Source organism: Paraconexibacter antarcticus (assembly GCF_024220175.1).
GTDB lineage: Bacteria > Actinomycetota > Thermoleophilia > Solirubrobacterales > Solirubrobacteraceae > Paraconexibacter > Paraconexibacter antarcticus.
This window is the reverse complement of sequence record NZ_CP098502.1, coordinates 4,960,701-5,071,706: the sequence shown is the minus strand read 5'-3', so window position 1 is coordinate 5,071,706 and position 111,006 is coordinate 4,960,701. Positions and strand designations below refer to the sequence as shown.

Sequence of the window (111,006 nt, the reverse complement as noted above, 5' to 3'; positions counted from 1 at the left end):
GCGGGGTGTGGGTCAGCGCGTTGTCGATGAGGATACGCAGCACCTGTCCCACGCGTTCAGGGTCGCACACCGTCCGCAGACGGCCCCCCGGTAGGCGCAGCTCGAGGTGCGAGTCGTGCGCGGCGAGGCGTGGCTCGAACTCGCTCGCGACCGCCTGCGCGACGAGCCCGATGTCGCTCAGCTCGGGGCGCAGCTCGAGCGAACCGGCCTCGAGCTTGGAGAGGTCGAGCAGGTCGGTGGCGAGCTTGCCGAGCCGGTCGACCTGGAGGCGGACCTGGGTGAGGAAGCGCTCGCGCGTCTCGGGGTCGAGGTCCTCGTCCTGGATGAGCTCGAGGAAGCCGCCGAGCGAGAAGATCGGCGTGCGCAGCTCGTGCGAGGCGGTCGCGATGAACCGCTTGCGCGCGTTGTCGAGCTCGGCAAGCTGCCCCCGCATGTCCTCGAGCGTCGCCGCGAGGCGGCCGAGCTCGTCGTCGCGGTCGACGGGGAACGCGGTCGTGAAGTCCCCGGACGCGACGGACTCCGCGACGCGCTCGAGCCGCGCGACGCGCCGGGTCAGGGCCCGGGCGACGAGGCTGCCCGCGAGCAGCGCGAGGGCGAGCGCGACGCCCGCCGCGGCGAGCACCCGCCCGGCCACGACGCTCACCGCACGCTCCGCGTCGCGCACCGGGGCGGAGAACACGACGACGTTGCCGACCGTCGGCGACCCGTCGTCGCGGGCGGAGATGAGCGGGATCGCGACCTCGCCGACCCGCCCCGTGTCGCTCGCCTCGGTCCCCGTCCGGACGCGGCGGGTGCGGACCGCGAGCGTCGCGGCCGGAAAGTCGAGGCCCGAGAGGTCGCGATCGCTGAAGGAGTCGTACAGCGGGGTGAGCTGCAGCTGGGTGCCGGAGACGACGAGCAGGACGGTCACCCGCGCGGAGGCCTCGTCGGCGATCTGCGAGACGAGCCGGTTGATGCGAGGGGCGGGGACGCTGCTGCCGACCGACTGCTGCAGCTCGGGGGCGTACCGCGCGGCGACCGCCCGCAGGTCGCGGAGCTTGTCGTCGACGAGGCTCGCGCGCAGGCCCGGGACGACCGCGACGTAGACGATGCCGAGCCCCGCGACGGCGATCCCCGCGAAGAGCAGGGACAACCGCAGCCGCAGCGACTCCCACTGCACGGCCCCGGCCACGTCCGTCGCCCCCGCCGCGCCTCAGCGCGGGGCGCGGTCGCGGAAGTGGTAGCCGACCCCGCGCACGGTGAAGAGGTACTCGGGGTCCTTCGGGTCGCGCTCGAGCTTCTCGCGCAGGTGCCGGATGTGGACGTCGATCGTGCGCGGGTCGCGGTAGGCGCTGTCCCCCCAGATCCGCGTGAGCAGCATGTCGCGGGAGAAGACGCGGCCCGGTGACTGGGCGAGCGTCGTGAGGATCTCGAACTCCACGAACGTCGTGCGGACCTCGTCGCCGCGCACCCGCACGCTGCGCTTGTCGAGGTCGATCCGCAGCTCGTGGACCTCGAGCGCCCCCCGCTCCTCCTCCGCGGGCCCGCCGTCGCGCGTCATCGCGGACCGCCGCAGCGTCGCCTTCACCCGCGAGCGGAACTCCCGCATCGAGAACGGCTTGGTGATGTAGTCGTCAGCGCCGAGCTCGAGGCCGAGGACCTTGTCGATCTCCTCGGCCTTGGCCGTGAGCATGATGATCGGGACCTGGCTCTTGGCCCGCAGGCGCCGGCAGACCTCGAGCCCGTCGATGCGCGGCATCATCACGTCGAGCACGACGAGGTCGAACGGCTGCTCCTCGAACCGGGCCAGCGCCTCGCTCCCGTCGGACGCCTGCACGACCTCGTAGCCGTCCTTCTGCAGCGGGTAACTGAGCAGCGTCTGGATCGACTGCTCGTCGTCGGCCAGGAGGATGCGCGGGATGTGGTCGGTCATGGGGCGGGGTGGATCGACATGGTGACACCTCCACGAACTACCCTCGACGGGTCCCATGCTCGACCCGCGCATCTACCGGGCGTCGCTCCTCCCCGTCCTGCTCGCGCTCCTCGTGGTGGCGTTCGCCCTCCAGGACCGGCCCCGGCCCATCGGCACGACGTCCGCCCCGGACGCGTTCGTCGGCAGCATCGCGGGCGCGACGCTCGACGACCTCGCCCAGAAGTACCCCGACCGGCGGCCCGGGTCGATCGGGGACGAGGCGCTCGCCCGGCGGGTGGCGGACTCCCTGCGGGTCGCGCTGCAGCCCGACGACCGGCGGGGCGCCTCCGTCGTCCAGCTCCAGCGCTTCCGCGGCCGGACGATCGACGGCACGCGCGACCTCGTGAACGTCATCGCGACGCGGCCGGGCCGCCCCGGCCCCGGCATCGTCATCGTCGCCCACCGCGACGCGGCCGGGCACGGCGCGAAGGCCGAGCTCTCGGGCACCGCGGTCCTCCTCCAGCTCGCGCAGATCGCCGGCACCGGCCGGCTGCGCCGCACGATCACGTTCGTCTCGACCACCGGCGGCAGCGGCGGCGCGGCCGGGGCGCGCGCGGTCGTCGCCCGCCTCCCGGAGCGCCCGGACGCCGTCATCGTCCTCGGTGACATGGCCTCGGTCGACACGATGCGCCCGATGGTCGTCGCGTACTCCGCGGGCCGCGGCGTCGCGCCGATGCAGCTGCGGCGGACGCTCGAGTCGGCCGTCCGCACCGAGGGCGGCGTCGACCCGGGCGGTCCGCGCGCCGCCGTCCAGTGGGCGCGGCAGGCCTTCCCGCTCACGGTCGGCGAGCAGGGCGCGTTCCTCGAGGCCGGCCTCCCCGCCGTCCTCGTGTCGGCGACGGGCGAGCGCGGCCCGCGCGCGGATGCCGCGGTCTCCGAGGGCCGTCTGCAGAGCTTCGGCCGCGCGATCCTCCGCTCGATCTTCGCGCTCGACAACGGCCCGACGATCGGCGGCGGTCCGCGGCCGGCGCTCCAGATCGCGCGCAAGGCGCTCTCGTCGGGCGCGATCCGCCTGCTCGGCGGGGCGCTCCTGCTGCCCGTCCTGCTCGTGACGATCGACGGCTTCGCCCGCGCGCGCCGCCGCCGGGAGCCGGTCGGCCGCCGCCTCGCCTGGGTGCTCGCGACGGTGCTGCCCTTCCTCCTCGTCGCCGTCGCCGCGGTCGTCCTCGCGTTCGTCGGCCTCATCGACCCCGCGCCCCACCAGGCCGCGCCCGCGGGCACGCTCCCGCCGGGCAGCGCCGGCCTCGCCGCGGCGATCGCGCTGCTGCTCGTCTTCCTCCTCGGCTGGCTGCTCGTGCGGCCGCTCGCGCTGCGGCTGGCCCAGGTCGAGGACCGCCCGCCGCAGACGGGGACCGGCGGCGCCGCCGCCCCGGCGATCGCGACGCTCCTCGTCCTCTGCCTCGTCGCCCTGGCCATCTGGGTCGTCAACCCGTTCGCCTCCGTCCTCCTCGCGCCGGCGCTGCACCTGTGGCTCTTCGCGCTGACGCCGGACTGGCGCTGGCCGCGGGTCGTCCGGCTGCTCACCGTCCTCGTCGCGCTCGTCCCGTTCGCCGCGGTGGCCGTCGTCGACGCCGGAGCGCTCGGCTACTCCCTCACCGACGCGGCGTGGCAGGCGGTCCTGCTCGTCGCCGGCGGGGCCATCGGGCCGGCGACGTGGCTGCTGTGGTGCCTCGTCGGCGGCTGCGCGGTCTGCGCCGGCATCGTCGCCCTGCACCCGTCCGAGGGGCCCGTCGACCGGCCGCCGCCCGGCCTGCCGACCGGCAGCGTGCGCGGCCCGGGCGGCTACGTCGGGCCGGGGGCGCTCGGTGCCGTGACCTCGGGCAGCGGCGCCCGGCGCCGGTGAGCACGGCCCGCGCCGACCGCACGCGGGCCCCGCGTCCCGTCCACCCGGACGACCGCCCCGCCCGCCGCGCGCTGCGCGCCCTCTCGACCGTCCTCATCGTCGCCGGGACGCTCGTCCTCGCGGACGCGGGGCTGACGCTCGTGTGGGAGGAGCCGCTCAGCTCGCTGTGGACCGCCCACAAGCAGCACGTCCTCCGTGGGCAGCTGCGGCACATCCGCGAGGCCGGGCCGACCCTCGATGAGCAGCGGGCGCTGAACCGCCTGAGCACGAACACCGCCCGCATCGCCTACCTCGCCGAGAAGCTCCGCCGCCACACCGACCACGGCCAGGCCATCGGCCGCATCCAGATCCCGCGGGCGGGCGCCGACTTCGTCGTCGTCAAGGGCTCGGACCCGCCCGACCTGCGCCGCGGGCCGGGGCTCTACGACGGCAGCCCGTTCCCCGGCTCCCACGGGACGGTGGCGATCGCCGGACACCGGACGACGTACCTCGCCCCCTTCCGCCACGTCGACGACGTCCACCCCGGGGACCGGGTCATCATCGACATGCCGTACGCACGGTTCACCTACCGGGTCGACCGCACGCGGATCGTGACCCCGGACGAGGTCTCGGTCATCCGCCGGGTCCGGTACGACCAGCTCGTGCTCACCGCCTGCGAGCCGCTGTTCAGCGCCGCGAAGCGGATCGTCATCTCCGCGCGCCTCATCCGCGTGCGGCCCGAGGGCATCCTCGGCCGCTACGGCTGAACGCCCGTTTCTGGGGACGATCGCGGCCAGCCATCGTCCACCTGCGCACACTTCCGCTCAGGTGTTTCCCAGGCGAGCCCGATATTCGCCGGGAAGGGACACACCCACCCCGCCGTACCGCGCCGAGCCGGCCGGCCCGGACGCCGTCCCACCCCACACCACCCATGACTCCCATCACCTCCACGACCGTCCGCGGCCGGAACGACCGCCTGCGCGAACTGCGCGCCCTCGTCACGGCCGACGAGTACCGCGTCGATCCCCACCGCGTCGCCGAGGCCGTCCTGCGGCGGCTGCCCACCGTCGCCGTCAGCGAACGGGGTGCTCGAACCCCGACAACGGCGGTGCGCCTGCGGGGCGACCACTGAAGTGCACGCCGGGCCCGTCGGGCCCGGCCGCGTCGACGCCGCCGATCCACGTCGTCACGCCCGCGTCACGCGCCGCCGACGTCAGCGCGGGGGCCGCGCAGACGCAGAGCTCGTAGTCCTCGCCGCCGGTGACGGCGAACTCGCGCGGGTCCTCCCCGAGCGCGCGGGCGACGTCCCCGACACCCGGCGCGAGCGGCACCGCCTGCAGGTCGAGCGCCAGCGCCATGCCGCTGCGCGCCGCGAGGTGCCCGGCGTCGGTGGCGAGCCCGTCCGAGACGTCGATGCCCGCACGGAGGCCGAGCCGGGCCAGCGCCACGCCCTCGCGCAGCCGCGGCTCGGGACGCAGGTGCGCCGCCACGAGCGCGGCCGCGACGTCCGGCGCGATCCCGGCGGACGCCGCGTCGACGCGGCCGTCGAGGAGCGCGAGGCCCGCCGCGCTCGCGCCGAGCGGGCCGGTGAGGCCGACGAGGTCGCCGGGCCGGGCGCCGTCCCGGGTGAGCAGCACCGCCGCGTCCTCCGCCCAGCCGACGACGGTGACGCTGAGGAAGAGCGCGGGGGCCCGCGTCACGTCGCCGCCGGCGATGACGGCGCCCGTGCGCGCGCACAGCGCCTCCATCCCGCCGACGAGCGCGAGGCCGTCCTCGGCGGTGAACCCCTCGGGGGCCCCGAGCGCGACGTAGACCTCGCCGGCCTCGGCGCCCATCGCCGCGAGGTCGCTCAGCGCTCCCGCGACGGCGCGGTGGCCGATGTCGGCGAGCGAGGTCCCCGGCCGGCCCGAGCGGAAGTGGACGCCGTCGACCATCGCGTCGACGGACGTGACCGCGAACGGGCGGGCGCGCACGACGGCGGCGTCGTCACCCACCCAGCGCACGAGGCGCGGGTTGCGGACCTGCGGGGCGCCGCCGGCGCCGAGGAGTGCCTCGATCGCCGCGATCAGCGAGCGTTCGCCCACGACCGCGGGACCCGGGCGGCCTGCGCTCAGCGGTGGCGGTAGACGATCCGAGCGCGGCTCAGATCGTAGGGCGAGACCTCGACGCGCACGCGGTCGCCCGGCAGGATGCGGATACGGAACCGGCGCATCTTGCCCGCGACGTGCCCGAGCACCTCGTGGTCGTTGTCGAGCTTGACCTTGAACATCGCGTTGGGCAGTGCCTCGACGACTTCGCCTTCGAACTCGACCTTGTCTTCCTTGGCCATTGGATCCAGGGTAGCGCGTGAACGGCGCTCCGGCGGTGCGGTGCCGCACGCCGCCGCCGTCCCGCGGGCGGTCCCGGGGTCAGCCGGTGGGCGACGCGCCGCCGCCGCCGGTGCCCGTCCCGGTGCCCGGATCGGGCGTCGGCTGCGTCGGCGTCGGCGGCGCCGGGGTGGGCGCCGGCGTCGCGGCCGGCGGGCTCGCGTACGCGTTCGGGTCGTACGTCGTGCCGCCGCCGCCGGTCCCGACGCCCGTGCCCGGGGCGGGGGGCGCCGCGTTCGGGTCGGTGTACGTGTTGTCGTAGCTGCCCGAGCCGGAGCCGCCGCCGGACCCGCTCACGTACCTGCCGCTGAACGGTTTGGCGACGAACGGCTCGGTCGGCTTCGGGAACGAGCCGCAGTTCTTCCGGTCGACGGCGCTCGTCATGAAGTCGTGCCAGATCGCCGCGGGCGCGTTGCCGCCGAACATCTCGCCGGGCCACCCCGGGACGTTGAGCATCGGGACGTTCGTCTTCGGGAAGCCGACCCACACGGCGGTGTTGAGGTTCGGCGTCATGCCGTTGAACCAGGCGTCCTTGAAGCCGGACGTCGTGCCGGTCTTGCCTGCGGCGGTGCAGAAGCCCAGGGCGGCGCGCGTGCCGGTGCCGCGCTGGACGTTCGCCTCCATCGCCTTGATCGCCTCGCTCGTCATGCCGTCGGTGAAGACCTTCACGCGGCCGGGCCGGCCGAGCGACGTGTCGACGTGCCCGTCGGGGAAGCGGACGCCCGTGATCGAGACGGCGCGCGTCCGGTAGCCGCCGCTGTTGATCGTCACGTAGGCGCGCGTCATCTCGAGCGGGGTGCAGCAGCGCGTCAGGCCGCCGAGCGCCTCCGCGGGGTAGGAGTCCATCCGGCTCGTGATGCCCATCGCGCGGGCGGTCTTCGTCACCTCGGGCGGCCCGAGGTCGAGGTCGAGCTGCTGGAAGACCGTGTTGTCCGAGGTGACGACGGCGTTGAAGAGGCTCTTGGGCGCGTTCGACGGGCGCCCGTCGTCCGTGTTCACGTCGATCTTGCCGTACTTCGGATCGGTGAACTGCAGGCGCTTGGAGACGTACGAGGTGCGGTTGATGTCGACGCCGCGCTCGAGGGCCGTCATCAGCACGATCATCTTGAACGTCGATCCGGGCTGCCGCTCGGCCTGGGTCGCGAGGTTGTACTTCGAGGTGCCGTACGCGCTCGAGGACGCCATGGCGCGGATGTGGCCGTTCTTCGGGTCGATCGACACGAGCGCCGCCGACGGGTCTCCGGGCTGGCCGAGGTTCTTCTTGATCGCCGCCCGGGCGAGCTGCTGCATGTGGAAGTCGAGCGTCGTGTAGACCTTCAGGCCGCCCTGGCGGACGGTCTTCTTGCCGTACTTCTTGATGAGCTGGTCCTTGACGTAGTCGAAGAAGTACTGCTCGCGGCGCGACTGGTAGTACTTCGACTTGTGCAGCTGGATGGGCGTGTCGTACGCGTCCGAGTACTGCGTCGCGTCGATGTACCCGAGGTCGAGCATCTTCTTCAGGACCTCGTCGCGGCGCTTGAGGGCGGCCGCCCTGTTGAAGTAGGGGTTGTACTGCGACGGGGCCTGCGGCAGGCCGGCGAGCGTGGCGGCCTCCGGCAGCGTCAGCTGGCTCGCCCGCTTGTTGAAGTAGACGCGCGCCGCGGCCTGCACGCCGTACACGTTCTGCCCGCCGACGGTGCCGTAGGGGACGCTGTTGAGGTACTTCGTGAGGATCCACGTCTTGCCGGCCCGGCCGGGGTGGATGTTCTCGAGCTCCTCGGCGAGCTTCGCCTCGCGGATCTTCCGCTTGTAGTCCCGCTTGCGGTCCTGCGAGTAGAGGTTCTTGATGAGCTGCATCGTCAGCGTCGAGCCGCCCTGGACCTTCGAGCCGTGGGACTCGAGGTTCTTGATGCCGGCGCGGATGACGCCCTCGAAGTCGACGCCCTTGTGCTGGTAGAAGCGCTGGTCCTCGATCGCGACCGTCGCGTCCTTCATGACCTGCGGGATCGAGGTCGACGGGATCTCCGTGCGCAGGACGTCGGACTGGATGACGCCGAGGGGCGTGCCGTCGGCGGCGTAGACGACCGAGTTCTGGCCCTGGTCGAGCGGCTTGAGCTCGGTGATGTCCGGCGCGGAGTTCGCGATCGAGACGACGTAGCCGACGAGCGAGAGGGCGACGATCGCGAGGATCGCCGAGGTCACCCCGAAGCCGAGGAGGATGAAGAGACCCGCCCCGTTCTTGCTGCGGCGGCGGCGGCGTTGTCGTTCACGGCGGGAGGCCATCGGCTCAGAGGGTAGCCCGGAGAGGGCCTACAGGAGCCGTTTCGCCGTGCGCGGCCGGAATCATTCACCGAGGGCGCGCAGGGCGCCCTCGCGCAGTTCGGCCTCGCGCACGGCGCGATCGCCGGGGGCGGCCGGGCGGTCGACGAGCAGCAGGCGGGCCCCGTCGGCGGTCGTCTCGGCGAGGCGGACCGTGAGCTCCGGGAGCGCGGTGCGGATGCGGTCCAGCGCGACGATCGCGTCGCGGTCGGCGGGGAGCCAGAGGGACGCCTCGACCGCGACGACGGCGTCGACGATCGAGTCGTTGCGCAGCACGCCGCCGGCCAGCCGCTCGTTCGGGACGATGACCCGCGCCTGGTTCGGGGTCCGCAGCCAGGTCGACGTCAGGCGGATGTCCTCGACGACGCCGCTCTCGCCCTCGAAGGTCACGACGTCCCCGATGCGCAGGGGCTGCGTGACGGCGAGGAAGAGGCCGGCGATCGCGTTCGCGAGCGTCTGCCGGGCGGCGAAGCCGACGACGGCGGCGGCGATCGCGCCCGAGGCGAGGACCGCCTGGCCGATCTTGTCGAGCGCGGTGAACTGCGAGAGCGCGGCGGCGATCGCGATCGTGATGATCGTGGCGTCGACGGCCCGCCGCGTGAAACGCAGGCGCGTGTCGTTCGCCTGGCTCAGGTGCCCGCCGGAGACCGCCGCGACGATCTGCATGCCGCGCCGGTCGAGCCAGCGGTTGGCGAGGGTGACGGCGAGCAGGGCGATCACGATCGTCCCGGCCGCCTTCGCGATGGAGGCGCCGTAGTGATCCCAGAACGACTGCGCGAGGATGAGCGCCATGGACGCGGACGGTACCCGAGCCCCGGCGACACGCGAGGCCCCGGTGGAGGCGGTGCTGCTCGATGCGCTCGGCACGCTCGTCGGGCTCGAGCCCCCGGTCGGGCACCTGCTGCGGGCCCTCGCCGCGCGGGGGGTGCAGGTGGCGCCCGCCGTGGCCGGCAGGGCGGTGAAGGCCGAGATGGCGCTCTACCGCGCCGAGCACCACCGCGGGGGCACCCCGGACGGGCTCGCCGCGGTGCGCGCGGAGTGCGCGGCGGCGATGCGGGACGCGCTCGGCGCCCCGGCCGCCGCCCTCGACGAGGGGGCGATGGCCGCGGTGCTGCTCGAGTCCTTCCGGTTCTTCGCCTATCCCGAGGTGCCGGACGTCCTGCGCGAGCTGCGGGCCCGCGGGCTGCGCCTCGTCGTCTGCAGCAACTGGGACCTCTCGCTCCTCGAGGTCCTCGACCGGACGGGCCTCGCCCCGCTCCTCGACGGCGCCGTCGTCTCGGCGGTCGAGGGGGCGGCGAAGCCGGACGCCCGCCTCTTCACGCGGGCGCTCGCGGTCGCCGGCGGCGTGGCGCCGGAGGCCGCCCTGCACGTCGGGGACAGCGTCGCGCACGACGTGGCGGGCGCCCTCGCGGCCGGGCTGCGGCCGGTCCTCGTCGCCCGCGACGGCGACGAGGTGCGCTCGCTCGACGGCGGCGGCCCGGCGCCTGCGGGCGTGCCCGTCCTCACCGACCTGGGCGCGCTGCCGGGGCTCGCGTGAGCGCACGTCCTCTAGTCTCGGGGGGCCGATGAGCACGCCGCCGCCCACGTCCGTGCCGTCGACGCCGCCGCCGACCGCGTGGCCGGCGCCGCCGGACCCGCCGGAGCTCCCGGAGGGCGTCGTGCCCACCAGCGGCCGCCCGTCGTGGGCCCCGGTCTCCGCCGTGCTCGTCATCCTCGCCGGCCTCGGTGGCGCGATCGGCGCGAGCCTCGTCATCGGGATCATCGGCATCATCGCGGGCGCGAACCTCTCGGACCCCCCGCCGTCGATCGCGATCAGCTCGACCGTCGTGCAGGACCTGTGCTTCATCGGCGCCGTCGTCATCTTCGCGAGCCGCCACGGCCGGGTCGGGCCGTGGCAGCTCGGCCTGCGGGGGACGCGCGTCTGGCCCGCCGTCGGCTGGATGGTGCTCGCCTTCCTCGCGCTCGTGATCTTCAGCTACGCGTGGGGCGCGCTGCTCGGGATCAACGACAACGAGAAGCTCCCGAAGGAGCTCGGCGTCGACCGGAGCCACGTCGCGCTCGCCTTCTCGGCGGTCCTCGTCACGGTCTTCGCGCCGATCGCCGAGGAGCTCATGTTCCGCGCCTACATCTTCCCGGCGCTGCGGAACTGGAAGGGCACCTGGCCCGCGGTCGTCATCACGGGCCTGCTCTTCGGCGGGCTCCACGTGCTCTCGGCGCCCGCCTACGCGATCGCGCCGCTCGCCCTCTTCGGCGGTCTGCTCTGCCTCCTGTACCTGCGGACGAAGTCGATCTACCCGTGCATCGCGCTGCACTCGATCAACAACGCGATCGCGTTCGGCGGCGCCCCGGAGGTCGGCTGGTCGTGGCAGATCCCGCTCCTCGCGGCCGGCGCCCTCACGACGATCACGCTCGTGGCGCTCGCCGTCCGGCGCCGCTTCGGGGCGCCGCCGGCCGGCCTCTCACCCGTCTGACGCGCGGCGGCGGCGCCCGGCGCTGTGCAGGACCGCACCAACCTGTCGTGCTTCCCCGGGGTCCGTCGCTAGGATCCGCGCGCCCATGAACCTCCGCCCCCGCTCCCTCGCGTCCGCGCTCCCGCTCGCCGCCGCCCTCGCCGTCACCCTCCCCGCGGTCGCCGGCGCGCAGACCCCGGCACCGCCGGCGACCACCCCGGTGGCGGCCCCGGCGCCCGCGGCCCCCGCCCCCACCGCCGCCCCCGCGCGGACGAAGCTCGTCGTCGTCACGCAGCGGGTCGGCGCGAGGCGGACGGTCCTCGTCGGCGACCGCATCCGCATCCGCGGCCTCGTCTCGCCCTACGTCCCCGGGCAGCGCGTCGTCGTCCGCGTCGTGCAGGGGGGTCGCAAGGTCTTCGTCAAGCAGCGGCAGATCGTCCGGACCGGCGGGACGTCCGGCACCTTCCTCCTCGCGTACACCCCGAAGGCACCGGGCTCGCTCGTCGTGACCGCCTCGCACCGGGCGACCCCCGAGCTGCGCGGCGCGACCGCGCACTCTCGGGCCGTCAGCGTCCTGCCGCGGGCGGTCCCCGCGTCGGCCCACGGGCTCTCCGTCCGCCTCATGCAGCGCCGCCTGAAGGCGCTCGGCTACGTCCTGGAGGCGAACGGCAGCTACGACGCGCACACCGCCCGGGCGGTCCTCGCCTTCCGCAAGCTCACCGGGATGACCCGGGTCGCGAGCGCCGACACGCCGTTCCTCCGCCGGCTCGCGGCGGGCGGCGGCGCCTTCAAGGTCCGCTTCCCGCAGCACGGCCGCCACGTCGAGGGTGACCTGACCCACCAGGTGCTGGCGCTCGTCGGGACGGGCGGCCACGTCGAGCGCATCTACCCCATCTCCTCGGGCAAGCCGTCGACGCCGACGGTCCTCGGGACCTTCGCCGTCTACCGCCGCGACCTCGGGATCAACGCCAAGGGCATGGTCGACGCGAGCTACTTCCACAACGGCTACGCGATCCACGGGTACGCCGACGTGCCGGTCTACGCGGCGAGCCACGGCTGCCTGCGCACGCCGGTGCCGGACGCGCGGTCGATCCACGACTGGCTCCGCCTCGGCACGATCGTCGACGTGTACTACCGGTAGCCGCGCGGACGGGGCGGCACGCGCGGCGGGCCGGTAGGCTCGCCGTCGTGGGACCGCTCCAGCCCGACGACGGTCCCGCCACCCGCCGCTACGTCCGCCGCGCGCGCGGGATCGCGGTCGAGACGCTCGCGTTCGTCCTCGTCACGCTGCTGTTCCCCCTGCTCCTCGTCGCCGCGGTGGTCGTCGATCTCGCCCTCTGGCTGCGGCGCCGCAAGCCGTGGATGGCCGTCCGGCTGCTCGCGTTCGCCTGGTGGTTCCTCGCCGGCGAGATGCTAGGGATGACCTCGCTGCTCGTCACGTGGCTCACCACCGGCGGCCCGTTCGTCGCCGACCATCCGCGCCGTCGCCGCTGGGTCTACCGCACGCGCATCCGCTGGGCCGGCGGCCACTTCGGCGGGGTGCGCCGGATCTTCGGCCTGAAGCTCGAGGTCGACGGCCTCGAGCTCGGCGGGCCGGGGCCGGTGATCATCTTCATCCGGCACGCGTCGATCATCGACAACACGATGCCCGACGCCCTCATCGGCAAGGCGCACGGCATCGGCCTGAACTTCGTCCTCAAGCGCGAGCTCGAGCTGATCCCGACGATCGACATCGGCGGGCGCATGGTCCCGACGACGTTCGTGCGGCGTGCGTCGAAGGCCCCGGAGGCCGAGCTCGCCCAGGTGCGCCGGCTCGCGATCGACATGGAGCCGACCGAGGGCATCCTCATCTACCCGGAGGGGACGCGCCACACCGACGCGAAGCTCGCGAAGGCCCAGGCGACGATCGCGGAGCGCCAGCCGCACATCGCGCCGCTCGCCGCTCGCCTGCGGCACGTCCTGCCGCCGCGCCTCGGGGGGCCGCTCGTCCTCCTCGACGAGGCCGCGGGGGCCGCGGACGTCGTCTTCTGCGGGCACGTCGGGCTCGACGGGTTCGAGTACATCAGCGACATCTGGGCGGGCGGCCTGGTCGGGACGACGGTCCGGGTGAAGCTCTGGCGCCACCCGGGGTCGAGCGTCCCCGCCGACGAGGACGGGCGCACCCGCTGGCTCTACGAGCACTGGCAGACGCTCGACGACTGGGTCGGCGCGCAGCGCGCCGAGCTCGGGCCGGGCGGCCGTGCGCCGAAGGCCGCCGCCGCGCACCGCGGGTGACGTCGCCGGGCGCTCAGGCGCGCGCGGCCGCATAGCGCGCGAGGAACGCGAGCCCGAAGCCGTACACGAGCAGGCCGGCGAGGGCGGGGACGCCGCGGCGCACCCAGGCGCTCGAGCTCGAGGAGCTGATGCCGGCGAACGGCGCGATCACGACGTCGTCCGCGTCGTCGATGTACTCCCGGACGGTGCCGTGGAGCTGCTCGCGCAGCCGCTCCTGCGCGGGGGTCGGGTCGGCGTAGCCGGCCGGGTCGTTCACCGTGACGACCTGCGTGCCCTCGATGCCGGCGGTGCTCGTCCGGGAGCCCGAGCGGATCTGGTCGGTCGCGAAGGCGCCGAAGGACGCGAGCACGACGAGCGAGCCGAGGATGGAGAGGTAGCGCAGCGGGGTGGAGAACATCCACGACCCTTAACGTCAGATCGGGCGCGGATCCTGAGTCCGTCCAGCCGTGGCTGGCCGACGGCCGGGCGAGGAGACCCGCGGGTAGGGTTCAGGCCGATGGACGTCAACACGGCCCGGCAGCGGCTCATCGCCGAACTGCGCACCCACGCGCTCGTCCTCGGTGAGGTGACGCTCACCTCGGGACTCGTCGCGCAGTACTACGTCGACGCCAAGCGCGCGACGCTGCTCCCGGCCGGGTTCTCGGCCCTCGGGGAGCTCGTCGCGGCCCTCGCGGAGGAGTGGGGCGCGACCGCGGTCGGCGGCCTCACCATGGGCGCGGATCCCGTCGCCTGCGCCGCGCTCGCCGCCGGCTTCGACGGCAAGGCGTTCTTCGTGCGCAAGGAGGTCAAGCAGCACGGCCTCTCCCGCCGGATCGAGGGCCCGCTGCCCGAGCCCGGGGACCGGGTCTGCGTCGTCGAGGACGTCGTCTCCACGGGAGGATCGACGATCCAGGCGATCGAGGCGTTCCGCAGCGAGGGCATCGAGATGGTCGGGATCGTCAGCGTCCTCGACCGGCTCGCCGGAGGGGCAGAGCGCATCGCGGAGGCCGCGCCGGGGATCCCGTACGTCGCGCTCACGACGATCGACGACGTGCACCCGGACCGCCCCGACCGCTGAGATGACGCACGGGATGCGACACTGCTGACGTCCTGCGGCGTGGTCCGCGGCTCGCCCTCGTAGTCCAATGGATAAGACAACCGCCTCCTAAGCGGTGGATCCAGGTTCGACTCCTGGCGGGGGTATCGACGAGGCCGGGAACGGCGGCTCTCGACCTATCGGATGTCCGTTCTCGACGCCGCGGACAACGTGCCGGTTTCCGGGTCTGCCGGATGGTCCAACGTTCGGCCGCCCGCACGCTGACAAGCTGCGTTGCAGGGCGAAAAACCTGTGACGCGACCTCCCGCGGGATGGGTATGGTCGCCTCACCTCACCAAGACGGTGAGTCGCGACGGACTGCGCGCCAGCAGCCCCCCACCACCCCATGGGCCCCATTCCCCACGTACCTTCCGACGGTCGGACCCCCCGACCGTGAGCACCCCTCTGACGGACATCGCCGTCGACCCCGGCGCGGGCCCCGAGTCCGAGTCGGTCGCGATCGCCGCCCGCACGCCGCTCGAGCTCTTCTGGCGCCGGCTGCGGCAGGACCGCGTCGCCTTCGCGGGCCTCGTCTTCGTCGTCCTCCTCATCCTCATGGCGATCTTCGCGCCGCTGCTCGTGAAGCTCTTCGGGATCCCCGGGCCCAACACCCAGAACGCGCAGGCCCTCGACGACTTCGGCACGCCGACCGGCCCGAGCAGCGTCCACCTCATGGGCGTCGACCAGCTGGGCCGCGACGTCTTCAGCCGTGTCATCTACGGCTCGCGCGTCTCCCTCGAGGCGGCGCTCCTCTCCACGTTCTTCGCGGTGACGCTCGGGACGATCGTCGGGATGGTGGCGGGCTTCTACCGCGGGTGGATCGACACGGTGCTCTCCCGCACGCTCGACGTCATGCTCGGCTTCCCGAGCCTCCTGCTCGGCATCGGCCTCGCGTCGGCCTGCTCCTTCGGGAACGGCTGCCTCGGCGGGCTCATCAAGCCGGGCCTGACGGTCGTCATCGTCGTCATCGCGCTCGCGGCGTTCCCGTACATCGCGCGCATCGTGCGCGGGCAGGTCCTCTCCCTGCGGGAGAAGGAGTTCATCGAGGCCTCGCGGTCCCTCGGCGCCTCCGACCTGCGGACGATCTTCCGGGAGATCCTCCCGAACCTCGTGGCGCCGATCATCGTCTACTCGACGCTGATCATCCCGCAGAACATCCTCTTCGAGGCGTCGCTGTCCTTCCTCGGCGTCGGGGTCCAGCCCCCGACGTCGAGCTGGGGCCAGATGATCGGCGACGCCAGCGGCAACTTCGGCGAGGTCTGGTGGTACATGCTCTTCCCGGGCGTGGCCCTCGTCCTCACCGTCCTCGCCTTCAACCTCATCGGTGACGGGTTGCAGGACGCGCTGGACCCGAAGGGCGACCGATGAGAGGCGGTCGCCGACATGCAGGTGCACTCGGCAGTACTCATCAAGTGAAAGGACGTGGGATGCGTTCGAAGCATCTTCGGGCCCTGACGCTCGTACCGGTCTTGGCGGCCTCCGTCGCCATCGGGGCGTGTGGCAGCAACAACGCGTCGTCGTCGACGAGCAGTGGCGGGACGTCGACCGCGAGCTCAGGCTCAGGTTCGACGAAATACGCGTCGGGTCTTCCGGCGAGCGACCAGAAGAAGGGCGGCACGCTGAAGGTCCTCAGCGTCGAGAGCTTCCAGCACCTCGACCCGGGCACGTCGTACTTCCAGCTGGACTTCACGATCAACTTCGCGACCCACCGCGCGCTCTACTACCACAAGCCGGACGACTCGACGAAGGCCATCCCCGACCTCGCCGACGGTCCGCCGCAGATCTCGGCCGACGGCAAGACGCTGACGGTGAAGCTCAAGTCCGGCATCAAGTACGGCACGAACGACCCGAAGTCGCCGATCAACGGCAAGGAGGTCACCGCGGCCGACGTGAAGTACGCGTTCGAGCGCGGGCTGAACCCCCACATCGCCAACGGCTACGAGAGCATCTACTTCCCGCTCGTCGGCGGGGCCAAGGCGAAGGGCGGCGACATCGCCGGCATCACGACGCCGGACGCCCACACGATCGTCTTCAAGTTCACGAAGAACGCCGCGGCGACCGCCGCCAAGGCGCTCGTCCTGCCGCTGAGCATCCCCGTGCCGAAGAGCGTCGCCGGGTCGATGGACAAGAAGAACCCGTCGACGTACGACGCGGACCCGACGAAGCAGGCCTTCACCGGCCCGTACATGATCAGCCAGTACTCGGCGGGCAAGAGCCTGACGCTCGTGCGCAACCCGCAGTGGGACGGCTCGACCGACTCGCGTCCGGCGTACCTGGACAAGATGACCTTCGCGATCGGCGCCGACCCGAACGTCGCCGGCCAGCAGGTCTTCGCGAGCCCCGGCCTCCTGCAGCTCGACACCCCGGCGGCGCCGGCGGTGAAGAAGTTCGCGACCCAGAAGCCGCAGCAGATCACGTTCAGCCCGCTCGGCAACCGCTGGGTCTCGCTGAACTACACGAAGCCGCCGTTCAACAACGTGAACGTCCGCAAGGCCGCGATCGCGATCATGGACCGCACGGCGATGCAGCGGGTCCGCGGCGGCGCCGCGGTCGGCGACGTCGCCAGCCACTTCCTCTCCCCGGGCATCCCCGGCTTCGACGAGGCGGGCGGCATGAAGGGCGAGGGCCAGGACTACGTCGCCAACCCCAGCGGTGACGCGACGGTGGCCGCGAAGTACATGAAGGCGGCCGGGTACGCCAGCGGCAAGGCGCCGGGGACGTCGATCCTCATGATCGGCGACAACTCGTCGCCCGCCAAGGAGGACGCCCTCATCGTCAAGGACTCGCTCGAGAAGCTCGGCTTCAAGGTGCAGGCGAAGCTCGTCGAGCACTCGGTCTTCTACTCGAAGTACTGCCAGCAGAAGGCGCAGCTGGTGAAGATCGACGTGTGCGCGAACTTCGGCTGGCTGCCGGACTTCTTCGACCCGTACGCGATGCTCTACGTCAACTTCAGCGGCAAGGCCATCGTGCCGGTCAACGGCAACAACCCGTCGCTGTTCAACGACCCCGCGGTCAACGCCGCGATGGACAAGGCCGCGACGATCGCCGACGACACCGCGCGTGCCAAGGCGTGGGGCGCGATCGACAAGATGCTCGTCGACAAGGCCGCGGCGGTGCCGTGGTTCTGGGACAAGCAGGCCGGCATCGCGTCGTCCAACGTCGTGAGCGTCATCGCGAAGTGGAACGCGGACGCCGACCTCTCGTACGTCTCGCTCAAGTAGGCGCAGGAGTCACGTAAGACACCCAGGGGTGGCCCGGCGCACAGGGCGCCGGGCCGCTCCGCCCCCCGAAAAGACCTCGTGCTTCGGTTCATCATCAGGCGCGTGCTGTGGATGGGAGTCCTTCTCCTCATCATCAGCGCCATCACCTTCCTCATCTTCTACGCGCTGCCGTCGACCGACCCCGCGCAGCTGCGCGCCGGGCGCTCCGGCAGCCCCGAGCTCATCGCGTCGATCCGGCACAACCTCGGGCTCGACAAGCCGATCTACGTCCAGTACTACCGGTACGTCAAGGGCATCGTCCTGCACTTCGACTTCGGCTTCAGCTACCAGACGGACGCGCCCGTCCGCCAGCAGATCGTCGACCGGCTCCCGGCGACGATCTCGCTCACCGTCGGCGCCGTCATCCTCTGGCTCACGCTCGCCTTCCCGGTCGGCATCGTCTCGGCGGTCAAGCGCCGCTCGCTCGTCGACCGCGCCGCGATGGGCGGTGCGCTGCTCGCGATCTCCGCGCCCGTCTACTGGCTCGGGCTCGTCGCGCTGTACCTCTTCTCGAACGACATCGGCCAGTTCAAGATCTTCGACGGCGCCGGCACGTACGTCCCGATCTCGCAGAACGTCGGCACGTGGTTCAGCTCGCTGCTGCTGCCGTGGATGGTGCTCGCCGCGTCGTTCGCCGCCTTCTACGCACGGCTGCTGCGCTCGAGCCTCACCGAGGTCCTCCACGAGGACTACATCCGGACGGCCCGCGCGAAGGGCCTGAGCGAGCGGACGGTCATCCTGCGCCACGGCGTGCGCGCGGCGATCCTCCCGCTCGTCACCGTCCTCGGCCTGGACATCGGCATCCTCCTCGGCGGCGCGATCCTCACCGAGTCCGTCTTCAACATCCCGGGGATCGGCCGGCTGGCGTACGACGCGATCAAGGCGTCGGACTACGCGACGATCCAGGGCACGGTGCTGTTCGGCGCGTTCTTCATCATCGTGGCGAACCTCATCGTCGACATCGCCTACGCCGTCGTCGACCCGCGGGTGCGCTACTGATGACCGGCGAGCCCCTGCTGAGCGTCGAGGACCTCGCGGTCCGCTTCGACACCGAGGACGGCGTCGTGCACGCCGTCGACGGCATCTCCTACACCGTCGACCGCGGCCAGGTGCTCGGCCTCGTCGGCGAGTCCGGCTCCGGCAAGAGCGTGAGCTCGATGAGCCTCATGGGTCTCACCGCCGGCCGGCGGACGACGATCGAGGGCCGCGTCATGTTCGAGGGGCGCGACCTGCTCACGCTCCCCGGCTCCGAGGTCCGCGCGATCCGCGGCGGCGCGATCTCGATGATCTTCCAGGACCCGCTCTCCTCGCTGCACCCGTTCTACACGATCGGCCGCCAGCTCATCGAGGGTGTCCGCGCCCATCAGGACGGCGTCTCGAAGAAGGCCGCCCGCGAGCGCGCGATCGAGATGCTCGGCCTCGTCGGGATCCCCGACCCGCGTGGCCGCGTCGACGCCTACCCGCACGAGTTCTCCGGCGGCATGCGTCAGCGCGTGATGATCGCGATGGCGCTCGTCAACGAGCCGAAGCTCCTCATCGCCGACGAGCCGACGACGGCGCTCGACGTCACCGTCCAGGCCCAGATCCTCGCGCTCATCAAGCGGCTGAACGAGGAGCTCGACATGGCGGTCATCCTCATCACCCACGACCTCGGCGTCGTCGCCGAGATCGCCGACGAGGTCGCGGTCATGTACGCGGGCCGGATCGTCGAGCAGGCGAAGCCGGAGGCGCTCTTCGAGGCGCCGGAGCACCCGTACACGTGGGGTCTGCTGCGGTCGATCCCGCGGCTCGACACGCCTCGCGACCAGGAGCTCGTGCCGGTCGCCGGGCGCCCGCCGTCGCTCATCAACCGGCCGTCGGGCTGCCACTTCCACACGCGCTGCCCGTACGTGCGGGAGGCGCACAGGCGGATCGACCCGCCGCTCGAGCCCGTCGCGCTCGGGCAGGAGGACCACGTCGTCCGCTGCCTGCTCCCGCACGAGACCCGCCTGGAGCTGTGGCGGTCGCTCGAGTCGGGCGCCGACGCCGCCGCGGCCGGCCGGGCCGCCGGCACCGAGGTCACGGAGATCAAGGCATGACCGCCGACCGGCAGACGCCCCTCATCGAGGTGCGCGACCTCGTCAAGCACTTCCCGATCCGCTCGGGCTTCCTCGACCGCGGCAAGGGCGGCGTGGTGCACGCTGTCGACGGCGTCTCCTTCGACGTCATGCAGGGCGAGACCCTCGGCCTCGTCGGCGAGTCCGGCTGCGGCAAGTCGACGACGGCGCGGCTCATCACCCGCCTGCTCGACCCGACGAGCGGCTCGATCAGGTTCGACGGCCGGGACATCGCGCAGCTGTCGCGCAAGGAGCTCAAGCCCCTGCGCCGCGACATGCAGATGATCTTCCAGGACCCGTACTCCTCGCTGAACCCGCGCAAGACGGTCGGCTCGATCATCTCCGAGCCGTTCCTCATCCACGGGATGGAGAAGGACGACGCGAAGCGGCGCAAGCTCGTCGAGGAGCTGATGGACCAGGTCGGGCTCAACCCCGAGCACTACAACCGCCGCCCGCACGAGTTCTCCGGCGGTCAGCGCCAGCGCATCGGCGTCGCGCGCGCGATCGCGCTGAAGCCGAAGGTCGTCGTCGCCGACGAGCCCGTCTCCGCGCTCGACGTGTCGATCCAGGCGCAGATCCTCAACCTCCTGCGCGAGCTCCAGCGCGACCTCGGCCTGACGATCATCTTCATCGCGCACGACCTGTCGGTCGTCCGTCACATGTGCGACCGCATCGCGGTCATGTACCTCGGGAAGATCGTCGAGCTCGCGGATGCGGACGCGCTCTACGGCCATCCGCGGCACCCGTACACCGGCGCGCTGCTCAGCTCGGTCCCCGTGCCGGACCCCGTGCTCGCCCGCGAGCGCAAGCAGACCGTCCTCGGCGGCGACGTCCCCTCGCCGGCCAACCCGCCGAAGGCGTGCCGCTTCCACACGCGCTGCCCGAAGGCGGTCGACGGAACGTGCGACGTCGACGAGCCGCAGCTCGAGGTCAAGGAGGGCGGCAACATCGCGGCGTGTCACTTCCCGCTCGCGGACGCCGAGGTCGCGGCGGCCGTCCCCACGTCGGAGGTGTAGGGGCCGGGGGCCGGGCGCACGCCGTCTCGCGCCGCCGTCCAGCGCCGCAGCGGCCGGGCCTTCCCGCGATACTGGCGGGGATGCGCTCCATCGTCGCCGGCCTGCTCCTCGCCGCCTGTACGCCCCTCGTCGCCGGCTGCGGCGGCTCGGGCGGATCCTCGTCGTCCGGCCCGGCCGCGACGCACGGCGGGACGCTCACGCTGCTCACCGCGACCGGCGTCTCCGACCTCGACCCGGGCCGCGCGACGGGGCCGACGGCGACCGAGGTCCTCGGCGTCGTCGACCGGACGCTGTACGCGTACGCCGGCGGCGGGGCCGAGCCGCAGCCGGACGTCGCGGCGGCGCTGCCGACGGTCGCCCCCGACCGCCGCAGCGTGACGATCCGCCTGCGTCCCGACGTGAAGTTCGCCCCTCCGGTGAGCCGCCGCGTCGTCGCCGGCGACGTCGTCTACGCCATCACCCGCGCGCTCGACCCGGCCGCGGGCAACGCGGTCGCCGCGCGCCGCTTCGGGGCGCTCCGCGGGCTCGCGGCGTTCCGGGCCGGCGACGCGAAGGCGATCAGCGGCCTGCAGGCGCCCGACAGCCACACGCTCGTCCTGACCCTCACGCGGCCGGTCGGCGACCGGTTGATGCCTGCGCTCACCTCGCTGGCGACGTCGTCGGTCCCGCCCGAGTTCGCCGGGAAGTTCGACCGCTCCAGCCCGTCGGCGTACGACCGCCACCAGATCGCGACCGGGCCGTACATGATCCCCGCCGACCGGCTCGGCAAGCTCACCGGCGTCGACGCGGCGAAGCGGACGCTCACGCTCGTGCGCAACCCGAACTGGGAGGCGAGCACCGACTTCCGCCCCGCGTACGTCGACGTCATCACCGTGCGGACGGTCCGCGACACGGCGCGGGCGACCCGGCGCGTCGCCACGGGCCAGGGCCTCCTCGGTGAGCTCCCGGCGCTCGTCCGCTCCCCGGACGTCCACGCGACGGCGGCCGCCGGCGGCCGCGACGGGTGGGACCTCGGGGCCGCGTGGATCGACGCGAGCTAGGCGCCCTCCCGATCAGCTGATGTGCGGCATGGCGACCCGGTCGCCGACCGCGCCGTCGGCGCCGCGGAGGCCGGGGGCGGCGATCGCCTCGCGCAGCAGCCAGCGGCCGAGCTCGAGCGTCTCGGTGACCTCGTCGTCCCCGAGGCGCAGGCCGTCGGGCTGCAGGCGCAGGGCGATGACGCCGTTCCACGACCCCCACAGGAAGCGGGTCAGGCGGGCGGCGTCGACCGGGCGCGCCTCGCCCGCGGCCACCGCGGCGTCGATGCTCGCGGCGAAGCGGTCGAGGAGGTCGCCGATCCGGAGGCGGACCCGCGTGCGCACCGCGTCGTCCTCCTCGAGCGCCGTGTGCCCGGGCTCGCGGAAGGCGAGGAACTGGAAGGCGCCGGGGTGCTCGAGGTGGAAGCGCAGGTAGGCGTCCCCGCCCGCGAGGACGCGCTGCAGGGGCGTGAAGGCCGGGTCCTCGCTGCGCCGCATGTAGCCGGCGAAGAGCTCGACCGCGCGCTCGACGAGCGTGAGGTACAGGCCGCGCTTGCCGTCGAAGTGCACGTAGATCGAGCCGACCGACACGTCGGCGCGCTCGGCGATCTCCTCGATCCGGGCGCCGTCGTAGCCGGTGGCGCGGAAGACCTCCTCGGCCGCGTCGAGGATCGCCCCGCGGGTGCGGGCCCGGCGCCGCTCGCCGCGGGCGGACGGGCTCGTGTCGAGGTCGGGGGCCATCTGGTTTACAACCCTATCCAATAACTGAACGGACTTGCAAAAATCTCGGGCCGCTGCGAGCATGGGCCCATGCACGAGGGGTCCGAGTCCGTCGACGTCGTCATCGTCGGGAGCCGCTGCGCCGGGTCCGCCGCCGCGATCGCGCTCGCGCGGCGGGGGCGCTCGGTCGTCGCCCTCGACGGCGCGGCCTTCCCGTCCGACACGCTCTCGACGCACCTGTTCTTCCCGCCGCACTGGGCCGAGCTCGAGCGGCTGGGGGCGCGCGACCGCGTGCTCGCGCTCGACCCGCCGCTCCACACCGAGGCGGGGCTCGGCACCGCCGACGTCGAGGTCCGCGGGCCGTTCAGCGCCTACGACGGGTTCGCCGCGGGCTCGTGCGTGCGGCGCCCGGGCCTCGACCAAGCCCTCGTCGACACCGCGCGCGAGGCCGGCGCCGAGGTCCGCGAGCGCACCCGCGTCGGCGGCCTGCTGCGCGACGCGGGCGGCCGCGTCGCCGGCGTGCGCTTCAAGACCCGCGACGGCGAGGAGGGGACGATCCGCGCGCGCCTCGTCGTCGGCGCCGACGGCCGGGGCTCGACCGTCGCTCGGCTCGTCGGGGCGCGCGAGCACCACCGGCAGGAGAACCGCCGGATGATGGCCTTCGCCTACTACCGCGACCCGCGGGAGGAGGACCGGCACGTCGCGATGCAGTGGCGCGCGGGGACGGAGCTCGTGACCGTGTTCCCCTGCGACGGCGGCCTCTCGCTCATCCTCCTCATGCCGTCGGTCGACCGCGCGCCCGAGTTCCGCGAGGACGCGGTCGCGGCGTTCGAGCGGACGGTCGCGGCGGTGACGCCGCTGCGCGAGCGCCTCGTCGGCTGCGAGCGCGAGTCGAAGGTCCGCGTGTCGACCTCGCACCCGTCGTACTTCCGCCACTCGCACGGCCCGGGCTGGGCGCTCGCGGGCGACGCCGGGCACTTCAAGGACCCGGTGACGGCGCAGGGCATCCGCGACGCGCTGCGGTTCGGGCGGCTCCTCGGCGAGGCCGCCGCCCCGGCGCTCGACGACCCGGTGCGGCTCGACGCCGCCCTCGCCGCCTGGGAGGACGACCGCGACGCGCAGTGCCTGCCGATGTACCAGTGGGCGAACGCGCTCGGGCTCGACGACGACATCTCGCCGATCGAGGCCGCCGCCTACCGCTGGTTCGCCGACCGCCCCGGCGGCCCGACGGAGGTCCTCGACGTCTTCTCCCGCCTGCGCCGCGCCGACGAGGTCTTCTCGCCCCCGCGCGTCGCGCGCTGGGTCGCGCAGGTCGTGCGCGACCCCGCCGTCCCGAACGCGGTGCTCGCGCAGACGCTGCGCCGTGACGTGCGCCGCGAGGCCGCCCGGCTCGTCGAGGCGCGGCGGTTCACCCGGCGCCGGGCCGCGTCGGCGGCCCGGCCCCCGGCGGCGCCCGCCCCGGCGCCGGCGGGTGCGCCCGCGTCCGCGGCGACCCCGTCCGCCGACCGGGTGCCCGCATGAGCGCCGCCCCGGGGCACGCCCTCATCGTCCACGCGAACCCGGAGCCCGTCTCCTTCGGTGCGGCGCTGCGCGACCATGCCCGCGCGACCCTCGAGGCCCAGGGCATGACCGTCGAGGTGAGCGACCTCTACGCGATGGGCTTCGACCCCGTCGCGAAGGCGGAGGACTTCTCGCTGCGCCGGTTCCCCGAGCGCCTCTGGTACGACCGCGAGCAGCAGCACGCCGTCCGCAACGACGCGCTCCCCGCGGACGTCGAGGCGGAGATCGGGAAGCTGCGCCGCGCCGACCTGGTCCTTTTCGTCTTCCCCCTGTGGTGGTTCTCGGTGCCCGCGATCCTCAAGGGCTGGTTCGACCGGGTCCTCGTGAAGGAGGTCGCCTACGGAGGCGCGCGGCGCTACGAGGACGGCGGCTTCGCCGGCAAGCGCGCGATGCTCGTCACGACGACGAACGCATGGCCGGGGATGACGGCGCCCGACGGCCTCATGGGCGACATCGACGTCATCCTCTGGCCCCTGCAGAACGGCGTCCTCGCCTACACCGGCTTCGACGTCCTGCCGCCGCTGGTGGCCCACGCGGTCGCCTTCGTCGAGCCGGCCGAGCGGGAGGCGGTCCTGCGCGACCTCGGGGCGCGCCTCGGGGCCTGGCGCACGGCGGAGGCGATCCCGTTCCACCGCGTCGCCGAGGTCGGCGAGGACTGGCGGCTGCGGCCGGACGTCGAGCCGCGCCTCGTCGCCCACCGGCGCTGAGCCGCGCCGCGTGACCGCGCGGCCGCGGGGCCGAGGGCCGCGCCCTCGTCAGTCGAGCCAGGTCGCCACGGCGGCGGCGGGCGCGCGCTCGGGGACGCGCTGCTCCTGCCGCGGGTGGCCGAGGTGCAGCAGGCCGAGCGCGCGCTCGTCGGCGGGCAGGCCCACCGCCGCGCGGCCCGCGGCGTCCCGGAGGACGGCCGGGGTGCGCCAGTAGCCGGCGAGGCCGCGGTCGTGCGCGCCGAGCAGGACGAGGTAGGCGGCGACGGCGGTCGCGCAGAGGTCCTCCTCGGCGACGACCGGGTCCGCGTCGACGACCGCGGAGACGACGACGAGGGTCGGCGCCCGGTCGAGCTTCCCGCCGCTGCCGGAGGTCTGCGCGTCGGCGGCCGCCTTCAGCGCTCCGAGCGCCCGCGGCCCGAGGACGCGGAAGCGCCACGGGTTCGTCAGGTGGTGGTTCGGCGCCCAGGTCGCGAGCTCGAAGAGCGCGGTCAGCGTCGCCCGGTCGGCCGGCTCGGGGCCGAACGCCTTGTGGGTTCGGCGGGTGCGGACGGCGTCCTGGAGCTCCATCGGACGCACCCTACGAAACCGCGGATCTCCGAGTCCCCGGGGCGGGCGCGCCGCCGGGAACCCGAGCCGTCAAGCGTCCTCGTCCTCGTCCTCGGCGTAGAGGGACTCCCGCGCGAGCTCCTTGCCGTTCGCGTCGAAGAGCTTGATGTCGAGGATGTCGCCGCGGTAGTTGTCCGGCGCGATGAGCGTAAAGCGGTCGTCGGTGAGGACGCACTGGTCGACGGCGAGGTCGGCGAGCTCGGCGGTGACGATCGCGCCGCCGCCGATCGTCGGGCGGCCCCAGACGAGCGTGATCGCGGCGATCTTGCCGCCCTCGCCGCGCCAGCCGTCGATGACGTCCTCGCACAGGTCGAGCCGCCAGTCGGGGTTCGCCTCGGCGGTCTCGGCGGTGAAGTCGGCCGTCGCCTGCAGGTCGGTCGGGTCGCCCTCCTCGGCCGCGGGCTGGAAGGAGACGTAGCCGTAGAGCTCGTAGCCGGTCGTCGTCCGCGTCGAGGCGGGGACGTAGGTCCGGCCGTTGTAGGTGCGGTCCGGGCACCAGACGATCTCGCCGGCCTCGCCGAGGTCCTCGCCCTCGTCGTCGATCCGGAGGCAGGCGGCGAGGAACTCGACGCGCAGGCGGTCCCCCCACCGGCCGTAGGGCAGCCCGTCCTGGGGCGGCTCGGCGGCGAAGCGGGTGACGTAGCGATCGGTCGGCGGCATAGGGCCGGGAGTCTATGTGGCGCCGAGACCCGACGAGCGCCCGACTGGGGGACGAAAAACGGGTCTCGGCGTCTCAGTCGGCGTCGATGACGAGGGTCACGGGACCGTCGTTCACGAGCGCGACCTGCATGTCGGCGCCGAAGACGCCGCGGCGGGCGCCGAGGGCGTCGCACACGCGCTCGTACAGGGGCTCGGCGACCTCGGGCCGGGCGGCCGCGACGTACGACGGCCGGTTGCCCCTGCGCGCGTCCCCGTAGAGCGTGAACTGGCTGATGCAGAGGACCTCGCGGCCGGGCCCGAGCGGCTCGTTCATCCGCCCCTCGGCGTCGGCGAAGACGCGGAGCTTCAGGAGCTTGTCGGCGAGCCGGTCCGCGACCGCCGCGGTGTCCTCGTGGGTGACGCCGAGCAGGACGAGCAGGCCGGGGCCGATCGCGGAGACCTCCTCGCCTCCGACGCTCACCGAGGCCGACGAGACCCGCTGCACCACCGCGCGCATCGCCCTATGTCACCAGACCGGCGACGGCGAGGACGGTCACGCCCACGGCGGTCGACCAGCCGACGGCGGTCGCGGCGAGGCGCAGGTCGAGCCCGTAGGTGTGCGCGGCGATGAGGGCGTTGATGCCGCACGGCATCGCGGCCTGCAGCCGGTAGGCGTCGGGGACGCGGTGCAGCGTCAGCGCGAAGAGGCCGAAGAGCAGCGGCGCCGCGACGAGGCGCAGCCCGAGGACGGCGACGACCGGGCGGCTCAGGGCGGGCGGGAAGCGGACGACGCCGACCTCCTGCTCGCGCGCGAGGTGCACGCCGAGGACGAAGAAGCCGATCGGGAGCAGCGCGATCGCGGCGTCGTGGGCGGCGGTGACGAGGGCGTGCGGGGCCGCCGCGTCCGGCGCGAGCAGGCCGGCGACGAGCGCCAGGAGCGGCGGGTTGCGCGTGAGGAACGCCTTGATGCGCTCGCGCGCGGTGTCGCCGGCCTCGGTGCCGCAGGCCGCCGCGATGCCGAAGCCGAAGGTGAAGAGCATCGGCCCGCTGATCGCGACGTCCCAGGCGATGGCGGGCCCGATCGCCTCGTGGCCGAGGAGCGTCGCGTTCATCGGGACGCCGAGGTAGCCGGTGTTCGCGAGCAGGCAGCAGATCGTCACCGTGCCCGCGGCCGCGCGGTCGAGCCGCAGGACACGGGTCGACACGAGCCAGCCGAGCCCGCCGACGCTCAGGAGCTCGGCCCAGCCGGCGACGAGGCCGAGCCCGACGCCGCTGCCGAGGTCGAGCCGGACGAGCGAGAAGAACGTCACGAACGGCATGAGGCCGAAGAGGAGGATCCGGATCGCCCGGTCGGTGAGGAGGACCGACCGCTCGTGCCAGCGGTGCTCGAAGGCCGCGCCGACCCCCGCCGAGGCGAGGATCGCCGCGATGACGAGGATCATGCGTCGCGGAGCTCGGCGGCGGCGACTTCCGGCGCGACCGGGTTCAGCTGCACGCCGGTCCCGAGCTCGAGGCCGGCGAGCGGCGCGAGGCGGGGTGCGATGTCGATGTGCCAGCAGAAGCGCTCGGCGCCCTGCGGGGCGGTACGGACCCAGAGCGTCAGCGGCGGCGTGGCGCCGAAGCGGCGGCCGAGGCGGCGCAGGCCGTCGTGGAGCAGCGCCGCCCCGGACGGGCCCGCGTCCTCGAAGCGCTCGCGGCCGCGACGCGGGACGAGCATCAGCCGGTAGGGCGAGGCGGACGCGTACGGCGCGATGAGGACCGCCTCGTCGTCGATGGCGACGATCCGCTCGCGCAGCCGGACCTCCTCCTGCAGCAGGTCGCTGAGCAGGTCGCCGCCCATCGTCCGCACCGCGTAGGCGCCGAAGCGCTCGCGCTCACGGGCAACGAGCGCGGGGACGAACGGGAGCGCGAGCAGCTGCGCGTGCGTGTGGGGCTGCGTCGCGCCGCCCGCGGCCTGCTCGTTGACGTGCAGGTGGACGTAGGCGGCCGACTCCGCGTGCTCGCGCATCCGCGCCCGCCACGTGTCGACCGCGAGCGCGACCTGCGTGGCGTCGAGGTCGGCGAGCGACTGCACCGGGTCGGGCGCGTTGACGATGACCTCGCTCGCGCCCGTCGCGGCCGTGGCGGTGAAGAGGTCCGGCTTGTGGGAGCGCTCGGGCTCCGGCGCGCCGTCCTGCAGCGGCGGGTAGAGGTTCGGGACGACGCGCACGGCCCAGCCGGGGCGGCCGTCGGGGTGCGGGACCTCGAGCAGTGCGGGCGGGGTGCGGTCCTCGTTCCCGGCGGCGAAGGGATCGGTGGCGGGGTCGACCGGCGGCGCGGGCGCCACGGTCGCGAGCGCGTGCGGCCGGCCGGCCCGCCCCGGGGCGACGATCGTCCGCAGCCCGGTCAGGGCGTCGACGCGGACCTCGCCCGTGGTCGCGGTCGGCGTCTCGGGGACGCCGCTCACCGCGACCCTGCGAGGAGGTACTTCTGGATGTCGGCGTCGAGCTGCGCCTGCGAGGAGTAGAGGCCCGCGTGGGCGAAGACCTGCTTGCCCTGCGCGTCGTAGAAGAGCGAGACGGGGTAGGCGGTGAAGGCGTGCAGCGCGCCGGCGGCCTGCTCCTTCGGGTCCTCGACGCTCGGGTAGGGCACCGGGAACTTGCGCAGGAAGCGCGCGGCGTCCGCGGCGTTGTCGCCGGAGTTCAGGCCGAGGAAGGCGACCTGCTTGCCGTAGCGGGTGCTCGCGTCCTGCAGGAACGGGAACTCGGCGCGGCACGGTCCGCACCACGACGCCCACTTGTTGATGAGGACCGGCGTCCCCTTCAACGCGGCGAGCTGCGCCTTGACGGCGGTCTTCGCGCCGGGCAGGAGCTTCGACGCCTGGCGGTGCAGCGCGTCGAGCTTGGCCGGGGAGCCCGCGAGGCTCGCCTGGGCCTTCGCGAGGTTGAACGTGCTCGCCCTGGGGCTCGTGTCCGTCTTCGGCGCCTGCGACAGGCCGACGACCACGGCGACGATCACGGCGAGGCCCGCGGCGATCGAGAGGAGGAGGCGGGGGCGCATTGGCATACAGGGTAGTTCGCACACGCGTCCCGTCCGGACGTGCGCGGGCCTTGCCGCGCGATGAACTGCGGTATCCTTCGCCCGGAACCCGTTGGAGGGGGTCAGCTTTCTGGGAGGGACCCCTCCTGTTTCGGCCGGCGTGGTTCCCCGGCGCGTCCCGGTTGCAGGCACACCTGCCGCGACCACCCATCGAGATTCCGAGCCGCCTATGGCTGAGCCCACGTCGGTGGCCCACCAGGCCCCACCGCTTCCTGATCCCGCCCTGCTCAGGGCAGTCGAGCAGTTCACGCGCGAACCCTTCGTCCACGAGGGTGAGGATCCCGCGACGGCGCTGCGGGTCGGGACGGCGCGCCGCCGGGCGTTCGACCGGGCGGCGAAGGAGCTCGAGGACGGCCTGGAGGTCCCCTCGACGAAGTGGCGCCGCCGGTACTCGCTGCTGCTCGGGCTCGAGCGCGTCCTCTCCGCCGACGAGGCGCGCCTCGCCGACGGCACGCTGCTGAACCCGCATCAGGTCGACGCGCTCTCCGGCACGCTCACCGCGCTCATCGCCGCCGCCCAGGGGGCAGGCGCGAACGCCGAGACGATCGCCACCGCCTCGCCCGTCCTCGCGGTCGAGGAGGCCCCGGTCGTCGCCGAGGAGGAGCGTCCGGCGGAGGACGAGCCCCCCGTCGAGGACGAGGCCTTCGACGACGCCGACGCGGACGACGAGGACGACGAGGACGACGATGACGACGATGACGACGAGGACGACGAGCCGGTCGGCGTCGCCCCCGCGGCCCCGGACGAGGACGACGACGACGAGGACGACGACGACCTCGTCGAGATCGAGGACCTCCCCGAGGACGACCACGACGACGAGGCGGCCTCCTACGAGGACGACGCCGACGACGACCTCGACGACGACATCGCGCTCGGCGCCGCCGACGACCCGAACGCCGCCAAGCGCTTCTGGTTCGAGCACGCGACCGGGGCCGGCAAGACCGTCGCCGCGATGGGGTTCGTCGAGGCCTCGCACACCGGCGGCATCCTCATCCTCACGCACCGCCGCAACCTCGTGGACCAGTTCCACGGCGAGCTGAAGCAGCGCGGATACGCCGACCGGATCACGCCGGCGCTGCTCGGCGGCGAGGGCGTCGACCTCGCCAACGGGCCGGTGACGGTCGAGACCTACCAGTGGTTCGTCCGGCACGCGGGCAACATCTCGCCCGCCTACACGATCGTCATCTGCGACGAGGCCCACACGGCCCTCGGCGAGAAGACGTCCGCTGCCATCCGCGAGTGGACCGGGCCGATCTTCGTCGGCATGACGGCGACCGGCGCGCTCATCGCCCGGCACGTCACCGACCTCTTCCCCACGCAGACCTCGCGCTTCGACCTCGCGCAGGCCGCGCGCCGCGGCGTCATCGCGCCGCTGCGCGGCATCCGCATCCCGCCGGGCGCCGGCGTCAAGACGATCGCGAACGTGCCCCTGCGGCGCGGCGACGTCGACGTCGAGTTCGACCAGGAGATGCTCGCCGAGCTCCTCGACCAGCTGCCGTTCAACATGGCGATCGCGGATCTCTACAAGACGCGCTTCGCCGGCGTCCCCGGGGTCATCTACGCGGCGGGCGTGCGCCACGCGTACAACGTCGCCGAGTCGCTGCGGGCGATCGACATCAAGGCGCAGGCCGTGTCCGGGGAGACGCCCAAGCGCGAGCTCGCCCAGATCCTCGCCGACTACGAGTCGGGCGAGATCGACGTCCTCGTCAACGCGCAGCTGCTCGCCGAGGGCTGGAACTCGCCGCGCGCGACGGTCTGCATGCACCTGGCGCCGACGGCGTCCAAGCGCATCTACCAGCAGCGCGTCGGCCGCGTCACCCGGACGCACCCCGGCAAGGAGGCGGGCGTCGTCGTCGACTTCGTGCACCCCGCGACGAAGAACGACGACCCGGTCGTCACGCTTCACTCGCTGCTCGACCGCGACGTCTACCGCGGCGGTGCGATCGTCGTGGGCCCGGTCCGCCGCGGACGCGGGCGGCGGCTGCGCGTCGAGCGCCGCGTCGTCCCGGTCTGCGCCGAGGAGGACCGGCGTCACGAGGTCTTCGAGCGCGAGCTCTGGCGCATCGCCGTCGAGTTCCTCGACTGGGGCGAGCAGCACATGTGGGCGGCGCTCGCCGGCGCCCGCGTCGCGCCGAGCGGCTGGCGCCGCGCGCGCGCGATGCTCCAGTTCGACCGCACGGGCGAGCTCAAGCGCCGCTTCCTCATCACCGCGCTCGAGCGCAACAAGAACTCGCAGCTGCGCATCCGCGCGCTGCAGGAGATCGCCGCCGCGAAGGACCCGGAGGCGTTCGTCCAGTCGGTCGACATCGTCGGGACGTGGCCGCGCGAGGACCGGCGCGAGGGCGTGAAGGTCCTGCTCCAGGCGCTCGCCGAGAAGCGGATCGGCCGCCGCGACCAGGCCTCGCAGTGGATCTGGGACCTCGCGGACATGACCCGCGACGTCCACGAGGAGTACGCGGTGCAGCGCTGGCCGGAGACGAAGCGCCTGCTCGGGCTGCTCGTCAACTCCTCGGGCGGGGCGCACGCGCGCAACGCCCGGCGGCTCGTGCACGCCTCGCGCAAGCAGGACCGGCGCCTGTCCGCCGCGCTGCTGGCGGCCGCGGTGGCGCACACACCGGAGGCGATGGAGGTCATCCGCGGGGCACGGACGCGCATGGCGCGCAAGCCGAGCGCGCTCTCGCGGGAGCTCCTGCGCAACTTCCCGAAGGCGCGTGGCCGTCGTGGCCGGCGCCGGAACAAGCAGAAGAAGGGCGCGCCCCAGGCGCAGCCGGAGGTCCGGGTCCTCACGACCGCGGCGCCCCCGGCGCAGGGCACCGAGGCGCGGATCGCCGCGGCGGCCGCGCTGCTCGCCGGCGGTGGTGGTGGCGGTGGCCGCGGCAGTGGTGGTCGCGGCGCGAAGGGCGGCGGCTCGGGCGTGAGCGGCGGCTCCGGCGGGAACGGCGGCGGGAACGGCCAGGGCGGCGGGGCCGGGAGCACCGGCGTCGTGAACCCGCCCGGCCAGGGCCAGTCGCGGTCGGCCCGGCGGCGGCGGCGGCGCAACGGCGCCCGGCAGGCCGCGCTCGGCGACCAGGGCGGGGCGGCGCCGGACGTCGCCGGGGGCATCGCGCCGGACGCGGACGCTCAGGCGTCCCCGGTGGCCGAGGCCCCGGAGGCGGAGGCCGCGGCGCCCGCGACCGTCCCCGCGACCCCGAAGCGCGCGCGGTCCCGCGCGACGAAGCCGAAGGCCGTCGCGGAGCCGACGGCCGACGTCGGCGGAGGCGACGGCGGCGAGCCGGGCGCGGAGCGGCCCGCCCGCCGGCCCGGGGCGGCGGCCACGGCCGAGGCCGAGGCCTCCTCGGCGCCGATCGCGCCGGAGGACGCGGCACGGCCCGCCCGCAAGCCGGCGACCCGCCGGGCGGCGGCGCCGAAGAAGCCCGCCCCAAAGAAGCCGACTGCGGCCGGGGCGGACGCCGAGGCCGTCACGGCGGCCGGGGGGCCGGTCGTCGCCCCGCCGAAGAAGCCCGCCCCCAAGAAGCCCGCTCCGAAGAAGGCGGCGGCTGCGGTCACGGAGCCGGCGGCCCCCAAGAAGCCCGCTGCGAAGAAGCCCGCGACCGTCGCGAAGAAGCCGGCGGTCGCCGCGAAGAAGCCGGCGGCGCCCCGCAAGCGCGCCGCCACGGCGAAGGCGCCCGACGCCGACGCCGACGCGGCCTGACACCCTTCCCGCGGGGCGGCGTGCGGCCAAGCGGGGGCATATGTCCCACTCGGCCGCACGCCGACGGCGTCAGGCGGCCGGCGGCGGGTCCTGCGGGGCCTTCGGGGGGGCGGTGCCGCCCTTCGCGCCCGGGTCCTTCAGCGCGGCCGCGGCGGCCTTCGCCTTGTCGGCGGCCGAGCCCTTGCCCTTGGCGATCGTCTGCAGTTCGGCGAGGTCGGCCTTGAGGGCGTCGGTGCCGCCGCGCTGGTCGACGACCTTCTTGGCCTGGTCCGCGAGCTTCTTGAGGTTCATACGGCCACGCTAGCGCCCGCCCGGGGGGCGACCCGGCCCGGTCAGGCCCGACGGGCCTTGCGCCGGATGGCGAAGAGCGGCGAGCCGCACTCCGGGCAGTAGCCCTGCCAGCCGTCCTTGCCGTTCGCGAGGACGACCGCCTGGGCGTCGGCGATCTCGACCTTCTGCCCGCAGACGCACCAGCCCATCGCCTTCTCATCGCTCTGAGCGGGATTCCCGGCGGCGTCGGTCATCCCTGGAGGATAGATTGCCCCGCTCATGTCTCAGGTCGATCAGCTGCAGAACGCCCAGGAGCACGTCGAGCAGACGCGCCAGGAGGCCGACCGCGAGGAGCGGGAGACGCGCGCGGCGGAGCTCAAGCGCGCGCCCCTGGCGAACACCGCCGAACGCGCGCACACGGTCGTCCACGCGCCGCTCGGACAGGTGCGCACGATGGTCAACATGCGCACCGGCGCGCTGCCGGACCTCCACGAGCTCGCGCTCTCGATCAAGGAGACCGGCCTGCTGCACCCGCCGCTCGTCCGCGAGACGCGGGACGAGCAGCAGCCGTACGAGCTGCTCGCCGGGCGCCGCCGCTACGGCGCGATGGCGCTCCTCGACGCCGCCGAGGGCGAGCGTGACGACTGGCGCTTCACGCTCGTCGACAACATCTCCCGCCGCGAGGCGCTGACGATGCAGTTCGCCGAGAACTTCCACCAGTCCAAGCCCGAGCCGGTCCAGTTCGCGCGGGCGGCGCGGGCGATCATGGCCGAGGACGAGGAGCTCACCGCGGCGGACGTCTCCCGCCTCGTCGGCGCTCCCACCGCGTGGACGCGCAAGGCGCTGCGGCTCCTCGACCTGCCGGAGTCGATCGTCGACCGGGTCGAGCGCGGGGACCTCTCGTTCACCGTCGCCGACATCGTGCGCCGCGGCATCGCGAAGGGCGAGGTGAGCAGCGAGGAGGCCGAGGAGCTCGTCCAGCAGCACGCCGACGGCGAGATCACGAACAGCATCCTGAAGAAGGGCGTCGGCTACCAGCCCCCGAAGCCGAAGAACTACGACGAGCTCTCCCGCCAGCTCGACGAGTCGCGCTGGGCGGCGAGCGACGCCAAGGACGCCGAGAAGCGCGAGGGCGCCGAGCAGCGCGAGTGGGAGAACGGGCGCGGTGCGGCGCCCGCCGGCGGGGCGGGCGCCGCCGCCGCCGGACCCGGCAGCACCCCGGCGGGCGCCGCACCGATCGACTTCCCGGGCCACGCCGGTCCGGCGTCCGGCCCCCTCGGCTCGCTCGAGGACCTCACCGCCGACGACGTCGACGGCTACCTCCTCGGGCTCGTCCTCGCCCGCGTCGTCCCCTCGCAGCACCGCAGCGCCATGGGCATCGCCTCGCAGGAGGACGCGTACGCGTACGCGTTCGCGCTCGCCCCGCAGGACCGCGTCGGCGTCCTGCGCACGCTCGGCGCCCAGCTCCTCGGGGACGACAGCGCGCCGCCGCGGGCGCTCCGGGCCCGCAGCGCCGCCTGACGCCGGCCGGCGCGGCCCACACCGCCCCCGACCGACCTCGCCGGCGGTGGAGAGGGGGAGCGCTCAGGCCCGCCCGAGGTGGACCTCGCCGGCGTCGAGTGCGGTCCGCCCGCCCCCGTCGAGCTCGACGACGAGCCGTCCCTCGCCGTCGACGCCCGCGGCCGTGCCGGCCCCGCCCGTCCAGCGGACCTCGCGGCCACGCAGGACGTCCCGCGCCCGCCATGCGTCGAGCAGGTCCCCCGCCGAGAGCGCGAGCGCACGCTCGAGCTGGGCGAGCAGGACGGTGAGCACCGCGCCGCGCTGCGACGGGTCCAGGCCGAGCGTCGCCGCCGTCCCGTGGAGCTCGGACGGCAGGTCCTCGATCCGCAGGGCGACGTTCAGCCCGATCCCGAGCACGGCCCAGCCCTCCTGCGGGCGCCCCTCGGCGAGGATCCCGGCGACCTTGCGCCCGTCGAGGTGGACGTCGTTCGGCCACTTGATCCCGACCGCGGCCGACGGCGCGGCGCTCGCGACCGTCTCCGCCACCGCGACCGCCGCATGGAGCGGCAGCAGCGCGGGCGGGCGGCGCAGGACGACCGAGAGCAGCAGCGCGTGGCCCGGCGGTGCCGACCACACACGGCCCTGCCTGCCCCGGCCGGAGGTCTGCGCGTCGGCGGTGACGAGCGTGCCGTGCGGCGCGCCGGCGATCGCCAGGGCGCGCGCGCGGTCGTTCGTCGAGCCCGTCTCGCGCAGGTGCAGGTGCGGGAGGCCGAGGCGCCCCACCCGCTACGCCGGCCGGACGATGATCTCGTCGTCGAGCCCGACGGTCAGCGCGTCGCGGGCCGAGCCGCGGTTCACCGCGACCGCGAGCGTCCGGTAGGCGTCCTCGTAGAGCAGCAGCTCGCCGGCGCCGACGTCCGAGAACGTCACCGTGTAGTGGGCGGGCTGGTCGTTGATCGTCACCGGCCGCCCGAGGCGCAGCCCGGAGTCCGCGAGCTCCTGGTGCTCGACGTCGAGGGTGATGTTCCCGAAGCGGTCGAAGGCGACGGCGTGGGCGACGAGGCCCTCCGGCTCGACCATCGCCATCGGCATGTGCAGGAGCGTGATCTCGTCCGCGTCGATCGGGTCGCCGGCGTCGAGGAGCTCCGCGCCGGCGGCGAGCGCGGCGGCGACCGGGGCGAAGATGTCGCGGCCGTGGAAGGTGGCCGACACCGGGTCGAGGCGGTGGACCGAGCGGCTGACGTCGACCGCGTCGATCGCCCCGCCGAAGCGCTGCGCCGCGAGCGCGAGCAGGCCGTTGTCCGGGCCGACGAGGATGCGGTCCTCGTCCGCGGTCCGCAGGGCGATCGCGCGCCGCTTCGTCCCGACCTCGGGGTCGACGACGGCGAGGTGGACGCCGGGCGGCATGTACGGCAGCGCGCGCCGGAGCATGAGCGCGCCCGCCCGGACGTCGTGCCGGGGCAGCTCGTGGGCGAGGTCGACGATCTCGACGCCCGGGGCGATGCGGGCCATGACGCCGTGGCAGACGCCGACGAACTCGTCGGTGGTCCCGTAGTCGGAGAGGAACGTGATCGGGCGGGGCGGGGCAGGCACGTCGCGAGTCTACGCGCGCGCACCGGCCACGTCCGCGACGAGCGCGGCGACGAGCCCGTCGGGCGTGTGGACCTCGGCCTCGACGTCCGGCTCGTGACCGAGCTCGCGCAGCGCGGCGCTCGTCGCGGGGCCGATCGAGACGAGCCGCGGGCCGTCGAGCGTCCCCGCGGCCGCGTGGAAGAAGCGGACCGACGAGGCGGACGTGAACGTCGCGTAGCGGGCGCCGAGGGCCGCGTCGCGGGCGGCGCGGTCGAGCGGCTCCGGGACCGTGCGGTAGAGCGGGAGGACGTCGACGGTCGCGCCGCGGCCCTCGAGCGCCGCCGGGAGGATGTCCCGCGCCTCCTCGGCCCGGGGGATGAGCGCCTTCGTGATCGCGACGCCCTCGAGCGCCTCGACGAGCGACTCGGCGATCGAGCGGGGCGGCACGACGTCGGCGACGATGCCGTGCGCCCGCAGCGCGCGGGCGGTGCCGGGGCCGATCGCGGCGACCGTCTGCCCCGCGAGGTCGCGGGCGTCGTGCACGAGGTCGAAGAAGCGGCTCACCGCGTTCGGCGAGGTGAAGGCGACGAGGTCGTACGGGTCGAGTGGCGGGACGAGCGCCTCGAGCGGCTCGATGCGGATCGACGGGGCCTCGACGACGCCGGCGCCGAGCGCGCGCAGCGAGGCGGCGAGGGCGCTCGCCTGGGCGCGGGCGCGCGTCACGGCGACGGTGACCCCGGCGAGCGGCCGGGCCGCGTCGAGCCACTGCAGCTCGTCGTGGAGGGCGGCCACCGGCCCGATGACGGTGATCGACGGCGGCTTGATCTCCGCCACGGCGGCGTCCTCCGCGATCGTGGCGAGGGTCCCGCGGATCGAGCGCTGGTCGCCGTAGGTCCCGCGCTCGACGACGGCGACGGGCTCCTCGGGCGAGCGGCCGCCGGCGACGAGCTGCTCGGCGATCCGCGGCAGCTGGCGGACGCCCATGTAGAAGACGAGCGTGCCGGGAAAGGCGGCGAGCGCCGGCCAGTCGATCTGCGTCTCGGGCTTCGCCGGGTCCTCGTGACCGGTGACGAACGCGACCGCCGCCGCGACGCCGCGCTGCGTCACCGGGACGCCGGCGTAGGCGGACGCGGCGATGCCGGCGGTGACGCCGGGGACGACCTGGAACGGGATGCCGTGCGCGGCGCAGGCCTGGGCCTCCTCGCCGCCGCGGCCGAAGACGAACGGGTCGCCGCCCTTGAGCCGGACGACGTCCTTGCCCGCGAGCGCATGCTCGACGAGCAGCGCCGTCGTCGTCTCCTGCGGGACCTGCCTGCCGCCGCCGATCTTGCCCACGTCGACGAGCTCCGCGTCCGGGCGGGCACCGCTGAGCGCGTCCTCGGGGATGAGCTTGTCGTAGAGGACGACGTCGGCGCGCGCTATGAGCTCGAGCGCGCGGGCGGTCATGAGGCCGCGGTCGCCGGGGCCCGCCCCGACGAGGTAGGCGGTGCCGGGCGTGGTCTCGGTCATGGGTTGCTCCCGGCGTAGATGAGTTCGGCGGCGCCCGCCGCGAGCAGGCGCTCGGCGACGGCGACGCCGAGGGCGGCGGGGTCGGTCCCGGTCATCCGCAGCTCGTCGCGCAGCCACGCGGACCCGTCCGGCGCGCCGACCCAGGCGACGAGCGTGTCGTCGGGGCGCAGGTGGGCGCCGACCGCGGAGGAGCAGTCGGCGCCGAGGGCGTGGACGCAGGCCCGCTCGGCCGTGAGGGCGCGCCAGGTCGGCTCGTCGCGGAGGTCGACGACGGTCCCGGCGCGGGCCTCGAGGACGACCGTCCCCTGGCCGGCTGCGGGGACGAGCGCGTCGAGCAGCTCGGTGATCGACTCGTCCCGGCCGAGGCGCCGCAGCCCGGCGTTCGCGAGGACGACCGCGTCGACGTCGCCCGCGGCGAGCTTCGCCAGGCGCGTGTCGACGTTGCCGCGGATCTCCACGACCTCGAAGCCGTCGCCCCCGTCCGCCGCGCCGGCCCCGGCGAGCGCGCGCAGCTGCGCGGCGCGGCGCAGCGACGCGGTGCCTACACGGGCCGGGCGGCCCGCGACGGAGAGCGTCCCGCAGAGGGCGTCGCGCGGGTCCTCGCGGGGCAGGCAGCCGACGAGCTCGAGGCCGTCGGGCAGCGTCGTCGGGACGTCCTTCGCGGAGTGAACGGCGACGTCGATCTCGCCGTCGGCAAGCGCGCGCTCGAGCTCGGTCACCCACTTCGCCTTGTCGGCGAGCGCCCGGTTGCGGTCGCCGGTCGTCGTGATCGTGACGATCTCGCCGCCACCGAGCGCGGCCTGCACCATCGTCGCCTGGGCGAGCGCGAGCGCCGACCCCCGGGTCCCGATCCGCACCGCGGCGCCTCCGGGCCTACGCGCCGCGGCGGCGGGCGTCGAGCGTGCGGACGTTGTCGCCGTCGTCCGCCGTCACGGACTCGTCGAGCGCGGTGGTGCCCTCCTCGAGCGCGAAGAGCTCGCGGACGAGCTGCAGGCGGCCGTGGCCCGTGGCGGAGCCGTGCTCCTGCATGCCCTTCAGGCGGATCGTCGGCTCGTGCAGCAGGCGCTGCATGACCGCGCGGGCGATCGCGTCGATCCGGGCGAGGTCCTTCTCCGACGTCGTCTCCCAGCGGCCCGCGTTCTCGGCGAGCACCGACTCGACGATCCCGGCGCCGTGCTCGCGCAGCGCGGTGATCGTCGGGCGCACGTCGAGCTGCCCCATCCAGCGGGCGAAACGGACGATCTCGTCCTCGACGATCGCGGTCGCCTGCCCCCGCTCGCTCTCGCGGACGGACATGTTCCGCGCGACGACGGCCTGCAGGTCGTCGATGTCGTAGAGCGTGACCCCGGGCAGCTCGCCGCACGCCGCCTCGATGTCGCGCGGGACGGCGATGTCGATGAGGACGAGCGGGCGGCCGTCGCGCTCCCGCATGACGAGCTCGAGCTCCTCGGAGCCGACGATCGGGTGCGGCGACGAGGTCGAGGAGACGACGATGTCGGCGGACGCGAGCCGGGTCGGCAGCTCGTCGAGCGAGACGACCGAGCCGCCGAAGCGCTCCGCGAGCGAGAGGGCGCGCTGCGCGTGGCGGTTGGCGACGAAGATCGTGGAGACGCCGTGGGCCGCGAGGGCCTGGGCGGTGAGCTCGGCGGTCTCGCCGGCGCCGATGATGACGACGTCGCTCGACGCGAGGTCCCCGACGACGTCCTCGGCGAGGTCGACCGCGACGGTCGAGACGCTCGTGCGCGACGAGCCGAGGCCGGTCTCCGAGCGCACGCGCTTGCCGGTCTGCAGCGCGGCGGTGAAGAGCTTGTTCGTCAGCGGGCCCGTCGTGCCGGCCGAGAGCGCGGCCTCGTAGGCGCGCTTGACCTGGCCCTGGACCTCGGCCTCGCCGACGATCATCGACTCCAGGCCGCTCGTGACGCGGTACAGGTGACGGGCGGCGTCGCAGTTGCGCGGCGAGTAGATGAGGCCCGCGAGCTCGGTCGGCCGGATCCCGGCGCGGCGGGCGAGGGCGCTGAGGAGCGCCGACTCGGCCTGCACCGGATCGTGCGAGACGAGGTAGATCTCCGTGCGGTTGCACGTGGAGATCGCGACGGCCTCGAGGACGACCTCGTCGGCGACGAGGCTCTGGAGGAAGCGGTCGGCCTCGACGTCGGTGAGGGCGAGGCGCTCGCGCAGGGCGACGGGCGCCGTCTTGTACGAGATGCCGAGGGTCAGCAGCTCGGCGGACGGTGCGCTCATGAGAGCTTCACCTCCTCCTCGTGCTCGCTCGCGGTGGCGTCGTGCGCGCGCTGGCGCTCGAGCCCGTCGACCTCCTCGGTGAGCTTCGTCAGGCGCTTCTCGAGGCCGAGGAGCCGGTAGGCGGTGATGCCGAGGTAGACGAGCAGCAGCGCGGCGAACACGAGGTACGCCGCGAGGACGTAGCCGGAGCCGTCGGGGAAGTTCGCGGCGAGCGTGAGCACTAGGCCATCACCTGGGGGGCGGCGGAGCGGGCGGGCAGGCCGGCCGGGTCGGACTCGCCCTGGAGGCGCTCCAGCCGGCGCTCGAGCCCGCGCACGCGGCCGCGGGTGAGCTTGTGGGTCATCTCGACGCGGCTGAGCGTGACGAACAGCAGGGTCATGCCGATGAGCGCGAGGTAGAACGGGATCTTCATGTCGGTCGGCAGGGCGCCGCCCGTCGTGTTGTTCAGCACCCGCGGGTGGATGAACGGGTTCGCGAGGCGGACCGCGATGAAGTTCAGGGGGACGAACGTGCCGGCCGTCACGGCGAAGACGGCGGCGTAGCGCGACTGCTTCTCCGGGTCGGTGATCGAGAAGCGCAGCGGCTGGTAGGTGCAGTACAGGAGGAAGACGATGAGGAAGCTCACGAGCGTCGCCTCACGCCACTCGAACCACACGCCCCACGCCGACCGGGCCCAGATGCCGCCGGTGACGAGGACGCCGATCCCGAGGATGACCGACATGTGGATCGCCACGTAGGAGCGCATGTCGTGCTTCGGGTCGCGGGTGCGGAGGTACAGCAGGCCCTGGATCCCGCCCCAGACGAAGCCGCCGAGCGCGACGATCGCCATCGGCACGTGGACGTAGAAGATCTTCTGGGAGAAGCCCTGGTCGGCCTCGATCGGCGCGTAGTACGCGGCCAGCACGAAGGCGCCCGTGAGGGTGATCACGGTCGCGAGGGCGAGGGTGCGCAGCTTGGCTGAGTACATCGGTGGGAACCTGACCTCGGGGACCGGGCCGGCGGTCAGTCGTCGAGCAGGAAGTCGAAGACGGCGTACGCGAGGAGCCCGAAGACCAGATCATAGAGGCAGAGGACCGCCAGGTACCGCCCTCCGGGCGCCCCGGAACCCGTCACGGCCAGGACGGGCGCGGTCGCCTTCGCCGCCATGATCACGACGGGGACGAGGAGCGGCAGCGCCATGAGCGGCAGGATGAGGTCCCGGGCACGGGTCTGGATCGCCAGCGCGCCGAACAGCGTGCCGATCACGGCGATGCCGATGTCGGCGAGCAGGAGGACGAGCGCGAGGCGCCCGACGTCGGCGATCGACAGCCCGGGCTCGAGCAGGAGGACGACGAAGACGGGCACCGCGACGACCTCGACGAGGGCCAGGAACGCGACGAACGTGATCGCCTTCGCGATGAGCAGGGCGGTCCGGTCGACGGGGGCGAGCAGCAGCGCGTCGATGCCGCCCTCCTCGTGGTCGGCGACGAAGAGGCGGCCGGCGCCGAGCATCGCGGCGAAGAGGAGCGTCACCCAGAGCACGCCGCTCGCCGTCCGCCCCTCGACGCTCGTCGTGTCGAGCGCGAAGCGGAAGACGACGAAGGTCACGACGGAGAAGAGCGCCATCGCCGGAAGGACCTGCGGCACCCGGCGCTCGAGCAGCAGCTCCTTGCGCAGAAGGGCCGCGACGGCGGTGCGGGTGGGCGTCGTCCTCGGCGGGCGCGGGCCGGCGGCGGTCATGCGGCGTAGAGCTCCGCGACGCGGGCGGCGTCGACCTCGGCGACCGGGGCGAGGAAGGCGGTCTTCCCCTCCCGGAGGCCGAGGACGAGGTCGGCCTCGGCCAGGCCGCCGGCGGGGTCGTGGCTCGTGACGACGCGCGTGCGCCCGGACTCGCGGCCGACGAGCGGCTCGAGCAGCGCGATCGCGCCGGGGTCGAGGTTCGCGCGCGGCTCGTCGAGGAGCAGGATCTCGGGGTCGTGCAGGACGGCGCGGCAGGCCGCAGCGCGCTGGAGCATGCCCCGCGAGTACGTATGGACGGGCTCGTCGGCGCGGCGCTCGAGCTTCACCTCGGCGAGCAGCTCGTCCACGCGGCCGAGCGGGACGCCGTGCAGCCGCGCGTGGAAGCGGAGGTTTTCGCGCGCACTCAGGTCGCCGTAGAGGAGCGGGTCGTGGGTGAGCAGGCCGATGCGCCCGCGGACCGCCCACGCGCGGTCGGGCAGCGCCTCGCCGAGGATGGACGCCGTACCGGCGTGGGGGCGCAGGAGCGTCGCGAGGATCCGCAGCAGCGTCGACTTGCCCGCGCCGTTGGGGCCGAAGACGACGAGCGTCGCCCCGGCGGGGACGGTGAGCGTCAGGTCGTCGAGGGCGGTGCGGTAGCCGTAGCGGCGCGTCAGGCCGCGCAGCTCAATGGCCGTCGCGGCGTCCATCGTCCCGCCTGATCGAGCCGACGGCGTGCGGCAGCACGGCCGCGAGGACGCCGAACGTCTCGTCGAGCGCCTTCGGGTTACCGGGGAAGGTGACGATGAGCGTGCGGCCCGCGATCCCGGAGACGCCGCGCGTGAGCATCGCGTGCGGTTTGTGCCTCAGGCCCTCGGCGCGGAGGGCCTCGGCGATGCCGGGCGCGTCGCGCTCGATGACGTCCTTGGCGGCCTCGGGCGTGTGGTCGTCCGGGGTCAGGCCGGTGCCGCCGGTCGTGAGGACGACGGCGACGTCGTCGGCGACGAGCTCGCGGAGGCGGGCCGCGATCGCCGCGCGGTCGTCGGTCAGCACCTCGACGGGCGCGACCTCGCAGCCCGCGGCGGCGGCGAGCTGCGCCAGGCGCGGGCCCGAGAGGTCCTCACCCTGGCCGGCGGCGAGCGTCGTCGAGATCGTCAGGACGGCGGTGCGCACAGGCCGCAGCCTACGCGCGGCGCCACGTCCCCGACTTGCCGCCGGTCTTCTCGAGCAGGAGGACGTCGCGGACGACGACGCCTTTGTCGAGGCCCTTGACCATGTCGTAGACGGTGAGCGCGGCGACGCTGACGGCGGTCATCGCCTCCATCTCGACGCCCGTGCGGGCGGTCGTCGACGCGGTCGCCGTGAGCGTCACCGTCCCCGCCGCCGCGTCGACGACGCCCTCGACGTCGACGTGGTCGAGGCTCAGCGGGTGGCAGAGCGGGATGAGCTCGCCGGTCCGCTTCGCCGCGAGGATCCCCGCGACCCGTGCGACCCCGAGCACGTCGCCCTTCGGCGCGTCCCCCGCCGCGACGGCCGCCGCGGTCTCCGGGCCCATGACGACCGTCGCTCGCGCGACCGCCCGCCGCGCGGTGACGTCCTTGCCGCCGACGTCCACCATCCGCGCGGCGCCGTGCTCGTCGAGATGCGTCAGCTGGTCGGGCATGGGGTGGATGGTCGCAGGGTTCTGGCGTGGCGGGTGCTGCTGTGGGTGAAGACGGCGGAGTCGGCAGCCGGGGTGGGTTCGAGCGCGAGGTGCGTCCTCCCAGGTGGACTCAGCCGGTCCCAGCGGACACACCTCGTTCCGTGGGCCGAACGGTGCTGCCAGATGCAGCTATTACATGCATCTCGCAGCAAGCTCCCCCCGAAAGGTCGGCCCAGACGCCCACGCCCGCACCGCCGCCACGCCCGTCCGCCGTCTCAGCCGCCGTAAACGCCCCACACCGCCGACACTTCCGCGGAAGCGCGAGCGGACGCCGAAACGCCTTACGCCGGCTGGTGCGCCTGCTGCGCCCGCGCGATGAGCTCGAGCACCGCCGCGCTGTCCCCGGCGCGCAGGAGCGCGATCGGGTCCGGCTCGCCGTTGACGATCTCCTCGAAGAAGGCCTTGCGGTCCTGGTAGGTCGGGAGGGTGCCCTTGGCCCAGCCGCGGGCGTCGTTGAGCATGATCGCGAGCGTCGCGTACTCCTCGCCGAAGAGCTCGGAGATCTCGCGCTTCATCCGCTTGGCCAGGGCGGGGGACGCGCCGGCGGTCGAGATGGCGACGGCGAGCGGGCCCATGCGGACGATCGCGGGGAGGATGAAGTTGCACAGCGGCGGCACGTCGACGATGTTCACGAGCATCGCCCGGCGCTCGGCGTCGTCGTAGATGCGGATGTTCGTGTCGGTGTCGTCGGTGCAGGCGATGACCATGAAGATGCCTTCGAGGTCCTCGGGGCCGGCGTACTCGCGGGCCTCCCAGCGGATCGACCCCTCGGCGGCCAGGGCCTCGAGCTCGGGCCCGGCCTCCGGTGCGATGACCGTCACGTCGCCGTCGCAGGCGAGCAGGCCCTCGGTCTTCTCCAGCCCCATCGCGCCGCCACCGACGACGACGCAGCGACGGCCGCGCAGCTTCAGGCAGGCGATGTAGAAGGGCGTCGCCAGCATGTCCTTCACGCAGGTCTGATCACAGATCCCGCGCTTGAACTGGCAGACGCATTCCTTCCCGGCGTACGCGGCGGCAGGCATGGTCCGTCTAAGGGTAGTCGTCGTACCTTGGGGGACGATGCCCGCTCGCTCCTTCTTCGACGACGACGCGATGATCCGCCGGGTCCACCGGGAGCAGGCGGTCGCGCTCGCCGGTCCCCGGGCGCTGCTCATGATGGCCGCGCACCCCGTCGCCTTCGAGGGCTTCTTCATGTCGACGGGCGACCTGGACGATCCGTACGCGCGGTTGCGGCGCACGGCGGACGTCCTGGACCTCATCACCTGGGGGCCACGGAAGCGGGCCGAGCAGGTCTGCGCCCGCGTCCGTGCCCGGCACGCCGAAGTCCGCGGGACGCTCCCGGACGACGCGGGCCCGTTCCCGGCCGGGACGCCGTACGCGGCGAGCGACCCGGCGCTCCTGCTCTGGGTCCTCGGCGCGCTCGCCGACTCCTCGCTGCTCGTCTATGAGCGCTACGTCCGCCCGCTGAACGACGCCGAGCGCGAGGGCTACTGGGCCGACTACCGCGTCCTCGGCCGGCTCTTCGGCCTCGCCGACGACGACATGCCCGCCACCTCCGTCGACTTCGCGGGCTACGTCGAGCGGATGCTCGCGTCGGGGGACCTCGTCGTCACGCCGACGGCCCGCGAGCTCGGGATCGACATCGTCCTGCGCCCGCCGGTCCCGCTGCCGGCGCGCCCGCTCGTCGAGCTCGCGAACCAGATCACGATCGGGCTGCTGCCGCCGGACATCCGGCGCCAGTACGGCCTGCGGTGGGACCCGCTGCGCGGTCTCGCCGTCGCGGGCGGCGCCGAGTACGTCCGCCGCGTCCTCGTCCCGCTGCTGCCCCCGCGGATGCGGTTCGTGCCGAGCGCCCGCGCGGCGTAGACGCCGGGGGCGCCTCGCCGAATGACAGCTGACGCAGGACAGGTCTGCCTGAGCTGTCAGTCGGCGGGGTGGGACGTCGGCGGCGCGGGGCGGGACACCGGTCAGCGGCGCCGCAGCGCGCGCCGCGCGAGCTTCAGCATCGGCGGCGTCCCCTGGCGGAGGGCTCGCTCCCGGTCGCGGTCGCGGACGGAGCGCAGCTCGCTGATCGCGCGGCCGGTCCGCTCGAGCGCCTCGTCGTACGGGAACCACCAGAAGGGCCGCGCGGCGGCCGGGACCGGCGGCGACCAGGTGAGGACCTTCGGCTCGGCGCAGGTGCGCAGGGCGATCGCGCCGCGCGCGCGGCCGATGCCCGAGCCCTTCACGCCGCCCCACGGCAGCTGCGGGGCGCTGCGGGTCGTCAGGTGGTCGTTCATCCACACCATCCCGACGTGCAGCTCGCGGGCGATCCGGGCGCCCTTGTAGCGGTCGGCGGTCCACACCGAGGCGCCGAGGCCGGTGTCGGAGGCGTTCGCGATCCGGATCGCCTCCTCCTCGGTGTCGGCGGTCATGACGACGAGGACGGGGCCCGGCAGCTCCTCGCGGGCGACCCGCATCTCGGGCGTCACGCCGGTGAGGACCGCGGGCGCGTAGAACGTCGCGCCGGCACCCGCGCCCGCGCCGAGGCCGGGGACCTCGACGGGGCCGCCGCAGTGGAGGGTCGCGCCGGCGTCGACCGCCTCCTGCACGAGCGTCCGGACGCGCTCGTGGCGGTCGTGGGTGAGGAGCGGGCCGACCGACACGCCGGGGTCGCGGGGGTCGCCGACGCGCAGCGCGCGCGTCGCGGCGAGCACGCCGCTGAGGAAGCGCTCGGAGACCTCCCGCAGGACGACCGCGCGCTCGACCGAGCCGCCCGCCTGGCCGGCGTTCGCGAACGCGGCCCACACGGTCCCCTGCACCGCCCGGTCGACGTCCGCGTCGGCGAGCACGAGCGCGACGTCCTTGCCGCCGAGCTCGAGGACGGACCGCTTGACGGCGCGGGCGCAGGCCTCGCCGACCGCCCGGCCGGCGTCGTAGGAGCCGGTGAAGCGGACCTGCGCGACCGGGGCGTCGACGAGCGCGGCGCCGGTGTCCGCGTCGCCGTGCACGACGCGCAGCAGGCCCTCCGGCAGCCCGGCCCGGGCGAAGACCCGCGCGATGCGCTCGCCCGCCAGCGCGGCCTGGGGGGACGGCTTGAGGACGACGGCGTTGCCGGCCATGAGCGCGACCGCGACGTCGCCGAGCGGGGTCGCGAACGGCTCGGTGGCCGGCCCGATGACCGCGACGACGCCGAGCGGCTCGTACGTCCAGCGGGCGCGCGAGAGCGGATGCAGCGCCCGCGACAGCCCGGCGCGCTCGCCGGCGAGGACCTTCGGCCCGGCCTCGGCGAGCCACTGGAGCGTCTCGATCGCGGGCAGCAGCTCCTGGAGCTCGACCTCGGCGCGCGGGCGGCCCTGCTCGGCGCAGATGAGCGCGGCGAGGTCGTCCGCCTCGTCGATGACGGCCTGGGCGGCGCGCTGCATGTAGCGCGCGCGGTCCCGCGAGCGCAGCGCCCACCACAGGGGCTGCACGGCGGCGGCGCCGGCGACGACGGCGGGGACCGCGGCCGGGAGGGTGACCGGCACCGTCCCGAGCGTCTCGCCCGTCGCCGGGTTGCGGGAGGCGATCGTCGGGCCGTGGGCGGGGACGGTGGACGGCATGGGGGCGATTCTTCCACTCCCGCCGGGGCCCGCCGCCCCCGGGGCCGGGTTCAGGCGGCGCGCCGGGCGCTCGGGGCGGCCGTGAGGATGCCGTGGAGCGCCTCGGCCAGGCCCGGGGCGAGCACCTCGTCGGTGACGAGCAGGTCCACGTGGCCGTCGAGGTAGGTCAGGCCGCCCACACCGACGAGGATCTCGCCGTCCACCGTCCAGAGCGTCGCGCAGACGACGGCACGGCGGCGCGGATCGAAGCGCAGCAGGCGCCGCACGTCGAAGTCGTCGGGGTCGAGCCCGAGGCGCAGCAGCAGCGCGCCGACGCCCGCCGTCTCGCGGCCCTGGGGCAGGCGCAGGCGGACGCGGTCCCCGGAGGCAAGGGTGATGTGGGTGTCGATGAGCACGGGGATGGGTGTCCAGAGTGGCGCTCGGCGCCTGAAGATCGCGTGAACGACCGGAGATGTGTGAACCACCTCACAGAGCGGGCGTGGTGACGTCCCGGGCGGGACCCGTCATGCCCGGCCCTGGACCGTCGGCAAACACATGTTCGCACGGAGCGGCCGGTTCGGATCATGACGAAACGGATGTCCCACGCAAGCTCGCGTGGACGGATGGCCGGTGGGCGCGGCCTACAGCAGGCGGTAGCGGCGCGGGCCGGCCGGCTGACCGTCGGTGCCCGTCGCGTAGCCGAGCGGGACGGCGCGGCCGGAGGACAGGGCGTCGGCGAGCCAGTCCATGAGCTGGGACGGGCGTGCGCGGGGGCCGGCGCCCGCGACGAGGTCGAGGAAGGTGAAGACGTCGCCGGGCAGCACCCCCGGCGCGGCCGGCGTCGCGGCCGCCGCGGATCGCGACGCCGGCCTGCGGCGGGGGGTGGTGGTGCGGGGTGGGGCGGGAACCAGGCGAATGGTCACGTCCTGACCTTCGGCCACCGGGCCCGGTCTCCCGAGCGCGTGGCAGCTTTCGTGGAGCTTGGGTCGGTGACGCCGGTGTGAATGCGACGGTCCGGGGCCCTCCGCCGAAGCTCAGGTTTCCTGCCCGCGAGCGCGCCGGATCTCGGTCAGCCGGGCGGCGAACCGGGCCTCCGCGTCGTCCGGCGCGTAGAAGCGGACCCCGGCCAGCGCCGGGGGCATGACGTCCTGCGCCGCGACGTGCCCGGGATGGTCGTGCGGGTACGCGTAGCCTGGCTCGCGGCGGTTCGCCGAGCGCAGGTACGGCGGCGGGACCTGGGCGCCGTGGGTGCGGACGTGCTCGCGCGCGGCGGCGATCGCGACGTAGCCCGCGTTGGACTTCGGCGCGAGCGCGAGGTGGATCGCGCACTGGGCGAGCGGGTGCATCGCCTCGGGCATGCCGATGAGCTGGACGGCCTGCGCGGCCGCCGCGGCGACGACGAGCGCCTGCGGGTCCGCGCCCCCGATGTCCTCGCTCGCGAGGATGACCATGCGGCGGGCGATGAAGCGCGGGTCCTCGCCGGCCTCGAGCATGACCGCGAGGTAGTAGAGCGACGCGTCCGGGTCGCTCGCGCGCGTCGCCTTGATCCACGCCGAGATGACGTCGTAGTGCTGGTCGCCCTTCTTGTCGTACCGGATCGCGCGGCGCTGGAAGGCGTCCTCCGCGGCCGTGAGGTCGACGTGGCCGCCGGTCGTCGCGACGCCGAGCTCGAGCGCGGCGAGGGCCGCCCGCGCGTCGCCGCCCGCCCGGTCGGCGAGGAAGGCGAGCGCCTCGTCGTCGGCGGTCGCGGTCCCCGCTCCGCCCGCGAGGAGCCCGGAGGCGAGGGCGCGGCGCAGCAGCGTCTCGACGTCGCCCGCGGTCAGCGCGTGCAGCTCGTACAGGCGGCAGCGGGAGAGGAGCGCCGCGTTCACCTCGTACGACGGGTTCTCCGTCGTCGCGCCGATGAGCGTCACGACCCCCTCCTCGACGGCGGGCAGCAGCGCGTCCTGCTGCGCCTTGTTGAAGCGGTGGATCTCGTCGAGGAAGAAGACGGTCGGCGTGCCGCTCGTCTGGCGCCGGTGGCGGGCGCGCTCCATCACCGCGCGGACCTCCGCGCGTCCGGCCTCGACGGCGCTGAGCTCCTCGAAGGCGGCGTTCGCCGCGGCGGCGACGATGCGGGCGAGCGTCGTCTTGCCGGTGCCGGGCGGCCCATAGAGGAGCATCGAGTGCGGGCGGCCCGCCTCGATCGCGACGCGCAGCGGCGCGCCCTCCTTCAGCAGGTGCGCCTGGCCGACGACGTCGCCGAGCGTGGCGGGGCGCATGCGGGCGGCCAGCGGGGCGGCCGGGTCCCCCGCACCGCCCGCGGCGGCCGGCGTCGGGGTCGGGTCGCCGAAGAGCTGGTCCACCGGGCCACTGTACGAAGATGCCCCGACGGGGCGGCCGCGCGTCCGGCGTACAGTGGGGACCGTGGAGAGACTCGCGACCGCGCTGCTGCAGCAGCTCATCCGGTGCAACACGGTCAACCCGCCCGGCAACGAGCGCCCCGCGCAGGAGATCCTCGCCGCGGAGCTCGAGGGCGCGGGCTTCGGGGGCATCACCATGGTCGGCTCCTCCGAGGAGCGGCCGAACCTCGTCGCGCGCCTGAAGGGGAAGGCGGACGGGCCGACCCTCTGCCTCCTCTCGCACGTCGACACGGTGCTCGCGTCGCCCGCCGACTGGGAGCACGACCCGTGGTCGGGGACCGTCGACGACGAGGGCTTCCTCTGGGGCCGGGGTGCGCTGGACATGAAGTCGCAGACCGCGGCCGAGGTCGCGGCGGCGGCGTCGCTCGCGGCGTCCGGCTGGCGCCCGGCACGCGGCGAGCTGCTCATCGTCTCGGTCGCCGACGAGGAGACCGGCGGCTCCCAGGGTGCGCAGTGGATCTGCGAGCACCACCCCGACCTCGTGCGCTGCGACGAGCTGCTCAACGAGGGCGGCGGCCCGGTCATCCCGTTCGAGGGCGGCCGCTACTACGGCGTCTGCGTCGCCGAGAAGGGCGTCTTCCGCTTCACGATCACGACCGACGGCGTCGCCGGCCACGCGTCGATCCCGAAGATGGGCGACAACGCCCTGCTGAAGCTCGCGCCCTTCCTCCAGCTCATGGCCGACCGCCAGCCCGGCCTGGACCTCACCGACGGGCCGCGCGGGATGCTCGAGGGCCTCGGCATCCCGGTCGACGGCGACCCGGCCGGAGCGCTCGCCGAGCTCCAGCGCCGCGACCCCGTCCTGGGCATGCTCGTCGAGCCGATGCTCGGCGTCTCGCTCGCCCCGACGAGGATCAGCGCGAGCGAGAAGATCAACGTCATCCCCGCCCGGGCGGAGATCCGCGTCGACTGCCGCGTCCCGCCGGGGCTCGGGGCCGACGTCGCCGAGCGGCGCATCCGCGAGGTGCTCGGCCACGACGGCTACCGCCTGGACTTCACCGAGCAGGTCCCCGGGAACGCGTCGCCGGTCGACACCGACCTCTTCCGCGCGATCGAGGGCTGGGTCGGCCGCGAGGACCCCGAGGCGAAGGTCATCCCGACGATCCTCGCCGGCTTCACCGACTCCCGGACCTTCCGGCGCACGTTCCCGGACTGCGTCGCCTACGGCTTCTTCCCGCACCGGCACCAGACGCTCTACGAGACCGCGCCGCTCGTGCATTCGGCCAACGAGCGGATCGACGTGCGGGACCTCGGGTTCGCGACCCGATGCTACGCCGAGATCATCAAGGAGCGACTGGGGGAGGACGTCCGATGAGCACCGAGGAGAACAAGCCGCCGCGCCTGCGGCTCGGGGGCATGGCGCTGCGCAACGGGCTGCTCGTCCACGGGCCGACGCACTGGTCGGTCGCCGCCCGGCGCAAGGACGGGACGATCGGCGTCGCCTCCGGCCGCAAGCCCGCGCTGCGCAGGGCGGCGGCCGGCGTGCCGCTGCTGCGCGGCGTCGCCTCCATCGGCGAGTCGCTCGCCGTCATCCCGCTCGTGAAGAAGGGGCTGCCCGAGGCGCAGCTCCCGTTCCAGAACCCGGTCGTGCTCGGCGCGATGGGCGCGACGATGCTCACCGGCGCGGCGCTCCGCAAGCGGCTGCGCGGCCCCGGCGGCGAGATGGCGCTCGCGCTCATCGGCCTCGCGCCGTCGATCGTCGCGCTGCGCGGCGGGGACCTCGCGGCCTACCACGGCGTCGAGCACAAGGCGATCGCCGCCTACGAGCAGGCCGACCCGGACGACGCGATGGCCGGCGTCAGCGCGGGGACGCGCGACGCGGCGAAGGAGCACGACCGCTGCGGCTCGCACCTCATGGCGCCGCTGCTCGCCGCGAACGTCGCCGGCGCGACGCTCCTGAAGCGGCTCGTCGACGCGCCGACGCAGGCGCAGTCCGTCGCCCTGCAGCTCGCGTCGATCGGCGTCGCGGTCGAGGTCTTCGCCTGGGCCGAGAAGCACTCGGAGTCCTTCGGCGCCCGGGCGCTGCGGCGGCCCGGCTACGAGCTGCAGCGCGTGCTCGGCACCCGCGAGCCGAGCGACGACCAGCTCGAGGTCGGGTACGCGGCGCTCGCGGAGATCCTGCGCGTCGAAGCCTGATCCGCCGGTCAGGGCGTGAGCGCGGCGACCGCGTCCGCCGCGGAGACGACGCCCGTCATGCGCAGGGCGCTCTCCCCGGCGTACAGGGCCGCGCGGTCGACGACGGCCGCGTCCATGCCCACGAGCGGCAGGGCCGGGGTGAAGACCGGCAGGCCCGGCCGCTGGACGCCGAGGAACCGTTCCAGGTGCGCGATCGGCAGCGCCCGGCCCACCGGGCCGGTCCGCGCGGTGACGGCGCGCAGCCAGGCCGGCCCGCGCTCGTCGGTGGCGCACCAGCGGTCGGTCGCCGCGTTCGGGACGACGCGGTGGCGCATCGGCCAGCCCGTGGAGAAGAGGAGCGTGTCGAGCGTCCGCTTCGCGCCGAGCACCCGGTCCCGGTAGGCCGGGTGGGCGCCGGACTCCGCGGTGAGGAGGAAGCGCGTGCCGGCCGCCGCGGCGTCGGCCCCGAGGTCGAGCAGTCGCTGCACGACCACCGCGTCGGCCACCCCGCCCGCCGCGAGGACCGGGACCTCGTCCCCGATCGCCGCACGGACGGCCGCCAGCGCGCCGGGGGTGTCCTGCACGCCGACGAGGTGCCCGCCGGCCTCGAGCCCCTGCACGACGAGGCCGTCCGCCCCGTCGGCGAGCGCGCGCCGCGCCTCGGCGACGGTGCCGACGGTGTCGAGGACGAAGAGCCCGGCGGCGTGGAGCGCGCGCACGAGCGCCGGTGCCGCCCCGCCGTGCAGGACGACGACGTCCGCGCGGGCCTCGGCGCACGCGGCGACGTGCGCAGAGCGGACGAACGGGACGAGGAGGTTCGCCGCCACCGGACGGCCGGGCGCGAGGCGCCGGGCCTCGTGGAGCGCGCCGAGGAAGGCGTCCGGCCCCATGATGCCGACCGTCCCGAGGCCGCCCGCCGCCGACACCGCGCCGGCCAGCGCGCCGCCCGCGACACCGCCGCCCATGCCGGCCTGGACGACCGGGTGCTCGAGGTTCAGGCGCTCGGCGAATCGCATCGGCTCATTCAACCAGCCGGGCCATGAGTCGCGCCAGGGTGGCCGGTGCGTCCTCGGTCAGGCCGGTGTGGACGGGGGACGGCTGCACGATCGTGCTCGCGGGTGCGACGAGCCAGTGAAAGCGCTCGGACGGCTCCTGCGCGGCGACCGGGCCGCCCGCGGGGTCGCCCGCCGCGATGTGCTCGAGCGTGCGCAGGTGGGCGGCGACCGCCTCGGCGTCGACGGACGGGGCGAGCGCGTGCAGCCGCGCGGGGTCCACGTGGGTCCGGGCCTCGAGGAAGCGCGCGCGGCGGCAGAAGAGCACGACGCCGACGTTCAGGCGCTCGCCGCGCTCGACGTCGGGGACGACGCGCAGCAGCGCGTAGGCGAACGGCTCGCCGCTACCCGCGGGCATCGTCGGCCTCCTCGGCGATCGCGCGGCCGCGGGCGGCCCGCTCGCGCAGGAACGTGACGTACGGGTCCGGCGCCGCCCACTCCGGCGGGATGAGGTCGCGCAGGCGCGCGAGCAGCGCGTCGTCGACGAGCGGGGCGAGGCGGGCGGCGGCGTCGGTGAGCGAGCCGGCGCGCCCGAGCAGGACGTGCTGGCCGATGAGCGGGAACGGCTGCGCGGCGAGGGCCGCGGGATCCGAGTCGTCGCGGTGGTGGCGGTAGAAGGCCGCGCCGTGGTCGATGAGCCACGTCGACCCGTGCCACGTGAGGAGGTTCGGGTTGCGCGGGGTGCGGTCGACGTTCATGACGAGGCTGTCGAGCCACACGATGTCCGCCGCGAGCGCGGGGTCGACGCTCTCGGCGTCCGCGAAGGCGAGCGAGCCGGGGAGGAAATCGAGCGCGACGTTGCGGCCCGCGGAGGCCTGCAGCAGCTCCTGGATCTCCGGGTCCGGCTCGGCCACGCCGATCCGCGGGTCGAGCTCGCAGTAGACGATCTCGGGGACCGGCAGGCCGAGCGCCCGGGCGAGTTCCCCGGCGACGATCTCCGCCACGAGCGCCCGCGGTCCCTGTCCCGCCCCGCGGAACTTCAGGACGTACAGGCCGTCGTCGTCCGCCTCGACGAGCGCGGGCATCGACCCGCCTTCGCGGAGCGGGGTGACGTAGCGGGTGGCCTCGATCGTGCGCATGGCTCCGCGACAGCTTCGTCGGTCACGCGTCCAAGTGGGGTCCTGACCCCTTGTGAAGCGGCCGCCGGCGTCCGATAGTGGGTGACGTGGGGATCACCATGCACCTGCTCGCCGCCGCCGCGCCGGCCCTCCCGCCCGCGCCGCGACTGAGCTGGAGCGACCACCTCCAGCAGTTCTTCAACGACTGGGGGCAGGCGTTCGCGTTCGTCTTCATGATCGCCATCGTCTTCGTGCTCTGGCGCACGCTGAAGATGATGCCGAAGACGAAGCCGGTGCAGATCAAGCCCGATCACCTCAGCGAGATCGGCTGGGACGACATCGCCGGCGTCGACGACGCGAAGGCCGAGCTGCGCGAGGTCGTCGACTTCCTCCGCGACCCGAAGCGCTTCAAGCGCCTCGGCGCGACCGTCCCGCGCGGCGTCCTCCTCCACGGCCCGCCCGGCACCGGCAAGACGCTCCTCGCCAAGGCCGTCGCCCACGAGTCGGGCGCCCAGTTCTTCTCGCAGTCGGCCTCCTCGTTCGTCGAGATGTTCGCCGGCCTCGGCGCGGCCCGCATCCGCCGGCTCTTCCGCGAGGCCCGCAAGAACGCGCCGTCGATCCTCTTCATCGACGAGCTCGACGCCGTCGGCGCCCGCCGCGGCAGCGACAACAACTCCGAGCGCGAGCAGACGCTGAACCAGCTGCTCGTCGAGATGGACGGGTTCTCCGGCAGCGAGAACGTCATCGTCATCGCCGCGTCGAACCTCCTCGACAAGCTCGACCCGGCGCTCACGCGGCCCGGGCGCTTCGACCGCCAGGTCTTCGTCACGCCGCCGGACGTCGCCGGCCGCCGCAAGGTCCTCGACGTCCACACGCGCGGCAAGCCGCTCGGGCAGGACGTCGACCTCGACGTCATCGCGCAGCAGACGAGCGGCCTCACCGGCGCGGACCTCGCGAACCTCGCGAACGAGGCGGCGATCTTCTGCGCCCGCCGCGAGGGGCTCGCCCTCTCCAAGGCCGACTTCGACGACGCCCTCGAGCGGGTCGTCGCGGGCGTGCAGTCCTCCACGACGCTCAACCCGCGGGAGCGGCGGATCGTCGCCTTCCACGAGGCCGGCCACGCGCTCACCCGTGAGCTGCTGAAGACGACCGATCCCGTCCACAAGATCTCGATCGTCCCGCGGGGCGCCGCGCTCGGCTACGTCATGAACGTGCCGGACGAGGACAGCTACCTGAAGACCCGCGAGGAGCTCATCGACCAGATCACGGTCCTCCTCGGCGGTCGCGTCGCGGAGCAGATCGTCTTCGGCGCGGTGACCACGGGCGCGGCGAACGACCTCCTGCGCGTCGCCGAGATCACCCACGCGATGGTCCACGAGTACGCGATGGGCACCTCCGGCTCGGTCTCGCGCGCGGTCACCGACTCGAACGTCGTCTCCGACCTCACCCGGCGCATCCGGGACGAGGAGCAGCAGGAGCTCGCCTTCGAGGGGGAGCGCGCGGCCCGCCGGCTCATCCTCGAGCACCGCGCGAAGCTCGACGAGTTCGCCGAGGGGCTGCTCGAGCACGAGGTGCTCGAACGCCCGGCGATCGACCGGATCATGAAGGACATCCCGCAGCTCGAGCGGCGCCCGGGCGAGCCCGGCCTCCGCGTCGTGGCGTCCGAGCGCCGCGAGGGCGAGGGGCCGAGCGTCGCCTGAGCGGTGGTCCGGCCGCGTGCGCCCCGGATAGGGTCGTGCGTGGATGGCCTTCACGCTCGTGCACCGGGACGGGCGCCGCAGCGAGGACGCGGCGCTCGACGACGTCCTGCGGCTCCTCGCCGAGGTGACCGGCCCGGCCGCCGCGGCAGCGGGGTCCGCCGCGACGGACGCCGTCGCGGTGGAGCACGCCGCGGGCTGGCGGCTGACCGTCCGGGCGGACGGCGTCGTCGTCTTCGGCAACGCGCTCGACGAGCGCGTGCCCGACCGCCACACGCGGGACCTGCCGCCGGCGGCGCTCGTCGAGCTCGCCGAGGCGGTCGCCGTCGGGTCGTTCTACGAGACGCTCGACCACGAGTGGCGCGAGGGCGCGCCGCCGCCGGTCCCCTCCTGACGGGGCGGCGGGTGCCGGCTCGGGCGCCTGCTCAGGCGCCGCCGAGGGCGCCGTCGACGAGCGCGCCGATCGCGGCGACGGGGTACGGGGCGTCGTCGAAGAGCGCGCGGAAGTAGAGCGGCCCGAGGATCGCGTCGAGCAGCCGCTCGGGGTCCCGGGGGACGTCGCCGCCGCGCTCGCGCTCGCGCTCGAGGATCGCGTCGACCTGCGTGCGGCGGTCGTCGAGGCAGGTGGTGCGCCCCGTCGCCTCACCGGACGCGCCGAGGACGGTGCGGAGCATGAGCACGACGTCGGGGTCGCCGAGGTCGGCGACGACCTCCTGCGCCCAGCCGGTGAGGTCGCCGCGCAGCGTGCCGGTGTCGGGGGTGACGAGCTCGCCGCCCCCGGTGAGGCGCCCGACGGCGACGGCGGAGAGCAGCCCGGCGGCCGAGCCCCAGCGACGGTAGATCGTCGTCGCATGGACGCCGGCGCGGGCGGCGACGGCGGGAACCGTCGCGGCGTCGGGGCCGCCCTCGGCGAGCAGCTCCTCGGCGGCGCGGTGGACGGCGGCGCGGACACGGGCGGAGCGGCCTCCGGGGCGGGTGCTCGTGGGGGTCGCGACGTCGCTCACCAGACCGTTATAGCAGCGATGTCTGCGTTAGCGGGCGGGACGTTGCTACGTTCTAACGCAGCCTCTTTTGCGTTAGCCCTCGAGCCTGACGAAAGCCCGTTCATGCCTCCCGCCACCGCCACCGCCACCGCCACCGCCACCGCCGCCCCCGACCAGCGTCCGGCCGCGCCCGCCTCCACCGCCCCGGTGGGCCGTCGCGCGGCGTCCGGCCGCCTGCCCCACGGCCGCGCCTTCTGGGCGATGGCCGCGATCACGGTGACGTTCCCCGCCGCGTCCGCCGTCCCCTCGCCGCTGTACGCGGTCTACCAGCAGCGCTGGGGCTTCTCGTCGAGCACGCTCACCGAGGTCTTCGCCGTCTACGCGCTCGCGCTGCTCGCGGCCCTCCTCACCGTGGGCGGCCTGTCGGACCACGTCGGCCGCCGTCCCGTCCTCCTCGCCGCGATCGCCGGCGAGGCGCTGTCGCTCGTCCTCTTCCTCGTCGCGGGGGACGTCGAGGTCCTCGGCCTCGCCCGGGTCGTGCAGGGCTTCGCGACCGGTGCGGCCGTCTCGACGCTCGGCGCGACGCTCATCGACCTGCAGCCCGGGCACGCCCCGCGCCGCGGCGGCGTCGTCAACGGCGTCGCCCCGCTCGCGGGCCTCGCCATCGGCGCGCTCGGCTGCGGGCTGCTCGTGCAGCTCGCCCCCGGCCCGACGACGCTTGTCTTCGTCGTCCTGCTCGCGGCCCTGGCGGTCGCCGCCGTCGCGGTCCTCGCCGCCCCCGAGACCTCTCCGCAGCGCGCGGGCGCCCGGGCCTCGCTGCGCCCGCGCGTCGGCCTCCCGGCGCACCTGCGCGCCGACGTCCTCGCGATCACCCCCGCCCTGCTCGCGAGCTGGTCGCTCGGTGGCCTGTACATGTCACTCGGGCCGTCCGTCGCCGCCGCGCTGCTCGGCGTCCACAGCCACCTCGTCGGCGGCCTCGTCGTCGCGGCGCTCTGCGGCACCGGCGCCCTCGCGGCCTACGTCCTGCGCGACCGCGACACGCGCGACGTCCTGCGCCTCGCGTCCGCCTTCATGGTCACCGGCGTGCTCGTGACGCTCGTCGGGCTCGACCGCGAGCTGCTCGTCCCGTCGGTCGTCGGCACGGTCATCGCGGGCGTCGGGTTCGGCGCTGCGGCGCTCGGAGGTTTCGGGACGCTCGCCCGCATCGCCGCCCCGCACGAGCGTGGCGAGGTCTTCGCGCTCGCGTACGTCATCAGCTACCTCGCGTTCTCGGTGCCCGCCGTCATCGCCGGGTTCGCCGCCGTCCACGTGGGCCTGCGCAGCACGTCGCTCGTCTACGCGGCCGTCATCGCGGTCGTCGCGCTGCTCGCCTTCGCGGGGGCGCAGCTCGAGCGGTCGCGGCGGAGCGCCGCGGCGGCCTAACCCGCGGGCGGCTCGAGCGGGAAGGGCTCGCGCGGCGGGAAGCCGCGCGCGCCGACGAGGCGGCCGGGCAGCGCCCGCGTGCGTGCGGCGTAGGTGAGGACGCTGCCGTTGTAGCGCCGGCGCGCCGCCTGCAGCTCGTCCTCCAGGCCGGTCAGCTCGTCGACGAGGCGGACGAAGGCGGGTGCCGCGCCGAGCTGCGGGTGCCGGGCGCCCGCGCCCGTGACCGGCGCCAGGGCGTCGCCGAGCGCCGTCTCCGCGGCGCCGCGGGCGGCCGGGCCGCTGGCGGCGCGGGCGGCGGCGCGGGCGGCGACGAGCCGCTCGAGCGCCTCGTCCTCCGCGCCCGTGTAGCCCTTGACCGTCGAGACGAGCGACGGGACGAGGTCGTGGCGCCGGGCGAGGAGCTCGTCGATGGTCGCCCAGTCGCGGTCGGCCGCGCGGCGGGCGTCGACGAGGGTCCAGCGCGCGCGGACCCGCACCGCGGCGAGCAGCACGACCACGAGGACGGCGATGACGAGCACGAGCGTCATGACGGGCTGGACCCTACCCGCGGGACGGACCCGGCTCACCGCCGCGCGAAGGCGGCAAAACGTAGACTCGCCGCCATGTTCGCCCGGATCGATCACATCGGCATCGCCGTCACCGACCTCGACGCCGCGCTCGTGCTCTACGAGCGCGACTACGAGATGACGCTCGTGCATCGCGAGACCGTCACCGAGCAGGGGGTCGAGGCCGTCCTCCTCGACGTCGGCGAGAACCACGTCGAGCTCCTCGCGCCGCTCGGCGACGACACGCCCGTCGGCAAGTTCCTCGCGAAGAAGGGCCCCGGCATCCATCACGTCGCCTACCAGACGACGGACATCGTGGCCGAGCTCGAGCGCCTCGCCGCCGCCGGCATCCAGCTCATCGACCAGACGCCGCGCATCGGCATCCGCGGCTCGAGCGTCGCCTTCGTGCACCCGAAGTCGACCGGCGGGGTGCTGACGGAGATCGTCCAGCCCGCCGCGGGCCACTAGGCTCCGGTCATGGCCCAGCGCATCTCGATCGGCTTCCACGCCAGCCCGCCCGTCGCCCTCCGCGTCTCCGACGACGAGCTGCTGAAGCTCCAGTCCGCGGTCGGCAGCGAGGGGTGGCACCAGGTCGACGCCGAGGACGGCACCGTGAAGATCAACCTCCAGCACGTCCTCTGGCTCAAGGTCGACAAGGACCCGCAGCGCGTCGGCTTCGGCCTCGGCGCCTGAGCGACCCGGCGTCTAGAGCTCGCGCCGGATCAGGCGCAGGCCCCGCTCGAGCGCCCGCTGCCGCAGCGGGCGCCGCGCCCACGCGCCGGGCCGGATCCGCTCGGCGCGCTCGAGGTCCCGCTCGAACTGGGCCGTGAGGTCGGCGGCGAACGCGTCGTCCTGGACGCAGAGCGTCGCCTCGTCCTGGAGCTGGAAGCTGCGGTTGTCGAAGTTCACCGAGCCGACCGACGACCACGCGCCGTCGACGACGAGCGTCTTCGCGTGGAGCATCGTCGGCTGGTACTCGTGCACCTCGACGCCGCAGTCGACGAGCTCGGCGTAGGTCTCCTGCCCGGTGGCCCGGACGAGCTGCTTGTCGGCGTGGGGCCCGGGGACGAGGACGCGCACGCGGACGCCGCGGTCCGCCGCCTCGCACAGCGCGTTGGTGAAGGCCGGGCGCGGGGCGAAGTACGCGGCGGTGAGGTCGAGCGTCTTCTGCGCGGCGGCGATCGCGAGGAACATGAGCGCCTCGACGTTCGTGTCGCCGACGCCCGCCTGGGAGCGGACGACCTGCATCGCCATCGAGCCCTCGGCGCGGGCGTCGAGGTCGGGCAGGTGGTCCTCGCCGACGAGGACGGTCCCCGTGGCCTCGAGCCAGTTCTCGATGAAGGCGCCCTGGAGGCCGCGGACGACGGGGCCGCGCACGCGCACGTGGGTGTCGCGCCAGTGATCGGGGTCCTGGGCGTTCCCCGTCCACTCGTCGGCGATCCCGACGCCGCCGGTCATCCCGACCTCGCCGTCGGCGACGAGGAGCTTGCGGTGCGTGCGGTTGTCGAGGCGGCGGATCGCGTAGGGCTTCGGCGGGCGGAACTTCGCGACGGTCGCGCCGCACTCGCGCAGCTCGTCGATGATCGCCGGGTCCATCTTCACCGTGCCGATCCAGTCGAGCAGGACGTTCACCTCGACGCCCTCGCGGGCCTTCGCGCAGAGCGCGTCGGCGACCTCGGTCGCGATGTCTCCGCGCCAGTACACGTAGGTCAGCAGGTTAAGCGTCCTCTTCGCCGAGCGGATCGTCTCCAGGAAGGCGGGGAAGATCTCCTCGCCGTTGATGAGCAGCTCGATCTCGTCGCCGGTGGAGATCGGGGCGGCGGTGAGCGCCTCGGCGGTGCGGAGGAAGGCGCGGTCCCCGACGGGCGGGGCGGGGGTGCCGAGCTCGTAGCCCGACCCCTGCTCGCGGCGGTGGCGGAGGGAGCCGGACGCGTACCAGGCGGCGCCGAGCGCGGCGATCGCCGCCGGGTACGCGACGCGGGCGGCGGGGACGGGCAGGCGGCCGGCGCTCACGGGACGATGACCCGGGCCGCGGGGCCGACGGTGAAGCGGCCGCCGGGGACGGAGCGGACCTCGCCGTCGACGTTGAAGGTCTCGGGACCCTCGACGGTGACGGCGGCGGCCCGGCCGCGGACGACGCCGTCCTGCTCGGTGAGGTCGCCGCGGCGCATGCCCTGGGCGCGACGGGCGAGCTCCCAGCGCGGGCCGGCGGCGACGACGGCGACGTCGAGCGCGCCGGGCTCCGCCTCCTCGAGGTGCGACCCGCCGCCGAACGCCCCGGTGCCGGCGACGATGACCTGCCAGGCGCGACCGCTGAAGAGCGTCTCCTCGCCGGTGCGGACGTGGACGCGGAGCGGCTGCGCCGTGAGGCCTGCGCTCAGCGCGCCGGCCGCGTAGGCGAGCGGGCCGAGGACGCGCTTGAGGGGCGTCGCGCGCTCGGCCGCGCGAACGGCGAGTCCGGCCGAGGCGGCGTTGACGAAGGGCACGCCGCCGGCGTCGGCGACGTCGACCCGGCGCTCGTTCGTGCCGCCGGACGCGAGGTCGAGGGCCGCGTCGAGGTCGTCCTGGGGCAGGCCGAGCGCGCGGGCGAGGTCGTTCGCCGTGCCGGTCGGGATCAGCGCGAGGGGGACGCCGGCCGCCGCGGCGAGGGCCGCCGCCGGCCCGGCGGTGCCGTCGCCCCCGGCCGCGACGATGCGGTCGAGGTCCGTGGGCGGGTCGGCGGTGAGCCCGTCGAGGGCGTCGAGCGCGACCTCGCGCACCGTCGCTCCCCGCGCGCGCAGGCCGTCGGTGAGCGACGTCTCCTCCGTGCCCGACCCGGAGGCGGCGTTGACGATCAGGGCGATCCGCATCGCGCCAGCATGCCCCACCGGGCGCACGGACAACCGCACGCGGACGCATGGTGGCGCGCGGCGTCCGCCCGGCGGCGGGGTCTAACCTGCACCCGCCATGCCCGCGTCCTCCCTCCCGCCCGCCCGCAGTCCCGGCTCCCGCCGCGCGCTGCTGGCCCTGCGCGCGTCCGGCCCGGCCGGCCGGCGGCTCGCGGCGGCGGACGTCGCGGCCTACCGGGCGATCCGCGGGTTCGCCCGGACGCCGGAGCACGTGGCGCGCGTGCGGTCCTTCTCCCGCCTCGGCGAGCACGCGGCCTGCTGGCTCGCGCTCGGCGCGGCGGGGGCGACGGTCGACAGCGGGCGCCGGGACGCCTGGCTGCGGGCGACCGGGGCGGTCGGGACCGCCTACGTCGCCAACACGGCGCTGAAGCAGATCTTCCGTCGCCGGCGGCCGCTCTTCGACGGCCTCCCGGCCCTCATCTCGACGCCGACGAAGCTCTCGTTCCCGAGCGCCCACGCGTCCTCGTCGTTCGCGGCCGCGGCGGCCTTCGCGCCGCTCGTCGGGCCGGCCGCGACGCCGCTGCGCGTGACCGCGGGCGCGATGGCGCTCTCCCGCGTGTACCTCGGGGTCCATTACCCGACCGACATCGTCGCCGGGGCCGTGCTCGGCACCGCCGTCGGCACCCTCTTCAAGCCAAGGACGTCGTAAGCCATGCCCATGAAGGTTGGAATCGTCGGGATGCCCAACGCGGGCAAGTCCTCGCTGTTCAACGCGCTGACGAAGGCGGGCGCCGAGGCGGCGAACTACCCGTTCACGACGATCGAGCCGAACATCGCCGTCGTCCCCGTCGAGGACGAGCGGATGACGAAGGTCGCGACGATGATCGGCGCGAGCGACATCGTCGCCGACCACATCGACTTCCACGACATCGCCGGGCTCGTGAAGGGCGCCCACGAGGGCGAGGGCCTCGGCAACAAGTTCCTCGCGAACATCCGCGAGACCGACGCCCTCGTCCACGTCGTCCGCGCGCACCACGACGCCGGGATCATCCACCCGGACGGCTCCGTGGACCCGATGCGCGACATCGAGACGATCGAGACCGAGCTCATCTTCGCCGACCTCGAGCAGATCGAGAAGCGGGTCGGCAAGGTCACCCGCGACGCGCGCGGCGGCGACAAGGCGGCGATCGCCGAGCAGAAGTGGCTCGAGGAGCTCACCGAGGTCCTCCAGACCGGCAAGCCCGCGCGGACCGTCCCGATGCCGCCCGAGGTCGACCGCGGGCAGACCGTCCAGCTCCTCACCGCGAAGCCCGTCCTCTTCGTCGCGAACATCGACGAGGGCGAGGACGGGATCCCGGAGGCCGTCGCCGCGCACGCCGCCGCGAACGGCGCCGGCGTCGTCGCCGTCTCGAGCCGCATGGAGGCCGAGCTGTCGGAGATGGACGACGAGGAGGCCGCCGAGATGCGCGCCGAGCTCGGCGTCTCGGAGTCCGGCCTGCAGCGCGTCGTCCGCGGCGCGTTCTCGCTGCTCGACCTCAACGCGTTCTTCACGATCGGGCAGGGCAAGCGCGCGCAGTCCTGGCACCTGAAGAACGGCCTCACCGCCTGGCACGCCGCGGGCCAGATCCACTCGGACATCCAGAAGGGCTTCGTCCGCGCCGAGGTCATCCCGTGGGACGCGCTCCTGGAGGCCGGCGGCTACGCCCAGGCCCGCGACCGCGGCACCCTCCGCCTCGAGGGCCGCGACTACGTCATGCAGGACGGGGACGTCATCACGGTGAAGTTCACGCCGTAGATCGCCCCGGGGGCGATGGACGGCGAGGGCGATCCCCCCGCGCGCGGAAGGTGAACGAAGGTTCCGGGGGTCCAGGGCACCGTGAATCTTCATTCAGGCCTGGTTGGGGTGGCGGCGCGGGTAGGGTCAGGCGCATGCGGATGCGTGTGATGGTGCTGGGCGTTGCGGTCGCGGGGGCGCTGGCCGGGCCGGCGGGGGCGCAGACGCCGCCGAGCACGCCCGACCCGCACATCACCGACGGGACGCTGCAGGCGCGCCTGGACAAGGCGCGGGCGAGCTGGAAGGCGGCGCGCATCACGAGCTACCGGATGCGCGTGCGGATCTCGTGCTTCTGCGCGCCCGAGACGCCGCCGACGCTGCGGGTCCGTCACGGCTCGCCCGTCCATCCGCCGGCCCGGTACGCGTCGGTCGCGACCGTCCCGCGGCTCTTCCGGACGATCCAGCACGCGATCGACGACAAGGTCGCGGGGCTCACCGTCCGCTACGGCGTCCACGGGGTGCCCGCATCGATCGCGATCGACCCGAGCCGCATGATCGCCGACGAGGAGGCGTACTACACGATCGACCGCTTCGCCCGGCTCTCCGGGTGACGCGGCGCGCCCCCGAGGGGGCGAGAACGGCAGCGTGCGACCTAGTAGGTCACATGGGCACACTGCGTCTCACGCCGCGCGAGGAACGGCTCCTGAACCTCGCGAACCGCCAGTTCGGGCTGCTGCGGAGCTCCGACCTGCTGGCCGCGGGCCTCACCGACGCCCAGCTGCAGACGCGCCGGGAGGCGTGCCGGCTCACCCGGGTCCATGCGGGGGTCTACGCGTTCGGCCACACCGCGCTGCGAGACGAGGGCCACTGGCTGGCGGCGCAGTGGGCCTGCGGGCCGTCGGCGACCCTCTCCCACCACTCCGCCGCCGGCTATCACGGCTGGCCCGTGGAGCCGGACGGCGACGTCCACGTGAGCGTGACGGGAACGATCCGCAGCCGGACGGGACTGCGGGTCCACCGCGTGGCGACGCTCGACGGGGCCGACGTCTTCCGCCCGTCGCCGTTCCGGGTCACGGCGATCCCGCGCACGCTCGTCGACCTTGCCGACGTCCTGCCGTGGCCCGCCTACCGTGCGCTGGCGGACAGCCTCCCGCGGCTGCACGTCGCCGGCATCCGCGCCGCGCAGGAACGTGCGCCGGGACGGGCGGGGCGCGGACTCGTCAGCCGTCTCGTCGAGGCCGACGACGCACACACGAAGTCGGAATTCGAGCGGCGGTTCTGGCGCTTCCTCAAGGCGCACCGGCTGCCGCTTCCCGATGACCTGAACGCCGCGGTGGCGGGTCACACCGCGGACTGCGTCTACCGCACCGAGCCGCGACTCGTCGTCGAGCTCGACGGACGCGCGTTCCACGAGCGGCGCGCGCAGATGCGTGCCGACCGCCACCGCGACACGGACTACCAGCTCGCCGGGTTCCGCGTCCTGCGGCTCGTGTGGGACGACCTGCACCCCGACGAGGCCGCACGGACCGCACGTCGCGTCGCCCGGATGCTCGGTTCCGGCGCAGCGTGAGACACAGACCCGCGTGGGGACACATCGCGTCGCACGCAGGTGGAGGACGCCCGCCCGCCCGCGGACGCAGCGCCTACCAGGCGCAGACCTCGAAGTCCTTGAGGAAGACGCCGTGGAGGTCCTCGCCGGCCTCGCCGCGGACGATCGGGTCGTAGACGCGGGCGGCGCCGTCGACGAGGTCGAGCGGGGCGTGGAACCCCTCGTTGGCGAGCCGGACCTTCGTCGTGTGGGGGCGCTCGTCGGTGATCCAGCCGGTGTCGACGCTCGTCATGAGGATGCCGTCGGTCGCGAGCATCTCCTGCGCGCTCGTGCGGGTGAGCATGTTCAGCGCGGCCTTCGCCATGTTCGTGTGCGGGTGGCCGGGACCCTTGTAGCCGCGGCCGAACTGGCCCTCCATCGCGGAGACGTTCACGACGTAGGTGCGCCGCGCCTCCGCGGCGGCCATCGCGGCGCGCAGGCGGCTGACGAGGATGAACGGCGCGGTCTGGTTGCAGAGCTGGACCTCGAGGAGCTCGACCGGGTCGACCTCCTCGACCCGCTGCGTCCAGCTGTTGACGTGCACCTCGTCGGGGACGAGGCCGCCCGCGTCGATCGCCGTCCCCGTCCCGGCGGTGAACCCGGCGCCCATCCCGGCCGACCGCGCCGTCAGCGCGAGCCCGGTGACGTCGACGGGTGCGGCCGCCGCGACGGTCGCCCCCGTGAGCCCGGCGGGCAGCGACGCGGGGTGCTCGGCCCGCACTGCGCCGAGGACGAGCACGTCGACGTCCCGCGCCCCCTCGGGCAGCGGCGCCGCCTCCGCCGCGCTGAGCAGCGCGTACGCGTCGGGGGACCGGCGCACGGTCTGCGCCGCGTTGTTGATGAGGATGTCGAGCGGGCCCGCGGCGGCGACCGAGTCGGCGAGCGCGACGACCTGCGCGGGGTCGCGCAGGTCGAGGCCGACGATCCGCAGGCGGTGCAGCCAGTCCGCGCTGTCGTCCATCGCCGCGAAGCGCCGCGCCGCGTCCTGCGGGAAGCGCGTCGTGATCGTCGTGTGGGCGCCGTCGCGCAGCAGCCGCAGCGCGATGTACATGCCGATCTTCGCGCGGCCCCCCGTCAGCAGCGCGCGGCGGCCGCGGAGGTCGACCTTCACGTGGCGCCGCTCGTGGTGGCGCGCCGCGCAGGCCGGGCAGAGCTGGTGGTAGAAGGCGTCGACGTCGACGTAGAGCTGCTTGCAGACGTAGCACGGGCGCGGGCGGATGAGCGTGCCCGCGGTGCTGCCGGCGACCTGGCTCACGAGCGGGAGGCCCGCCGTCTCGTCGTCGATGCGGCCGGGCGCGGCGGTCGCGGTGGCGGCGAGGACGGCGCGGTCGGCGGCCTGCACGGCCGCGCGCCGCTCGGCCCGCCGGCGCTCCTTCACGGTCTTGAACAGCCGCGCCGTGGCGCGCTGGATCGCGACCTGGTCCGGGTGGTCGACCGGCAGCGAGTCGAGCTCGGCGATGACGTCGAGGCACGTCTGCAGGCGCGCGGGATCGAGCCCCGGGCCCGCGTCGTCGCGGCCCGAAGGGGCGTCCGGCGCCACCGGGTCGTCCATCATCGTCACCCTGCAGAGGGTAGGGAACGCGCTACGCGGCGCGGGCGCCGGCCGCTTCCTGCGTCGCCTCGGCGCGCTGCCCCGAGCGGGTCCCCGCGACGCCGCGGCCGCTCCGCGCCCGCGCGCGCCGCCGCCAGACGCCCGCGATGACCCAGCCGTCGAGCGCCAGCAGCAGCAGCAGGCCGAGGGCCAGGCCGAGCGCCTCCAGGCGCCCCGGGCCGCCGGTCTCGTCGGCCACCCCGGCGGCCGCCGCGGGGCTCACGCTGCGGTAGTCCGCGGTCGACGCGAAGTCGTGCTCGGCGAGCGACCACGCCGGCTTCCGGCGCCCGTCGTAGGTGATGAGGCCCTTGTGGTGGATCGAGTTGCGCTCGACGCCCGGTCGCGACACGCCGCCGACCCAGTGCGGCTTGACGGCGAACTCGCGCAGCGTCCAGTAGATCGCGCCGCCGATGAACGGCCGCTGCTCGATGATCGCGAGCACCCGCCGCAGGTAGTCGGTCTGGAAGGCGTACGTCTCCTTCTCGCTCGCCGGCCCGGCGAACGTCGACTCCGCCCCGAACTCCGTGACCTCGAGCCCCTGCGTGGGGTAGAGGCGGCGCATGTGGTCGAGGTAGGGGCCTAGGTCGGAGAGCTTGGCGACCGAGTGCTCCGCCTTGCCCGTGTACCAGCCGAAGTACGAGTTGATGCCGAGCAGCGGGAACGCCGCGTAGGCCCGCTGGCGCGCGTACCCCGGGTAGCTCAGGAGGTCGACGCTCACGGGGATCGTCGGGTCCAGGGACGCCGCGAGCGAGCGGGCCGCGGCGAGGAAGGCGGCGGTCCCCGGCGTCGTGTCCGGGACCGGGCTCAGCTCGTTCGCGACCGAGTGGGTGATGACCGACGGGTGGTTGCGGGCCTGCAGGATCGTCCCGCGGACCGTCGCGAGGGCGGTGTCGCGCTTGGCCGGCGTCTCGAGGAGGACGTCGCGGTGGTAGATCGGGGCCTGGCTCCAGACCATGATCCCGGCGGCGTCGAGCGCGTCGAGGAGCTTCGGGTTCAGCAGGTAGTGCGCGCGGGTGACGTTCGCGTGGACGGCCTTCAGCTCCGCGACGGTCTGCGCGATGTCCGCGTCGGTCAGGGCCGGCCCCCGGCCCGGGACGTCCTCCTGCACGGCCGCGCCGCGGAGCTGCAGCTGGCGCCCGTTGAGGTTCAGCATCCCGTCCTCGACGGTCACCGAGCGCAGCCCCGTCCGCCAGCGGTCGACCTGCTGGGCGACGTCGCCCGCGCTCGTCGTGACGGTCACGCCGTAGAGGTGCGGGTCCTGCGGGGACCACAGGTGCGCGTCGGGGACGGGCAGCTCGAACTGCACGTGCGTCTCCTCGCCGGGGGCGAGCGACCGCGCCGCGAAGGTGCGGGTCAGCGTCCTGCCGTCGCTCAGCGCGAGCGTCACCCGCGGCGCGGCGATCGGGTGGTCGGAGCGGTTGACGAGCGTCCCGTCCAGGCGCGCGGCCGCCCTGCAGTCTCCGCCGCCGTCCGCGCAGCGCACGTCGCTGAGGACCCCGGCGTCCCGGAGCTCGAGCGCCCCCCGGGGGACGAGCGACACCGGCCGCGTGATGCCGCCCCAGTTCCACCAGCCCTCGCGGACCCGGCTCGACTTGCGGTTGTCCACGCGGACGACGAGGACGTTGCGCGCGCCCGGGCGCAGCGCGCCGCGGGTCGGCAGGTCGAAGGGGACGTACGGGTCCTCGTGGCGCCCGAGCGCCACCCCGTTGAGCCACACCTGCGCGGTCCGGCGGACCTGCTCGAAGTGGACGTCGTCCGTGAACCCGGCCGTGGCGGGGGGCGCGGTGAAGGTCGTCCGGTACCACTCGACCGAGCCCTTGAACGCGGCCTCGGTCGTCGCCCCGGTGATGACCGAGGGGACCACCGCGGGCTTCCACGTGTGGCGCGTGTCCGGCCGCCAGTAGCCCGCCCCGACGCCCTCGTTGCCGGGGTCGGCGAGCTTCTGCCAGCCCGTCGCCAGCGGCACGGCCGCGGGGACGGCGGGACCGGCCGCGGGGGCCGCGGCGGGGAGCAGGCAGGCGGCCGCGAAGGCGGCCGCGACGGTCGTCGCGAGGGAGCGGCGGGTCACGGGCGCGCCCTATGATGACGCACGACGGGGCCCCGGGCGACGGCTGCACGTCGCCGTGTGACGGTTGGCGCGACGACGGTGACCGCGCGGCGGGCTCACGCCCTCCAGGCGGCGAGCCGGTCCGCCAGGCGGGCCATCCCGAACTCCCGTGCCGCCTCCGCGGCCTCGGCGAACCGGGTGGGCGTGTCGGGCGGACGGGTCACGGCGACCGGCTGCAGGGTCGCGATGTGACGGAAGGCCCGCAGCTCGTCCGCCTGCTCGCGGAGGGCCGTCCGGACCCGCGGCTTCAGCGATCTCGAATCCGTGGCCGCGTCGCGCGCGGCGAGGTCGATGAGCGTCTCGAGGTCCGAGTGCTCGGCGAGGAGCGCGGCGGCGCCCTTCTCCCCGACGCCCTTCGCGCCCGGCAGCCCGTCGGACGGGTCACCGCGCAGCGCGATGAAGTCCGGGACCTGCGCGGGCTCGATCCCGTAGCGGCGGCGGACCTCCGCGACGTCGACGACCGACGGGCCGTCCTTCCCGCCGGGGAAGAGGACGGTCGTCTGCGCGTCGACGCACTGGAACATGTCGCGATCGCCGGTGAACAGCAGGGTGCGGCCGCCGGCCTCCCGTTCGACGGACGCGTAGGCGCCGAGGAGGTCGTCCGCCTCGAGGTCCTCGCTCGCGTGGTGGATCCAGCCGAAGCGCTCGTAGAAGGCCGGCGCCTGCTCCCACTGCCAGACGAGCTTCTCCGGCATCGGCTCGCGGGCGGCGTGGTAGCCCGCGAACGCCGCCGTCCGGTAGTGCGCGGCCTCGGCGCCGTTGCAGAGGACGACCGCGCGCGGATCGTGGGCCTCGACGACCTGCAGGATGAGGTTCGCGCAGCCGAGCAGCCCGTTCACCGGCCGCCCGTCCAGGCCTTTGATCGACGAGGGCAGCGCGAAGAACGCGCGGTACAGGAGGGACGGCGTGTCGACGACGAGCAACGGGGCCGGAGAGGACATGCGCGGCATGCTGCCATCCTCGGAGGCCTCCCGCCCGTACCCAGGAGGACCATGAGCCCCAAGATCCCCACCTCCCGCCTCGGCCGCACCGCGAAGTTCGGCGGCCTCGTCGCGGGCCAGGGCGCGCGCTGGGTCGGCACGAACACGGCCAACCGCTTCCGCTCGGACGAGAAGGCCGACGAGAAGCTCGGCGAGCGGGCCATGGACACCGCGAACGAGATCGTCGCCCAGCTCGGGCAGATGAAGGGCGCGGCGATGAAGATCGGCCAGGTCCTCTCGACGATCGACTTCGAGCTCGTCCCCGAGGGCGAGCGCGAGAACTTCAAGGCGAAGCTCGCCCAGCTCCGCGACGACGCGCCCCGCGTCCCCTTCGCGAAGATGCGCAAGGTCCTCGAGCAGGACCTCGACGGGAGGATGTCCGACGTCTTCGCCGCCTTCGACGAGGAGCCGATCGCCGCCGCGTCGATCGGGCAGGTGTACCGCGCGACGACGCACGACGGCCGCGAGGTCGCCGTCAAGGTCCAGTACCCCGGGGTCGCCGAGGCGGTCGAGACCGACCTGCGCAACGCGAACCTCCTCTTCCCGCTCGTCAAGCGCCTCGCGCCGGGGCTCGACGTGAAGGCGATCGCCGGCGAGCTGAAGGACCGCATCGGGGAGGAGCTCGACTACGAGATCGAGGCGCAGCACCAGCGCGCCGTCGCGCGGGCGTTCCGCGGGCACCCGTTCGTCACGATCCCCGCCGTCGACACGGCCCTCTCGACGCGCCGCGTCCTCGTGACCGAGTTCATCGAGGGCGTCGGCTTCGCGGCGGTCGCCGACCGGCCCGAGGCCGAGCGCGACCGCTACGGCGAGATCCTCTACCGCTTCTACTTCGGTCTGCTGAACCGCGAGCACCTCGCCTGCGGCGACCCCCACCCGGGCAACGTCATCTTCACCCCGGACGGCAAGGTCTGCTTCCTGGACTTCGGCCTCATGCGCAAGGTGCCCGACGAGTACCTCGAGGGCGAGCGGCAGATCGGCCGTGCGCTGCTCGCCGAGGACGCCGTCGGCGTGCACCGCCAGCTCGGGGTCCTCGGCTACCTCCCGGACCCCGGCAGCTTCCCGGTCGACGACGTCCACGCCCAGCTGAAGGCCGCGGGCGCCTGGTACCTCGAGCCCGGCTTCCGGCGCATCACGCCGGATCTGGTCCGCGAGATCATGGAGGTCGCCGGCTCCCCGCGGTCGCCGTACTTCGAGGCGATGCGCCGCCAGACCGTCCCGGCCGAGGCGCTGCTCATCCGCCGCATGGAGGGCCTGCTCTTCGCCGTCCTCGGCGAGCTGCGCGCCGGCGCGGACTGGAACGCGCTCATGCGCGAGTCGCTCGAGCCCGGCACCCGCCCGACGACGGAGCTCGGCGAGGCGGAGGCCGCGTGGGCGGGCCGGGCGCGTCCCCCGGCGGGCGCGGTCGCCTGACGCCGCATAGGATCGCGGCCATGCTCACGATCAACGGCATCGACGAACTGCGGACGTACGAGGGCAAGGAGCTCGGCGTCTCGGCCTGGAAGACGATCGACCAGGCGGCGATCGACGCGTTCGCGGACGCCACCGGCGACCACCAGTTCATCCACGTCGACCCCGAGAAGGCGAAGGCGACCCCGTTCGGCGGGACGATCGCCCATGGCCTCTTCACGATCTCCCTCGGCCCGGTCTTCAGCGAGGAGATCTGGACGATGACCGGCATCGCGTTCGCGCTGAACTACGGCTACGAGAAGGTCCGCTTCCCGGCGCCGGTGCCGGTCGACTCGAAGCTGCGGATGACGGCGACGCTCGCCGCGCTCACCGACGTCGCCGGCGGCGTGCAGGCGCGCGTGACGCAGACGTACGAGATCGAGGGCGGCAGCAAGCCCGTCTGCGTGGCCGAGTCGGTCGTGCGCTTCTACGCCGCGGCCTGAGGTTCGCCTCGGCCGCGAGGCGTGACCGCGCGGCGCCGCCCTCAGCGCGGCAGCCGCACGCGGACCGGGGGCCCGGCGAGGGCCCTCGTCCGCACGCGGTACACCCCCGGGCGGGCCGGGACGTAGGTGTAGAAGCCCCGCGCGTTCGTGCGGAGCTTCGTGACCGTCCGCCAGCGGCCACCGCCGGCGCCGCGCTGGACCGCGAGCCGGATCGGGCGCGTGCGGCCGGTGAACCGGCCGCTCAGGCGGACGACGCGGCGGACGCGGACGCGCGGCCTCGCGGCCTTCACGGGGGCCGGCGTGGCGGGCGTCGGGACGGCGGACGCGGACGCGCTCGCGGGGGCGAGGACCGCGCTGCCGGTCGTGGGCTGCGGCGCCTGCGTGGTGACGTCCGAGAACGACGCCCAGCCGGTGAAGGACACGGGGCGGGGCGGCGTGGTGAAGGCCCGCAGGACGTCGGGCACCGCGGCGGCGGACGCCGGAGGCGGCGCCGGGACGAGGACCCGCGTGCGGTGCGTCCCCACCGCGGTCGTGACGAAGCTGAAGCGCGCCCACGTGTCATAGAGGCGCAGGCGCGACTTGAGCGTCAGGCCGTCGACGACCGCCGACCCGCGCGAGCCGACGAGGCGCGCGCGGACGATCCGCGGCGAGTCGCCGTGCTGGAGCACCTCGATGCGCCGCAGGCGCCCGGGGACGAGTCCGGCGAGCCGCGCGTTCGCCTCGTCCATCGTCAGCCGCAGCCGCCAGGTGTGCTTCGGCGAGGTCGTGTCGTACGGGTCGCTCACCGAGACGAGGTACGGCACCGGCGCGGCGCCGGGGAAGCCGTACTGGACCGCCTCGGTGCGACCGCCCGAGGTCGAGAAGAAGTACGTCGTGGCGACCCGGCCACCGGACATGAGGACGAGGCCGCGCGTCCCCGCGATCGCCGCGTCGGTCGACGCGGACTCGGCCGCGACGCCGTGGTAGACCTGCGAGCGCGTGTCGGCGTACAGGTCGTGCCCGGCGCCGGTCGCGACCGCGTAGCTCCGCGCCGCGACGGCCTGGGCCCGCAGCGCCGCCGCCGGCCAGCCGGACGGGCTCTCGGAGCCGACGACGCCGCGCAGGTAGTCCTCGAGGTCGAGCCGGTTGACGACGCCGATCCGCCGCCCCGGCTGCGGCACCAGGACGAGCGCGCCGCGGTAGGCGCCGTCGACGATCCCGTCGCCCGACCGGCCGAGGAGCTGGACGGGGGCCCCGCCGCGGGTGACGGCGAGCGCGCCGCGGCCGCGCAGGAGCTTCCTGCCCCGGTCGTCGCGGAGCTCGAGCATCCCCTTCTTCGTCACGACGACGTGGTAGGTCCGCCCCGGGTCCACCGCCCTGCCGCCGACGTCCCCCGCCCCCGCGAAGCGGACGCTCGCGCGGCCGTCCGCGAGGTCGACGCCGATCGTCTGCCCGCTGACCCGCCCGTAGCTCGTGCCCGGGTAGTAGTGGGCGAGGATCTGGCGGTAGGAGCGGCCGTGCTGGGCGAAGCCGTAGGCGCCGTATTGGCTGAGGCCGACGCCGTGGCCGAAGCCGCGTCCCTCGATGACCATGACGGTCTTCGCGGGCGCCGCCGGCGCGGCCGCGAGGGGTGCGGTGAGCGCGGCGCCGGCGAGGAGCAGGCGCGCGAGGAGGACGGGGCGGGACGGGCGATGGCGGCGGCGGTCCATGTTGCAGCGGGGCGAGCGTTGCACAGGTCACCATCGGCACGCGCCGAACCCCCCTGGAGTACCCGGGTCCGGGGGCGCCCACGCGTCCAGCGTCCGCCGCGGGCTCGCGCCCGCGAGGTGCTCCCGGCCGCGTCTATGCTCGGACCATGCCGACGTCAGCGCTCACGTCCCGCGAATCCGCCGTCGTGGAGGCGGTGCCGCACCGGCTCTACATCGGGGGGGAGTGGCGCGACGCCGAGGGCGGCGGCACGATCGACGTCGAGGACCCGTCGACCGGGCAGCCGCTCTGCGCCGTCGCGGACGCGAGCCTCGGCGACGCGAAGGCCGCGCTCGACGCCGCCTGCGCCGCCGGGGAGGCGTGGCGGACGACGGCGCCGCGCGAGCGGGGCGAGGTCCTGCGCCGGGCCTACGAGCTCATCGTCGAGCGCACGGACGACATCGCGCTGCTCATGACCCTCGAGATGGGCAAGCCGATCAGCGAGTCCAAGGCCGAGATCGCCTACGCGAACAACTTCGTGCGCTGGTACGCCGAGGAGGCGGTCCGCATCAACGGGCGCTTCACCGTCAACGAGAGCGGTGCCGGGCGCGTGCTGACGATGAAGCAGGCGATCGGGCCGTGCCTGTTCATCACCCCCTGGAACTTCCCGCTCGCGATGGGGACGCGGAAGATCGCCCCCGCGATCGCCGCCGGCTGCACGATGGTCGTCAAGCCCGCGAAGCAGACGCCCCTGTGCATGCTCGCGCTCGCGCAGATCCTCGAGGAGGCCGGCCTGCCCGGCGGCGTCCTCAACGTCATCACCGCGGAGAAGTCGGGCGACACGATGGCGCCGCTCATCGCCGACCCGCGCGCTCGCAAGCTCTCCTTCACCGGCTCGACGGCCGTCGGGAAGACGCTCATCAAGCAGGCCTCCGAGCAGGTCCTCAAGGTCTCGATGGAACTCGGCGGCAACGCCCCGTTCGTCGTCTTCGGCGACGCCGACCTCGACGCCGCCGTCGACGGCGCGATGATCGCGAAGATGCGGAACATGGGTGAGGCGTGCACCTCGGCCAACCGCTTCATCGTCCACGAGTCGGTGGCCGAGGCGTTCGCGGACAAGCTCGCGCAGCGGATGGGCGCGCTCACCGTCGCCCGCGGGACCGAGGACGGCGCCGACGTCGGCCCGCTCATCAACGCCGACGCGGTGCAGGAGATCGGCGCGATGGTGAAGGACGCCGTGGACGGTGGCGCCCGCGTCCTCACCGGCGGCGGTGCGGTCGACGGCCCGGGCCACTTCTTCGCGCCGACGGTCCTCGCCGAGGTCGCGCCCGGTGCCCGCGTCCTCACCGAGGAGATCTTCGGCCCGGTCGCGCCCGTCGTCGCCTTCTCCGACGACGACGAGGCGATCGCGATGGCGAACGACACCGAGTACGGCCTCGTCGCCTACGTCTACACCCGCGACCTGGACCGCGCCTTCCGCGTCGTCGAGCGCCTGGAGACGGGCATGATCGGCCTGAACCAGGGCATGGTCTCGAACGCCGGCGCGCCCTTCGGCGGGGTGAAGCAGTCCGGCTTCGGACGGGAGGGCGGCGCCGAGGGCATGGAGGAGTACCTCGAGACGAAGTACGTCGCCCTGAACGTCGGCGGCTGACCGCCAGGCCCGCTTCGGGGCCCTCCGCGGCGCGTCCGGCCCCGGGCGCCGGTACCCTGGCTCGTTCATGCTTTCCGGGGGCAAAGCGTTGGCGGTGACCATCGGCGCGATCGTCGTGGCTGCCGCCGCCGCTCCGAACGGCGACGTGGGTCGCGCGAAGGCGGGCGCCGATGGCGTCGCGTCGGCGGCCGCCCCGGTCATCCGCGACGGCCCGATCGGGCGCATCGCGCTCGGCGGCACCTGGGTCCTGCGCAGCGATCCGAACGCCCACGGCACGCTCAAGGGCTGGCAGACGGGCAACTTCACCGGGTCGGACGTCACCGTCCCGAACGACGCGAACGCCAAGCGCGTCCTCGGCCCCGGCCAGAAGAAGTCCTTCTTCGGCACCGTCGCCTGGTACCGCACGTCGTTCACCGTCCCCGAAGCGGGCAATTACGCGGTTCGCCTGGAGTCGGTGAACCACAAGGCGCGCGTGTGGATGGACGGCAAGGAGATCGCCCATCACACCGGCGAGTACCTCCCGTTCGAGGGCCGCGCCGCGCTCACGCCCGGCGTCCCGCACACGCTCGTCGTCCGCGCCGACTACCGCAACCCGTACGAGATGAAGCGGGAGGCGTGGCACCGCACGTGGTTCAACTTCGGCGGCATCAACCGCGAGGTGACGATCCGCAGGCTCACGGCGAGCGACATCGGCGCGCCGTCCGTGCGCACGCGCCTGCAGCCGAACGGGCACGCGCTCGTCGACCTCACCGTCCACGTGACGAACCGCGCCGCCGACCGCGTCGTCCCCGTTGCCGGCACGCTCAGGCACTCGGGCCAGACGCTGAACTTCACGTTCCCGAAGATCCTCGTCCCGCAGGGCCAGACGCGGGTCCTGCAGACGACGGTCGACGTGAAGGACCCCGCGCTGTGGGCGCCCGGCTCCCCGAACCTCTACGACCTGACGTTCACCGGGCCGAACGGCGAGTCCGGCTACACGCTGAAGACGGGCCTGCGCGAGCTGCGCAAGGTCGGCACGAAGCTCTACCTCAACGGGAAGCCGATCGTCCTGAAGGGCGCGTCGATCCACGAGGACGCGGAGGGCCGCGGCGACGCGCTGACCGCCGCCGACATGGACGAGATCGTCAAGGAGCTGCAGGAGCTCGGGGCGAACGCGACCCGCGCGCAGCATCCGCTGAACCCGGCGCTCATGGAGCGCCTCGACGCGGCCGGGATCATGGTCTGGATGGGGGTCGGCCCCGTCGACGCCCCGGGCGCCTGGACGTCGAAGACGCCGAAGCTCGTCGAGCAGGCGAAGGGTCGCGTGCGCGCGACGCTCTTCCAGCTGCAGACGCACCCGTCGATCATCGCCTGGAACCTCGCGAACGAGGTCGCCGCGAACGGTCACCGCGGCGGCCAGGCGCAGTACATCGACGACATGGCGAAGGAGCTCCACAGCCGCGACCCGGGGCGTCTCGTCGCGCTCGACGTCTGGGGCACCCACCCGCCGCGCGTCGCCGGCCCGATGTACCGCAACATCGACGCGGTCGGCGACACGAACTACATCGGCTGGTACTCGGACACGCACGACACGCACGCGCAGGTCGCCCAGGCGATCCGGGACCACGTCGCGAACTTCGAGAAGGTCTTCGCCGGCAAGATCGTCGTCATCAGCGAGTTCGGCGCCGAGGCGAACGCGCTGAACGCGAGCGACGCGCCCGGCGGCTACGGCTTCCAGTCCGCCCTGCTGAAGCTCCACATCGGCATCTACAAGGCGGACCCGCGGCTCAGCGGCATGCTCGTGTGGAACCTGCGCGACTTCGCCGTCACGCCCGCGTTCTACGGCGGGTCGATCCGGCGGCAGGTCCCCGACATCCACATCCTGCGGGGCCTGAACCAGAAGGGCCTCTTCTCCTACGACGGCCGGCCGAAGCCGTCGATGCTCGCCGTCCGCGACGCGCTGGCGGCCCCGGCCGCCGCGCCCCGCCCCTGAGTGCGGGCGGCGCCGCGCCGGGCCGCCGCCGCGCTCATCGCGTCCGCCGTCCTCGCGGCCGGGGCCGGGCTCGCCGCCCCGGCGCCCGCCCCGGCGACGATCTGGCCGACCGCCGGCGGGGACGCGGCCCGGGCCGGCCTGCAGCCGTTCGATGCGGGGCTGCCGCCCTTCGACGCCCTCTGGAGCGTCGGCGACGTCGACGTCGTCACCTCGCCGCTCGTCACCGGTCCCGGGACGGGGGGCGTCGCGCCGCGTGTCGTCTACGGGACCGCCGACGGCCGGCTGCACCTGCACGACCTCTACGCCGGGACGCCGGTCGGGGACGCGGCGGGCGTCGCGCTCGGCGGGACCGGGGCGGCGCTCACCGGCTTCGACGGCTCGGTGACGCCCGCGGACTCCTCGACGGTGGCGGCCGCGGGCGAGATCTTCGCCGTCGTCAACGGCCGCACCGGCGCCGGGCAGCCGGTCGTCGCGATCGCGCAGGTCGACGTGCTCTCCGGGCGCCTCGTCCAGCGGGTCGCGGTCCCGTACACGACGGGCTACGTCGCCTCGAGCAGTCCGCTGCTCACCGACCCGGCCGCGGACGGGACGCGCGCCCTCGTGTTCACCGTCGTGGACCGGCCCGACTGGGAGACGGCGGGCGGTCCCGCGTCGCCCGCGAGCGAGCCGCGCGGGCACGTCCTGCGCGTGCCGATCGACGCGCCCGGCGGGCCGACGGCGACGATCCAGGCCGCCCAGACGCAGGCCGTCGACGTCGCGGGGCTCAACGCGCTCGCCGCGCCGGTCCTCGTCCGCGGCGCCGAGGCGACCGGTCCCGGCGGGGCGCTCGTCGCGCTCGCCACGCGCGACCCCGAGCACCCGGTCCAGACCCTCGTCGCCGACGACTTCGGGCTCACGCGGCCGGACGCGCCGGCGCTCGCGCGCCCGCGCGCCGGGGCCGCCTCCGGACGGCTCGACGCCACCGCGTCGGCGACGAGCCGCGTCTTCGCCTTCGCGCCCGCCGTCGCGGCGGGAGCCCCGGGGCGGCCGGTCGCGCTGTTCGTCGCGACCTACGCCGAGGCGCGCGACGAGACCGTCGTGCACCGCCTCGTCCCGGCGGCGGACGGGTCGGCGCTCGTCGAGACCGCGCGGAGCGCGCCGCTCGCCGGGCGGCCCGACCCGGGCCTGGCGACCTCGGCGCTCGGCGCCGACGCCGGGGTCGTCGTGGCCGGGACGACGCACGACCTCTACGCGCTCTCCGGGACCGACCTCACGCGGCGCTGGGTCCTCGACCGCGAGCCCGGGGCCGCGGCCGGGCACGGCTTCGCCCGCGTCGTGCCCGCGATCGGGACGCAGACGGTGTTCGTCACCCGCGACGACGGGCGGCGGCTCGCGGTCTCGCTCCGCGACGGCGTCCCGCTCGGCGAGGACGCCTTCGACGTGGGCACCGCCGCGGCCGGGACGACGGCGGCGCGCGGGTCGGCGGCGGTCGCGGGCGGGACGGTCGTCCTCGCGTCGGACGCGGGGATCGTCACGCTGCGCACACGCTGCGGGAACGTCCTGCCCGCGCTCGGGGGTCGGGCGTTCGTCGGGACCGAGACCGGCGACCGCGCGCTCGGCGGGCCCGCGGCCGACCTCGCGACCGGTCACGGGGGTGACGACTGCCTGAGCGGTGGCGGCGGCGCCGACCGCCTCAAGGGCGGCCACGGGAACGACCTGCTGTCGGGCGGCGCGGGCGGGGACGTGGAGCTCGGCAACGACGGCAACGACACGCTCCGCGGGGGTGACGGGCCGGACCACCTCTCGGGCGGCGACGGGGCCGACGTGCTCTCCGGCGGGTCCGGCGACGACGTCGCCCGCGGGGGCGGCGGGGTGGACACGCTGCGCGGGGACACGGGCGCGGACCTCCTCCTCGGCGGGGCGGGCATCGACACGATCCTCGGCGGGGCCGGCGACGACCACCTCGTCGGCGGGCCGGGCGACGACCGGCTCGAGGGCGGCTCGGGCTCGGACACCCTCAGCGGTGGCGCGGGGCGCGACGTCCTCCTCGCCGGCCCGGGCCGCGGCGTCCTCTACGGCGGGCCGGGCGACGACCGCCTTGACGCGGTCAACGGCGTCAAGGACGTCGTCGACTGCGGGACGGGGACCGACCGCGCCCGGGTGGACCCCGTCGACGTCGTGAGGCACTGCGACGTCGTGGTGCGGGTACGGGTGCGGGTGCGGGTGCGGGTGCGGGTGCGGGTGCGGGTGCGGGTGCGGGTGCGGGTGCGGCGCGCGGGCTGACGCGCCGTCCTCACCCCTCCGGCGACCACCCCGGCAGCCGCAGCTCGAACCGGGCGCCGCGCGGGGCCTCCGGCGCGCTGAGCGTGCCGCCCATGCGCTCGGCGAGGCCGCGCGCGATCGGCAGGCCGAGGCCGAACCCGGGGCTCGCGTGGCCCGCCTCGCCGCGACGGAAGCGCTCGAAGACGTGGTCGCGGTCCTCGACGGTGAGGCCGGGCCCCTCGTCGGTGACGACGACGAGCGCGTCGCCGCCGTCGCGCGCCACGTCGAGGCGGACCGTCCCCGCCCCGTAGGCGCGCGCGTTGTCGAGCAGCACGTGGAGGATGCGGCGGACGGCGGCCGGGTCGGCGCGGGCGTGGACCGGCGCCGCGCCCGTCACCTCGAGCGTGCGCCCCGCGGCGCCCAGCGCCTCCGTCGCGTCGTCGCGCACCATCGCCACGCACTCGACGAGCTCGAGCGGGTCCGCGCTCAGCGGCGCCTCGCCGTCCACGCGGCTGAGGTCGAGCAGGTCGGTCGCCAGGCCGGTGAGGCGGTGCGTCTGGCGCAGGGCGGACGCCGCCCGCGCGTGCAGCACCGCGGGGTCCACGGGCGCGGCCCGCTGCACGTCCTCGTCCATGAGCTCGAGCGTCGCCTGGAGCGTCGCGAGCGGCGTGCGCAGCTCGTGCGAGGCGGTCGCGAGGAAGGCCTGCCGCGCCTCCTCCTCGGCGACGAGGCGCGACCGCATCGCCTCGAGCGCCCCGGCGACCTCGCCCACCTCGTCCGGCGGCCCGACCTCGATGCGGTGCCGCAGCCCCTCGCTCCCCAGCGCGCGGGCGTCCTCCCGCAGGCGCCGCAGCCGCACGAGCAGCGAGCGGGACAGCGCGAGCGCGACGAGCAGCGCGACGGCGAGGCCGACGGCGAGCGCCAGCGGGAGCGCGCGCCGGACGGTGTCGGCGGCCGCCCGCGTGTCGTCGAGCGGCTTGCGCATGACGAGGATGAGCCGGTCGCCGCCGGGACGCTGCACGCCGCTGATGAGGATCGCCTCGCCGTCGCGGACCCCCTCGCGGACGTCGGTCACCCGCGGCAGGTGCATGTCGCGGACCTGTTGCAGCTCGTCGACCGGGGCGGGATGGTGGCCCTCGGGCGCGGTCACGACGATCGGGGTGCCGTCGGGGAGGAAGAGCGCGACGTGCCCGCCCGTCCGCCGCTGCAGGTCCAGGACGACGCGCCGCGCGCCCGCGGTCCCGCGCTCGAAGACGTTCTCCGGGAGGCCGCGGATCGCGAAGCGGGCGGTCCGGGCGACGACGCGCAGCTCGTTGAGCCGGTCGCGCTCGAGCCGGTGGTCGAGCGACGGGACGAGCGTCGCGAACGACGCGCCGAGCGTGACGAGGCTCGTCGCCAGCAGCGCCAGGACGAGGCGCATCCGCAGGCCGACGGGCCGGGACATCGGTCCGCTCAGACCCCGAGGCGGTAGCCCGCCCCGCGCACGGTGGCGATGACGCCGGGGTCGCCGCCGGCGGCGGCGACCTTCTCACGCAGGTGGTGCACGTGGACGTCGACCGCGCGCGGGTCGCGGTAGGCGTCGTCCCCGAAGATCGCGTGGACGAGCTCCCAGCGCGTGCGGACGTTCCCGCCCGCGGCGAGCAGCGCCTCCAGGACGGCGAACTCCGACGGGGTGAGACCGAGGACGGCGCCGCCCACCCGGGCGACGCGGGCGCCGGGATCGAGCTCGAGGTCCCCCGCCCGCAGGACGCTCGCGGGCTCGGCCCCGGTCCGCAGGCGGCGGACGGCGGCGCGGACGCGGCTGCGCAGCTCGGCGAGCCCGACGGGCTTCGTGAGGTAGTCGTCGGCGCCGGCCTCGAGCGCGAGGACGATGTCCGCCTCGGCGTCGCGGGCGGTCAGCATCATCACGTAGAGCTCGGTGTCGACCGTCCGCACGCGACGGCAGACCTCCACGCCGTCCAGGCCGCTGCCGAGCGCGACGTCGAGGATGAGCAGATCCGGCGGCGCCTCCGCGAGCGCCTCGAGGGCACCCGCGGCGTCGGGGACCCCGGCGACGTCGTGGCCGTCCGCGCCGAGCCCGTCCGCCATCACCGTCCGCAGGTCGTCGTCGTCTTCCACGAGCAGGATCCGGACGGCCATCGCACCGCCCAGCGTAGCGGCGGCCACGGGTCGCCAACGCCATCCCAACAAAGCGCGAGCGGCGGCCCAACGACGGGTTGCGGGGCGGCTCAGGGCCCGAGAGCACCGTGACAGGCCCACCGTCGAGAAAGGCCCGCCCGAGATGCCCGCGCTCACCCCCGTCCTGACTGCCGCGAGGACCGCCCCGCCCGTCCGCGCCGCGGTGCCGGCCGACCTCCGGCTGCCCGGCCTGACGATCGTCCTTCCCTGCTACGACGAGGAGGCGAACGTCGCGGCGGCGGTCGCCGAGGCGCTCGCCGCCGGCGCCCGCTGCGCCTGCGCGACAGAGGTCGTCGTCGTGGACGACGGGTCGCGGGACGGGACGCGCGGCATCGCCGAGCTCCTCGCCGTGGGGGATCCGCGGGTCCGCGTCGTCGCCCACGAGCAGAACCGCGGGTACGGCGCTGCCGTCCGCAGCGGCATCACCGCCTCGCGGATGCCGTGGGTCCTCCTCACCGACGCCGACCTGCAGTTCGACCTGCAGGAGCTCGAGCTCATGCTGACGGACGCGGCGACGCACGACCTCGTCGCCGGCTTCCGCATCGACCGCCAGGACCCGCTGCATCGCCGGCTCGCGGCGGAGGCGTGGAACCGCCTCATGCGCCGGACGTTCGGCGTCGCGGTGCGCGACGTGGACTGCGCCTTCAAGCTCGTCCGCGGCGACGCCGTCCGGGCGCTCGACCTCCGCAGCGAGGGCGCGATGATCTCGACGGAGCTGTACGCGTGCGCCGAGCGCGCGGGCTTGCGCATCACCGAGGTCGGCGTGCACCACCGCCCGCGGACCGCGGGCGAGCCGACCGGCGGCAACGCCGGCGTCATCCTCCGCGCCTTCCGTGAGCGCCGCGCGCTCGCGCGGGAGCTCGCGCCCGCACGCCCTGCCGCTCCTGCCGCTCCCGGCGCGCCCGTCGCCGTGACGGCCACCCCTGCGCGCGGCGCCGGGTCCTGAGCGTGCCGGTCGCGCCGCCACCGCGGCCCCCGGGAGAACCCGTCCCCGCCCCGGCGCTCGTCGCGGCCGGCGGGCACGTGGCCGTCCTCTCGCCGCCGGGCCCGGCGCCGCGCGTCCCCGCCTGGGTGTCCCCGGGCCTCATCGTCCTGCTCGCGGCCGTGCTGCGCCTCGTCGGCCTCGGCGCGATGCGCGACGACCCGTTCTACGACGCGGCCGTCCGCTCGATGGGCGGGTCGTGGCACGCGTTCATCACCGGCGCGATCGACCCGTCCGCCGCGGTCGCCGTCGACAAGCCCCCGGTCGACCTGTGGCTGCAGGTCGCGTCGACGAAGCTCCTCGGCTTCGGGACGCTCGGCCTGCACCTCCCCGAGGCGATCGGCGGGACGCTCGCCGTCCTCGCGCTCTACGACCTGCTGCACACCCTCTTCGGCCGCCGCGCCGCGCTCGCCGGCGCGCTCGCCCTCGCGGTCATGCCGATCCCGGTCATCACCTCGCGCAGCGACACGATGGACTCGGTCATGGCGGCGCTCGTCGTGACCGCCGCCGCCCTCACCGCCCGCGCGGCCCGCCGCGACCGGCCGGCGCTGCTGCTCGCCGCGGGCGCGATCCTCGGCCTCGCCTTCGAGGTGAAGCTCTTCGAGGGGCTCATCGCCGCGCCGGCGCTCGTCCTCCTCTGGTGGCTCGGCAGCGCGCTCCCGCGCCCCCGCCGCGCCGCGGCGCTCGCCGGCGCCGCCGTCACCTTCACGGTCGTCGCGCTCGCCTGGCTCGCCGTCCTGCCCGTGCTCGGGGGCGCCCACCGGCCGTGGGCCTTCGGGTCGACGAACGGCTCGGCCTGGAACGCGACCTTCGTCTACGACGGGCTGCACCGCGTGACGGGCTTCCCGCCGACGCCGCGCCCCGTCATCCCCGGCGCGAACCGGCCGCCGACGGCGCACCAGCGCGTCGCCCGCGCCCGCGCCCTCGCGCAGCTGCGGCGCCGCCACCTCGCGAACCTCGCCCAGGCCCCCGCCCCGCCGAGCCCGTGGCGCCTCTTCGCGCCGCGGGACCACGTCGGCCTGCGTGCCGGGGTGCCGATCGGGCTCGCGCTCCTCGCTCTGCTCGCGGCGGCGCTCGCGGGCGCGGGCCGTGGCCTCGACCGCCTCCAGCGCGCGGGCGCGGTCGCGCTCACCGGCTGGCTCGGGACGGGCCTCGTCCTGTTCAGCGTCCAGAAGTCGCTCAAGCCGCGGTATCTCGAGGCCGTCGACCCGGCGGTCGCCGCCGTCTTCGGGGCGGGCCTTGCGCTGGCCGTGAGCGCGTTCGTCGTCCGCCGGGCGCGCCGCCGCGCCGGTGGCCTGTCCGCCGCCCGGCTGACCGCGATCGTCGCCGGGCTCGCGCTCGTCGTCCCCGCCGCCGCGAGCGTCGCGGCCGTCGCGTCCCGGGCCGAGGACGCCGGCGCCCCCGGGGCGATCACCGGCCCGCGCTTCTCGCTGCTCGTCCGCTACCTCGACGCCCACCGGCGGGGTGCGCGGTACCAGGCGGCCACGATCACGGTCGGCGCCGCGGCGTCGCTCATCTCGCACGACGGCCGGCCGGTGCTCGTGCTCGCCGCGAACGACGCGCGCCCGCTCGTCACCGTGCCCCAGCTGCGGCGGGACATCGTGACGCACCGGGTCCGGATCGTCCTGCTCGGCGCGCCGTGCGCGGTCTTCACGCCGGACGTGTTCACCGGCTGCTCGCCGCTGGCGCGCTGGGTGCGCGCCCACGGCGTCGACGTCAGCCGGGCGGCCGGCCAGCCCTACACGAGCTTCGTCTACGCCTTCCCCCACGGCGTCGGGTCACGGACGCGCTCGCAGGCGTTCAGGCACGGAAGCGGGAGAGGAACTCCCACGTCCGTGCCGTCGTCGAGAAGCCCCGGTGCCCATCGACGTCATCCTCACCCGGCCAGCCGTGCTCGGCATCGGCGATCCGGTCGTGTTCGACGGCGGTCCCGGCGCGGCACGGCTCCCAGTGCAGCTCGGTGATCCCGGCGCGCGGTGAGGACCGGACGGCGGCGGGCCCGCACGCGTCCAGCCGGCGCCACTGCGCGAGGAACCGCGAGACCGCGCCGGACGCGTCGGCGCCCTTCCCGCGGTACGGGACGACGTCGTCGCCGGTGCCGTGGATCTCGAGGATCGGGACCGGCCGCGACGGGTGGCAGTCGGGCAGGCTGCCGTAGCCTCCGGCGACCGGCGCCGCCGCGGCGATGAGGTCGGCGGCGTCGCACGCCAGGCGCGCCGACATGCCGCCCCCGTTGGAGACGCCGGTGGCCGTCACGCGTGACCGGTCGGCGCACGTGGCGGCGACGACGGCCCCGATGACCGTGCGCAGGTAGGCGACGTCGTCGGGCTTGCCCGCGGCCGTCCCGGAGATGTTCCACGACGGCCGCGCGCCGGTCGCCGTCGGGTAGGCGACGAGGAAGCCCCGGCGGTCGGCCAGGTGCGAGTAGCCGGTGTACTGCGCGAAGTCCCTGGCGGTCTGGGCGGCGCCCGGGAGGCCGAGCACGAGCGGTGCGCCCGCCTTCGCGCCGGGCGGGACGTGGACCACGACGGGCACCCGGCCGTCGATGGACGGGAGCCGCCAGGTGCCCGCCCGCGGCGCGGAGCAGGTCGCGGCGGTCGGCAGTCCGCGCGCGCTCGCCTGGTCGCGCGCCGTGGTGCGGCCCCCGAGGGTCGCAGCGACGACGAGGCCGGCCATCACCGCGAGCGAGAGGCCCGACAGGTGGGCCCGCTTCACGCGGACAGGGCGCGGTCCGGAGTCGGGCGCACCGGGAAGACGACGGTGCGCATGAGGCCGTAGGTGAGAACGGTCACCACGGGAAGGATGACGATCTCGGACGCGAGGTGCGCCAGGCCGAGGGCGTGGTGGGCGGCGAGGACGCCGAGCGCGCTCGCGGCGCTGCCCGCGCCCTGCACCGCGACGTAGCGCAGGCGGGCGCCGTCGTCCCCCTCGCGGCGGCGGTCGGCGAACGTCCAGCGGGCGTTCCAGTGGTACCCGTTGGCGGCGCCGGCCGCGAAGCCGAGCGCCGACGCGAGCCAGCCGGGGCAGCCGGCGTGGACGAGCAGCCCGTAGGCGACGAGCGTCACGGCGGTGTTCGTCGCGCCGACCTCGCAGAAGCGGACGAGCCGCATGACCTCCGCGCGGCTCACTTGACGAGCCTCTGGAACTCGAGGTGGTTCGCCTTCCCGGTCGCCAGCCGCGTCGGGAAGTAGCCGGCGCTGTGGAGGATGCCCGGCAGCGTCGAGAGCCCGCCGACCGTCAGCCAGCAGGTCGCGACGACGGCGAGCGGCGCGAGGGCCCGCGGCCGGGCGAGCGCGATGAACGGGAGCGCCCACACGAGGTACCAGGGCATGACCCACGACAGCGCGAGGACGGACGCGAAGAGGAGCAGGCCGAGGCCGCTGAGCGCCCGGCGCCGGTCGAGGCCGACCGCGACGGTGATCGCGCCCGCGACGAGCACGAGCGCCGCCTGGGCGGCCTGGCGCACCGCGTGGTCGGCGCCGCCGTGGCCGGCGGCGAGGCCGAGGAGGTTCGGGACGCTCAGCGGGCTGACGAGCGCGGACTGCGTGCCGACGTCCGGCAGCGCGCCGCCGTAGACGAGCAGGACGACGAGGCCCGTGAGCGCGCCGGCGGCCGCGGCCCCCGTCGCGGCCGCCAGGCGCCGGTCGGCGCCGAGGACGACGATGCCGAGCACGATCGCGAAGGACGGCTTGATGCCCGCGGCGAGGACCGCGAGGGCGCCGGCGGTCGGCGCGCACCAGGCGGGCGCGTCGGCGTCCCGGCCGCGCAGCAGGCACCACGCGGCGCCGAGCAGGCAGGCGACGGCGGGCATGTCCTGGTGCAGGCCGCCGACCTCGCCGATGAGCAGCAGCGGGCTCAGCCCGACAGCGGCGACGGCACGCTGGCGGCTCACGCCGAGGCGCCCTGCGAGCGCCGCGACGAGCGCGACGCAGCCGAGGCTCGACGCGGCCACGACGACCTTCCACGCCCAGAACCAGCCGTGGACGCCGAGCACGCCGAGCCCTTCGCTCGCGAGCGTGAAGAGCGGGCCGTACGGGCTCCTTAGGTGGTGCCAGTTCGCGAGCAGGTAGAGCGGGTCGCCGGCCGCCTGTCCTCCGAACGCGCGGTACGGGTTCAGGTGGTGCACCGAGGCCATCCGCCCGTAGAGGCCGTAGTTGAAGACGTCGGTGAGGGGGAGCGGCGGGCCGAGGAAGAGGACGGCGTGGACGAGGACGACGGCGCCCGCGACGACCCGGAGGGGCAGGCGGGCCGCGCCGATCCAGGCGACGAGCCACCCGACGCCGACGACGATGAGGACCTTCAGGAGGTCGCGGTGCAGCACGTGGGGCGCGAGGGCCGGATGAGTGTGGAGCCCGTGGAGCGGGCCGAGGATCCACGACACCGTCCCGCCCGCCGCGGCGCTCGCGGCGCCGCTCGCCGCACCGCCGGCGTCGGTCACGGTCGCGGGGCGGATCGACGGCGGTGAGAGCACCGACGGGCGCTGCGCCGCCGCGACGACGAGCCAGGTCGTCGGGACGATGACCGCGCCGAGGGCGAGGGCGGGCGGCACCGCGCGCAGCGACAGGGTGCGCGAGCGCTCGCGCGTCGCGCCCTGCGGGCGCACGGGATCCATCGTCAGGGCACTGGCCACGACACCACGGTGGCGGGCCTTCCGCACGCTCCGGACAACCGCGCGTTGGGCCTCTGTTGGGATCGGCTTCGGATGCGGTTGAACCGCCGCCGGGCCCGGAACTCGGCGCATCGCGTTGCGATCTTGGAGGCATGATGCGGTTGACGAAGGTGGTGGTGACGGGGGTCCTCGGACTCGGCCTCGTGGCGTGCGGGGGCACGTCGGGGCATCGCTCCGCGGCTGCGCTGGCGGAGCGCGTGCCGCCACCGCACGCGTCGCTCGCGGGAGGCTGCCGGGCGGTGGCCACGCACGAGCTGACCGATGTCGCCCGGCGGATCTATGGCCAGTCGGTCCACGGCCGCGGCGTCGCCACCGCCGTCAAGCGCCTGCACCGGATCACGGCGCTGGCGACGGCGCTCGAGACCGGCGACCGCGCGGCGGTGAAGGCCGTCTTCCTCCCGATCCGCCATCAGATCGTCCGCGTCGAGCTCTTCCACGCGCGCCGGCTCGTCTACTCCTACGGGCACGCGCCGACGTTCGCCCCGATCCGCGGCACGCTCACCGACGCGAGCGGGAAGGTCGCCGGACGCTACGTCCTCGCGGTCACCGACCAGAAGGCGTACGCCGGCCTGCTGCAGCGGCTCACCGGCGCGACGGTCGTCTTCCGCCACGGCGCGGGCCGCGCGAACCACCCCCGCGCCGGCACCCGGATCGTCACGATCCCCTCGCACGCCTACCCGACCGGTGCGCCGCTGAGCCTCGACGTCGCGATCCCGCAGCCGTCCCCGTCGCTCTGCGGCGCGACCCCGGCCGACACGCGGCTGAACACGATCGGCTACGTCGGGCGGCGCCTGCTCACCGCCGAGTCGACGAGCCGCGCGGTCATGCAGACGCTCCGCCACGTCGCCATGGACCCGGCCTTCCGCGCCGCGACCGCCGCCGGCGACCCGGTCGCCATCCGCCACGCGATCATCTTCGACTTCTTCCGCGACCACTCCATCCACGTCGTCCGCGTCCGCGTGACGCGGGGCACCAAGCTCGTCTACGACCTCGGCGGGCCGTTCGCGCTGCAGCCCGCGAGCAGCAGGGTCATGAGCCCCGACGGCCGGACGTCGGCGACCTTCTCGCTCGCGGTGCAGGACGACACCGGCTACATCAAGCTCATGCACCGCTTCACCGGCGCGGCGGTCCAGCTTGTCTCGCCGCTCGGCAAGGTGCCGGGCTCGACGCTCGAGCCGGGCCCCGACGTGATCCCGGACCACGGGCCCGTCACCTACCGGGGCAAGCGGTACCTCGCGGACTCCTTCGACGGCACCGCGTTCCCGAAGGGGACGCTGCGGGTGTCGCTGCTGGTGCCGGCGTAGGGAGGGCCTCCGCGGAGGTGAGTGGAATCCCGCTGCTGCTCTGCAGCACCAGGATTCCACCCACCGCTCCGGGCGGCCCTCCCGACGGGCCTACGCGGGCTGGTTGCCCGCCGCGATCTTCCGCAGGTCGATCGTCTTGTCGTACAGGCCTGAGTCGACACCCTCCTCGAGGGCGACGTCGCGCAGCGGGCGGCCGGACGCGGCGGCGGTCTTCACGAGGACCGTCGCCTTGTCGTAGCCGATGGCGCCGTTGAGCGCGGTCGCGACGGCGAGCGTGTTGCCGGCGGACGCGGCGCAGCCCGCCTTGTTCACGGTGATGCCGTCGACGCACTTCTCGGCGAACGCCTTGGACGTCGTCGAGAGCAGGTGGATCGACTGCAGGAGGTTGCGGGCGATGAGCGGGATGCGCACGTTGAGCTCGAACTGGCCCTGCATGCCGCCGATCGTGATCGCCGTGTCGTTGCCGATGACCTGCGCGCTGACCTGCAGGACGACCTCGGGGAGGACCGGGTTGACCTTGCCCGGCATGATCGATGAGCCCTTCTGCAGCTCGGGCAGGTAGATCTCGCCGATGCCCGCGCGCGGGCCGGAGCCCATGAGCGCGATGTCGTTCGCGATCTTCGTCAGCGAGACGGCGACGACCTTCAGCGCGCCGGACAGCTCGACGAGCGCGTCGCGGTTGGCCTGGGCCTCGAAGCGGTCGAGCGGCGGCGCGATCTGCTTGAGCTTGGACTCCTTCTTCAGCAGCGCGATGACCTTGCCCGCGAACTTCGGGTCGGTGTTCAGGCCGGTGCCGGTCGCGGTGCCGCCGAGCGGGATCTGGCCGACGTGCACGAGCGTCGCCTCGACGCGCTCGATCGCGAGCGAGAGCTGCGCCGCGTAGCCGCCGAACTCCTGGCCGAGGGTCACCGGGACGGCGTCCATGAGGTGCGTGCGGCCGGACTTCACGACGTCCTTGAACTTCACCGACTTCTTCGCGAAGGACTTCTGCAGCTGCCGCAGCGCGGGCAGCAGCTGGTTGACGGTGTTGTCGAGCGCGGCGAGGTGCACGGCGCTCGGGAAGACGTCGTTCGACGACTGGCCGTAGTTCACGTGGTCGTTCGGGTGCGCGCCCGCGAGCGACGCGAGGACCTCGTTCGTGTTCATGTTCGACGAGGTGCCCGAGCCGGTCTGGAAGACGTCGATCGGGAACTGGTCGTCGTAGGCGCCGGTGCTGACCTCGTCGGCGGCCGCGGCGATCTTCGCCGCGAGCTCCTTGTCGATGAGCCCGAGCTCGCCGTTCACCCGCGCGGCCGCACCCTTGATGCGGCCGAGCCAGTGGATCACCGCGATCGGCACGGTCTCGCCGCTGATCGGGAAGTTGTCGACGGCCTTCTGGGTCTCGCCGCTGTACAGGATCTTCTTGGGCATAGGAACCGACAGCCTGTCAGATCACCCCGGCCGAGGGGGGCCGCTCGCGTGACCGGCGCCGTCGCGCGCGGCCCGTCGTAGGGTGCGGATGGTCATGGGTCTTCGCCGCACCGTCCTGACCGTCACGGCCGCGCTCGTCGCGACCGCCACGACCGCCGCCCCGGCGGTCGCGATCGTCGGAGGGAAGGACACCGCCGCCGGCGCCTACCCGGCGGTCACCTACGTGTCGATCGGCGGGAGCGCGGTGTGCAGCGGGACGCTCGTCGCGCCGACGACCGTCCTCACCGCCGGGCACTGCGGCTCGCTCACCGGCGAGCTGCTCGCGACGCCGATCGGCTACCCGCCGTCGGCGATCCAGGTGACGATCGGCGCGGAGACCCCGGGCGGCCCCGGCGAGCGCATCCCGGTCGCCGCCGTCGTCATCCCGCCGAGCTACCTGAACACGCAGGGCTCGGACGTCACGCTGCTGCGGCTCGAGCACCCGGCGACGACGAAGCCCGTCGCCATCGCCGGGCGGGGCGAGGAGTCGCTCTGGGCGGCAGGGACGCCGGCGCTCATCGTCGGCTTCGGCGCGACGAAGGAGGGCGGCGCCCTCGCCCCGCACCTGCAGGAGGCGACGGTTCCGGTCGTCGCCGACGCGACGTGCGCGTCCGACTACCCCGGCGCGTTCGACGCGTCGACGCAGCTCTGCGCCGGCTACCCCCAGGGCGGCACCGACAGCTGCCAGGGGGATTCCGGCGGGCCGCTCTTCGGCCATCGTCCCGACGGCTCGCTCGTCGTCGTCGGCTCGACGAGCAACGGCGACGGCTGCGCCCGTGCGGGCAAGCCGGGCATCTACGCGCGCGTCGCCGACCGCGTGCTGCGGGAATGGATCCGCGGGGTGGACGGCGCCGCCGTCGACGCCGACGTGACGCCCCCGGCGCCGACCCCGGCGCCCGCGCCCCGCGTCACCTGCACGAGCCACCGCGTCGTCACCGTCACCGTCCGCAGGGCGTACCGGACGCGCCTGCGCTCGGGCGAGGTCCTCGTCGGCGGCCGGCGGATCGCGACGCTCCGCCGCGGCCGCCTGTCGGCGCGGGTGAGCCTCATCGGCCGGCCGAAGGGCGTCACGCGCGTGAAGCTCGTCCTGCGCCTGACGAACGGCCGGCGGGTCGTCGACACCCGGGCGTACCGGATCTGCGGGGGGTAGGTTCGGGGGCGCGATGCCCGCCGTCGACCGCCTCCCCGACCAGTTCTTCACCGCGATCCTCGCCCGGGTCGCCGCCGCCCGCGCGGACCCGGCCCTGCAGGCCGTCGTCGACCTCGGCCGCGGCAACCCCGATCTCCAGCCGCCCACGCACGCGATCGCGGCGCTCCAGGACGCGGCGGCGGGCGGCGGCCAGGCCGTCCACGGGTACCCGCCGTTCTCCGGGCTGCCCGCGCTGCGCGAGGCGATCGCCGCCCGCTACGCCGCCGACCACGGGGTGACGCTCGACCCGGAGACCGAGGTCGCGGTCATCCCCGGGACGAAGACGGGGATCATGCTCGTGACGCTGGCCGTGGCCGGGGGCGGCGACGCCGTCCTGCTGCCGGACCCGGGCTACCCCGACTACCTCAGCGCGCTCGCGCTCGCGGGGGCACGCCACGTCCCGCTGCCGCTCCGGGCGGCCGACGGCTTCCAGCCCGACTTCGCCGGACTCGCCGCCGAGCGCCCGGCCCTCGTCGTCCTGAACTACCCGTCGAACCCGACCGCCGCCGCCGAGCACCCGGGCACCTTCGAGGCGGCCGCCGCCTACGCGTCGGAGCGCGGCGCCGTCCTCCTCAACGACTTCGCCTACGGCGCCCTCGCCTTCGACGCGCCCGCGCGCAGCGTCCTCGCCGCACCGGGGGCCCGCGAGGTCGCCGTCGAGCTCTGGTCCGCGTCCAAGCTCTACGGCATGGCCGGCTGGCGCGTCGGGTTCGTCGTTGGGCGCGCGGACGTCGTGGCGCGGGTGCAGACGCTCGTCGACCACACGACGGCCGGCGTCTTCGCGGCCGTCCAGCACGGCCTCCACGCCGCGCTCACCGGGCCGCAGGACTCGGTCGTCGCCGCCCGCGACACGTACCGCCGCCGGCGCGACGGGCTCGTCGCCGCGCTCCGCGGGGCGGGGGTCGGCGCCGCGGACCTCGCGGCGCCGGAGGGGACGTTCTTCGCCTGGTGGCGCCTGCCCGCGGGCCTGGACGCGGCGACCCTCCTGCGCGAGCACCGCGTCGCCGTCGCCCCCGGTGAGGGGTTCGGCGCGGAGGGCGCGGGCTGGGCGCGCCTCTCCCTCGCGACCGACGACGCGACGCTCGCCGAGGGCGCGGCCCGGCTCGTCACCGCCCTCACGGCCTGACGGCAGCCGCGCGCAGGCGCTGTGAATGAAGATTCACGGGGCTGTGGGCCCACGGAACCTGCATTCACCTTCCGGAAGGTGGCGCCGCCGGCGCCTCAGCCGAGCTTCTCGCCCGCCGCGAGCCCGCGCTCGACCGCCGCGGCGACCCCCGGCGACTCCGTCTCCAGCCGGCCGCCGACGAGCTCGACGCGCCGTTGCAGCTCGGCCATGACGCCGTTCGTGTGCGCCGCGCCCTTCCGCGTCGCGCCGATGAGGTAGCCGAGGCCGGTCGCCGCCCCGGCGTCACCGCCCTCGCGCGCCCGCACGCGCAGGTCCTCCGCGACCGTGTGGAAGGCGAGGCCGACGCTCTGCAGGTCCGCGTCGCTCGTGCCGTTCGCGATGCAGTCGGCCAGCCGCGTCCCGTCGGGCAGCGTCACCGCGGCCGGCGCACGCCCCAGCGCCTTCACGATGACTGCGGTGTCGTCCGTGCACGCGGGCGAGATCGGGCCGCCGCCTCCGCTGCCGCAGCCCGCGAGCAGCACCACCGTGCCACCGAGCCAGGCCACCCACGCGCGCCGCATCGCCCGATCCTATGCCCGGTCGCGGCGCCGGTTCCACGCTCCGAGGACGCCTGGCGCCCCGGCGTCCCCGGCTTGCACCGGTCAAGCTGGGGTCGTGGCCGCCGCCCGGACGCACGACCGCGAGATCCTCCGGCTCGCGCTGCCCGCCCTCGGCGCGCTCGCCGCCGAGCCGCTCTACGTCCTCGCCGACACGGCGATCGTCGGCCACCTCGGCACGCGCCAGCTCGGCGCCCTCGCCCTGGCGGCGACGGCCCTCAGCGCGCTCGTCGCGCTCTGCAACTTCCTCGCCTACGGCACGACCGCGCAGGTCGCGCGGCTGCACGGCGCCGGTCAGCACGCGCGCGCCGCGCAGATCGCCGCGCAGGCGCTGTGGCTCGCCGTCGGCCTCGGCGTCGCCGTCGCGCTCGCCGTCCTCGCCCTCGCGCACCCGCTCATGCTCGCGCTCGGGGGCACGGGCGACGCCGCGCGGCTCGCCGAGCGCTACCTGCGGCTGAGCGCCGCCGGCCTGCCCTTCGCGCTCGTCGCGCTGAGCGGCCAGGGGTACCTCCGCGGCGTCGGCCGCCTCCGCGCCCCGCTCGTCGTCCTCATCGCCGCGAACCTCGTCAACGTTGCGCTCGAGCTCGTGCTCGTCTACGGCCTGGACCTCGGCCTCGACGGCTCCGCGCTCGGCACCGTCGTCGCGCAGGCGGGGATGGGCGCCGCGTTCGCGGTGCTGCTGCTGCGCGCCGGCGGGCCCGAGGTGTCGCGGCGGCCGCGGTGGGCGGACCTCCGCAGCCTCCTGCGCCTCGGCGGCGACCTGCTCGTCCGCACGGGGTCGCTCCTGCTCGCCTTCACCCTGGCGGGCGCCGTGGTCGCCCGGACGTCGACCGCGGCGCTGGCCGCGCACCAGATCGCGTTCCAGCTCTTCATCTTCCTCGCGCTCGTCCTCGACGCGATCGCGATCGCCGGGCAGATCATCGTCGGTCGGGCGCTCGGCGCGGGGGACGGGGCAGGCGCCGTCGCGGCCGCCCGCCGGATGCTCGGCTGGGCGCTCGCCGTCGGCTGCGGCTTCGGCGTGCTGCTCCTCGCGCTCACGAGCGTCCTGCCCCGCGCGTTCACCGGCGACCCGGCGGTCCTCGGCCAGGCCCGCGACCTCTGGCCGCTCTTCGCGCTCCTGCCGCCGGCCGGGGCCGTCGTCTTCGCGCTCGACGGGATCCTCATCGGCGCCGGGGACACCCGCTACCTCGCCCGCGCGATGGCGTTCAGCGCGGTGGTGGTCTTCGTCCCGCTCGCGCTCGCGAGCCTCGCCCTCGACGGCGGCGTCGTCGGGGTCTGGGTGGCGATCGACGTGCTGATGCTCGCCCGCCTCGCGACGACGGGCGCGCGCTTCCGCGGCGGCCGCTGGGCGGTCCTCGGGGCGACGGCCTGACCCGTCCAACCTGCAGCAGGCGTGTGGATCGACGCGCAAAGCTCCGCAAAGAGGCCGGCGCATCGACGCGCTCCCCGCCGCCGCCGTACAACCGGTCCATGGACAGCGCCATCCCCAAGACGACCCGCCTCGGCCTCACGACCTCCCAGGCGGCGCAGTACCTCGGGGTGAGCCTGTCGACCGTCCGCCGCTGGTCGGACCTCGGGCACCTCGTCGGCTACCGCACGCCGGGCGGGCAGCGCCGCTTCTCGATCGAGCAGCTCGACGCGTTCATGGCGTCCCTCGAGCAGACGCCGCACTAGACCGGCACCACCGGCCGCCGGCCCCCCCGCGCCGAGTGACAGCTGACGCAGCAGGGGTCTGCGTGAGCTGTCAGTCGACGGGCGTCGCGGGGGGTGACCACGGCCGCCGCCGCGGCCACCAGCCGGGCACCGCCGCGCGGTACTCGGCGTAGGCCGGCCCGAAGCGACGGGCGAGCGCCGGCTCCTCGATGCGCCGCGTGACGAGCGCGAGCGTCGCGACGTACGCCGCCGCGGCGACGAACAGCACCGGCCGGGCGAGCAGCAGTCCCTCCCCGACGACCACCGCCGCGGTCGCGACGTACATCGGGTTGCGGACCCAGCGGTAGGCCCCGCTCACGACGAGCGCCCCGGTCGGCGCCGCCGGCGTCGGGGACCCGCGTCCCTCGAGGACGAAGGCGACGAACGCGCGGACGACGACGAGCAGCCCGGCGCAGACGAGCAGCGCGCCGAGCACCGACCACGCCGGCTGCACGGGCAGGTCGTCGCCACGCGCGAAGCCGCCGGTGAGCAGCGCCGGGCCGGCCCCGGCCTCGAGCCCGGGGCCGAGGAGGAAGAACACCGCGCTCGCGAGCGCGGCAGCCCGGCGCCCCATCAGGTGCTCGCGGCCTCGCTCATGCGGCGCTGGATGTCGAGCTCGGCGTCGAAGTCCGCGTCGTCCGCGTGGCGGTAGGCGACGTCCCGGCCGGCGAGCACCGTCGCGAGCGCCTCGACGAAGCGCGGGTCGAACTGGCGCCCGGACGCCTCGCGCAGGGTGTTCAGCGCCTCGAACGAGTTCTTCGGCGTCCGGTACGTGTCCGGCGCGGTGAGCGTGTCGTAGACCTCGGCGACGGCGACGATCCGCGCGATCTCCGGGATGTCCTCGCCGGCGATGCGGTTCGGGTAGCCCCGCCCGTCCCAGCGCTCGTGGTGCGCGCCGACGATCTCGCCGACCGGCCCGTACACGGAGATGTCCTTCAGGAGGTCGGCGCCGATGGCGGGGTGGCGGCGGATCGCCCGCCAGTCCGCCTCGGTCAGCCCGTCGCCGTCGAGGACGCGGTCCGACAGCGCGAACTTCCCGATGTCGTGCAGCAGCCCGGCGGTGTGCGCGAGGTCCTGGTCGGCCTTCGACAGCCCCGCCGCCCGCGCGATGTCGCGGCTGAAGCGGGCGACGGCGGCGCAGTGGCGGGCGGAGCGCGGGTCGCGCATCTCGAGGGTCCGGATGAGGCCGCTGAGGACCCCCCAGCTGAGGTTCGCGTGCGCGGTCGCCCGCTCGCGCGCGACGACGAGCAGCTGCGTCATGTAGACGAACGCGCCGCCGAAGACGACGGCGACGAACACCGCCTCGACGCCGTACCGCCGGTAGACCCCGGCGAGCCCGATCGCGAACGCGGCCTGGAGGCCGAACGGGACGGCGATCGTGCGGGCGCGCCCGAGCGACCGGGTGAGCCGGACGCCGTCGAGCAGCCCGATGAGGCCGAACGCGACGACGATGTGGAGCCCGATGACCGCGAGCGTCGCCGCGACGGTCGCGGGGAGGAAGCCCAGCGGCCCGTCCAGGTGGTCGAAGAGCAGGCTGCCGACGACGACCGGGCCGGCCACGGCCGCGAGGTTGAGCAGCAGCGACGGGAGCCGGTAGCGGTCGAAGAGCCAGCCGGCGAGCGTCGCCGCCACGACGCCCGCGATCGCCGCGGCGCCGCCGGGGAAGAAGATCGCCAGGAGGTAGCACCAGTCCCAGCCCGTGACGACGAAGCGGCCCGGGAACCGGACGGCGAGGATCTCCGATGCGCACGCCGCCGCCAGCAGGATCGCTGCCACGGGCGGGAACGCATCCGCGGTGACGACGGCCCAGGCGACGGAGCCGAGGAGCAGCAGCGCCGAGATGGCGGACGCCAGGACGGGGCGTGGGACGGGGGAATCGCGCCGGGCGGGGGCGGGGGTGGACACCGGACGATGGATTCAACAGGATCTAGCGCGAGCCGATGGGCATGTTTTTGCTCCTATGTAAAGGTTCATTGAGGCGTGGGGAGACACCACTTTTGCGACCGGATGGCGTAGCCGAGAGGTTTTGCACAGAGTTTGCACAGGAACCATTGCAAAGTTGGGGGAATTCGTGGCGGTATGCTCGCCGCTCGATTTGATGGGAGGTCACGTGCGGACCCTGAAGACCTCTGAAGCGGCGCAGATGTTGAACGTGAGCCCCAACACGCTGCGCGCGTGGGAGCGACGGTTCGGCTACCCCAAGCCTGCGCGCACCGCGGGTCAGCACCGCATGTACACGTTCGGCGAGGTCGCCGCGCTCCGCGATGCCCTCAAGGAGGGGCTGTCGATCTCGTCGGCGGTCTCCCGCGCGCAGGAGTCGCTCCAGGCCGACACGCAGATGCTCACAGGGGCGCTCAACGCCTACGAGCTCACGCGCGCGGACGCCGCGATGGCCGCCGCGCTCGCGCTCCGCACCGTCGACCGCGCCGTCGAGGAGGTCCTCCTCCCGTCGCTCGTGGAGCTCGCGGGCCAGCACGGCGAGGATTCGGCGCCCTGGTCGTTCTCCGCGCAGTGGGCCCAGGACTGGCTGCGCCGAGCGCAGCGCATGACGCCCCCGCCGACCCGGCGCATGGGCATCCTCATCGGCGACGCCACGGGCGGCCGGATCGACCTGCAGGACCTGCACCTGCGGGCCCTGGAGCTCTTCCTCGCCCGCGCCGGCGCCCGCATCATCACGCTGCCGGTCAGCGGGGTCGCCGGGCTCGGCGAGGCCCTCGCCGCCTTCCGTCCCGACCTCGTCGTCGTCGCCGGCGGCTCGGAGTCCGACGAGCTCGTCGCACGGTGGGCCTACCGCGCCCGCGTCAGCGCGGGGACCCTGCCGGTCACCCTCTTCCACCGGTCCACCTCGCGGGTGAGGACGACCGGATCGCAGGCCCTCAGCATCTCGCCGTCGGCCGCCCATCGAGAAATCCTGGCGCTGCTCGACAGCGCCGCCCGCACGGAGGCACCCAGCTTGTCCACGGTCGATCTCTACGCCGCTCGCGAGGCGCTCCAGGAGCGCAACGCCTCATGAGTCCCCGTCCCGTCCTGCGTGTCGTCCCCACCCCGCACGAGGCGGCCCCCGAGGTCCGCTTCTGCGGGTACTGCGGGCACCGCCCCGCGCCGGAGGAGGACCACCGCATCTGCACCTCGTGCGACCTCGGCATGGTGCTCAGCGCCGCGGCCACGGTCGCGCCGCGTCATGACCAGCCGTCGCTCATCGTCGACCAGGCGCTCGGCATCTGCGCCGTCTCCCGCGCGGCCGAGGCGCTGCTCGGGGTCGACGAGCCCGACATCGTCGGGCGGTCCCTCGCCGAGCTGCTCGTCCCCGCCCAGGCCGAGGGCGTGAGCCTCGACACGCTCGTCGGCGGCGTCCTCGCCGCGGCCGGCGCGGCCGGCGGCGTCGAACGGGCGGTCGTCCGGCCGGCCGGCGAGTGGGGCATCCGCTACGTCGTGCGCATGGGCGCCTGCGGGCCGCCGCGGGCCGTCGTCCTCGTCCTCGACGACGACGAAGTCTGAAAGCTCGGCAAACCTCCCCATCTGCACGTACCGCTGCACAGGTTGCGGGACGGGGCAGCCGCGCCGATCATCCGCCCATGCCCGCCATCCGGACCAATGCCGCCGCGGCCATGCTCGGGGTCAGCCCGAACACGCTGCGCTCGTGGGAGCGCCGCTTCGGCTTCCCGGAGCCGCGGCGCACCGCCGGCGGGCACCGGCAGTTCGACCTCGCGGAGGTCGAGGCCCTGCGGAGCGCGTTCGAGGAGACGCACAACGTCTCGTCCGCCATCTCGATCGCCCGCGAGCGCGGCGCCGGCCCCGCGACCCCGGCCCGCCTGAAGTCCGCCTTCAACCGCTTCGACGACGGCGAGGCCGACCGCATCGTCGAGGAGTCGCTCACCGTCCGCTCGATGGAGCGCACCGTCGAGGAGGTCATGCTCCCGTCGGTCGCCGCCCTCGACGAGGACGGCCTCGGCGAGACCGCCGAGTTCGGCTTCGCCTGGCGCTGGACCGCCGGCTGGCTCGCCGCCCAGCAGCGCGTCGCGCCGCCCGCGAGCCGTCCCTCGAGCGTCCTGCTCTTCGACGCCTCGCGCCCGGTCGACATGGACGCGCTGCACGCGCAGGCGCTCGAGCTCGTCCTGCGCCGCAGCGGCCTGCGCACGCTGACGCTCACCGCGACGCTCGACCCGAACCGCCTGACGCACGCCCTCACGGCGCTCGACCCGCGGATCGTCGTCCTCACCGGCCGCCGCGCCTCGCTCGACGAGCTCGGCCGCCTCGTCTTCGCCGTCCGCCGCGCCTGCGGCGACCGCGTCACCGTCCTGGACTACCGCGGCGCGCTCAGCGCCCGCGGCGGCATCTCGGGGTCGACCGTCGCCTCGCTCGGCGACCAGCCGCTCGCCGCCCGCGAGCTCGTGCTCGCGCACGTCGACGGCCGCGCGGACACGCTCGGCCTCGGGGACGCGGAGTCCTCGGCGGCGCGCGGCGCCCGCCTCGCCGGCTGAGCGACGCCCCGCGCCGGACCACGCCGGACGCCGCCGCCGCCCCCGCGAGGGCCGCGGGCCCCGCACCTTGCGAGAATGGCGGCACCCATGTCCCAGGCCGTCGATCCCGCCCAGTCCTTTCCCGCGCTCGAGGAGGAGATCCTCCGGCGCTGGCGCGATCGCGACGTCTTCCGCCAGTCGATCGAGCGCCGGGCGGGCGCCGAGCCCTGGGTCTTCTACGAGGGGCCGCCGACGGCGAACGGCATGCCGGGTAGCCACCACGTGCTCGCGCGCGCCTTCAAGGACATCTACCCGCGCTTCCGCACGATGCGCGGCTACCGCGTCGAGCGCAAGGGCGGCTGGGACTGCCACGGCCTGCCGGTCGAGATCCAGGTCGAGAAGGAGCTCGGGCTCCACAACAAGAACGACATCGAGGCCTACGGGATCGAGGCGTTCAACCAGAAGTGCCGCGAGTCCGTCTTCACGTTCCTCGAGGAGTGGGACCGCCTCACCGAGCGGATCGGCTTCTGGGTCGATCTCGAGCACCCGTACCGCACGCTCGACGCGAGCTACGTCGAGTCCGTCTGGTGGGCGCTGAAGACGCTGAGCGAGAAGGACCTGCTGTTCGAGGGCCACAAGGTCGTCCCGTACTGCACGCGCTGCGGCACGGCGCTGAGCTCGCACGAGGTCGCGCAGGGCTACAAGGACGTCGTCGACCAGTCGGTCTACGTGAAGCTCCCGGTGACGACCGGCGCCGGCCCCGTCGTCGCGGGCGACCAGCTGCTCGTGTGGACGACGACGCCGTGGACGCTCCCGTCGAACGCCGCCGTCGCCGTCGCGCCGGAGCTCGAGTACGTCCGGGCGTCGGCGGCCGGGTCGGAGGAGGTCTGCGTCCTCGCGGCGGGGCTCGTCGAGCGCGTCCTCGGCGAGGGCGCCGTCGTCCACGAGACGTTCGCGGGCGAGACGTTCGAGGGCGCGCGCTACGACCCGCCCTTCCACTTCATCGCCTCGTCGGCGTGGGGCGAGCGCGCGCACTCGGTCCTCCCGGCCGACTTCGTCACGGCCGACGACGGCACCGGCATCGTCCACACCGCGATCGCCTTCGGCGAGGACGACTACCGCCTCGGGACGTCCGCCGGGCTCACCGTCGTGAACCCCGTCGGGCTCGACGGCCGCTACGACGAGCGCATCACCGACTACGCGGGCCGTCACGTGAAGGACGTGGACGGCGACATCGTCGACCGCCTGCGCGCCGACGGGCGGCTGCTGAAGGTCGACGCGTACGAGCACTCCTACCCGCACTGCTGGCGCTGCGGCACGCCGCTCATCTACTACGCGAAGCCGAGCTGGTTCGTCGGCACCTCCGGCCACCGGCAGCAGCTGCTCGACGCGAACGAGACGATCGGCTGGCACCCGGAGCACATCAAGCACGGGCGCTTCGGCAACTGGCTCGAGAACAACATCGACTGGGCGGTCTCGCGCGAGCGCTACTGGGGCACGCCGCTCCCGGTCTGGCGCAGCGAGGACGGCGCCGACATCCACGTCGTCGGGTCGCTCGCCGAGCTCGAGGAGCTCTCGGGCGTGAAGCTCGACGACCCCCACCGGCCGTTCGTCGACGACGTGACGTTCCCGCACCCGGTGACCGGCGCGACGCTGACGCGCGTCCCCGAGGTCATCGACGTGTGGTTTGACTCCGGCTGCATGCCGTTCGCGCAGCACCACGCGCCGATCGACCCCGCCGGGCAGGCGACGTTCGAGGACCAGTTCCCCGCCCAGTACATCTGCGAGGCGATCGACCAGACGCGCGGCTGGTTCTACTCGCTGCTCGCCGTGAACACGCTGCTCTTCGACCGCGCGCCGTACGAGAACGTCGTCTGCCTCGGGCACATCCGGGACGAGAACGACGAGAAGATGTCGAAGTCCAAGGGCAACATCGTCGAGCCGATGCCGGTCATCGACCAGTACGGCGCCGACGCCTTCCGCTGGTACTTCTTCACCTCCAAGCAGCCGTGGGACGGCTACCGCTTCTCGACCGACGCGATCGGCGAGGGCGTCCGGCTGTTCCTGCGCCAGCTGTGGAACACGTACGCGTTCCTGCAGCTCTACCGCGTCGAGGACGTCGAGGCGACGGAGACCGAGCTCGACCGCTGGGTCCTCTCGCGCCTGGCGGCGACGGTCGAGGAGGTCACCGAGCGGCTCGACGCGTTCGACGCGACGTTCGCCGGCCGGGCGATCGGCGCCTTCGTCGACGACCTCTCCAACTGGTACGTGCGCCGTTCGCGGCCGCGGTTCTTCGCGGGCGACCCCGGGGCGTTCGCGACCCTCCGCGAGTGCCTGGAGACGGTCTCCCGGCTCCTGGCGCCGTTCACCCCGTTCATCTCGGACGCGATCTTCTGCGGCCTGACCGAGGGGGACGCGGGCGCGCTGGACTCCGTCCACCTCGCCGACTGGCCGGTCGCCGGGCCGCGCGACCTCGCGCTCGAGGAGGACATGGCGATCGCGCGCGACGCGGTGCGCCTCGGGCTGAAGGCCCGCGGCATGTCGAAGATCAAGGTCCGCCAGCCGCTGGCCGAGGCGGTCATCGTCGCCACCGGGCGCGAGCGCGAGGCGATCGGCGCCCACGACGCGATGATCCGCGACGAGCTCAACGTGCGCGCGCTGCGGTTCATCGACTCCGCCGACGAGCTCGGCTCCTACGAGCTGAAGGCGAACTACCGCGCGCTCGGGCCGCGGTTCGGCAAGCACATGCCGGCCGCCGCGGCGGCGATCGCCGCGCTCGACGCGGGGCACGTCGCCGCCGCGATCCGCGAGGGTCGCACGTTCGGCGTCTTCGTCGACGGCCGCGAGCACGAGCTCGGCGCCGAGGACGTGAGCCTCGTCATGCAGCCGCTGGAGGGCTACGAGGTCGAGCGCGAGGGCAACCACGCCGTCGCCCTGGACCTCACGATCGACGAGGACCTGCGCCGCGAGGGCTGGGCCCGCGAGGTCGTCCGCGCCGTGCAGAACCTCCGCAAGGACTCGGGGCTCAACGTCGGTGACCGCATCACGCTCGCGCTCGAGGGCGACGAGGCGCTCGTCGCGGCGGCGACCGAATGGCAGGCGTGGATCGCCGGCGAGGTCCTCGCCACGGCGATGAGCTTCGACGGCGCGGGTGACGGCGCCGCCGCGGGCAGCACCGACGTGAGCATCGACGGCCTCCCCCTCCACCTGGCGATCCGCACCGCCTGAGGGGGCGGGGTCGGGCGGCTCGCCGCGGGCGCGGCGGGCGCGGGCGCGGCGGGCTGGCGCGGCGAACGCGGGCGCGGGCGCCGGCGCGGGCGGCTCGACCGAAGGTGAATGGAGATTCAGGGGGCCATGGACCCCCTGAACCTTCATTCACATCTCCGGATGGCCTGAGGGGGGCCGAGTTCGCGCGCCTCGGACCTAGATGGTTCGTTCCACGGATCGGTCAGGCGTAGTAGGCAGTGAGGTTGCGTGGTGGGCGGCCGAGGCGTTCGTTGAGAGCGATCGCGGCGGTGAGAGCGAGGAACTTGGCGGCCAGGCGGGTGCGGAGCGTGTGGAGCTCGCGGGCGCGGTGGTCCTCGAGGTTGAGCATGTCTTTGCATGTCCAGAAGATCGATTCCACGCATTGCCGGATCGGGGCCAGGTGCGGCTCTTTGCCGGCCTCGTCCTTGCGTCGGGGGCGGACGATCGTGGCGCCGAGCGCGGAGGCTTGGGCGTGGAAGTCGCGGCCGGAGTAGCCCTTGTCGCCGATGACGGTGACCGGGCCGTTGCGGTGGCAGCGGGCGAGCATGTCCAGCGCGACGTCTCGTTCGCCCGTTTTCGGGGAGGTCAGGGCAAGGGCGCGTGGAGTGCCGTCGGTCGCGAACAGGCCGTGCAGGCGGAAGCCCCAGAAGAAGCGGGAATGGCTGGCGCAGTAGCCGTACTCCGCGGCGTTGCCCAGGGCGCTGCGGCGCGTCGTTTCGACCGAGCGACCGCATTCGACCGGTGTGCTGTCGACCACGAGCAGGTCGTCGTCAAAGCCGTTGGTGTGGCGGGCGAACTCGAGGATCAGCGCTTCGATTTTGTCCGACAGGCGCTGGCGGCGTTTGACGAAACCCGGGCGCTTGGGCAGTCGCGGGAACAGGTGCCCCAAGCGATGCGGTGCCATCGCCCAGAACTGCTCGTCAGAGCTGATCCGCAGTACCTGCTGAGCCACGCTCAACGTGACGACCTCCGCGTCGGTCAAGATCCGTTTGGCGTTCTTGCCCTTCGCAGGCAGGAGATCGTCGCAGGTGCAGTAAACAGCGATCAGCAGCAGGTCGAGGTCGGCGTCCATCGAGGCCCCCAGGGTCGGCGTTGGCGAGATAGCACCGCCGACTTCGACCTGCCTGCTTATGTCACCTGCCTACCCGACTCCTCCGCCCCCGCCGTGGAACGAACCATCTAGTAGGGGAGACCCCTACGACGGAGGACCCGATGGACGACGAGACCCTGACCGCGGTGGTGGGCGCGATCCCGCCCGGCCGCTGGATGAGCTACGGCGACGTGTGCGAGGCGGCCGGCGGCGTGCCGCGGCAGGCGCTGGGCGTGAACGCGCGCCTGGAGCGCCTCGGCTGCCCGGGCGCGCACCGCGTGCTCAAGGCCGACGGGACGGTCGCGCCGACCGCGCTCGGTGACCCGCGTCGGGTGCACAACGCGCTCGCGCGGGAGCGGCTGCGCTTCACCCGGGGTCGCGCGGACCCGGAGGCACGGGTGACGACCGCCGAGCTCGTGCGCTGACGGCGCACACGGAGGCCGGGACCCGACGGCGCCCCACCGGGGTGGGGCTGTCCGGGTCCCGGCGGCGCGGGGCTAGGAGAGGACCGGCGCGAGCTCGGCCTCGAGCTTCTTCTTCGGGTACGCGCCGATGATCTTCTTCGCCGGAGCGCCGGCCTTGAAGAGGATCATGGTCGGGATCGAGAGGACCTCGTACTTCACCGCGACGCCCTGGTTCTCGTCGACGTTGAGCTTCACGATCTTCAGATCGGGGCGCTCGCCGGCGATCTCCTCGAGGACCGGGCCGACCATCCGGCAGGGACCGCACCAGGGAGCCCAGAAGTCGACGAGCACCGGCTGGTCGGACTCGATGACCTCGGCCTGGAAGTTGGAATCGGTGACATCCTGCAGACTGCCCATTTGGTCTCCTTCGGATTGGCGCTGGACTCCACTATACAAAGTGAAGTGCCCCCGCTCGGCGGCGAGCCGATGCCCCGAGCCTATCCCCGGCGGGGACGTGGTGAAACGCCGCGTTCAGCCGCGTAGCGCCAGCAGGAGGTGCGGGCTGACGTAGACCTCGATGAACGCCGCGAGGACGAGGACGGGGGCGGCAAGCGCGGTCGTGACGAAGGTCGCGGCGAGCAGCTCGTGCCAGTCCCCGCGACGGCTCGCGACGAGCCACGCGGCGAGCGGGAGGAACAGCGCGATGAGCTCGGGGATCGCGTGCGGGAGCAGGCCGACGAGGAGGACGCCGACCGACATGTGGTTCGCCGCCGCGAGGGTCGCGGCGGCGTGCCCGATCGAGAGCGCCTGGGTGACGAGCGAGAACGTCGTCGCGCAGATGACGAAGATGATCGCGCCGCGCCCGATGTGATCGTGCGCGCGGCGCATGAAGCGCCCGTACCCCTCGGCCTGCTCAGGGAGCGAGCTGCCGGCGATGAAGCCCGCGACGCAGGCGAACGAGTGCAGCGCGAGGACGAGCGAGTTGCGGAAGAGGACGTGCCCGACGTCGCTGAGATGCGCGGGGGCGTTGAAGCCCGGCAGGTAACTCCCCGCCCCGGAGCCCGGGGCCGTCACGCTGCCGATGACCCACACCGACCACAGGAGCCCGGCGGCGACGACGGCCGACCACACGAGCCAGCCGCGCAGGATCGGCCAAGGGTCGCGGTTCCAGCGGACGAGGGCCCCGCGCGTGTCACGGACTCCCTGGACGAACGCGAACTCGGAACGGGGCATGGACGACGTGCATCGGCGCGTGACGCACCGAGCTTGAGGTGCGCGCCGGGCCACGGACGCCGGGGCGTAGGCTTGGACGCCGATGGCCGAGCCCGCCCCCGATCTGCCCAACGCCCGGATCGCCGAGATCATCGACGAGCTCGGCGACCTCTACGAGCTCGACGGTGCGATCGTGCACCGCGTCCTCGCCTACCGCAACGGCGCGAAGGCCGTCCGCGACGCCACGCGCTCCGTCGCCGCCCTCACGCGTGCGGGCACGGTGACCGAGCTGCCCGGCATCGGGAAGACGCTCGAGGAGAAGCTCAAGGCCCTGCTCGACACCGGCACGATCCCGGCGCTCGAGAAGCTCCGCGCGAAGTTCCCGCCCGGCCTGCTCGCGATGACGCGCCTCCCCGGCCTCGGCCCGAAGCGGGCGCGCAAGCTCTACGACGAGCTCGGCATCGACTCGCTCGACGCGCTCGCGACGGCCGCGCAGGAGCAGAAGCTCCGCGGCGTGAAGGGCTTCGGCCCGAAGTTCGAGGAGGCGGTCCTCGCCGCGATCGCCGCCGGGCACGGCGAGGAGCGGTCCCGCCGCGTCCCGCTGCACCGGGCGATGGAGACCGCGGGCCCGATCGTCGACGCGCTCCGCGCGCACCCGGCCTCGGACGAGGTCCACGTCGCCGGCAGCGCCCGGCGCATGGCCGACTCGGTGAAGGACCTCGACGTCATCGCGACCGCCTCGGACCCGCGCGCGCTGCTCGAGGCGTTCGCCGCCCTGCCCGACCTGCAGAGCGCCGGCACCGTCGGCGACAACGCGGTCAAGGGCGTCACCCACAACGGCCTCTCGATCGACGTGCGCGTCGTCGAGCCCGGCCAGCTCGGCAACCTCCTGCAGCACTTCACGGGCTCGAAGAACCACAACCTCGCGCTGCGGGCGGCCGCCGTCCGCAAGGGCCTGCACGTCAGCGAGTACGGCATCACCGACGACGCGACCGGCGAGACGCACCGCTGCGCGACCGAGGAGGAGGTCTACGCGCTGCTCGGGCTGCCGCTCATCCCGCCCGAGCTCCGCGAGGACCGCGGCGAGCTCGCGTTCCGCACCGCCGCAGACGTCCCCGCGCTCGTCACGCAGGCGGACCTCCGCGGCGATCTGCACATGCACACGATCGCCTCGGACGGGCGCGGCACGATCCGCGAGATGGCCGAGGCGGCGCGCGACCGGGGCCTGGACTACATCGCGATCACCGACCACTCGGCCTCGCACGGCTTCGGCAACGACGTCTCCCCGGACGAGCTGCGCCGGCAGATCGAGCGCGTCCGCCAGGTCGACGCCGAGGTCGAGGGCATCACGGTCCTCGCGGGCAGCGAGGTGAACATCCTCCCCGACGGCTCGCTCGACTACGCCGACGACCTCCTCGCCGAGCTCGACTGGGTCGTCGCCTCCGTCCACACCCAGTTCGCGATGGACGAGGCGGCGATGACGAAGCGGATCGTCGCCGCGCTCGAGCACCCGTCGGTCTACGCCCTAGGGCACCCGACGGGCCGGAAGATCGAGCAGCGCCAGGCGTACGCCGTCGACATGGATGCGGTCATCGACGCGGCCGCCCGCACCGGCACCTTCCTGGAGATCAACTCCGCCCCGGACCGCCGCGACCTCCACGACGTCCACGCGCGCGCCGCGGCCGCCGCCGGCGTCCTCATCGTCATCGACTCGGACGCCCACGGCCCCGAGAAGCTCGGCGTCACGAGCTGGGGCGTGGGGACGGCGCGCCGCGCCTGGCTCACCGCCGCGCAGGTCGCGAACACGCGCAGCTGGACCGAGCTTGACGCCCTGCGCAAGCAGGGCTGAACCGACCCGGACCCGGACCCGGACCCGGACCCGGACGCGCCGCCGCCGCGAGGCCCGGGCTCAGCCGAGCAGGCGCGGGAGCACGCGCTCGGCCACCGCGCGGTCGATCGCCGCGCTCCCGTGCTCGGCCACCGCCGCGGGCCCGCGGACGGCGAGGTCCGCCGGCGGGTCGTCGAGCGCCGTCCGGATCGCGGCCGCGAGCGCGTCCGCGCCCGCCCCGTCGGGCAGGACCCAGCGCGGGTCGAGGGCGCGGGCGGCGGGCAGGGCCGCGTAGGGCCCGGGCGCCGCGGTCGTGACGAGCGCGCAGCCGTCCGCGAGCGCCTCGAGCTGCGCGAGCCCGTGGTCCTCCCGCCGCGGCGCGGTGACGAAGACCCGTGCCCGCCGCAGGAGCCCGCGGTAGGCGGCGGCGTCGAGCATGCCGGTGCAGCGGACACCCTCCGGCGCAGGCCCGAGGCCGTCCGGCAGCGCGTCGATCCCGGCGACGAGCAGCTCCTCGCCGGGTCGGCGCGCGAGCGCCCACGCGGCGAGCACGCGGTCCAGGCCCTTCTTGTGCGGGTTCGTCCCGTAGGTGATCGTGGCGAGGTCGCGGACCCCGTCCGCCGGACCCGAGGGGTCCACCGCGATCGGGACCGCGACGACCCGGCCGCGCAGCGCCGCGGCCGCGGCGGGACCGAGGTCGTCGAGCGCGGCGGCGTCGTGGGGCAGCAGGAGCGGCGCGGCGGCGAGCCGGCGGCGCTCCAGGGGCCGCTGCCACAGGCCGTGGCGTCCGGGCCGGTTGCCCGCCGCCGGCGCGTCGAAGCGGATGGCGCCCGGGCGCGGCCACAGCAGGGCCGCGGTGACCGTCGAGTAGACGACGGCGCGCGGCGCGTGCTCCGCGATCCCGGCGACGGCGGCCCGCCGCGCGGCGAGCGCCCAGACGAGGTCGGTGGCCATGAGCGTCCGCACGTCGCGCTGCGGCGCCGCCGTCACCGTCGCGACCGACACGCCCGCCCGTGCGAGCGACGCGGCGAACCCCGCCTCCGCCCGGCGCAGGCCGGCGGTCGACCCGAGGGCCACGAGCAGGACGTCCTTCGGCACGGCTCGCAGTCTCCCAGCAACCGTCGACCCAGCGCGGCGTGCGGTCGAGTGGGGGGATATGACCCACGAGACCGCACGCCGCCCGGGGGATCTGCCGCTCAGGCCCCCGGCACGCCGTCCCGCGTCGGGATCTCGCGCCGGAGGCCCGGCATGCGGACGAGCTGCGCCGGCGCGAGCGGCGACGTGCGCTCGACGTAGTACTGGACGCCGTCGCGCTCCTCGATGGCCTGGACCGCCTTGTCTTGCCGCCGCCAGGCGAGGGCCCAGACGATCGTGAACCCGGCGGCGATCCCCGGGATCTGCGGGGCGACGACGGCGAGGGCCCCGGCGACGACGGTCGCCACGAGCAGCGGCCACAGGCGGTTGAGGACGACGGCGCCCGGCCGCTGCTCGGGCATCATCGTCGCCTGCTTGGCGTCCGCGAGGAGCCGGGCGATCGGCGGGCTCGCGTCGTTGCGGCGGCCGAGGAAGGAGCCGAGGATCGACGCGATGACCCACCACGCCGTCGCGTAGAGGACGAGCTGCTCGTCCGCGTTCTGCGTGGCGCCGGCGACGCAGACGACGGCCAGGACGGTCGCGGCCGCGCCGCAGAGCAGCACCGTCGTGCGGAGCAGGTCGACGAACCGCAAGCGCTACCCCGGGGTGGGGTCGCCGGCGGGCGCGACCGCCCCGCCGCGGACGGCGTCGGCGAGCACGGTGAGCAGCTCGCGGACGCCGGCGGGGCCGTCGACGAGCAGGTCGGCGGCGCGGACGAGCTCGTCCGGGGTCTCGTCGGAGGTCACGCCGACGCAGACGGCGGCCTCGAGCTCGCCGGCGGCGACGAGGCGTCGCAGTCCGGCGAACGCGTCGACGTCGGTCACGTCGTCGCCCGCGTACAGCGCGACGCGCAGGCCCCGCCCCGTGAGCAGGCGCTCGATGCCGCGCCCCTTGTCCAGGGCGACCGGCGGCCGGACCTCGAGGACCTTGCGGCCACGGTGCAGCGCGAAGCCCTCGCCGTCCGCCCGCGCGGCGATGCCCTCGACGACGGCCTCGGCGGCCGCCTCGTCGGGGGCGCCGCGCCAGTGGAAGGCGGCGATCGCCTCCTTGTCCTCACCGCGGACCCGCGTGCGGTGGACGTCCTCGCGGGTGAGCTCGGCCGCGGCGAACGCGCGCACGCGCTCGGTCCAGGCGGCGACCTCCTCGTCGACCTCGGTCTCCGAGGCGCCGCCGGGGAGGACCTCGCTGCCGTGGTTGCCGACGTAGGTGATCGAGCCGAGCGACACGATCCGCCGGGCGATCGCCGCGCGTCGGCCGCTGACGCAGCCGACGAAGCCGTAGCTGCGTGCGACGGTGATGAGCGGGCGGCGCGTCGCCTCGGGGACGTGCGCGTCGTCCGCGTGGCGGACGATCGGGGCAAGGGTGCCGTCGACGTCCAGGAGGACCGCGGCGGCCGACGGGTCGGCGAGGAGCGGGCCCAGGGCGTCGTGGAGCGAGGTGGCGGCCACGGACACACCACCAGTGTGGCAGAGCCGTTCTGCGCGGCAGGTAAAGGCGCTCGGGAGCCGCCGGATCGGCGCGCGGGAAGGGCCGCGGGCGGCCCGCCACCTACGATGCGGGCATGGACCGGCGCCGCATGACCCTGCTCGCGATCTGCGGCACGGCCGCCGGGCTGTTCAGCGGGCTGTTCGGCGTGGGCGGCGGCGTCGTCATCGTGCCGCTGCTCATCCTCTGGCTCGGCTACGGCGAGCGCGAGGCCACCGGGACGTCGCTCGGCGCGATCGTCGTGATCGCCGCGACGGCGGCCGTCGCCCACGGCGCCTACGGCAACCTCCACGTCGGCGACGGCCTGCTCATCGGGCTTCCCGCGGTCGGCGGCGTCCTCGCCGGGACGTGGCTGCAGCAGCGCGTCGACCCGAAGCTCGTGTCCCTCGGCTTCGCCGTGCTGCTCGTCGTGAGCGCCGGGGACCTCCTGCTCGGCTGACGGCATGGTCGAGGTCGTCCTCATCGGCATCGCCGCCGGCCTCCTCGCGGGGATGCTCGGCGTCGGCGGCGGCGCGCTCTTCGTCCCGGCGCTCGTGGCGATCGTCGGGCTGCGCCAGGTCGACGCGGAGGCGACGTCGCTGCTCGCCATCGTCCCCGTCGCCCTCGTCGGCGCCGTGCGCCAGCACCGCTACGGCAACCTCCGGGTCCGGGACGCAGCCGTCGTCGGCCTGCTCGCCGTCCCCGGGGCGGTGGCCGGGGTCGCGCTCGTCAACGCCCTGCCGACCCGGGTCGTCGAGGTGAGCTTCGCCGGCCTGCAGCTCTTCGTCGCGGCGCAGCTCGTCCGGCGCGCGTTCCGCGACGCGGCACGTTGACGGTATTTCGCCCGAGGCTCGGTACGAAAACCTGTGCGCTTGCGGCAGGAGTGTGATTTGCTACACCGGGTCGCTCGAGACACGGAAGGCGCACGGTGACGGTTCAAGGGAAAACGCTGTTGGTGGCCGTCTCGCGGCTGTCGATCACACAGACGCGGGCGGCGGGAGCGGCGGCGAAGGTCGCCGGCGTCAACTCGACCTCGTACTCGATCCTCTCGGAGCTCTCCCTCGACGGGTGGCTGACGAACGGCCAGATCGCCGAGCGCCTCGGCATGAGCACGGGCGGCGTGACGCCGGCGCTCGACCGTCTCGAGCGGTCCGGGTTCGTCGAGCGCAGCCCGAACCCGGCCGACCGCCGCTCGTCGGTGGTGTCGATCACCCCGGACGGACAGGACGTCCTCCGCCAGGCGTCCGAGCTCCTCGCGTCCGAGCTCGAGGGGTTCATCGACGAGCTGGACGAGCGTGACCGCGAGACCATCCTCCGCTTCCTCGTGCAGGCGAACGACGCCTACGAGACGGTGCAGGAGCGCCTCGACGGGTGATCGCCGGCGCGCCCGCTGGGCGCGATCCCGCATGACGGCCCACCCCGCAGGGCATCATGTCCGGCCACATGCCTGAAGATCAGTTCGACGTCATCGTCCTCGGCGCGGGCCCGGCGGGCGAGGTCGCCTCCGGGCGCCTGGCGGACGCCGGCCTCGAGGTGGCGCTCGTCGAGCGGCATCTCGTCGGCGGCGAGTGCAGCTTCTACGGCTGCATGCCGTCCAAGGCGCTCCTGCGGCCCGCCCAGGCGCTCGCGGAGGTGGCGCGCATCCCCGGCGCCGCCGAGGCGGTCACCGGGACGCTCGACGCCGCGGCCGCGCTCGCGCGCCGGGACGAGGTCATCCACGACCTCGACGACAGCGCCCAGCTGCCGTGGATCGAGGAGCGTGGCATCACGCTCCTGCGCGGGGTCGCCACGCTCGACGGCGAGAAGGCGATCGTGCTCGACGACGGGCGGCGGCTCACGGCGCGCCGCGCGATCGTGCTCGCCGTCGGCAGCCGTGCCGCGCTCCCGCCGATCGACGGGCTCGCGGAGGCCGTGCCGTGGACGAACCGCGAGATCACGACCGCGAAGGCCGTCCCGGCGTCGCTCGTCGTCATCGGCGGCGGCCCGATCGGCGCCGAGATGGCGCAGGCGTGGCGGACGCTCGGCGCGGAGGTGACGCTCCTCGAGGTCGCCGACCGGCTGCTGCTCAAGGAGGAGCCGTTCGCCTCGGCGCAGGTGACCGAGGCCTCGGAGGCGCTCGGCGTCACGGTGCGCACCGGCGTCCGCATCGTCCGCGTCGAGCGTGACGCCGACACCGGGCCCGTCCGCGTCGTCCTCGAGGGCGAGGAGACCGTCGAGGCGGCGGAGCTCCTCGTCGCGGCCGGGCGCCACGTCCCGCTCGACGACCTCGGCCTCGTCACCGTCGGCGTGAAGCCGGACGCCCGCGGCTTCGTCGAGGTGGAGGACACGATGCGCGTGCCCGGCCGCGACTGGCTCTACGCCATCGGTGACATGAACGGTCGCGCCCTCCTGACGCACATGGGCAAGTACCAGGCCCGGATTGCGGCGGACGACATCCTCGGCCGCCCGACCTCCGTGCGGCTCGACGGCGCCCGCTCCCCGCGGGTGACCTTCACCGAGCCGCAGGTCGCGGCCGTCGGCTGGACGCTCGACGGCGCGCTCGAGGCCGGGCTGCAGGCCCGCGCGGTCGACGTCGCCACGTCGGGCAACGCCGGCGGAAGCTTCTACGGGCGGAACGCGCCCGGCACCGCGCGGCTCGTCATCGACGACGGGCGCGGGCTCGTCGTCGGCGCGACGATCACCGGCGCGGACGTGCAGGACTTCCTCCAGGCCGCGACGATCGCCGTCGTCGGCGAGGTCCCGCTCG

The 111,006-nt window shown here is 74.6% G+C and carries 109 protein-coding genes, 1 tRNA gene and 1 pseudogene (2 of these 111 running past the window's edge); 53 read left to right on the top strand and 58 right to left on the bottom strand.

The window, feature by feature from the left end; all coding sequences use genetic code 11:
* Positions 1–1,171: the 5' portion of a sensor histidine kinase gene (locus NBH00_RS24850; RefSeq protein ID WP_254571254.1), read on the bottom strand. The gene continues 251 nt to the left of window position 1, outside the view; only the first 1,171 of its 1,422 coding nucleotides appear in the window; its start codon is at positions 1,169–1,171; its stop codon lies beyond the left edge, outside the window.
* Positions 1,172–1,192: 21 nt separating this feature from the next.
* Entirely contained in the window at positions 1,193–1,912 is a 720-nt protein-coding gene (locus NBH00_RS24845; RefSeq protein ID WP_254571253.1) for a response regulator transcription factor, read from the bottom strand.
* Positions 1,913–1,967: 55 nt separating this feature from the next.
* On the opposite strand from NBH00_RS24845, the gene NBH00_RS24840 reads away from it, so the two are divergent.
* From NBH00_RS24840 to NBH00_RS24830, 3 genes are all read left to right on the top strand, one after another.
* Positions 1,968–3,794: a M28 family peptidase gene (locus tag NBH00_RS24840; protein WP_254571252.1), complete on the top strand. Its 1,827-nt coding sequence runs from the start codon at positions 1,968–1,970 to the stop codon at positions 3,792–3,794.
* On the top strand, positions 3,791–4,540 hold the full coding sequence (locus tag NBH00_RS24835; RefSeq protein WP_254571251.1) for a sortase: 750 nt from the start codon (positions 3,791–3,793) through the stop codon (positions 4,538–4,540). The genes NBH00_RS24840 and NBH00_RS24835 overlap by 4 nt, the downstream gene beginning before the upstream one ends.
* A gap of 164 nt (positions 4,541–4,704) precedes the next feature.
* Positions 4,705–4,905 (top strand): flagellar biosynthesis anti-sigma factor FlgM, encoded by a 201-nt coding sequence (locus NBH00_RS24830; protein WP_254571250.1) that lies wholly within the window; start codon positions 4,705–4,707, stop codon positions 4,903–4,905.
* Here the strand turns inward: NBH00_RS24830 and thiL are convergent.
* The 4 genes from thiL to NBH00_RS24810 form a co-directional block, all read right to left on the bottom strand.
* Positions 4,847–5,857 (bottom strand): thiamine-phosphate kinase, encoded by a 1,011-nt coding sequence (thiL, locus tag NBH00_RS24825; RefSeq protein ID WP_254571249.1) that lies wholly within the window; start codon positions 5,855–5,857, stop codon positions 4,847–4,849. The genes NBH00_RS24830 and thiL overlap by 59 nt on opposite strands.
* A gap of 26 nt (positions 5,858–5,883) precedes the next feature.
* Positions 5,884–6,102, bottom strand: a complete 219-nt coding sequence (infA, locus tag NBH00_RS24820) for a translation initiation factor IF-1 (protein ID WP_254571248.1) — start codon at positions 6,100–6,102, stop codon at positions 5,884–5,886.
* 79 nt (positions 6,103–6,181) lie between these two features.
* Positions 6,182–8,401, bottom strand: a complete 2,220-nt coding sequence (locus NBH00_RS24815) for a transglycosylase domain-containing protein (RefSeq protein WP_254571247.1) — start codon at positions 8,399–8,401, stop codon at positions 6,182–6,184.
* 60 nt (positions 8,402–8,461) lie between these two features.
* The gene (locus tag NBH00_RS24810) at positions 8,462–9,229 is read right to left on the bottom strand and encodes a mechanosensitive ion channel family protein (protein WP_254571246.1); all 768 of its coding nucleotides are present in this window, start codon (positions 9,227–9,229) and stop codon (positions 8,462–8,464) included.
* On the opposite strand from NBH00_RS24810, the gene NBH00_RS24805 reads away from it, so the two are divergent.
* The 4 genes from NBH00_RS24805 to NBH00_RS24790 all read left to right on the top strand — a co-directional run bounded on the left by NBH00_RS24805 (position 9,228) and on the right by NBH00_RS24790 (position 13,161).
* Complete coding sequence (locus NBH00_RS24805; protein ID WP_254571245.1) at positions 9,228–9,974, top strand: HAD family hydrolase; 747 nt, start codon at positions 9,228–9,230, stop codon at positions 9,972–9,974. The two genes, NBH00_RS24810 and NBH00_RS24805, sit on opposite strands and share 2 nt — an antisense overlap.
* A gap of 28 nt (positions 9,975–10,002) precedes the next feature.
* Entirely contained in the window at positions 10,003–10,908 is a 906-nt protein-coding gene (locus tag NBH00_RS24800) for a CPBP family intramembrane glutamic endopeptidase (protein WP_254571244.1), read from the top strand.
* Between the two features lie 85 nt (positions 10,909–10,993).
* On the top strand, positions 10,994–12,028 hold the full coding sequence (locus NBH00_RS24795) for a L,D-transpeptidase family protein (protein ID WP_254571243.1): 1,035 nt from the start codon (positions 10,994–10,996) through the stop codon (positions 12,026–12,028).
* Positions 12,029–12,075: 47 nt separating this feature from the next.
* On the top strand, positions 12,076–13,161 hold the full coding sequence (locus NBH00_RS24790; RefSeq protein WP_254571242.1) for a 1-acyl-sn-glycerol-3-phosphate acyltransferase: 1,086 nt from the start codon (positions 12,076–12,078) through the stop codon (positions 13,159–13,161).
* A gap of 13 nt (positions 13,162–13,174) precedes the next feature.
* Here the strand turns inward: NBH00_RS24790 and NBH00_RS24785 are convergent, their stop codons facing one another.
* Entirely contained in the window at positions 13,175–13,558 is a 384-nt protein-coding gene (locus tag NBH00_RS24785; RefSeq protein WP_254571241.1) for a hypothetical protein, read from the bottom strand.
* A 99-nt stretch (positions 13,559–13,657) separates the two neighbouring features.
* On the opposite strand from NBH00_RS24785, the gene pyrE reads away from it, so the two are divergent.
* From pyrE to NBH00_RS24745, 8 genes are all read left to right on the top strand, one after another.
* A complete protein-coding gene (gene pyrE, locus NBH00_RS24780; RefSeq protein WP_254571240.1) occupies positions 13,658–14,218 on the top strand; it encodes an orotate phosphoribosyltransferase in 561 nt (186 codons plus the stop codon).
* Positions 14,219–14,271: 53 nt separating this feature from the next.
* Positions 14,272–14,343 (top strand) — tRNA-Arg (locus NBH00_RS24775).
* A 286-nt stretch (positions 14,344–14,629) separates the two neighbouring features.
* Positions 14,630–15,604, top strand: coding sequence for an ABC transporter permease (locus tag NBH00_RS24770; RefSeq protein WP_254571239.1), 975 nt, complete (start codon positions 14,630–14,632; stop codon positions 15,602–15,604).
* Between the two features lie 101 nt (positions 15,605–15,705).
* Positions 15,706–17,457 (top strand): ABC transporter substrate-binding protein, encoded by a 1,752-nt coding sequence (locus tag NBH00_RS24765; RefSeq protein WP_254571238.1) that lies wholly within the window; start codon positions 15,706–15,708, stop codon positions 17,455–17,457.
* A 78-nt stretch (positions 17,458–17,535) separates the two neighbouring features.
* Positions 17,536–18,495, top strand: coding sequence for an ABC transporter permease (locus tag NBH00_RS24760; RefSeq protein WP_302182670.1), 960 nt, complete (start codon positions 17,536–17,538; stop codon positions 18,493–18,495).
* A complete protein-coding gene (locus NBH00_RS24755; RefSeq protein ID WP_254571236.1) occupies positions 18,495–19,574 on the top strand; it encodes an ABC transporter ATP-binding protein in 1,080 nt (359 codons plus the stop codon). Before NBH00_RS24760 ends, NBH00_RS24755 begins: the two co-directional genes overlap by 1 nt.
* Positions 19,571–20,608, top strand: coding sequence for an ABC transporter ATP-binding protein (locus NBH00_RS24750; protein WP_254571235.1), 1,038 nt, complete (start codon positions 19,571–19,573; stop codon positions 20,606–20,608). Before NBH00_RS24755 ends, NBH00_RS24750 begins: the two co-directional genes overlap by 4 nt.
* Positions 20,609–20,688: 80 nt before the next feature.
* Complete coding sequence (locus tag NBH00_RS24745; protein WP_254571234.1) at positions 20,689–21,648, top strand: ABC transporter substrate-binding protein; 960 nt, start codon at positions 20,689–20,691, stop codon at positions 21,646–21,648.
* 12 nt (positions 21,649–21,660) lie between these two features.
* Here the strand turns inward: NBH00_RS24745 and NBH00_RS24740 are convergent, their stop codons facing one another.
* Positions 21,661–22,365, bottom strand: coding sequence for a TetR/AcrR family transcriptional regulator (locus tag NBH00_RS24740; RefSeq protein ID WP_254571233.1), 705 nt, complete (start codon positions 22,363–22,365; stop codon positions 21,661–21,663).
* 69 nt (positions 22,366–22,434) lie between these two features.
* On the opposite strand from NBH00_RS24740, the gene NBH00_RS24735 reads away from it, so the two are divergent.
* Both NBH00_RS24735 and NBH00_RS24730 read left to right on the top strand, forming a co-directional pair.
* On the top strand, positions 22,435–23,865 hold the full coding sequence (locus NBH00_RS24735) for an NAD(P)/FAD-dependent oxidoreductase (RefSeq protein ID WP_254571232.1): 1,431 nt from the start codon (positions 22,435–22,437) through the stop codon (positions 23,863–23,865).
* Positions 23,862–24,611, top strand: coding sequence for an NAD(P)H-dependent oxidoreductase (locus NBH00_RS24730; RefSeq protein WP_254571231.1), 750 nt, complete (start codon positions 23,862–23,864; stop codon positions 24,609–24,611). The genes NBH00_RS24735 and NBH00_RS24730 overlap by 4 nt, the downstream gene beginning before the upstream one ends.
* Before the next feature lie 48 nt (positions 24,612–24,659).
* On the opposite strand, the gene NBH00_RS24725 is transcribed toward NBH00_RS24730, so the two are convergent.
* From NBH00_RS24725 to NBH00_RS24700, 6 genes are all read right to left on the bottom strand, one after another.
* The gene (locus NBH00_RS24725) at positions 24,660–25,178 is read right to left on the bottom strand and encodes a nitroreductase family protein (RefSeq protein ID WP_254571230.1); all 519 of its coding nucleotides are present in this window, start codon (positions 25,176–25,178) and stop codon (positions 24,660–24,662) included.
* 69 nt (positions 25,179–25,247) lie between these two features.
* Positions 25,248–25,877 carry a hypothetical protein gene (locus NBH00_RS24720; RefSeq protein WP_254571229.1) on the bottom strand — a complete coding sequence of 210 codons (630 nt, stop codon included), beginning with the start codon at positions 25,875–25,877 and terminating at the stop codon, positions 25,248–25,250.
* A gap of 73 nt (positions 25,878–25,950) precedes the next feature.
* Positions 25,951–26,373, bottom strand: a complete 423-nt coding sequence (gene dtd, locus NBH00_RS24715; RefSeq protein WP_254571228.1) for a D-aminoacyl-tRNA deacylase — start codon at positions 26,371–26,373, stop codon at positions 25,951–25,953.
* A gap of 4 nt (positions 26,374–26,377) precedes the next feature.
* Entirely contained in the window at positions 26,378–27,298 is a 921-nt protein-coding gene (locus NBH00_RS24710) for an AEC family transporter (protein ID WP_254571227.1), read from the bottom strand.
* Positions 27,295–28,302, bottom strand: coding sequence for a galactose-1-phosphate uridylyltransferase (locus NBH00_RS24705; RefSeq protein ID WP_254571226.1), 1,008 nt, complete (start codon positions 28,300–28,302; stop codon positions 27,295–27,297). Before NBH00_RS24705 ends, NBH00_RS24710 begins: the two co-directional genes overlap by 4 nt.
* Complete coding sequence (locus tag NBH00_RS24700; RefSeq protein ID WP_254571225.1) at positions 28,299–28,895, bottom strand: TlpA family protein disulfide reductase; 597 nt, start codon at positions 28,893–28,895, stop codon at positions 28,299–28,301. The genes NBH00_RS24705 and NBH00_RS24700 overlap by 4 nt, the downstream gene beginning before the upstream one ends.
* A gap of 208 nt (positions 28,896–29,103) precedes the next feature.
* Here NBH00_RS24700 and NBH00_RS24695 point away from each other — a divergent pair, with 208 nt between their 5' ends.
* Complete coding sequence (locus tag NBH00_RS24695) at positions 29,104–32,625, top strand: DEAD/DEAH box helicase (protein ID WP_254571224.1); 3,522 nt, start codon at positions 29,104–29,106, stop codon at positions 32,623–32,625.
* A 69-nt stretch (positions 32,626–32,694) separates the two neighbouring features.
* Here the strand turns inward: NBH00_RS24695 and NBH00_RS24690 are convergent, their stop codons facing one another.
* Together NBH00_RS24690 and NBH00_RS24685 are read right to left on the bottom strand one after the other, a co-directional pair.
* The gene (locus tag NBH00_RS24690; protein ID WP_254571223.1) at positions 32,695–32,916 is read right to left on the bottom strand and encodes a hypothetical protein; all 222 of its coding nucleotides are present in this window, start codon (positions 32,914–32,916) and stop codon (positions 32,695–32,697) included.
* Between the two features lie 41 nt (positions 32,917–32,957).
* A complete protein-coding gene (locus NBH00_RS24685) occupies positions 32,958–33,149 on the bottom strand; it encodes a DUF5679 domain-containing protein (protein WP_254571222.1) in 192 nt (63 codons plus the stop codon).
* Between the two features lie 25 nt (positions 33,150–33,174).
* Between NBH00_RS24685 and NBH00_RS24680 the strand changes: the two genes are divergently transcribed.
* On the top strand, positions 33,175–34,416 hold the full coding sequence (locus NBH00_RS24680; protein WP_254571221.1) for a ParB/RepB/Spo0J family partition protein: 1,242 nt from the start codon (positions 33,175–33,177) through the stop codon (positions 34,414–34,416).
* Positions 34,417–34,479: 63 nt separating this feature from the next.
* On the opposite strand, the gene NBH00_RS24675 is transcribed toward NBH00_RS24680, so the two are convergent.
* The 12 genes from NBH00_RS24675 to NBH00_RS24620 form a co-directional block, all read right to left on the bottom strand.
* Positions 34,480–35,178 carry a biotin--[acetyl-CoA-carboxylase] ligase gene (locus tag NBH00_RS24675; RefSeq protein ID WP_254571220.1) on the bottom strand — a complete coding sequence of 233 codons (699 nt, stop codon included), beginning with the start codon at positions 35,176–35,178 and terminating at the stop codon, positions 34,480–34,482.
* 3 nt (positions 35,179–35,181) lie between these two features.
* A complete protein-coding gene (locus tag NBH00_RS24670; RefSeq protein ID WP_254571219.1) occupies positions 35,182–35,988 on the bottom strand; it encodes an SAM hydrolase/SAM-dependent halogenase family protein in 807 nt (268 codons plus the stop codon).
* Between the two features lie 9 nt (positions 35,989–35,997).
* The gene (cobA, locus tag NBH00_RS24665; RefSeq protein ID WP_254571218.1) at positions 35,998–37,476 is read right to left on the bottom strand and encodes a uroporphyrinogen-III C-methyltransferase; all 1,479 of its coding nucleotides are present in this window, start codon (positions 37,474–37,476) and stop codon (positions 35,998–36,000) included.
* Positions 37,473–38,333: a hydroxymethylbilane synthase gene (gene hemC, locus NBH00_RS24660; RefSeq protein WP_254571217.1), complete on the bottom strand. Its 861-nt coding sequence runs from the start codon at positions 38,331–38,333 to the stop codon at positions 37,473–37,475. The genes cobA and hemC overlap by 4 nt, the downstream gene beginning before the upstream one ends.
* 16 nt (positions 38,334–38,349) lie before the next feature.
* Positions 38,350–39,717 (bottom strand): glutamyl-tRNA reductase, encoded by a 1,368-nt coding sequence (hemA, locus tag NBH00_RS24655; protein WP_254571216.1) that lies wholly within the window; start codon positions 39,715–39,717, stop codon positions 38,350–38,352.
* A complete protein-coding gene (locus NBH00_RS24650) occupies positions 39,714–39,938 on the bottom strand; it encodes a hypothetical protein (protein WP_254571215.1) in 225 nt (74 codons plus the stop codon). The genes hemA and NBH00_RS24650 overlap by 4 nt, the downstream gene beginning before the upstream one ends.
* Positions 39,938–40,684: a cytochrome c biogenesis protein gene (gene ccsA / locus NBH00_RS24645; RefSeq protein ID WP_254571214.1), complete on the bottom strand. Its 747-nt coding sequence runs from the start codon at positions 40,682–40,684 to the stop codon at positions 39,938–39,940. The genes NBH00_RS24650 and ccsA overlap by 1 nt, the downstream gene beginning before the upstream one ends.
* Before the next feature lie 35 nt (positions 40,685–40,719).
* On the bottom strand, positions 40,720–41,436 hold the full coding sequence (locus NBH00_RS24640; protein ID WP_254571213.1) for a heme exporter protein CcmB: 717 nt from the start codon (positions 41,434–41,436) through the stop codon (positions 40,720–40,722).
* The gene (locus tag NBH00_RS24635; RefSeq protein ID WP_254571212.1) at positions 41,433–42,122 is read right to left on the bottom strand and encodes an ABC transporter ATP-binding protein; all 690 of its coding nucleotides are present in this window, start codon (positions 42,120–42,122) and stop codon (positions 41,433–41,435) included. Before NBH00_RS24635 ends, NBH00_RS24640 begins: the two co-directional genes overlap by 4 nt.
* A complete protein-coding gene (locus NBH00_RS24630; protein ID WP_254571211.1) occupies positions 42,100–42,585 on the bottom strand; it encodes a MogA/MoaB family molybdenum cofactor biosynthesis protein in 486 nt (161 codons plus the stop codon). Before NBH00_RS24630 ends, NBH00_RS24635 begins: the two co-directional genes overlap by 23 nt.
* A gap of 10 nt (positions 42,586–42,595) precedes the next feature.
* Positions 42,596–43,075: a cyclic pyranopterin monophosphate synthase MoaC gene (gene moaC, locus NBH00_RS24625; RefSeq protein ID WP_254571210.1), complete on the bottom strand. Its 480-nt coding sequence runs from the start codon at positions 43,073–43,075 to the stop codon at positions 42,596–42,598.
* A gap of 320 nt (positions 43,076–43,395) precedes the next feature.
* Positions 43,396–44,136 carry a precorrin-2 dehydrogenase/sirohydrochlorin ferrochelatase family protein gene (locus NBH00_RS24620; RefSeq protein ID WP_254571209.1) on the bottom strand — a complete coding sequence of 247 codons (741 nt, stop codon included), beginning with the start codon at positions 44,134–44,136 and terminating at the stop codon, positions 43,396–43,398.
* Between the two features lie 37 nt (positions 44,137–44,173).
* On the opposite strand from NBH00_RS24620, the gene NBH00_RS24615 reads away from it, so the two are divergent.
* Positions 44,174–44,980, top strand: a complete 807-nt coding sequence (locus tag NBH00_RS24615) for an oxygenase MpaB family protein (RefSeq protein WP_254571208.1) — start codon at positions 44,174–44,176, stop codon at positions 44,978–44,980.
* Between the two features lie 101 nt (positions 44,981–45,081).
* On the opposite strand, the gene NBH00_RS24610 is transcribed toward NBH00_RS24615, so the two are convergent.
* The 4 genes from NBH00_RS24610 to NBH00_RS24595 form a co-directional block, all read right to left on the bottom strand.
* Entirely contained in the window at positions 45,082–46,695 is a 1,614-nt protein-coding gene (locus NBH00_RS24610; RefSeq protein ID WP_254571207.1) for an aldehyde dehydrogenase family protein, read from the bottom strand.
* Positions 46,696–46,745: 50 nt separating this feature from the next.
* On the bottom strand, positions 46,746–47,090 hold the full coding sequence (locus tag NBH00_RS24605) for a hypothetical protein (protein WP_254571206.1): 345 nt from the start codon (positions 47,088–47,090) through the stop codon (positions 46,746–46,748).
* A gap of 225 nt (positions 47,091–47,315) precedes the next feature.
* Positions 47,316–47,597 carry a hypothetical protein gene (locus tag NBH00_RS24600; protein WP_254571205.1) on the bottom strand — a complete coding sequence of 94 codons (282 nt, stop codon included), beginning with the start codon at positions 47,595–47,597 and terminating at the stop codon, positions 47,316–47,318.
* 111 nt (positions 47,598–47,708) lie between these two features.
* Positions 47,709–49,019 carry a replication-associated recombination protein A gene (locus NBH00_RS24595; protein ID WP_254571204.1) on the bottom strand — a complete coding sequence of 437 codons (1,311 nt, stop codon included), beginning with the start codon at positions 49,017–49,019 and terminating at the stop codon, positions 47,709–47,711.
* Positions 49,020–49,080: 61 nt separating this feature from the next.
* On the opposite strand from NBH00_RS24595, the gene NBH00_RS24590 reads away from it, so the two are divergent.
* Complete coding sequence (locus tag NBH00_RS24590) at positions 49,081–50,391, top strand: M20/M25/M40 family metallo-hydrolase (RefSeq protein ID WP_254571203.1); 1,311 nt, start codon at positions 49,081–49,083, stop codon at positions 50,389–50,391.
* Positions 50,388–51,212: a DUF1385 domain-containing protein gene (locus NBH00_RS24585; protein WP_254571202.1), complete on the top strand. Its 825-nt coding sequence runs from the start codon at positions 50,388–50,390 to the stop codon at positions 51,210–51,212. Before NBH00_RS24590 ends, NBH00_RS24585 begins: the two co-directional genes overlap by 4 nt.
* A gap of 8 nt (positions 51,213–51,220) precedes the next feature.
* On the opposite strand, the gene NBH00_RS24580 is transcribed toward NBH00_RS24585, so the two are convergent.
* Genes NBH00_RS24580 through NBH00_RS24570 form a run of 3 tightly spaced genes read right to left on the bottom strand, consistent with a single transcriptional unit; the run spans position 51,221 to position 53,322 of the window.
* Positions 51,221–52,207, bottom strand: coding sequence for an NAD(P)H-dependent flavin oxidoreductase (locus NBH00_RS24580; RefSeq protein WP_254571201.1), 987 nt, complete (start codon positions 52,205–52,207; stop codon positions 51,221–51,223).
* Between the two features lie 4 nt (positions 52,208–52,211).
* Positions 52,212–52,601 carry a DUF3037 domain-containing protein gene (locus NBH00_RS24575; RefSeq protein WP_254571200.1) on the bottom strand — a complete coding sequence of 130 codons (390 nt, stop codon included), beginning with the start codon at positions 52,599–52,601 and terminating at the stop codon, positions 52,212–52,214.
* Positions 52,588–53,322 carry a HipA family kinase gene (locus NBH00_RS24570; RefSeq protein WP_254571199.1) on the bottom strand — a complete coding sequence of 245 codons (735 nt, stop codon included), beginning with the start codon at positions 53,320–53,322 and terminating at the stop codon, positions 52,588–52,590. Before NBH00_RS24570 ends, NBH00_RS24575 begins: the two co-directional genes overlap by 14 nt.
* Before the next feature lie 86 nt (positions 53,323–53,408).
* Here NBH00_RS24570 and NBH00_RS24565 point away from each other — a divergent pair, with 86 nt between their 5' ends.
* Together NBH00_RS24565 and NBH00_RS24560 are read left to right on the top strand one after the other, a co-directional pair.
* Positions 53,409–55,001, top strand: a complete 1,593-nt coding sequence (locus NBH00_RS24565; RefSeq protein WP_254571198.1) for an ATP-dependent metallopeptidase FtsH/Yme1/Tma family protein — start codon at positions 53,409–53,411, stop codon at positions 54,999–55,001.
* A 43-nt stretch (positions 55,002–55,044) separates the two neighbouring features.
* Positions 55,045–55,392 (top strand): hypothetical protein, encoded by a 348-nt coding sequence (locus NBH00_RS24560; RefSeq protein WP_254571197.1) that lies wholly within the window; start codon positions 55,045–55,047, stop codon positions 55,390–55,392.
* A 31-nt stretch (positions 55,393–55,423) separates the two neighbouring features.
* Here NBH00_RS24560 and NBH00_RS24555 read toward each other — a convergent pair whose 3' ends face one another.
* Entirely contained in the window at positions 55,424–56,002 is a 579-nt protein-coding gene (locus NBH00_RS24555) for a TetR/AcrR family transcriptional regulator (protein ID WP_254571196.1), read from the bottom strand.
* Between the two features lie 102 nt (positions 56,003–56,104).
* Here NBH00_RS24555 and NBH00_RS24550 point away from each other — a divergent pair, with 102 nt between their 5' ends.
* Entirely contained in the window at positions 56,105–57,403 is a 1,299-nt protein-coding gene (locus NBH00_RS24550; RefSeq protein ID WP_254571195.1) for an MFS transporter, read from the top strand.
* Here NBH00_RS24550 and NBH00_RS24545 read toward each other — a convergent pair.
* The gene (locus NBH00_RS24545; protein WP_254571194.1) at positions 57,400–57,930 is read right to left on the bottom strand and encodes a LemA family protein; all 531 of its coding nucleotides are present in this window, start codon (positions 57,928–57,930) and stop codon (positions 57,400–57,402) included. The two genes, NBH00_RS24550 and NBH00_RS24545, sit on opposite strands and share 4 nt — an antisense overlap.
* 75 nt (positions 57,931–58,005) lie before the next feature.
* Here NBH00_RS24545 and mce point away from each other — a divergent pair, with 75 nt between their 5' ends.
* Both mce and NBH00_RS24535 read left to right on the top strand, forming a co-directional pair.
* Entirely contained in the window at positions 58,006–58,416 is a 411-nt protein-coding gene (gene mce, locus NBH00_RS24540) for a methylmalonyl-CoA epimerase (RefSeq protein WP_254571193.1), read from the top strand.
* 9 nt (positions 58,417–58,425) lie between these two features.
* Complete coding sequence (locus NBH00_RS24535) at positions 58,426–58,641, top strand: hypothetical protein (protein ID WP_254571192.1); 216 nt, start codon at positions 58,426–58,428, stop codon at positions 58,639–58,641.
* Positions 58,642–58,653: 12 nt separating this feature from the next.
* On the opposite strand, the gene NBH00_RS24530 is transcribed toward NBH00_RS24535, so the two are convergent.
* Both NBH00_RS24530 and NBH00_RS24525 read right to left on the bottom strand, forming a co-directional pair.
* On the bottom strand, positions 58,654–59,961 hold the full coding sequence (locus NBH00_RS24530; protein ID WP_254571191.1) for a phospholipase D-like domain-containing protein: 1,308 nt from the start codon (positions 59,959–59,961) through the stop codon (positions 58,654–58,656).
* Positions 59,958–60,797, bottom strand: coding sequence for a diacylglycerol/lipid kinase family protein (locus tag NBH00_RS24525; RefSeq protein ID WP_254571190.1), 840 nt, complete (start codon positions 60,795–60,797; stop codon positions 59,958–59,960). The genes NBH00_RS24530 and NBH00_RS24525 overlap by 4 nt, the downstream gene beginning before the upstream one ends.
* Positions 60,798–60,894: 97 nt before the next feature.
* On the opposite strand from NBH00_RS24525, the gene NBH00_RS24520 reads away from it, so the two are divergent.
* The 4 genes from NBH00_RS24520 (at position 60,895) to NBH00_RS24505 (ending at position 64,120) form a co-directional block, all read left to right on the top strand.
* Positions 60,895–61,485: a phosphatase PAP2 family protein gene (locus tag NBH00_RS24520; protein ID WP_254571189.1), complete on the top strand. Its 591-nt coding sequence runs from the start codon at positions 60,895–60,897 to the stop codon at positions 61,483–61,485.
* A 3-nt stretch (positions 61,486–61,488) separates the two neighbouring features.
* Positions 61,489–62,571 (top strand): redox-regulated ATPase YchF, encoded by a 1,083-nt coding sequence (ychF, locus tag NBH00_RS24515; RefSeq protein ID WP_367401275.1) that lies wholly within the window; start codon positions 61,489–61,491, stop codon positions 62,569–62,571.
* A 134-nt stretch (positions 62,572–62,705) separates the two neighbouring features.
* The gene (locus NBH00_RS24510) at positions 62,706–63,161 is read left to right on the top strand and encodes a DUF6174 domain-containing protein (protein ID WP_254571187.1); all 456 of its coding nucleotides are present in this window, start codon (positions 62,706–62,708) and stop codon (positions 63,159–63,161) included.
* A 53-nt stretch (positions 63,162–63,214) separates the two neighbouring features.
* Positions 63,215–64,120 (top strand): type IV toxin-antitoxin system AbiEi family antitoxin domain-containing protein, encoded by a 906-nt coding sequence (locus NBH00_RS24505; RefSeq protein WP_254571186.1) that lies wholly within the window; start codon positions 63,215–63,217, stop codon positions 64,118–64,120.
* A 73-nt stretch (positions 64,121–64,193) separates the two neighbouring features.
* Here the strand turns inward: NBH00_RS24505 and NBH00_RS24500 are convergent, their stop codons facing one another.
* From NBH00_RS24500 to NBH00_RS24490, 3 genes are all read right to left on the bottom strand, one after another.
* Positions 64,194–65,690, bottom strand: a complete 1,497-nt coding sequence (locus NBH00_RS24500) for an SDR family NAD(P)-dependent oxidoreductase (protein ID WP_437126634.1) — start codon at positions 65,688–65,690, stop codon at positions 64,194–64,196.
* A 31-nt stretch (positions 65,691–65,721) separates the two neighbouring features.
* Complete coding sequence (locus NBH00_RS24495) at positions 65,722–67,797, bottom strand: glycoside hydrolase family 2 protein (RefSeq protein ID WP_254571185.1); 2,076 nt, start codon at positions 67,795–67,797, stop codon at positions 65,722–65,724.
* Between the two features lie 95 nt (positions 67,798–67,892).
* Positions 67,893–68,777, bottom strand: coding sequence for a 5'-3' exonuclease (locus tag NBH00_RS24490; protein ID WP_254571184.1), 885 nt, complete (start codon positions 68,775–68,777; stop codon positions 67,893–67,895).
* Positions 68,778–68,828: 51 nt separating this feature from the next.
* On the opposite strand from NBH00_RS24490, the gene NBH00_RS24485 reads away from it, so the two are divergent.
* Together NBH00_RS24485 and NBH00_RS24480 are read left to right on the top strand one after the other, a co-directional pair.
* Positions 68,829–70,229 carry an ABC1 kinase family protein gene (locus tag NBH00_RS24485; RefSeq protein WP_254571183.1) on the top strand — a complete coding sequence of 467 codons (1,401 nt, stop codon included), beginning with the start codon at positions 68,829–68,831 and terminating at the stop codon, positions 70,227–70,229.
* Between the two features lie 11 nt (positions 70,230–70,240).
* A complete protein-coding gene (locus tag NBH00_RS24480; protein ID WP_437126633.1) occupies positions 70,241–70,708 on the top strand; it encodes a MaoC family dehydratase in 468 nt (155 codons plus the stop codon).
* 41 nt (positions 70,709–70,749) lie between these two features.
* Here NBH00_RS24480 and NBH00_RS24475 read toward each other — a convergent pair whose 3' ends face one another.
* Positions 70,750–72,420: a SpoIID/LytB domain-containing protein gene (locus tag NBH00_RS24475; protein ID WP_254571181.1), complete on the bottom strand. Its 1,671-nt coding sequence runs from the start codon at positions 72,418–72,420 to the stop codon at positions 70,750–70,752.
* A gap of 122 nt (positions 72,421–72,542) precedes the next feature.
* On the opposite strand from NBH00_RS24475, the gene NBH00_RS24470 reads away from it, so the two are divergent.
* The 3 genes from NBH00_RS24470 (at position 72,543) to NBH00_RS24460 (ending at position 78,258) form a co-directional block, all read left to right on the top strand.
* Positions 72,543–74,024: an NAD-dependent succinate-semialdehyde dehydrogenase gene (locus NBH00_RS24470; protein ID WP_254571180.1), complete on the top strand. Its 1,482-nt coding sequence runs from the start codon at positions 72,543–72,545 to the stop codon at positions 74,022–74,024.
* A gap of 67 nt (positions 74,025–74,091) precedes the next feature.
* On the top strand, positions 74,092–75,996 hold the full coding sequence (locus tag NBH00_RS24465; RefSeq protein ID WP_254571179.1) for a glycoside hydrolase family 2 protein: 1,905 nt from the start codon (positions 74,092–74,094) through the stop codon (positions 75,994–75,996).
* Positions 75,997–78,258: a calcium-binding protein gene (locus NBH00_RS24460; RefSeq protein ID WP_254571178.1), complete on the top strand. Its 2,262-nt coding sequence runs from the start codon at positions 75,997–75,999 to the stop codon at positions 78,256–78,258. It abuts the gene before it with no gap.
* Between the two features lie 10 nt (positions 78,259–78,268).
* Here the strand turns inward: NBH00_RS24460 and NBH00_RS24455 are convergent, their stop codons facing one another.
* Complete coding sequence (locus tag NBH00_RS24455; protein ID WP_254571177.1) at positions 78,269–79,681, bottom strand: HAMP domain-containing sensor histidine kinase; 1,413 nt, start codon at positions 79,679–79,681, stop codon at positions 78,269–78,271.
* 8 nt (positions 79,682–79,689) lie between these two features.
* Entirely contained in the window at positions 79,690–80,376 is a 687-nt protein-coding gene (locus NBH00_RS24450) for a response regulator transcription factor (protein WP_254571176.1), read from the bottom strand.
* Between the two features lie 142 nt (positions 80,377–80,518).
* Here NBH00_RS24450 and NBH00_RS24445 point away from each other — a divergent pair, with 142 nt between their 5' ends.
* Together NBH00_RS24445 and NBH00_RS24440 are read left to right on the top strand one after the other, a co-directional pair.
* Positions 80,519–81,361 (top strand): glycosyltransferase family 2 protein, encoded by an 843-nt coding sequence (locus NBH00_RS24445; RefSeq protein WP_254571175.1) that lies wholly within the window; start codon positions 80,519–80,521, stop codon positions 81,359–81,361.
* 2 nt (positions 81,362–81,363) lie between these two features.
* Complete coding sequence (locus tag NBH00_RS24440) at positions 81,364–83,361, top strand: ArnT family glycosyltransferase (protein ID WP_254571174.1); 1,998 nt, start codon at positions 81,364–81,366, stop codon at positions 83,359–83,361.
* Between the two features lie 223 nt (positions 83,362–83,584).
* Here NBH00_RS24440 and NBH00_RS24435 read toward each other — a convergent pair.
* The 3 genes and pseudogenes from NBH00_RS24435 to NBH00_RS24425 form a co-directional block, all read right to left on the bottom strand.
* Positions 83,585–84,073: pseudogene (locus tag NBH00_RS24435) on the bottom strand (CE1 family esterase); the annotation flags it as partial.
* 35 nt (positions 84,074–84,108) lie between these two features.
* A complete protein-coding gene (locus NBH00_RS24430; RefSeq protein ID WP_254571173.1) occupies positions 84,109–84,525 on the bottom strand; it encodes a GtrA family protein in 417 nt (138 codons plus the stop codon).
* On the bottom strand, positions 84,522–86,027 hold the full coding sequence (locus NBH00_RS24425) for an MptA/MptB family glycosyltransferase (RefSeq protein ID WP_254571172.1): 1,506 nt from the start codon (positions 86,025–86,027) through the stop codon (positions 84,522–84,524). Before NBH00_RS24425 ends, NBH00_RS24430 begins: the two co-directional genes overlap by 4 nt.
* A gap of 278 nt (positions 86,028–86,305) precedes the next feature.
* On the opposite strand from NBH00_RS24425, the gene NBH00_RS24420 reads away from it, so the two are divergent.
* Positions 86,306–87,370 carry a hypothetical protein gene (locus NBH00_RS24420; RefSeq protein WP_254571171.1) on the top strand — a complete coding sequence of 355 codons (1,065 nt, stop codon included), beginning with the start codon at positions 86,306–86,308 and terminating at the stop codon, positions 87,368–87,370.
* A 90-nt stretch (positions 87,371–87,460) separates the two neighbouring features.
* Here NBH00_RS24420 and NBH00_RS24415 read toward each other — a convergent pair whose 3' ends face one another.
* Positions 87,461–88,780, bottom strand: coding sequence for a class II fumarate hydratase (locus tag NBH00_RS24415; protein WP_254571170.1), 1,320 nt, complete (start codon positions 88,778–88,780; stop codon positions 87,461–87,463).
* A gap of 94 nt (positions 88,781–88,874) precedes the next feature.
* Between NBH00_RS24415 and NBH00_RS24410 the strand changes: the two genes are divergently transcribed.
* Both NBH00_RS24410 and NBH00_RS24405 read left to right on the top strand, forming a co-directional pair.
* Entirely contained in the window at positions 88,875–89,969 is a 1,095-nt protein-coding gene (locus tag NBH00_RS24410; RefSeq protein WP_254571169.1) for a serine protease, read from the top strand.
* A gap of 13 nt (positions 89,970–89,982) precedes the next feature.
* Positions 89,983–91,134, top strand: coding sequence for a pyridoxal phosphate-dependent aminotransferase (locus NBH00_RS24405; RefSeq protein ID WP_254571168.1), 1,152 nt, complete (start codon positions 89,983–89,985; stop codon positions 91,132–91,134).
* Positions 91,135–91,229: 95 nt separating this feature from the next.
* On the opposite strand, the gene NBH00_RS24400 is transcribed toward NBH00_RS24405, so the two are convergent.
* On the bottom strand, positions 91,230–91,694 hold the full coding sequence (locus NBH00_RS24400; protein WP_254571167.1) for a hypothetical protein: 465 nt from the start codon (positions 91,692–91,694) through the stop codon (positions 91,230–91,232).
* Positions 91,695–91,788: 94 nt separating this feature from the next.
* Here NBH00_RS24400 and NBH00_RS24395 point away from each other — a divergent pair, with 94 nt between their 5' ends.
* Together NBH00_RS24395 and NBH00_RS24390 are read left to right on the top strand one after the other, a co-directional pair.
* Positions 91,789–93,102 carry an MATE family efflux transporter gene (locus NBH00_RS24395; protein ID WP_254571166.1) on the top strand — a complete coding sequence of 438 codons (1,314 nt, stop codon included), beginning with the start codon at positions 91,789–91,791 and terminating at the stop codon, positions 93,100–93,102.
* 98 nt (positions 93,103–93,200) lie between these two features.
* Positions 93,201–93,404, top strand: coding sequence for a MerR family transcriptional regulator (locus tag NBH00_RS24390; RefSeq protein ID WP_254571165.1), 204 nt, complete (start codon positions 93,201–93,203; stop codon positions 93,402–93,404).
* Positions 93,405–93,474: 70 nt separating this feature from the next.
* Here NBH00_RS24390 and NBH00_RS24385 read toward each other — a convergent pair whose 3' ends face one another.
* On the bottom strand, positions 93,475–93,996 hold the full coding sequence (locus NBH00_RS24385) for a methyltransferase family protein (protein ID WP_254571164.1): 522 nt from the start codon (positions 93,994–93,996) through the stop codon (positions 93,475–93,477).
* Positions 93,996–95,327 (bottom strand): HD-GYP domain-containing protein, encoded by a 1,332-nt coding sequence (locus NBH00_RS24380; protein ID WP_254571163.1) that lies wholly within the window; start codon positions 95,325–95,327, stop codon positions 93,996–93,998. The genes NBH00_RS24385 and NBH00_RS24380 overlap by 1 nt, the downstream gene beginning before the upstream one ends.
* A gap of 193 nt (positions 95,328–95,520) precedes the next feature.
* On the opposite strand from NBH00_RS24380, the gene NBH00_RS24375 reads away from it, so the two are divergent.
* The 4 genes from NBH00_RS24375 (at position 95,521) to ileS (ending at position 101,110) form a co-directional block, all read left to right on the top strand.
* Positions 95,521–96,435, top strand: coding sequence for a MerR family DNA-binding transcriptional regulator (locus NBH00_RS24375; protein WP_302182669.1), 915 nt, complete (start codon positions 95,521–95,523; stop codon positions 96,433–96,435).
* On the top strand, positions 96,432–96,920 hold the full coding sequence (locus NBH00_RS24370) for a PAS domain-containing protein (RefSeq protein WP_254571161.1): 489 nt from the start codon (positions 96,432–96,434) through the stop codon (positions 96,918–96,920). The genes NBH00_RS24375 and NBH00_RS24370 overlap by 4 nt, the downstream gene beginning before the upstream one ends.
* 77 nt (positions 96,921–96,997) lie before the next feature.
* Positions 96,998–97,903: a MerR family transcriptional regulator gene (locus tag NBH00_RS24365; RefSeq protein ID WP_254571160.1), complete on the top strand. Its 906-nt coding sequence runs from the start codon at positions 96,998–97,000 to the stop codon at positions 97,901–97,903.
* A gap of 87 nt (positions 97,904–97,990) precedes the next feature.
* Positions 97,991–101,110, top strand: a complete 3,120-nt coding sequence (gene ileS / locus NBH00_RS24360) for an isoleucine--tRNA ligase (protein ID WP_254571159.1) — start codon at positions 97,991–97,993, stop codon at positions 101,108–101,110.
* Between the two features lie 220 nt (positions 101,111–101,330).
* Here ileS and NBH00_RS24355 read toward each other — a convergent pair whose 3' ends face one another.
* On the bottom strand, positions 101,331–102,200 hold the full coding sequence (locus NBH00_RS24355) for an IS982 family transposase (protein ID WP_254569017.1): 870 nt from the start codon (positions 102,198–102,200) through the stop codon (positions 101,331–101,333).
* A 140-nt stretch (positions 102,201–102,340) separates the two neighbouring features.
* Between NBH00_RS24355 and NBH00_RS24350 the strand changes: the two genes are divergently transcribed.
* Entirely contained in the window at positions 102,341–102,643 is a 303-nt protein-coding gene (locus NBH00_RS24350; RefSeq protein ID WP_254571158.1) for an MGMT family protein, read from the top strand.
* Positions 102,644–102,715: 72 nt separating this feature from the next.
* On the opposite strand, the gene trxA is transcribed toward NBH00_RS24350, so the two are convergent.
* On the bottom strand, positions 102,716–103,039 hold the full coding sequence (gene trxA / locus NBH00_RS24345; protein WP_254571157.1) for a thioredoxin: 324 nt from the start codon (positions 103,037–103,039) through the stop codon (positions 102,716–102,718).
* A gap of 114 nt (positions 103,040–103,153) precedes the next feature.
* Entirely contained in the window at positions 103,154–103,855 is a 702-nt protein-coding gene (locus NBH00_RS24340; RefSeq protein WP_254571156.1) for a stage II sporulation protein M, read from the bottom strand.
* Between the two features lie 82 nt (positions 103,856–103,937).
* Between NBH00_RS24340 and polX the strand changes: the two genes are divergently transcribed.
* The gene (gene polX / locus NBH00_RS24335) at positions 103,938–105,683 is read left to right on the top strand and encodes a DNA polymerase/3'-5' exonuclease PolX (protein ID WP_254571155.1); all 1,746 of its coding nucleotides are present in this window, start codon (positions 103,938–103,940) and stop codon (positions 105,681–105,683) included.
* Positions 105,684–105,743: 60 nt separating this feature from the next.
* On the opposite strand, the gene NBH00_RS24330 is transcribed toward polX, so the two are convergent.
* From NBH00_RS24330 to otsB, 3 genes are all read right to left on the bottom strand, one after another.
* The gene (locus tag NBH00_RS24330) at positions 105,744–106,760 is read right to left on the bottom strand and encodes a glycosyltransferase (RefSeq protein WP_254571154.1); all 1,017 of its coding nucleotides are present in this window, start codon (positions 106,758–106,760) and stop codon (positions 105,744–105,746) included.
* A 98-nt stretch (positions 106,761–106,858) separates the two neighbouring features.
* Positions 106,859–107,389, bottom strand: coding sequence for a hypothetical protein (locus tag NBH00_RS24325; RefSeq protein WP_254571153.1), 531 nt, complete (start codon positions 107,387–107,389; stop codon positions 106,859–106,861).
* Between the two features lie 3 nt (positions 107,390–107,392).
* Positions 107,393–108,244 carry a trehalose-phosphatase gene (gene otsB / locus NBH00_RS24320; protein WP_254571152.1) on the bottom strand — a complete coding sequence of 284 codons (852 nt, stop codon included), beginning with the start codon at positions 108,242–108,244 and terminating at the stop codon, positions 107,393–107,395.
* 113 nt (positions 108,245–108,357) lie between these two features.
* Here otsB and NBH00_RS24315 point away from each other — a divergent pair, with 113 nt between their 5' ends.
* The 4 genes from NBH00_RS24315 to NBH00_RS24300 all read left to right on the top strand — a co-directional run.
* Positions 108,358–108,720 carry a sulfite exporter TauE/SafE family protein gene (locus tag NBH00_RS24315; protein ID WP_254571151.1) on the top strand — a complete coding sequence of 121 codons (363 nt, stop codon included), beginning with the start codon at positions 108,358–108,360 and terminating at the stop codon, positions 108,718–108,720.
* A gap of 4 nt (positions 108,721–108,724) precedes the next feature.
* The gene (locus tag NBH00_RS24310; RefSeq protein WP_254571150.1) at positions 108,725–109,093 is read left to right on the top strand and encodes a sulfite exporter TauE/SafE family protein; all 369 of its coding nucleotides are present in this window, start codon (positions 108,725–108,727) and stop codon (positions 109,091–109,093) included.
* Positions 109,094–109,215: 122 nt separating this feature from the next.
* Positions 109,216–109,635 (top strand): MarR family winged helix-turn-helix transcriptional regulator, encoded by a 420-nt coding sequence (locus NBH00_RS24305; protein ID WP_254571149.1) that lies wholly within the window; start codon positions 109,216–109,218, stop codon positions 109,633–109,635.
* Between the two features lie 68 nt (positions 109,636–109,703).
* Positions 109,704–111,006, top strand: partial view of a dihydrolipoyl dehydrogenase family protein gene (locus NBH00_RS24300; RefSeq protein ID WP_254571148.1) — the 5' portion only. It continues 80 nt past the right edge of the window; the window shows 1,303 of its 1,383 coding nt (coding positions 1–1,303); the start codon lies at positions 109,704–109,706; the stop codon falls past the right edge of the window.

Excerpts from the sequence above, each read along its gene's own strand:
- NBH00_RS24845 (WP_254571253.1), bottom strand. The coding sequence starts at position 1,912 with ATGACCGACCACATCCCGCGCATCCTCCTGGCCGACGACGAGCAGTCG.
- NBH00_RS24840 (WP_254571252.1), top strand. The coding sequence starts at position 1,968 with ATGCTCGACCCGCGCATCTACCGGGCGTCGCTCCTCCCCGTCCTGCTC.
- NBH00_RS24830 (WP_254571250.1), top strand. The coding sequence starts at position 4,705 with ATGACTCCCATCACCTCCACGACCGTCCGCGGCCGGAACGACCGCCTG.
- infA (WP_254571248.1), bottom strand. The coding sequence starts at position 6,102 with ATGGCCAAGGAAGACAAGGTCGAGTTCGAAGGCGAAGTCGTCGAGGCA.
- NBH00_RS24815 (WP_254571247.1), bottom strand. The coding sequence starts at position 8,401 with ATGGCCTCCCGCCGTGAACGACAACGCCGCCGCCGCCGCAGCAAGAAC.
- NBH00_RS24805 (WP_254571245.1), top strand. The coding sequence starts at position 9,228 with ATGGACGCGGACGGTACCCGAGCCCCGGCGACACGCGAGGCCCCGGTG.
- NBH00_RS24810 (WP_254571246.1), bottom strand. The coding sequence starts at position 9,229 with ATGGCGCTCATCCTCGCGCAGTCGTTCTGGGATCACTACGGCGCCTCC.
- NBH00_RS24800 (WP_254571244.1), top strand. The coding sequence starts at position 10,003 with ATGAGCACGCCGCCGCCCACGTCCGTGCCGTCGACGCCGCCGCCGACC.
- NBH00_RS24795 (WP_254571243.1), top strand. The coding sequence starts at position 10,994 with ATGAACCTCCGCCCCCGCTCCCTCGCGTCCGCGCTCCCGCTCGCCGCC.
- NBH00_RS24785 (WP_254571241.1), bottom strand. The coding sequence starts at position 13,558 with ATGTTCTCCACCCCGCTGCGCTACCTCTCCATCCTCGGCTCGCTCGTC.
- pyrE (WP_254571240.1), top strand. The coding sequence starts at position 13,658 with ATGGACGTCAACACGGCCCGGCAGCGGCTCATCGCCGAACTGCGCACC.
- NBH00_RS24755 (WP_254571236.1), top strand. The coding sequence starts at position 18,495 with ATGACCGGCGAGCCCCTGCTGAGCGTCGAGGACCTCGCGGTCCGCTTC.
- NBH00_RS24750 (WP_254571235.1), top strand. The coding sequence starts at position 19,571 with ATGACCGCCGACCGGCAGACGCCCCTCATCGAGGTGCGCGACCTCGTC.
- NBH00_RS24745 (WP_254571234.1), top strand. The coding sequence starts at position 20,689 with ATGCGCTCCATCGTCGCCGGCCTGCTCCTCGCCGCCTGTACGCCCCTC.
- NBH00_RS24740 (WP_254571233.1), bottom strand. The coding sequence starts at position 22,365 with ATGGCCCCCGACCTCGACACGAGCCCGTCCGCCCGCGGCGAGCGGCGC.
- NBH00_RS24735 (WP_254571232.1), top strand. The coding sequence starts at position 22,435 with ATGCACGAGGGGTCCGAGTCCGTCGACGTCGTCATCGTCGGGAGCCGC.
- NBH00_RS24730 (WP_254571231.1), top strand. The coding sequence starts at position 23,862 with ATGAGCGCCGCCCCGGGGCACGCCCTCATCGTCCACGCGAACCCGGAG.
- NBH00_RS24725 (WP_254571230.1), bottom strand. The coding sequence starts at position 25,178 with ATGGAGCTCCAGGACGCCGTCCGCACCCGCCGAACCCACAAGGCGTTC.
- NBH00_RS24720 (WP_254571229.1), bottom strand. The coding sequence starts at position 25,877 with ATGCCGCCGACCGATCGCTACGTCACCCGCTTCGCCGCCGAGCCGCCC.
- dtd (WP_254571228.1), bottom strand. The coding sequence starts at position 26,373 with ATGCGCGCGGTGGTGCAGCGGGTCTCGTCGGCCTCGGTGAGCGTCGGA.
- NBH00_RS24710 (WP_254571227.1), bottom strand. The coding sequence starts at position 27,298 with ATGATCCTCGTCATCGCGGCGATCCTCGCCTCGGCGGGGGTCGGCGCG.
- NBH00_RS24700 (WP_254571225.1), bottom strand. The coding sequence starts at position 28,895 with ATGCGCCCCCGCCTCCTCCTCTCGATCGCCGCGGGCCTCGCCGTGATC.
- NBH00_RS24695 (WP_254571224.1), top strand. The coding sequence starts at position 29,104 with ATGGCTGAGCCCACGTCGGTGGCCCACCAGGCCCCACCGCTTCCTGAT.
- NBH00_RS24690 (WP_254571223.1), bottom strand. The coding sequence starts at position 32,916 with ATGAACCTCAAGAAGCTCGCGGACCAGGCCAAGAAGGTCGTCGACCAG.
- NBH00_RS24685 (WP_254571222.1), bottom strand. The coding sequence starts at position 33,149 with ATGACCGACGCCGCCGGGAATCCCGCTCAGAGCGATGAGAAGGCGATG.
- NBH00_RS24680 (WP_254571221.1), top strand. The coding sequence starts at position 33,175 with ATGTCTCAGGTCGATCAGCTGCAGAACGCCCAGGAGCACGTCGAGCAG.
- cobA (WP_254571218.1), bottom strand. The coding sequence starts at position 37,476 with ATGACCGAGACCACGCCCGGCACCGCCTACCTCGTCGGGGCGGGCCCC.
- hemA (WP_254571216.1), bottom strand. The coding sequence starts at position 39,717 with ATGAGCGCACCGTCCGCCGAGCTGCTGACCCTCGGCATCTCGTACAAG.
- ccsA (WP_254571214.1), bottom strand. The coding sequence starts at position 40,684 with ATGTACTCAGCCAAGCTGCGCACCCTCGCCCTCGCGACCGTGATCACC.
- NBH00_RS24640 (WP_254571213.1), bottom strand. The coding sequence starts at position 41,436 with ATGACCGCCGCCGGCCCGCGCCCGCCGAGGACGACGCCCACCCGCACC.
- NBH00_RS24635 (WP_254571212.1), bottom strand. The coding sequence starts at position 42,122 with ATGGACGCCGCGACGGCCATTGAGCTGCGCGGCCTGACGCGCCGCTAC.
- moaC (WP_254571210.1), bottom strand. The coding sequence starts at position 43,075 with ATGCCCGACCAGCTGACGCATCTCGACGAGCACGGCGCCGCGCGGATG.
- NBH00_RS24620 (WP_254571209.1), bottom strand. The coding sequence starts at position 44,136 with ATGCCTGCCGCCGCGTACGCCGGGAAGGAATGCGTCTGCCAGTTCAAG.
- NBH00_RS24615 (WP_254571208.1), top strand. The coding sequence starts at position 44,174 with ATGCCCGCTCGCTCCTTCTTCGACGACGACGCGATGATCCGCCGGGTC.
- NBH00_RS24610 (WP_254571207.1), bottom strand. The coding sequence starts at position 46,695 with ATGCCGTCCACCGTCCCCGCCCACGGCCCGACGATCGCCTCCCGCAAC.
- NBH00_RS24585 (WP_254571202.1), top strand. The coding sequence starts at position 50,388 with ATGAGCACCGAGGAGAACAAGCCGCCGCGCCTGCGGCTCGGGGGCATG.
- NBH00_RS24580 (WP_254571201.1), bottom strand. The coding sequence starts at position 52,207 with ATGCGATTCGCCGAGCGCCTGAACCTCGAGCACCCGGTCGTCCAGGCC.
- NBH00_RS24575 (WP_254571200.1), bottom strand. The coding sequence starts at position 52,601 with ATGCCCGCGGGTAGCGGCGAGCCGTTCGCCTACGCGCTGCTGCGCGTC.
- NBH00_RS24570 (WP_254571199.1), bottom strand. The coding sequence starts at position 53,322 with ATGCGCACGATCGAGGCCACCCGCTACGTCACCCCGCTCCGCGAAGGC.
- NBH00_RS24560 (WP_254571197.1), top strand. The coding sequence starts at position 55,045 with ATGGCCTTCACGCTCGTGCACCGGGACGGGCGCCGCAGCGAGGACGCG.
- NBH00_RS24550 (WP_254571195.1), top strand. The coding sequence starts at position 56,105 with ATGCCTCCCGCCACCGCCACCGCCACCGCCACCGCCACCGCCGCCCCC.
- NBH00_RS24545 (WP_254571194.1), bottom strand. The coding sequence starts at position 57,930 with ATGACGCTCGTGCTCGTCATCGCCGTCCTCGTGGTCGTGCTGCTCGCC.
- mce (WP_254571193.1), top strand. The coding sequence starts at position 58,006 with ATGTTCGCCCGGATCGATCACATCGGCATCGCCGTCACCGACCTCGAC.
- NBH00_RS24535 (WP_254571192.1), top strand. The coding sequence starts at position 58,426 with ATGGCCCAGCGCATCTCGATCGGCTTCCACGCCAGCCCGCCCGTCGCC.
- NBH00_RS24525 (WP_254571190.1), bottom strand. The coding sequence starts at position 60,797 with ATGCGGATCGCCCTGATCGTCAACGCCGCCTCCGGGTCGGGCACGGAG.
- NBH00_RS24520 (WP_254571189.1), top strand. The coding sequence starts at position 60,895 with ATGCCCGCGTCCTCCCTCCCGCCCGCCCGCAGTCCCGGCTCCCGCCGC.
- ychF (WP_367401275.1), top strand. The coding sequence starts at position 61,489 with ATGCCCATGAAGGTTGGAATCGTCGGGATGCCCAACGCGGGCAAGTCC.
- NBH00_RS24510 (WP_254571187.1), top strand. The coding sequence starts at position 62,706 with ATGCGGATGCGTGTGATGGTGCTGGGCGTTGCGGTCGCGGGGGCGCTG.
- NBH00_RS24505 (WP_254571186.1), top strand. The coding sequence starts at position 63,215 with ATGGGCACACTGCGTCTCACGCCGCGCGAGGAACGGCTCCTGAACCTC.
- NBH00_RS24500 (WP_437126634.1), bottom strand. The coding sequence starts at position 65,690 with ATGGACGACCCGGTGGCGCCGGACGCCCCTTCGGGCCGCGACGACGCG.
- NBH00_RS24490 (WP_254571184.1), bottom strand. The coding sequence starts at position 68,777 with ATGTCCTCTCCGGCCCCGTTGCTCGTCGTCGACACGCCGTCCCTCCTG.
- NBH00_RS24485 (WP_254571183.1), top strand. The coding sequence starts at position 68,829 with ATGAGCCCCAAGATCCCCACCTCCCGCCTCGGCCGCACCGCGAAGTTC.
- NBH00_RS24470 (WP_254571180.1), top strand. The coding sequence starts at position 72,543 with ATGCCGACGTCAGCGCTCACGTCCCGCGAATCCGCCGTCGTGGAGGCG.
- NBH00_RS24465 (WP_254571179.1), top strand. The coding sequence starts at position 74,092 with ATGCTTTCCGGGGGCAAAGCGTTGGCGGTGACCATCGGCGCGATCGTC.
- NBH00_RS24455 (WP_254571177.1), bottom strand. The coding sequence starts at position 79,681 with ATGTCCCGGCCCGTCGGCCTGCGGATGCGCCTCGTCCTGGCGCTGCTG.
- NBH00_RS24450 (WP_254571176.1), bottom strand. The coding sequence starts at position 80,376 with ATGGCCGTCCGGATCCTGCTCGTGGAAGACGACGACGACCTGCGGACG.
- NBH00_RS24445 (WP_254571175.1), top strand. The coding sequence starts at position 80,519 with ATGCCCGCGCTCACCCCCGTCCTGACTGCCGCGAGGACCGCCCCGCCC.
- NBH00_RS24415 (WP_254571170.1), bottom strand. The coding sequence starts at position 88,780 with ATGCCCAAGAAGATCCTGTACAGCGGCGAGACCCAGAAGGCCGTCGAC.
- NBH00_RS24410 (WP_254571169.1), top strand. The coding sequence starts at position 88,875 with ATGGGTCTTCGCCGCACCGTCCTGACCGTCACGGCCGCGCTCGTCGCG.
- NBH00_RS24405 (WP_254571168.1), top strand. The coding sequence starts at position 89,983 with ATGCCCGCCGTCGACCGCCTCCCCGACCAGTTCTTCACCGCGATCCTC.
- NBH00_RS24400 (WP_254571167.1), bottom strand. The coding sequence starts at position 91,694 with ATGCGGCGCGCGTGGGTGGCCTGGCTCGGTGGCACGGTGGTGCTGCTC.
- NBH00_RS24390 (WP_254571165.1), top strand. The coding sequence starts at position 93,201 with ATGGACAGCGCCATCCCCAAGACGACCCGCCTCGGCCTCACGACCTCC.
- NBH00_RS24385 (WP_254571164.1), bottom strand. The coding sequence starts at position 93,996 with ATGGGGCGCCGGGCTGCCGCGCTCGCGAGCGCGGTGTTCTTCCTCCTC.
- NBH00_RS24375 (WP_302182669.1), top strand. The coding sequence starts at position 95,521 with ATGGGAGGTCACGTGCGGACCCTGAAGACCTCTGAAGCGGCGCAGATG.
- NBH00_RS24370 (WP_254571161.1), top strand. The coding sequence starts at position 96,432 with ATGAGTCCCCGTCCCGTCCTGCGTGTCGTCCCCACCCCGCACGAGGCG.
- NBH00_RS24365 (WP_254571160.1), top strand. The coding sequence starts at position 96,998 with ATGCCCGCCATCCGGACCAATGCCGCCGCGGCCATGCTCGGGGTCAGC.
- ileS (WP_254571159.1), top strand. The coding sequence starts at position 97,991 with ATGTCCCAGGCCGTCGATCCCGCCCAGTCCTTTCCCGCGCTCGAGGAG.
- NBH00_RS24355 (WP_254569017.1), bottom strand. The coding sequence starts at position 102,200 with ATGGACGCCGACCTCGACCTGCTGCTGATCGCTGTTTACTGCACCTGC.
- NBH00_RS24350 (WP_254571158.1), top strand. The coding sequence starts at position 102,341 with ATGGACGACGAGACCCTGACCGCGGTGGTGGGCGCGATCCCGCCCGGC.
- trxA (WP_254571157.1), bottom strand. The coding sequence starts at position 103,039 with ATGGGCAGTCTGCAGGATGTCACCGATTCCAACTTCCAGGCCGAGGTC.
- NBH00_RS24340 (WP_254571156.1), bottom strand. The coding sequence starts at position 103,855 with ATGCCCCGTTCCGAGTTCGCGTTCGTCCAGGGAGTCCGTGACACGCGC.
- polX (WP_254571155.1), top strand. The coding sequence starts at position 103,938 with ATGGCCGAGCCCGCCCCCGATCTGCCCAACGCCCGGATCGCCGAGATC.
- NBH00_RS24315 (WP_254571151.1), top strand. The coding sequence starts at position 108,358 with ATGGACCGGCGCCGCATGACCCTGCTCGCGATCTGCGGCACGGCCGCC.
- NBH00_RS24310 (WP_254571150.1), top strand. The coding sequence starts at position 108,725 with ATGGTCGAGGTCGTCCTCATCGGCATCGCCGCCGGCCTCCTCGCGGGG.